At 32.5% G+C, this 115,343-nt stretch carries 96 protein-coding genes and 1 tRNA gene (2 of these 97 only partly in view); 58 read left to right on the top strand and 39 right to left on the bottom strand.

The genetic code is table 11. The annotated features are described in order from the left end of the window. Nucleotides 1-589, bottom strand: partial view of a type IX secretion system plug protein gene (locus tag D6200_RS09335; protein ID WP_073182540.1) — the beginning only. 647 nt of this gene lie to the left of the window's left edge; 589 of the gene's 1,236 nt are visible here — the first part of the coding sequence; it begins with the start codon at nt 587-589; its stop codon lies off the left edge, out of view. Between the two features lie 216 nt (nt 590-805). Here D6200_RS09335 and D6200_RS09330 point away from each other — a divergent pair, with 216 nt between their 5' ends. From D6200_RS09330 to nqrF, 9 genes are all read left to right on the top strand, one after another. Then, on the top strand, nt 806-1,165 hold the full coding sequence (locus D6200_RS09330) for a hypothetical protein (RefSeq protein ID WP_152376941.1): 360 nt from the start codon (nt 806-808) through the stop codon (nt 1,163-1,165). 70 nt (nt 1,166-1,235) lie between these two features. Continuing rightward, nucleotides 1,236-2,456, top strand: coding sequence for a DUF6850 family outer membrane beta-barrel protein (locus tag D6200_RS09325; RefSeq protein WP_073182542.1), 1,221 nt, complete (start codon nt 1,236-1,238; stop codon nt 2,454-2,456). A gap of 31 nt (nt 2,457-2,487) precedes the next feature. Further along, entirely contained in the window at nt 2,488-3,618 is a 1,131-nt protein-coding gene (locus D6200_RS09320) for a cytochrome-c peroxidase (protein WP_073182543.1), read from the top strand. 158 nt (nt 3,619-3,776) lie between these two features. Next, nucleotides 3,777-5,129 (top strand): Na(+)-translocating NADH-quinone reductase subunit A, encoded by a 1,353-nt coding sequence (locus tag D6200_RS09315; protein ID WP_073182544.1) that lies wholly within the window; start codon nt 3,777-3,779, stop codon nt 5,127-5,129. Between the two features lie 3 nt (nt 5,130-5,132). Beyond that, on the top strand, nt 5,133-6,338 hold the full coding sequence (locus tag D6200_RS09310) for an NADH:ubiquinone reductase (Na(+)-transporting) subunit B (RefSeq protein WP_047788327.1): 1,206 nt from the start codon (nt 5,133-5,135) through the stop codon (nt 6,336-6,338). Nucleotides 6,339-6,340: 2 nt separating this feature from the next. Further along, entirely contained in the window at nt 6,341-7,081 is a 741-nt protein-coding gene (locus D6200_RS09305) for a Na(+)-translocating NADH-quinone reductase subunit C (protein ID WP_047788328.1), read from the top strand. A 2-nt stretch (nt 7,082-7,083) separates the two neighbouring features. Beyond that, nucleotides 7,084-7,728, top strand: coding sequence for an NADH:ubiquinone reductase (Na(+)-transporting) subunit D (locus tag D6200_RS09300; protein WP_047788329.1), 645 nt, complete (start codon nt 7,084-7,086; stop codon nt 7,726-7,728). A gap of 31 nt (nt 7,729-7,759) precedes the next feature. Next, nucleotides 7,760-8,518 (top strand): NADH:ubiquinone reductase (Na(+)-transporting) subunit E, encoded by a 759-nt coding sequence (gene nqrE / locus D6200_RS09295; protein WP_073182545.1) that lies wholly within the window; start codon nt 7,760-7,762, stop codon nt 8,516-8,518. Then, nucleotides 8,518-9,834 carry an NADH:ubiquinone reductase (Na(+)-transporting) subunit F gene (nqrF, locus tag D6200_RS09290; RefSeq protein ID WP_047788331.1) on the top strand — a complete coding sequence of 439 codons (1,317 nt, stop codon included), beginning with the start codon at nt 8,518-8,520 and terminating at the stop codon, nt 9,832-9,834. The genes nqrE and nqrF overlap by 1 nt, the downstream gene beginning before the upstream one ends. An 86-nt stretch (nt 9,835-9,920) precedes the next feature. Here the strand turns inward: nqrF and D6200_RS09285 are convergent, their stop codons facing one another. Further along, nucleotides 9,921-12,263: a TonB-dependent receptor gene (locus D6200_RS09285; RefSeq protein ID WP_206337260.1), complete on the bottom strand. Its 2,343-nt coding sequence runs from the start codon at nt 12,261-12,263 to the stop codon at nt 9,921-9,923. Between the two features lie 508 nt (nt 12,264-12,771). Between D6200_RS09285 and D6200_RS09280 the strand changes: the two genes are divergently transcribed. The 4 genes from D6200_RS09280 to D6200_RS09265 all read left to right on the top strand — a co-directional run bounded on the left by D6200_RS09280 (nt 12,772) and on the right by D6200_RS09265 (nt 17,399). After that, a complete protein-coding gene (locus tag D6200_RS09280) occupies nt 12,772-13,257 on the top strand; it encodes an acetyl-CoA carboxylase biotin carboxyl carrier protein subunit (RefSeq protein ID WP_073182546.1) in 486 nt (161 codons plus the stop codon). A gap of 1 nt (nt 13,258) precedes the next feature. Beyond that, nucleotides 13,259-14,695, top strand: coding sequence for an acetyl-CoA carboxylase biotin carboxylase subunit (gene accC, locus D6200_RS09275; RefSeq protein WP_073182547.1), 1,437 nt, complete (start codon nt 13,259-13,261; stop codon nt 14,693-14,695). Nucleotides 14,696-14,827: 132 nt separating this feature from the next. Further along, nucleotides 14,828-16,369: an acyl-CoA carboxylase subunit beta gene (locus tag D6200_RS09270; protein ID WP_073182548.1), complete on the top strand. Its 1,542-nt coding sequence runs from the start codon at nt 14,828-14,830 to the stop codon at nt 16,367-16,369. A gap of 460 nt (nt 16,370-16,829) precedes the next feature. Then, nucleotides 16,830-17,399 (top strand): hypothetical protein, encoded by a 570-nt coding sequence (locus D6200_RS09265; RefSeq protein WP_073182550.1) that lies wholly within the window; start codon nt 16,830-16,832, stop codon nt 17,397-17,399. Between the two features lie 165 nt (nt 17,400-17,564). Here the strand turns inward: D6200_RS09265 and D6200_RS09260 are convergent, their stop codons facing one another. Continuing rightward, entirely contained in the window at nt 17,565-18,536 is a 972-nt protein-coding gene (locus D6200_RS09260; RefSeq protein ID WP_073182551.1) for a hypothetical protein, read from the bottom strand. 1,318 nt (nt 18,537-19,854) lie between these two features. Between D6200_RS09260 and D6200_RS15520 the strand changes: the two genes are divergently transcribed. The 3 genes from D6200_RS15520 to D6200_RS09245 all read left to right on the top strand — a co-directional run bounded on the left by D6200_RS15520 (nt 19,855) and on the right by D6200_RS09245 (nt 20,811). After that, on the top strand, nt 19,855-19,980 hold the full coding sequence (locus D6200_RS15520) for a hypothetical protein (protein ID WP_262509476.1): 126 nt from the start codon (nt 19,855-19,857) through the stop codon (nt 19,978-19,980). Between the two features lie 167 nt (nt 19,981-20,147). Beyond that, nucleotides 20,148-20,531, top strand: coding sequence for a DUF6864 domain-containing function (locus tag D6200_RS09250; RefSeq protein ID WP_073182553.1), 384 nt, complete (start codon nt 20,148-20,150; stop codon nt 20,529-20,531). Continuing rightward, nucleotides 20,524-20,811, top strand: coding sequence for a hypothetical protein (locus D6200_RS09245; protein ID WP_073182554.1), 288 nt, complete (start codon nt 20,524-20,526; stop codon nt 20,809-20,811). The genes D6200_RS09250 and D6200_RS09245 overlap by 8 nt, the downstream gene beginning before the upstream one ends. 180 nt (nt 20,812-20,991) lie before the next feature. On the opposite strand, the gene arfB is transcribed toward D6200_RS09245, so the two are convergent. The 5 genes from arfB to D6200_RS09220 form a co-directional block, all read right to left on the bottom strand. Then, nucleotides 20,992-21,393, bottom strand: coding sequence for an alternative ribosome rescue aminoacyl-tRNA hydrolase ArfB (arfB, locus tag D6200_RS09240; RefSeq protein WP_073182555.1), 402 nt, complete (start codon nt 21,391-21,393; stop codon nt 20,992-20,994). Between the two features lie 649 nt (nt 21,394-22,042). After that, complete coding sequence (locus D6200_RS09235) at nt 22,043-22,696, bottom strand: AAA family ATPase (RefSeq protein WP_073182556.1); 654 nt, start codon at nt 22,694-22,696, stop codon at nt 22,043-22,045. Further along, nucleotides 22,657-23,289, bottom strand: coding sequence for a nicotinamide riboside transporter PnuC (gene pnuC, locus D6200_RS09230; RefSeq protein ID WP_073182557.1), 633 nt, complete (start codon nt 23,287-23,289; stop codon nt 22,657-22,659). Before pnuC ends, D6200_RS09235 begins: the two co-directional genes overlap by 40 nt. Further along, entirely contained in the window at nt 23,273-23,533 is a 261-nt protein-coding gene (locus D6200_RS09225; RefSeq protein WP_073182558.1) for a hypothetical protein, read from the bottom strand. Before D6200_RS09225 ends, pnuC begins: the two co-directional genes overlap by 17 nt. A gap of 217 nt (nt 23,534-23,750) precedes the next feature. Continuing rightward, nucleotides 23,751-24,377 (bottom strand): 4'-phosphopantetheinyl transferase family protein, encoded by a 627-nt coding sequence (locus D6200_RS09220; RefSeq protein ID WP_047790338.1) that lies wholly within the window; start codon nt 24,375-24,377, stop codon nt 23,751-23,753. Nucleotides 24,378-24,439: 62 nt separating this feature from the next. On the opposite strand from D6200_RS09220, the gene ahcY reads away from it, so the two are divergent. Beyond that, nucleotides 24,440-25,756 carry an adenosylhomocysteinase gene (gene ahcY, locus D6200_RS09215; protein ID WP_073182559.1) on the top strand — a complete coding sequence of 439 codons (1,317 nt, stop codon included), beginning with the start codon at nt 24,440-24,442 and terminating at the stop codon, nt 25,754-25,756. Between the two features lie 105 nt (nt 25,757-25,861). Here ahcY and D6200_RS09210 read toward each other — a convergent pair whose 3' ends face one another. The 15 genes from D6200_RS09210 to D6200_RS09140 all read right to left on the bottom strand — a co-directional run bounded on the left by D6200_RS09210 (nt 25,862) and on the right by D6200_RS09140 (nt 43,655). Continuing rightward, nucleotides 25,862-26,368 (bottom strand): ferritin, encoded by a 507-nt coding sequence (locus D6200_RS09210; protein ID WP_073182560.1) that lies wholly within the window; start codon nt 26,366-26,368, stop codon nt 25,862-25,864. A gap of 82 nt (nt 26,369-26,450) precedes the next feature. Then, nucleotides 26,451-26,744, bottom strand: coding sequence for a hypothetical protein (locus D6200_RS09205; RefSeq protein ID WP_073182561.1), 294 nt, complete (start codon nt 26,742-26,744; stop codon nt 26,451-26,453). A gap of 102 nt (nt 26,745-26,846) precedes the next feature. Beyond that, nucleotides 26,847-27,854 carry a TlpA family protein disulfide reductase gene (locus D6200_RS09200; RefSeq protein ID WP_047790334.1) on the bottom strand — a complete coding sequence of 336 codons (1,008 nt, stop codon included), beginning with the start codon at nt 27,852-27,854 and terminating at the stop codon, nt 26,847-26,849. A 136-nt stretch (nt 27,855-27,990) separates the two neighbouring features. Then, nucleotides 27,991-29,526, bottom strand: coding sequence for a YifB family Mg chelatase-like AAA ATPase (locus D6200_RS09195; RefSeq protein ID WP_047790333.1), 1,536 nt, complete (start codon nt 29,524-29,526; stop codon nt 27,991-27,993). A 39-nt stretch (nt 29,527-29,565) separates the two neighbouring features. After that, nucleotides 29,566-29,928 (bottom strand): hypothetical protein, encoded by a 363-nt coding sequence (locus D6200_RS09190; protein ID WP_047790332.1) that lies wholly within the window; start codon nt 29,926-29,928, stop codon nt 29,566-29,568. 32 nt (nt 29,929-29,960) lie between these two features. Continuing rightward, the gene (locus D6200_RS09185) at nt 29,961-30,533 is read right to left on the bottom strand and encodes a DUF4126 domain-containing protein (RefSeq protein WP_073182562.1); all 573 of its coding nucleotides are present in this window, start codon (nt 30,531-30,533) and stop codon (nt 29,961-29,963) included. A gap of 78 nt (nt 30,534-30,611) precedes the next feature. Further along, a complete protein-coding gene (locus D6200_RS09180) occupies nt 30,612-32,576 on the bottom strand; it encodes a protein-disulfide reductase DsbD family protein (RefSeq protein WP_073182563.1) in 1,965 nt (654 codons plus the stop codon). A 25-nt stretch (nt 32,577-32,601) separates the two neighbouring features. Continuing rightward, nucleotides 32,602-33,915, bottom strand: a complete 1,314-nt coding sequence (gene tilS, locus D6200_RS09175) for a tRNA lysidine(34) synthetase TilS (protein WP_073182564.1) — start codon at nt 33,913-33,915, stop codon at nt 32,602-32,604. An 11-nt stretch (nt 33,916-33,926) separates the two neighbouring features. Then, a complete protein-coding gene (locus D6200_RS09170) occupies nt 33,927-34,751 on the bottom strand; it encodes an alpha/beta hydrolase (RefSeq protein WP_073182565.1) in 825 nt (274 codons plus the stop codon). Then, complete coding sequence (locus tag D6200_RS09165) at nt 34,751-35,263, bottom strand: hypothetical protein (protein WP_125064408.1); 513 nt, start codon at nt 35,261-35,263, stop codon at nt 34,751-34,753. Before D6200_RS09165 ends, D6200_RS09170 begins: the two co-directional genes overlap by 1 nt. Before the next feature lie 66 nt (nt 35,264-35,329). Further along, complete coding sequence (gene pabB, locus D6200_RS09160) at nt 35,330-36,646, bottom strand: aminodeoxychorismate synthase component I (protein ID WP_073182567.1); 1,317 nt, start codon at nt 36,644-36,646, stop codon at nt 35,330-35,332. A gap of 230 nt (nt 36,647-36,876) precedes the next feature. After that, complete coding sequence (locus D6200_RS09155; protein WP_073182568.1) at nt 36,877-39,315, bottom strand: sodium-translocating pyrophosphatase; 2,439 nt, start codon at nt 39,313-39,315, stop codon at nt 36,877-36,879. Nucleotides 39,316-39,435: 120 nt separating this feature from the next. After that, on the bottom strand, nt 39,436-39,963 hold the full coding sequence (locus D6200_RS09150; RefSeq protein ID WP_073182569.1) for an inorganic diphosphatase: 528 nt from the start codon (nt 39,961-39,963) through the stop codon (nt 39,436-39,438). Nucleotides 39,964-40,067: 104 nt separating this feature from the next. Beyond that, on the bottom strand, nt 40,068-42,596 hold the full coding sequence (locus tag D6200_RS09145; RefSeq protein WP_073182570.1) for a DUF5686 family protein: 2,529 nt from the start codon (nt 42,594-42,596) through the stop codon (nt 40,068-40,070). 78 nt (nt 42,597-42,674) lie between these two features. Then, nucleotides 42,675-43,655, bottom strand: a complete 981-nt coding sequence (locus tag D6200_RS09140; protein ID WP_047790318.1) for a pyruvate dehydrogenase complex E1 component subunit beta — start codon at nt 43,653-43,655, stop codon at nt 42,675-42,677. 215 nt (nt 43,656-43,870) lie between these two features. On the opposite strand from D6200_RS09140, the gene D6200_RS09135 reads away from it, so the two are divergent. The 28 genes from D6200_RS09135 to D6200_RS09005 all read left to right on the top strand — a co-directional run bounded on the left by D6200_RS09135 (nt 43,871) and on the right by D6200_RS09005 (nt 80,648). After that, entirely contained in the window at nt 43,871-44,611 is a 741-nt protein-coding gene (locus tag D6200_RS09135; protein ID WP_073182571.1) for an electron transfer flavoprotein subunit beta/FixA family protein, read from the top strand. 105 nt (nt 44,612-44,716) lie between these two features. Next, the gene (locus D6200_RS09130) at nt 44,717-45,670 is read left to right on the top strand and encodes an electron transfer flavoprotein subunit alpha/FixB family protein (protein ID WP_073182572.1); all 954 of its coding nucleotides are present in this window, start codon (nt 44,717-44,719) and stop codon (nt 45,668-45,670) included. Nucleotides 45,671-45,818: 148 nt separating this feature from the next. Then, nucleotides 45,819-46,427 (top strand): bifunctional nuclease family protein, encoded by a 609-nt coding sequence (locus D6200_RS09125; protein ID WP_047790315.1) that lies wholly within the window; start codon nt 45,819-45,821, stop codon nt 46,425-46,427. Nucleotides 46,428-46,442: 15 nt separating this feature from the next. Further along, nucleotides 46,443-48,188: a NupC/NupG family nucleoside CNT transporter gene (locus D6200_RS09120; protein ID WP_073182573.1), complete on the top strand. Its 1,746-nt coding sequence runs from the start codon at nt 46,443-46,445 to the stop codon at nt 48,186-48,188. Nucleotides 48,189-48,293: 105 nt separating this feature from the next. Next, complete coding sequence (locus tag D6200_RS09115) at nt 48,294-48,476, top strand: hypothetical protein (protein ID WP_047790313.1); 183 nt, start codon at nt 48,294-48,296, stop codon at nt 48,474-48,476. Nucleotides 48,477-48,590: 114 nt separating this feature from the next. Next, entirely contained in the window at nt 48,591-49,415 is an 825-nt protein-coding gene (locus D6200_RS09110; protein WP_073182574.1) for a thymidylate synthase, read from the top strand. A gap of 64 nt (nt 49,416-49,479) precedes the next feature. Further along, the gene (locus tag D6200_RS09105) at nt 49,480-49,665 is read left to right on the top strand and encodes a hypothetical protein (RefSeq protein WP_073182575.1); all 186 of its coding nucleotides are present in this window, start codon (nt 49,480-49,482) and stop codon (nt 49,663-49,665) included. A gap of 18 nt (nt 49,666-49,683) precedes the next feature. Beyond that, nucleotides 49,684-50,169, top strand: a complete 486-nt coding sequence (locus D6200_RS09100; RefSeq protein WP_073182576.1) for a dihydrofolate reductase — start codon at nt 49,684-49,686, stop codon at nt 50,167-50,169. Further along, nucleotides 50,169-50,630, top strand: a complete 462-nt coding sequence (locus tag D6200_RS09095) for a GNAT family N-acetyltransferase (protein ID WP_073182577.1) — start codon at nt 50,169-50,171, stop codon at nt 50,628-50,630. The genes D6200_RS09100 and D6200_RS09095 overlap by 1 nt, the downstream gene beginning before the upstream one ends. A gap of 7 nt (nt 50,631-50,637) precedes the next feature. Next, nucleotides 50,638-51,531, top strand: a complete 894-nt coding sequence (gene gldA / locus D6200_RS09090) for a gliding motility-associated ABC transporter ATP-binding subunit GldA (RefSeq protein WP_073182578.1) — start codon at nt 50,638-50,640, stop codon at nt 51,529-51,531. Nucleotides 51,532-51,813: 282 nt separating this feature from the next. After that, nucleotides 51,814-52,389 (top strand): DUF4255 domain-containing protein, encoded by a 576-nt coding sequence (locus D6200_RS09085; protein ID WP_047790308.1) that lies wholly within the window; start codon nt 51,814-51,816, stop codon nt 52,387-52,389. A gap of 6 nt (nt 52,390-52,395) precedes the next feature. Continuing rightward, entirely contained in the window at nt 52,396-53,466 is a 1,071-nt protein-coding gene (locus tag D6200_RS09080) for a hypothetical protein (RefSeq protein ID WP_125064407.1), read from the top strand. Between the two features lie 29 nt (nt 53,467-53,495). Further along, nucleotides 53,496-55,445, top strand: coding sequence for a phage tail sheath C-terminal domain-containing protein (locus D6200_RS09075; RefSeq protein ID WP_240627171.1), 1,950 nt, complete (start codon nt 53,496-53,498; stop codon nt 55,443-55,445). A 44-nt stretch (nt 55,446-55,489) separates the two neighbouring features. Further along, nucleotides 55,490-55,936, top strand: coding sequence for a phage tail protein (locus D6200_RS09070; protein ID WP_047790305.1), 447 nt, complete (start codon nt 55,490-55,492; stop codon nt 55,934-55,936). After that, complete coding sequence (locus tag D6200_RS09065; protein WP_047790304.1) at nt 55,936-56,373, top strand: phage tail protein; 438 nt, start codon at nt 55,936-55,938, stop codon at nt 56,371-56,373. Before D6200_RS09070 ends, D6200_RS09065 begins: the two co-directional genes overlap by 1 nt. Nucleotide 56,374: 1 nt before the next feature. Then, entirely contained in the window at nt 56,375-56,536 is a 162-nt protein-coding gene (locus tag D6200_RS15310) for a DUF5908 family protein (protein ID WP_164505160.1), read from the top strand. Beyond that, a complete protein-coding gene (locus D6200_RS09060; RefSeq protein WP_073182581.1) occupies nt 56,536-57,222 on the top strand; it encodes a CIS tube protein in 687 nt (228 codons plus the stop codon). The genes D6200_RS15310 and D6200_RS09060 overlap by 1 nt, the downstream gene beginning before the upstream one ends. Further along, complete coding sequence (gene vgrG / locus D6200_RS09055; protein WP_073182582.1) at nt 57,223-58,968, top strand: type VI secretion system tip protein VgrG; 1,746 nt, start codon at nt 57,223-57,225, stop codon at nt 58,966-58,968. A gap of 4 nt (nt 58,969-58,972) precedes the next feature. After that, nucleotides 58,973-59,263: a PAAR domain-containing protein gene (locus D6200_RS09050; protein WP_073182583.1), complete on the top strand. Its 291-nt coding sequence runs from the start codon at nt 58,973-58,975 to the stop codon at nt 59,261-59,263. Nucleotides 59,264-59,265: 2 nt separating this feature from the next. Continuing rightward, nucleotides 59,266-59,679: a GPW/gp25 family protein gene (locus D6200_RS09045; protein ID WP_073182584.1), complete on the top strand. Its 414-nt coding sequence runs from the start codon at nt 59,266-59,268 to the stop codon at nt 59,677-59,679. An 8-nt stretch (nt 59,680-59,687) separates the two neighbouring features. Continuing rightward, a complete protein-coding gene (locus D6200_RS09040; protein WP_073182585.1) occupies nt 59,688-62,864 on the top strand; it encodes a baseplate J/gp47 family protein in 3,177 nt (1,058 codons plus the stop codon). Continuing rightward, nucleotides 62,852-66,052: a YegP family protein gene (locus tag D6200_RS09035; RefSeq protein WP_073182586.1), complete on the top strand. Its 3,201-nt coding sequence runs from the start codon at nt 62,852-62,854 to the stop codon at nt 66,050-66,052. The genes D6200_RS09040 and D6200_RS09035 overlap by 13 nt, the downstream gene beginning before the upstream one ends. A gap of 45 nt (nt 66,053-66,097) precedes the next feature. Then, complete coding sequence (locus D6200_RS09030; RefSeq protein ID WP_073182587.1) at nt 66,098-71,209, top strand: PKD domain-containing protein; 5,112 nt, start codon at nt 66,098-66,100, stop codon at nt 71,207-71,209. Continuing rightward, a complete protein-coding gene (locus D6200_RS09025) occupies nt 71,209-73,071 on the top strand; it encodes a contractile injection system tape measure protein (protein WP_073182588.1) in 1,863 nt (620 codons plus the stop codon). The genes D6200_RS09030 and D6200_RS09025 overlap by 1 nt, the downstream gene beginning before the upstream one ends. 24 nt (nt 73,072-73,095) lie before the next feature. Further along, nucleotides 73,096-74,187 carry an eCIS core domain-containing protein gene (locus D6200_RS09020; RefSeq protein ID WP_073182589.1) on the top strand — a complete coding sequence of 364 codons (1,092 nt, stop codon included), beginning with the start codon at nt 73,096-73,098 and terminating at the stop codon, nt 74,185-74,187. A gap of 12 nt (nt 74,188-74,199) precedes the next feature. Next, nucleotides 74,200-78,462, top strand: coding sequence for a DNA/RNA non-specific endonuclease (locus D6200_RS09015; RefSeq protein WP_073182590.1), 4,263 nt, complete (start codon nt 74,200-74,202; stop codon nt 78,460-78,462). Between the two features lie 12 nt (nt 78,463-78,474). Further along, nucleotides 78,475-79,815: an ATP-binding protein gene (locus D6200_RS09010; RefSeq protein WP_083574792.1), complete on the top strand. Its 1,341-nt coding sequence runs from the start codon at nt 78,475-78,477 to the stop codon at nt 79,813-79,815. An 11-nt stretch (nt 79,816-79,826) separates the two neighbouring features. Continuing rightward, nucleotides 79,827-80,648: a hypothetical protein gene (locus D6200_RS09005; RefSeq protein WP_073182591.1), complete on the top strand. Its 822-nt coding sequence runs from the start codon at nt 79,827-79,829 to the stop codon at nt 80,646-80,648. A 4-nt stretch (nt 80,649-80,652) separates the two neighbouring features. Here D6200_RS09005 and D6200_RS09000 read toward each other — a convergent pair whose 3' ends face one another. After that, nucleotides 80,653-81,009: a hypothetical protein gene (locus D6200_RS09000; RefSeq protein WP_047790294.1), complete on the bottom strand. Its 357-nt coding sequence runs from the start codon at nt 81,007-81,009 to the stop codon at nt 80,653-80,655. Nucleotides 81,010-81,017: 8 nt separating this feature from the next. Then, a complete protein-coding gene (gene dnaE / locus D6200_RS08995) occupies nt 81,018-85,394 on the bottom strand; it encodes a DNA polymerase III subunit alpha (RefSeq protein WP_073182592.1) in 4,377 nt (1,458 codons plus the stop codon). A gap of 239 nt (nt 85,395-85,633) precedes the next feature. On the opposite strand from dnaE, the gene D6200_RS08990 reads away from it, so the two are divergent. From D6200_RS08990 to rimM, 3 genes are all read left to right on the top strand, one after another. After that, nucleotides 85,634-85,825: a cold-shock protein gene (locus D6200_RS08990; RefSeq protein ID WP_028891302.1), complete on the top strand. Its 192-nt coding sequence runs from the start codon at nt 85,634-85,636 to the stop codon at nt 85,823-85,825. A gap of 171 nt (nt 85,826-85,996) precedes the next feature. Further along, on the top strand, nt 85,997-86,500 hold the full coding sequence (locus tag D6200_RS08985) for a 30S ribosomal protein S16 (RefSeq protein ID WP_047790292.1): 504 nt from the start codon (nt 85,997-85,999) through the stop codon (nt 86,498-86,500). A 16-nt stretch (nt 86,501-86,516) separates the two neighbouring features. Then, on the top strand, nt 86,517-87,044 hold the full coding sequence (gene rimM / locus D6200_RS08980) for a ribosome maturation factor RimM (protein ID WP_047790348.1): 528 nt from the start codon (nt 86,517-86,519) through the stop codon (nt 87,042-87,044). Here the strand turns inward: rimM and D6200_RS08975 are convergent. Continuing rightward, entirely contained in the window at nt 87,041-87,544 is a 504-nt protein-coding gene (locus D6200_RS08975; RefSeq protein WP_073182593.1) for a GNAT family N-acetyltransferase, read from the bottom strand. The two genes, rimM and D6200_RS08975, sit on opposite strands and share 4 nt — an antisense overlap. A gap of 52 nt (nt 87,545-87,596) precedes the next feature. Here D6200_RS08975 and D6200_RS08970 point away from each other — a divergent pair, with 52 nt between their 5' ends. Then, a complete protein-coding gene (locus tag D6200_RS08970) occupies nt 87,597-88,187 on the top strand; it encodes a PhnA domain-containing protein (RefSeq protein ID WP_047790290.1) in 591 nt (196 codons plus the stop codon). Nucleotides 88,188-88,254: 67 nt separating this feature from the next. Here D6200_RS08970 and D6200_RS08965 read toward each other — a convergent pair whose 3' ends face one another. Together D6200_RS08965 and D6200_RS08960 are read right to left on the bottom strand one after the other, a co-directional pair. After that, a complete protein-coding gene (locus tag D6200_RS08965; protein ID WP_047790288.1) occupies nt 88,255-89,310 on the bottom strand; it encodes a nucleoid-associated protein in 1,056 nt (351 codons plus the stop codon). Nucleotides 89,311-89,344: 34 nt separating this feature from the next. Then, nucleotides 89,345-89,944, bottom strand: coding sequence for a ribonuclease HII (locus D6200_RS08960; protein WP_073182594.1), 600 nt, complete (start codon nt 89,942-89,944; stop codon nt 89,345-89,347). Nucleotides 89,945-90,014: 70 nt separating this feature from the next. Between D6200_RS08960 and D6200_RS08955 the strand changes: the two genes are divergently transcribed. Further along, entirely contained in the window at nt 90,015-91,964 is a 1,950-nt protein-coding gene (locus D6200_RS08955) for a putative porin (protein WP_073182595.1), read from the top strand. 1 nt (nt 91,965) lies between these two features. Beyond that, nucleotides 91,966-92,217, top strand: coding sequence for a hypothetical protein (locus tag D6200_RS08950; protein ID WP_073182596.1), 252 nt, complete (start codon nt 91,966-91,968; stop codon nt 92,215-92,217). Here the strand turns inward: D6200_RS08950 and D6200_RS08945 are convergent. The 4 genes from D6200_RS08945 to D6200_RS08930 all read right to left on the bottom strand — a co-directional run bounded on the left by D6200_RS08945 (nt 92,179) and on the right by D6200_RS08930 (nt 96,083). Next, on the bottom strand, nt 92,179-92,637 hold the full coding sequence (locus tag D6200_RS08945) for a GNAT family N-acetyltransferase (protein ID WP_047790284.1): 459 nt from the start codon (nt 92,635-92,637) through the stop codon (nt 92,179-92,181). The two genes, D6200_RS08950 and D6200_RS08945, sit on opposite strands and share 39 nt — an antisense overlap. Nucleotides 92,638-92,677: 40 nt before the next feature. After that, on the bottom strand, nt 92,678-94,162 hold the full coding sequence (gene nhaC, locus D6200_RS08940; protein WP_047790283.1) for a Na+/H+ antiporter NhaC: 1,485 nt from the start codon (nt 94,160-94,162) through the stop codon (nt 92,678-92,680). A gap of 81 nt (nt 94,163-94,243) precedes the next feature. After that, the gene (locus D6200_RS08935; protein ID WP_073182597.1) at nt 94,244-94,873 is read right to left on the bottom strand and encodes a MarC family protein; all 630 of its coding nucleotides are present in this window, start codon (nt 94,871-94,873) and stop codon (nt 94,244-94,246) included. 10 nt (nt 94,874-94,883) lie between these two features. Beyond that, nucleotides 94,884-96,083: an aminotransferase class I/II-fold pyridoxal phosphate-dependent enzyme gene (locus tag D6200_RS08930; RefSeq protein ID WP_073182598.1), complete on the bottom strand. Its 1,200-nt coding sequence runs from the start codon at nt 96,081-96,083 to the stop codon at nt 94,884-94,886. 164 nt (nt 96,084-96,247) lie between these two features. Here D6200_RS08930 and D6200_RS08925 point away from each other — a divergent pair, with 164 nt between their 5' ends. Further along, nucleotides 96,248-96,706: an Lrp/AsnC family transcriptional regulator gene (locus D6200_RS08925; RefSeq protein WP_073182599.1), complete on the top strand. Its 459-nt coding sequence runs from the start codon at nt 96,248-96,250 to the stop codon at nt 96,704-96,706. A 51-nt stretch (nt 96,707-96,757) separates the two neighbouring features. Here D6200_RS08925 and D6200_RS08920 read toward each other — a convergent pair whose 3' ends face one another. The 6 genes from D6200_RS08920 to D6200_RS08895 form a co-directional block, all read right to left on the bottom strand. Next, nucleotides 96,758-98,734, bottom strand: coding sequence for a DUF3857 domain-containing protein (locus D6200_RS08920; protein WP_073182600.1), 1,977 nt, complete (start codon nt 98,732-98,734; stop codon nt 96,758-96,760). A 5-nt stretch (nt 98,735-98,739) separates the two neighbouring features. Then, a complete protein-coding gene (locus D6200_RS08915; RefSeq protein ID WP_073182601.1) occupies nt 98,740-100,656 on the bottom strand; it encodes a DUF3857 domain-containing protein in 1,917 nt (638 codons plus the stop codon). A 72-nt stretch (nt 100,657-100,728) separates the two neighbouring features. Next, entirely contained in the window at nt 100,729-101,829 is a 1,101-nt protein-coding gene (locus tag D6200_RS08910; RefSeq protein WP_073182602.1) for a DUF4407 domain-containing protein, read from the bottom strand. A gap of 98 nt (nt 101,830-101,927) precedes the next feature. After that, a complete protein-coding gene (locus D6200_RS08905; protein WP_083574793.1) occupies nt 101,928-103,421 on the bottom strand; it encodes a M56 family metallopeptidase in 1,494 nt (497 codons plus the stop codon). Beyond that, nucleotides 103,421-103,789, bottom strand: a complete 369-nt coding sequence (locus D6200_RS08900) for a BlaI/MecI/CopY family transcriptional regulator (protein WP_047790279.1) — start codon at nt 103,787-103,789, stop codon at nt 103,421-103,423. The genes D6200_RS08905 and D6200_RS08900 overlap by 1 nt, the downstream gene beginning before the upstream one ends. A 136-nt stretch (nt 103,790-103,925) precedes the next feature. Next, the gene (locus D6200_RS08895; RefSeq protein WP_047790278.1) at nt 103,926-105,314 is read right to left on the bottom strand and encodes a dipeptidase; all 1,389 of its coding nucleotides are present in this window, start codon (nt 105,312-105,314) and stop codon (nt 103,926-103,928) included. Between the two features lie 101 nt (nt 105,315-105,415). Here D6200_RS08895 and D6200_RS08890 point away from each other — a divergent pair. Further along, nucleotides 105,416-105,497, top strand: a tRNA-Leu gene (locus tag D6200_RS08890). A gap of 210 nt (nt 105,498-105,707) precedes the next feature. On the opposite strand, the gene D6200_RS08885 is transcribed toward D6200_RS08890, so the two are convergent. Continuing rightward, nucleotides 105,708-106,307: an RNA polymerase sigma factor gene (locus D6200_RS08885; RefSeq protein WP_073182604.1), complete on the bottom strand. Its 600-nt coding sequence runs from the start codon at nt 106,305-106,307 to the stop codon at nt 105,708-105,710. Between the two features lie 94 nt (nt 106,308-106,401). Between D6200_RS08885 and D6200_RS08880 the strand changes: the two genes are divergently transcribed. From D6200_RS08880 to D6200_RS08860, 5 genes are all read left to right on the top strand, one after another. Continuing rightward, the gene (locus tag D6200_RS08880) at nt 106,402-107,559 is read left to right on the top strand and encodes a FecR family protein (protein ID WP_073182605.1); all 1,158 of its coding nucleotides are present in this window, start codon (nt 106,402-106,404) and stop codon (nt 107,557-107,559) included. Nucleotides 107,560-107,754: 195 nt separating this feature from the next. Next, nucleotides 107,755-111,165 carry a SusC/RagA family TonB-linked outer membrane protein gene (locus D6200_RS08875; protein WP_240627170.1) on the top strand — a complete coding sequence of 1,137 codons (3,411 nt, stop codon included), beginning with the start codon at nt 107,755-107,757 and terminating at the stop codon, nt 111,163-111,165. A gap of 12 nt (nt 111,166-111,177) precedes the next feature. Next, nucleotides 111,178-112,530 carry a RagB/SusD family nutrient uptake outer membrane protein gene (locus D6200_RS08870; protein ID WP_073182610.1) on the top strand — a complete coding sequence of 451 codons (1,353 nt, stop codon included), beginning with the start codon at nt 111,178-111,180 and terminating at the stop codon, nt 112,528-112,530. Nucleotides 112,531-112,670: 140 nt separating this feature from the next. Further along, the gene (locus tag D6200_RS15575; protein ID WP_083574794.1) at nt 112,671-112,835 is read left to right on the top strand and encodes a PLDc N-terminal domain-containing protein; all 165 of its coding nucleotides are present in this window, start codon (nt 112,671-112,673) and stop codon (nt 112,833-112,835) included. 27 nt (nt 112,836-112,862) lie between these two features. Then, nucleotides 112,863-115,343, top strand: the 5' portion of a protein-coding gene (locus D6200_RS08860) for a M16 family metallopeptidase (protein WP_073182612.1). The gene runs 333 nt beyond the window's last position; only the first 2,481 of its 2,814 coding nucleotides appear in the window; the start codon lies at nt 112,863-112,865; its stop codon lies beyond the right edge, outside the window.

Genomic DNA, 115,343 nt, shown 5'->3' with positions numbered 1-115,343 from the left:
AATTATGGTTTTGAAACAATGTAACATTAATTTCTTGAGAAGGATTATTGATTTGTAAACCTGAGTGATTAACTGAAAATTGAACGGTTTGTTGTTGGTTGGTTGTTGTTGTATTTCTGCTTCTAAAAGCAGCAACACCAACGGTGGTAATATCTTCGTAAAAGACACAGCGTCTTGTAAAAACAACTTTATAATCCTCATCTAAAACAGAAATTAAATAATTACCACTTTTTGTGATAATTGTGTTCTCATTAGGGATTTCTATAGAATAATGAGTATAAGGTTGGAGTGTGTTAAAGGAATTGGTAAAGTTGAAGATTTCGTTTTGTTCAAAACCCTGAATGTATTGATTACTTGTTATTGAACTGGGTCTCCAATCATGAGTCATATGTTCAATTTTGTATAAATACTGTTTGCTATCAGCATCTAAATCATCAAAAGATAATTTTAAAACATCACCCAAGCGAACAATAGGGGCATAAAAGTTTGGGTTATTTTTAGGTCGTAGTTGTACTGTTTTTACATTTTGAGCTTGAATATTCAAAAATAACAATGCAAAGAATAATAAAAAATAATTTGATAATCGCATTTATAAAGCCTTAATACGTTAAAAAACGTGAAGATTCAGTTTGTAAAACTACGAATATATAAAACATTAATTTACTTACTTTTTATTTAGATTGAATAAATATTATTTGTAGTTTTACACCCTAATTTAACCAAAAAAAATAACCATACTTATAACTTAATTTAGGAAATTATGAAAAACTTTAAAGTTTTACCATTTTTATTGCTATTGCTTGCTGTGCTTTCTTGTCAAGACAATATAGAAGACGATGTGTTGCTGAAACAAAAAGAAGAAGTAGTTAAAGTGGAAGGTAAATCATCAGAGGATTGTGGTTGTGATATTTCAATTAATCCTCTGATTTCACAAGAAGTACTGCCAGCAGAAATTCAATGTTGGAATCGATACATAGGTTATCCTTTTAATCTATATACTCTCCCTGGAGATGCGGATTTCTTTACTATGAATGGTTATACTATAGATATAATTCAAGATTATGTGAATGTTACTGAGCTTCCTTGTGGATTAGCTAAGTTGGTTCAGAAGTGTTCCCCTACTGGTTCTGCGTGGATTGTTACTAAGTCGGTATGTGCCAATTAAAACTTATTACTTATTTTTAAAAAGGCTGATTGTCTTGTTAAAGACAATCAGCCTTTTTATTTTGTAGATAGTGTTCATAAGTTATGGGGTAGCAGGGTATAAAAACATCAATCAAAAAAGTATTCGATGGAATGAAGCTATCGATTATGATTTAATTTATCCATACATTACAGCAGATTCGGTAGGAGGAAGCTTAAGTAACGAGCGTTATCACTTTTTAGGAGGGTATGCAAAAACGACTAAAAAAATAGATTTTGGAGCGCAGTTACAATACAAAGCAAACTTAGCTAGTAGAAGTAGAGATCCAAGAGTAAAAGACGTAAGTTCAAATTTTCAAATAAAATCAGGAGTATATTTTAAAGATCTTTTTGGGGTTAACTTAGGGCTTCATGCAGGTTTTCAGAAATATACACAATCCAATGATATTCGTTTTTTTAATCAAATTTCAGTACCCGAGATTTATCATTTAAATGGCTTAGGATATTTTAATGATATTGTAAGAGGAACTTATAAAAGTGTTTTTTATGATGGTAGTGGATTTAATTTAGGAATGCAGTTACAGCCAATAAAAAATAATGATTTATGGCTGTATGTAAACACAAAACAATTGAAAATAAGTAAATTTTTAAGTGAAGCAGTATCTACAGAGTTGTCTAGCTTAAAAAATAACGATATAAACGCTTCTTTGGTAAAATTGTTTACGAAAAAAGGGCAAACTTTTGGGGTTAAACTAATGTATCAGGTTCAAGAAAAAAAAGGATTAGAGTCTATTCTTTCTTCAAGAACTGGATCAACACTCAAAATTATAGGTCAAAACGAAAATTACAAACTAAATAACACTACTTATCAATTAAGTACACTTTACTATAAAGACGCTGAAAAGTATTTTATGTACTTCTCTCCATATATTAACTATCAAAAATACAAAGAAGACTATTTTTTAATTAGAAGTTACCAGTATGTTGATAATCTTAATGTCGGATTTGTCTCTAGATATACAACAAGTGTTAATGAGAAAATATTGTTTTCTGCAGTAGTAAACTTTAATTATAAAGCTGTTTTAAAAGGGAAATCTTTGTTAAGAAACGATAATCAAGTTTCCATATCAAACATGCTTCATCAAAATAATGAATTGCTAAACTCTAATTATATTAATTCAGGAGTAAAACTTAAGCTAGATTATAGTGTAGCGGAAAAAATTAATGTTTTCGTTGGAATTAATACAGAAACAGCTCTAGTTAACACTGCAATAAATAATTTATATACAATATCAACAGGAGTAAGTTTTTAAATGCTCCTTTTATTTTCTTTCGCAACAAAAAATGACACGATTTTTACAATACCTTATTCTTATCCTTGTGTTGTATTCATGCAAGCAACATAATTCACAAGAAGAAAAATTAAACCAAGGTTATTCCATAGTTGACTTATATAAAAAACCAATTTCAAAATGGCCAAAACCAATCATTGACGAGGGGGTTGAGTGGCAAGAAATGAAACCCATAGAAATAAATTACAATTATTTCGAAGACATAAAAAAGCCAGAAGTTACGCTAGGTAAACTACTTTTTTTTGATCCCAAATTATCGTCCTCAAATCAAATATCATGTAGTTCTTGTCATCATCCAGAAATGGGATGGGCAACTCATACCGAAAAATCTACGGGTCATAATCATTTACAAAGCTCTAGAAATGCACCTACAATTTTAAATGTAGCATCAAAAAAAATCTTTTTTTGGGATGGTAGAGTAGCTTCTTTAGAAAATCAAGCACTGGGGCCTATAACAGCTCATAATGAAATGAATATGAATATTGATGAACTACCTGGTAAGCTTCAAAAAGTAAAAAGATATGAAGAGCTTTTTAAAAAGGTTTATAAAAAAGAAAATATAACAATAGAGCAGGTTTTAAGTGCAATTGCAGCTTTTGAGAGAACTATAAAAAGTCAACCTAGTAAGGTAGATAGATTTATGAAAGGAAGTTACAAAGCATTAACAGATTCTGAAATTAAAGGGTTACATCTTTTTAGAACAAAAGCAAGATGTATGAATTGTCATCATGGGCAATTTTTTACAGATCAAAAATTTCATAATATAGGATTAACATATTACAAGAGAGAACAAGAAGATCTAGGACGTTATAATGTTACGAAGAATAGTGAAGATGTTGGAAAATTTTTAACCCCTTCTTTAAGAGATCTACTTAATACAAGACCATGGATGCACAATGGTTTTTTTGATAACTTAACAGGAGTGGTAAACATGTATAACAGTGGTATGCAGATGTTAAACCCATCTTTTGAAGAAAAAAAGAAAGACTCATTGTTTCCAGTGGTAGACCCGTTAATGAAACCTTTAAACTTAACCGATGAAGAAATTAATGACTTAGTAGCTTTTCTAAAAGCTTTAAATGGAACAAAGTACAAAATGGAGATTCCAGAAGTACCACGATGACTGTTTGTTCTACAATAAGAAGCTTAAAAAAGTAAGAGCTAATTTAGAATAAGTATAAATAATGTTGTTTTTTAAAGATAAGAAAGGTTTTGTTCTGCAAAGGGATGCAAAATTTTTAAATTTGCGTGTTTTTAAGAAAATCAAATTAATCAGTTCCTATGTCAAAAGACATCCGTATTAAGAAGGGCTTGGATATCAAGCTAGTTGGCGAGGCAGAACAGATAACTACTGAACTTCAATTAGGTAGTTTGTTTGCAGTAAAGCCAGATGATTTTCACGGCGTTATTCCTAAAATTTTAGCAAAAGAAGGTACAGAAGTAAAAGCAGGAGAAGCACTTTTTTATTCAAAAAGTGACGAGCGTGTTTTATTTTCTAGTCCTGTTAGCGGTAAAGTTACAGAAATCGTTCGTGGAGCACGAAGAAAAGTTTTAGCAATTAAAATCACTGCTGATGCACAGCAGGAATACAAAGATTTTGGTAAAAAAGATGTAGACACAATGTCTGGAGAAGAGGTGAAAAACCACTTGTTTGCTTCAGGCTGTTGGCCGTTTATAAAACAACGTCCGTATGACGTAGTTGCAAATCCTAATCAAGCACCAAAAGCAATTTTTGTATCTGCCTATGCAAGTGCGCCTTTAGCAGCTGATTATGATTATGCGTTAAAAGGCAAAGAAGCAGAATTACAAGCAGCTTTAACAGCGTTAACAAAGTTAACAGCAGGTAAAGTACATGTTTCTGTAGGTAAAAACTCAACACTATCACCATTTAAAGATGTGAAAGGAGTTGAACTACATAAAGTTTCAGGTCCACACCCGGTAGGAAATGTAAGTACACAAATAGCACAAATTGATCCTATTAATAAAGGAGAAGTTGTGTGGGTAGTTACGCCTCAAGACCTAGTAGTAATAGGTGAGCTATTATTAACAGGGAAGTTAAATATTACTCGTACTGTTGCCTTAGCAGGTTCTAAATTTAACAAACCACAGTATGTAACTGCAAAAGCAGGGGCACAAATAGCTGATGTTGTTAAAGGAAATTTAGAGGCTGATAATGCTCGTGTAATTAGTGGAAATGTTTTAAGTGGTTTAGAAGTTAAAGAAGATGGTTTCTTAGGATACTACGATAACTTAATTACAGCTATCCCAGAAGGAGATGATTATGAGTTTTTTGGATGGAATAAACCAGTTTTTAACAAAATATCTACTTCTAGAGCATTAACTTTTTCTTGGTTAAACCCAAAGAAAAAATATGACTTAAATACAAATACTAACGGAGAACACAGAGCATTTGTAGTAACAGGCTCTTATGAAGAAATTTTTCCGTTAGACATCTATCCGATGCAATTATTAAAAGCTTGTATGTATAAAGATCTGGACGAAATGGAAGGATTAGGGGCTTACGAAATTGCACCAGAAGATTTTGCATTAACAGAATTTATTTGTGTATCGAAACAACCTCACCAAAAAATAATTCGAGAAGGATTAGATTTAATGAGAGAAGAATTAGGATAAGATATGGGCTTAAAACAAAAATTAGATAATTTTAGAGAAGAACATAAAGAAAAAAAGTGGTTTCCCTTATTTAGTGGATTTCATACTTTTCTTTATATGCCAAAAGAGGTAACGCACGGCGGAACTCATATTAAGGCAGCAGATGACTTAAAACGTACCATGAATACGGTAATTATGGCATTAATACCATGTTTGCTTTTTGGTATGTTCAATGCAGGGTATCAGCATAATCTTCAAATAGAAGCCGTTTCAAATGCAACAGGTTTCTTTTCTGGAGAGTTTTGGAATATGAGTAACTTTCTAATAGGTTTGGTTAAAATATTACCATTAGTAATTGTTTCATATGCGGTTGGTTTAGCAATAGAGTTTGTTTTTTGTATAATCAAAGGGCATGAGATAGAAGAGGGGTACTTGGTAACAGGAATGTTAGTTCCATTAATTGTACCAGTAGATTTACCATTATGGATGCTAGCAGTAGCAGTAGCATTTGGAGTTATAATTGGTAAAGAAGTATTTGGAGGTACAGGAATGAACATCTTAAACCCTGCCTTAACTATTCGTGCATTCTTATTCTTCGCATACCCAACATGGATGTCTGGAGATAAAGTATGGGTTCAAGGAGCAGTAGAAGCTGCCGGAACAGCTGATGCCATTTCAGGAGAAACAATTTTAGGAAGTTTGGCACAATCACAACCATTAAACTATTCAGTTTCTGATATGTTCTTTGGGTTTATTCCAGGTTCTGTAGGAGAAACTTCAACATTATTAATTTTATTAGGAGCTTTATTCTTAATCTTTACAAAGATTGGAAGCTGGAGAATTATGTTATCTGCAGTTATTGGAGCTTTAGTAATGGGATTCATCTTCAATCAAGTAGTTGATATGGGATGGATTGGTGAAACAAGCAAGTTTTACGGATTAATGAGTTTAGATTTTTGGAAGCATTTATTAATTGGAGGTTTTGCGTTTGGTGCTGTATACATGGCAACTGATCCAGTAACAGCATCACAAACTAACAAAGGAAAATGGATTTATGGATTCTTAATTGGTTTTATTTCAATTATGATTCGTGTATTCAACCCTGCATATCCAGAAGGAGTAATGTTAGCAATCTTATTAATGAATGTATTTGCTCCAACTATTGATCATTACGTAGTTCAAGGTAATGTAAAAAGAAGATTAAAACGTTTAAAAGCTAAAACTGCCTAATTATGAGTAAGAAGACAGATAGTAATGTATATACGGTAGCATTCGCAATAGGAATGGTACTAGTAGTGGGTGCGTTGTTAGCTTTTACAGCGTCATCACTTCGCCCAACAATCGATGCTAACAAACGTATCGAGAAGCAGCAAAATATTTTGTATGCAATGGGTGTAAATGAAAACGATGAAACAAGTGTAGAGTTTGTTTCAAAAGATAAAGTAGCAGACGAGTTTGCTAAATACATAAAAAAACAATTAGTAATTGAAGGAGATAATGCTTCTGAAGATTCTAAAGCGTATTTAATTGATGTAAAAAAGCAACAAACAGCAGCTAAAGAAGGAAAAACAAGAAAATTACCATTATTTGTAGGTGAAAAGGAAGGAAAAACTTTCTATATCGCTCCAATTAGAGGTAAAGGTCTTTGGGATGCTATTTGGGGATATGTTGCAATGGATAAAAACATGGTAGTTCAAGGAGTTTTCTTCGATCATAAAGGAGAAACACCAGGTTTAGGGGCTAACATTAAGCAACGTTACTTTATGGACGATTTTATTGGAGAAGATTTAATGAGCAATGGTTCTTTTAAAGGAATTGCAGTTTCTAAATCGAACAATGATCCAAAGAATGAAGATAAAAATGATAACGAGGTAGATGCAATTGCAGGAGCAACTATTACTGGAGACGGAGTAGCTGCAATGATTAAATCTGAATTAGGTTTATACGTACCTTACTTTAAAACATTAAAATAAATATGGGACTTTTATCAAAAAAAGACGCAGCGTTAATTACTGATCCATTAGCAGATAATAACCCAATTACAATTCAGGTATTAGGAATTTGTTCTGCATTAGCAATTACAGCAGAGTTAAAAGCTTCTATTGTAATGTCTATATCGGTATTATTTGTATTAGGAGTAGGGAATGTAGTAATCTCGTTAATGAGAAATATTATTCCATCAAAAATTAGAATTATTGTACAGTTAATCGTAGTAGCAACCTTAGTAATTATCGTAGACCAAGTGTTAAAAGCATTTGCATACGATTTAAGTAAAACCTTATCGGTTTTTATTGGGTTAATTATTACCAACTGTATTATTATGGGACGTTTTGAGGCTTTTGCTTTAGGAAACGGACCTTGGAGATCGTTTTTAGATGGAATAGGAAATGCCTTAGGATATGCAGTAATCTTAATTATTGTAGGTTTCTTTAGAGAGTTATTAGGTTCAGGTACTTTATTAGGATTTAAAGTATTAGGTGATCCTATCGAGAAAACAGGATTGTATGCTTTAGGATACGAAAACAACGGATTTATGTTATTATCACCAATGGCATTAATTGTTGTGGGTATTATTATTTGGGTACAACGTACAAGAAATAAAGCATTAGTAGAAGACTAACTTAAGTTAGTGTTCATTAAAAATATAGAAAATGGAACATATAGAATTATTTTTCAAATCGATATTTATAGATAACATGGTATTTGCTACATTCTTAGGAATGTGCTCATACCTTGCAGTATCTAAAAAAGTATCAACAGCCGTAGGTTTAGGTGCCGCTGTAATCTTTGTATTAGCAGTAACAGTACCAGTAAACTGGTTGTTAGATCAATACCTATTACAACCTGGAGCTTTAAAGTGGTTGGGAGAGGAATATGTAGATTATGACTTAAGTTTCTTGTCATTTATCATGTTTATTGCAACAATTGCAACCATGGTACAATTAGTAGAAATTATAGTTGAAAAATTTGCGCCAGCATTATATAACTCTTTAGGTATTTTCTTACCATTAATTGCAGTAAACTGTGCAATTTTAGGAGGATCTTTATTTATGCAATCTCGTGAAATTCCAACATTAGGTTTATCATTTACGTATGGTATTGGTTCAGGAATCGGGTGGTTTTTAGCAATTTTAGCTATTGCTGCTATTCGTGAAAAAATCAGATACTCTTCTGTGCCACCAGCATTAAGAGGATTAGGAATTACATTCATTATTACAGGTTTAATGGCTATCGGGTTTATGAGCTTCGGTGGAATGTTAACTGGAGGTGATGATGCAGGTAAAAAAGAAGAAACTGCTGAAGTTAAGGTTGAAAAGAAAGAAGTTGAAGAAAAGGTAGTAGAGGAAACTGAAAAGACTGAAGAGAAGGCAGGAGAATTAGCTAATAACACTAAAGAAATTACAGAATAATGGTATTTTTAGAAGTAAGCACAGGAGGAACAGTTGCTATTACAGTATTAGCGTTTTTAGCGGTAATCTTAGTTTTGGTAGCTTTATTATTATTTGTTAAGCAAAAATTGGCACCATCTGGACCTGTAAAAATTACAATCAATGGTGAAAAAACAATAGAAGTAGCATCAGGAGGAACTTTATTATCTACCTTAGGTAATGAAAAAATATTTTTACCATCAGCTTGTGGTGGTGGTGGTTCTTGTGTACAATGTGAGTGTCATGTAAATTCAGGTGGAGGAGAAGCTTTACCTACAGAAACACCACACTTTACACGTAAAGAATTACAACATGGTATCCGTTTAGCATGTCAGGTAAAAGTAAAGCAAGATATGGATATATCTATTCCAGAAGAAATTTTTGGAATTAAGAAATGGGAAGCAACTGTTGTAAGAAACTATAACGTGGCAACCTTTATTAAGGAGTTTGTAGTTGAGATTCCTGAAGAAATGGATTATAAAGCAGGTGGGTATATTCAAATTGAAATACCACCATGTGAAGTAAAATATGCTGATATGGATATTTCTGCACATCCACAAGATCATCCAGGGGAACCAGATAAATTTGAGGCTGATTGGGATAAATTTAACCTAAGACCATTAGTAATGAAGAATGAAGAAACTGTAGAGAGAGCATACTCTATGGCTTCTTATCCAGCAGAAGGAAGAGAAATAATGTTAAATGTTCGTGTAGCAACACCTCCTTTCGATCGTGCTAAAGGCGGATGGATGGATGTAAATCCAGGGGTGGCATCTTCGTATATTTTTAATCAAAAGCCAGGAGATAAAGTAACTATTTCTGGACCTTATGGTGAATTCTTCATCAATGACTCTGATGCAGAGATGTTATATGTAGGTGGTGGAGCTGGTATGGCACCAATGCGTTCACATATTTATCATTTATTTAGAACTTTAAAGACTGGTAGAAAAGTAACATACTGGTATGGAGGTCGTTCTAAAGCAGAATTATTCTACATTCACTACTTTAGAGCGTTAGAAAAAGACTTTCCAAACTTTAAATTCTACTTGGCATTATCTGAGCCATTAGAAGAAGATAACTGGAAAGTTAAAAAAGATATTAACGATGAAAGCGGAGACGGTTTTGTTGGGTTTATTCACCAAGTTGTAATAGACCAATATTTATCTAAGCATGAAAGTCCTGAGGATTTAGAATTATATTTCTGTGGGCCACCATTAATGAACAAAGCAGTACAAAAAATGGGTGAAGATTTTGGTCTTGATGACGAAAACATTCGTTTTGATGACTTTGGAGGATAGAAACATAGTGTTTAGTTTAATACATTATATAAAAAAACCGAGACAATTAATTGTCTCGGTTTTTTGTTTTTCTAGCATTTTCCCAATTAAAACTTTAACGTTGCACCTACTAAAAAGTTTCTAGTAGCTTGCGGAAAGTATCCTTGGACCTCAAAAGAAGTTCCAGGAGTATCCCAAGTATTTAAATAGGTATATCCTCTATCAACATATTCTTTATCAAAAAGGTTGTTTACCAATCCTGTAAAAACAATAGATTTAAAAACTTTGTTCATTTTTAATTCATAACTAACATTAAAATCACTAACGTAATAGCTATCTAGTTTAGAGGCTTCTGTGTTTGTGTTACTTAGATATTGTTCACCAACAAATTTAGATAATAAAGAAAGCTGTAACCCTTTTGTAGGCTTATAAATCAAAGCATTTCCAGCAATAATATCAGGGGAAAAAGCAATGTTTGTAGTTCCAATATTGCGTTGAACACCATCACGATCTAACATAAAATTGTTGATTTTATTACTACTTACGGTAAGATTTTGATTAATGCTAAACTTGTCTGTAACGTTAATATTAGCATCAATTTCTACTCCTAAACGATAGCTGTCTTTCACATTTTCACGTAAATATTCTCCAACATCATTCAGTCCACCAGTTTGAATTAATTGATTGTCGTACGACATGTAATAGATGTTGGTGCTCAATTGAACCGTTTTATTATGCAAACGCCACCCTAATTCAAAATCATCTAAGGTTTCATGTTGTACATTCGAGCCATTTTGAAAATCATCACGGTTCGGTTCTCTGTTCGCACGAGCATACGATGCATAAATGCTATTTTCTTTATTAATACTGTAAGTAAAACCTAACTTAGGATTAAAGAAGCTAAATGAAGTGTCAATATTTAAAGGATTTAAATCAGAAGTAAAGCCTCCGGTTGTATAATCAATAAACCTACCTTGTACATCAACAAAAGCTTTTAAATTATCAAAAACATTAAAAGTAGCTTTAGAAAAAACGCTAATATCATTTTTCTTAGCATCACTAAAATAGTAACGATCTCTAATGCTAGCACCATCTGCAAATTGTGTAGCCCAAATAACTTCACCAAAATGATCTCCTTTATAATTACTATAAGAAGCACCAGAAATTAACTCGAATTTTTCAGTTTTATAAGTAACGTTAGCATTAGCTACATAAAAATCATTATCTAACCAACGACGAACAATAACATCGCTTCCGTCAACAATTACATTACCATAATCAACAGCATCTTTGTCCTCTTTAAACTGTTCAAAATATCCTTCTCCTTTGGTATAATTTAATCCAATATTGGTAGACCAGTTATCAGAGAGTTTCTCATTCCAATGTAATTGGTAATGATCTTGCCAATAATTATCGGTTTCATTATCGTAGGTATACGGGTTCTGGCGACGATTTTCTTGTAACTCCTCAGCACTTAAGCCATACCAAGCTTGATAGGTTTGTTGCTTTCCTCCAAAAGCTAAGGCTTTAATCAACGTATTGTCATCAGTATAACTACCTTGTAAGAAATACGATTTTAAATCGGTAAAAGCTCTATCAACATATCCATCAGAGTAAATGTTAGACAAACGTCCTGCAAACTCAAATCCATTATTTAATTTTCCAGTGGTAAACTTTACGGTGTGTTTTCTAGTTCCATAAGAACCAAAAGCATTTGAAATTTCTCCACTAGCTTCATCCGAAACAGCATCGGTTAAAATATTTAAACTAGCTCCAAATGCTCCAGAACCGTTCGTAGACGTTCCCACACCACGTTGTAATTGTAAACTTTGTGTAGACGAAGCAAAATCTCCCATATTTACCCAAAAAGTTCCATGACTTTCAGAGTCGTTGTATGGAATTCCGTTAATCGTAACATTCACACGAGAAGCATCCGAACCACGTACACGAATATAAGTATAACCAACACCAGCCCCAGCATCTGACGAGGATGTTACAGAAGGTAAGTAGTTTAGTAACACAGGAATATCCTGTCCTAAATTACGTTTTTCAATTTCATGTTTGCCAAGGTTAGAGTGTGTTACGGGTGCATCTGCTTTTACACGAACAGCAGATACCAACACTTCATCTAACACAGTTTCATTAGAAATTAATTGAAACGTAATCTGTTGGTTATTGGTAATTTTAACTTCTTGTGAAAGGCTTTTAAACCCCACATAAGAAACATCAATAACATGTGTTCCTTTTGGTAAGTTTAATTTGAATTTACCTTCAAAGTCGGTAGAAGTTCCTTTGTTTTGAGCTTTAATTGCTACGGTAGCACCCACTAAAGGTTCTTGGTTTGCATCAACTATTTTACCAGATAGAATAAACGTTTGTGCGCTTGTTGTTAATGTTGTGAATACAACGAGTAAAAAAGCTACTATCTTCACTTTTTTACGAAAAGACATCGGTCTCATTTTATAAAAACAAAATCGAATAAAAAGAGGTAATTATTCTTTAGTTAAACATTGAATAATTAAATTTTGTCATTACGAGGAGTTAGTTTACGACGACGTAATCTTTTCTTCAATAAACAGATTGCCACAGTAATTTTCCAAATTACTTCGCAATGACGATAAAATCCCTAAACAGCATTACCTGTTCCAGGTTCGTTGGGTATGATCTCAGCCTGAATTTAATTATGAATTATAAATGATTAATTACAAATTATTTTAATAATCAAAATTCGTAATTCCACAATTCGTAATTCAAATAAGGCACCCCTTTATGAGAACAGTGCAAAGGTAAATATGAAATATGAATTAAGCGGGATAAATAGCGGGTTTTTCTGAGGTTGTTAGTAAATGGATAGGAAGTAATCAAGGAAGTAAAAAAACATTCTAGCCAATTTATAGATTTAACTCAATGCATTCCGTTGTAATTTTAATATTTTAGTGGTGAAAATATCAGATATTTATGAGTAAATCTTTTAAAACGAGCGTTAATAAAACGCATGATTTTGACTTTACTGAAGCGCAAATAGAGGCGTTAGACATAGTAGAAAAATCACAAAATAACTACCACGTACTTGATGGTAACCAATCGTATCAAGCTACCATACTCCAAACAAATTTCAACAAAAGAACATACACCATTCAAATCAACGGAAACACCTATGAGGTGAATATTTCTAACGAATTAGATATGTTGATTGATGAATTAGGTTTAGAGGTAGCTGCAGAGAAAAAAGAAAACGATATCAAGGCACCAATGCCTGGGTTAATTGTTTCTGTTGATGTTGAAATTGGTCAAGAAGTAAAAGAAGGTGATGGAATTTTAGTATTAGAAGCCATGAAAATGGAGAATACCTTACAAGCACCAAGAGACGGAGTCGTAAAATCGGTAGCTATTCAGGCAGGTGATAAAGTAGAAAAGAATACGGTTTTAATAGAAATGGAATAATATGAAAAAGATATTAGTAGCAAATAGGGGAGAAATTGCGTTGCGTGTAATGCGTACAGCAAAAAAAATGGGAATTAAAACGGTAGCAGTTTTTTCTGAAGCAGATAGAAACTCACCACACGTAACTTTTGCAGACGAAGCAGTATGTATTGGTCCTGCACCATCGAATCAATCGTATTTATTAGGAGATAAAATTATTGAAGTAGCGAAGGAGTTAGATGTAGATGGAATTCACCCAGGATACGGATTTTTAAGTGAAAATGCAGCCTTTGGAGAAGCGGTAGCAAAATCAGGAATTGTATTTATAGGTCCAAAAACTCATGCTATTGAAGTTATGGGAAGTAAATTAGCTGCAAAAGATGCAGTGAAAGCTTATGATATTCCAATGGTTCCAGGTATTGACGAAGCGGTAACCGATGTAGAATATGCCTCGAAAGTAGCGAATGAAATTGGGTATCCTATCTTAATCAAAGCTTCAGCAGGAGGTGGCGGAAAAGGAATGCGTGTTGTTGAAAAAGAAGCGGATATTAAAGAACAAATGCAGCGTGCAATTTCAGAAGCAGAATCAGCTTTTGGAGATGGTTCTGTATTTATAGAAAAATATGTAGGGTCACCACGTCATATTGAAATCCAAGTATTGGCAGATGCTTATGGAAACGTAGTACACTTATTTGAACGCGAATGTTCGGTGCAACGTCGCCACCAAAAAGTAGTAGAAGAAGCACCATCGAGTGTGTTGACTCCAGAAATTAGAGAAGCCATGGGAGCAGCAGCCGTAAGAGTTGCGAAAGCCTGTGATTATTTAGGAGCAGGAACGGTTGAGTTTTTACTAGACGAAAACAAGAATTTCTACTTTTTAGAAATGAACACACGCTTGCAAGTAGAGCATCCAGTTACCGAAATGATTACGGGTATTGACTTGGTAGAGCAGCAAATAAAAATAGCAAGAGGAGAGGAGCTATCATTCACCCAAGAAGACTTACAAATTAAAGGGCACGCATTAGAATTACGTGTATATGCCGAAGATCCGTTAGACAATTTTGCACCGAGTATTGGAGTGTTGGAAACCTACCAACATCCAAAAGGAGAAAATATTCGTGTAGATGATGGTTTTGAAGAAGGAATGGAAATTCCTATTTATTACGATCCGATGATTTCTAAATTGATTACCTACGGAAATACGCGCGAAGAAGCTATTGAGTTAATGAAACAAGCGATTAGTAATTATAAGGTAAAAGGAATAGAAACTACGTTGCCGTTTGGAAAGTTCGTATGCGAACACGAGGCTTTCACATCAGGGAATTTTGATACTCATTTTGTAAAGAAATATTACACACCTGAGTTGTTAGAAGCAGGATATGAAAAGGAAGCGAAGATTGCTGCACAAGTTGCTTTACAGCAGTATTTAAAAGAGCAACGTATTTTAAAAACTTGTTAAAAACAATTTGCGTTAGGGATTGCAGCGGCATCCTTTTGTTGTCAGTTCGAGTTTGCGAAGCAAGTATCGAGAACCAACAAAAGATATAGCGGAAAGCCCGACCCTTGGGGAACGCCCAAAAAAAGAATATAGATGAAATCTAAAATAGAAGAATTACAACATAAACTTACCGAAGCAAAGTTAGGAGGCGGACAACAACGCATCGACCGTCATCATCAAAAAGGAAAATTAACCGCTCGTGAGCGTATCGATTATTTCTTAGATGAAGGTTCTTTTGAAGAAGTAGGTATTTTAGTAACTCATAGAACCACCGATTTCGGAATGGAAAATCAGAAGTTTTATGGTGACGGAGTGGTAACAGGATACGGAACTGTAAACGGACGCTTGGTATATGTGTTTGCACAAGACTTTACGGTGTTTGGAGGCTCGTTATCGGAAACCCATGCCGAAAAAATTTGTAAGATTATGGATTTAGCCGTAAAAGTAGGAGCACCATTAATCGGATTGAACGATTCTGGTGGAGCGCGTATTCAAGAAGGAGTACGTTCGTTAGGTGGTTATGCCGATATTTTTTACAGAAATGTACAAGCATCAGGAGTAATTCCACAAATCTCTGCAATTATGGGACCTTGTGCAGGGGGAGCAGTATATTCACCAGCGATGACCGATTTTACCGTTATGGTAGAAAACTCAAGTTATATGTTTGTTACGGGACCTAACGTAGTAAAAACAGTAACCAATGAAGAAGTAACTTCAGAAGAATTAGGAGGAGCGAGTACGCACGCAACCAAATCGGGAGTTACGCATTTAACGGCTGCAAATGATGTACAATGTTTGGAAGATATCAAAACATTGTTGAGTTATATGCCACAGAACAATCAAGAAACTACAGCGAAATTACCGTTTGAATTAGGCGATGAAACTAGAGAAAAATTAGCCAACATCGTTCCGGATAATGCAAACAAACCGTACGATATGCGTGCCGTAATTGATGGTATTGCTGATGCTGATTCGTTTTTTGAAATCCATAAAGATTATGCCGATAATATCGTGGTCGGATTTGCGCGTTTAGGGGGAAGAAGTGTAGGAATTGTTGCCAACCAACCCATGAGTTTAGCAGGATGTTTGGATGTAAACAGTTCTAAAAAAGCAGCACGATTTACCCGTTTTTGCGATTGTTTTAATATTCCGTTATTGGTATTGGTAGATGTACCGGGATTCTTACCAGGAACCGATCAAGAATGGAATGCTATTATTACCAACGGAGCAAAATTATTGTATGCATTGAGTGAAGCTACCGTGCCAAGAGTTAGTATAATTACTCGTAAAGCCTATGGTGGAGCTTATGATGTAATGAACTCAAAACATATTGGAGCCGATATGAACTTTGCATGGCCTAGTGCAGAAATTGCGGTAATGGGAGCAAAAGGAGCGAGTGAAATTATCTTTAAAAAGGAAATTGCTGAAGCAGATGATCACGAAGCAAAATTAGCGGAGAAAGAAGCGGAGTATGCTGATAAATTTGCGAATCCGTACCGTGCAGCAGAACGTGGATTTGTAGATGAGGTTATTTTACCACAAGACACGCGTAGAAAACTGATTAAAGCCTTTGCCATGTTAGAAGGTAAAAAGGTAGAACGACCTAATAGAAAACACGGGAATATTCCGTTGTAACAAAATACATATCAATATTTTTAAAGACGCTTCTTTTTAGGAGCGTTTTTTTTGTTTTATAAGGTCTTAGTTGTGCTTTATTTACCACATTAATGATGAAAAAGCTAACTTTTATGGCTCAAAATATTGGTTTTGAGTGTTTTCGTAGCTTTTAACAGATTTATTTTTTTAGATTTATAAGAAATTATGAAAGCAGTTAATTTGTTTGTTACCCTAAATATAAATAAGTAATAGTTCTATATAAATAAATGAATATAAATTAATAGGATAAATATGAAATATAAAACCTTAGTAGCTTTAGTACTTATCTTAATAAATATTTTTATAATTTATTTTCGTTGGGATATCATCTTAGAAATGACACGAGGTAGACCTTTTCATGAGCTTGAATTAGAGCAACTAATCTTACCCATTATTCTATTTATAATTACATTTTTTTTATTAATTAAAAACAAGAAAAATGAAACTGACAATTAATTTATTATTAATATTTGTTTTTTCTATAACTTCATATTCTCAAGTTAAAGATAAACCTAAGGAAATAACACTTGTTTCTGAAGAAGTTTTTGGCTTTGTAACAAAACTTCGTGACCAAATCAATATATTTTTTGAAAGTGAAAAAAAAGATAGGCTTAAAAGAAACCTAAAATATTTTCGGAATGACCTAAAAGAATATTTACGATTGAGGGGTGAGCTTTTGAGTTTTATAACTGAAGAAAAATTCAATAAGGACTCAAAAGAAATAAAGGAAAAGTCAAAAAAAGTGAAATCAGCATTAGATGATTTGACTGAAATGTTAGTTGATTTAACTAATATGGTAAGTGATGAATTATCTGTTAACTCTGAAGTTGTTTTGAATAATATTAGCCTACCGCTTAGGTCAAATGCGAGAACATGGAAAGATGTAGACTTGCTTCTTGATGGTTATGATATTGATACTGGAGAATTAACACAAAGAGGTGATAAAATTAGAATAGAACTTGAAAAAACTTTAAAATTAATTTTGGAGATACGGAATGAATTAGATTAAAATTAAATTATGAATAAAAACAAAAAAGCAATTCACAACCACATAAAAAAAACGTCATTACGAGTGATAACGCAGTAACCTTTATGTTTCTAGTTCAAAATAAACAGATTACTTCAGTCGTACCTCCTTCGTAATGACGTTATTATTTTTTATAAAAAATTAATCCTACACATCTGTACTCACCCAATAACTTCCCGTTGAGGTGGTAGACGGATTGTACGCCAAAATATTCACCTTGGTACCATTGGTAACATCCGCTAGTAACCAATCCATTGGCTGATTGTTAATAGCGCCACTTTCCAATTCAACCATATTGCCGTTTAAGGTCACCTCGTCGGTACTAATGTCGAACTGTAGTGTGGTTTCTCCTCTGTTTTCAAAACCAATAAAACTCTCCTTGTCATACGATATCTGGGTAATCACCTTGGTTTCATTAGGCGCTACCTGTCCCACAAAATCAGTAATGGAGCTGCTTCCTGTAGTTGGACGATAGCTATACTGTGCCCTTTTTGCAGGTTCATTGGCAAATACTAACTGAGCCGTATTTATAATTTGAACAAGCGTTGTATAACAATCGTTCAATGCCGAAATACGATCTTGGGTAATTACCAAACGCTGTTTTTTATACACCTCTTGCTGCGTGTTCGCGCTTTTTAATTCGTCTTTTATTGTAGCCAACTCTTCCACAATAGATGCAGGCATTCCGCCTTTCGTTACATCGGTTAAATCATCTAAATAATTTGTAACCACCTTTTCTAACGTTTCTAAAAACACCAACATTTTAGGCTGATTCTTGCTCGCATCTCTATAACCAGTAGTAAACTCTTTTAATACCGCAGGATTATCAGGAAAAGCCCACATAGCATGACTTTTTATACGATTATACACACGACTAGCATTTTGCATTTCTATCAACACCTTTTGTGTTTCCACCCCTTGTTTCGCCAAGGTACTTACATCGGTAACTACGGTATCTGCCGCATCAATCTGATGTAAAAAAGCCGCTGCATATTCGCTCGTAAATCGGGTATTGAAAGCGGTAAAACGCTCCAAATCTTGCGTAAATAAGTTGTAAATAGTACGTGCGCTTTCAGCTAAAAAAGCATCTGAACCTTTGAATTTTCTTCTTGTTTCCATATTAATATTTAATTTAAGTTACACGAGTATTTTTAGGGATGCGTAATACACGCTACCCTAAGGTAATTCTTAGAAACAACAAGATTATAACAGCAGGAGAGCCCCTTGCCACTAGTTAAAAACCCATAAAATATTAGATGGTTTTAGCAATACAATCATAGCATTTTGTTAGTTTCTTTTTCTTAACCACTTCTAAATTATAGTGTTGGGGTATAAAAAACAAATGCGATGGTCAATTTTTGCTTTTTTTTAACAGGCAGACTATCAGAAGTATATCTTTTATACTAGAGTTGCGAATACTTTTTTTGTGTACTGTCAGTTCGAAACAGCATACTTTGATTAAAGAGACTACTAAAAAAGCACCCCGTCATAAGCAGGCAAGCCAAAAATAACACCGCAAGAACCGTTAAAATTAAAATCTGTTTGAGCGATAGCGAGTTATTTTAATTTAGGTTTGTGGATGATTATTTTTGAGTGCAGGATGGTTAAGGCTAGATTTTTTGTTTAGCTCATTAATTTTTATTGGTTTTCAAAGGAATTCATGAACCTCCAAAGTCGGTTTCTTTTTCATCAATGGAAAAAGAATAATAGCTTAGAAAAAGATTTTTCTATGTAAAATCTAAGTCGTTACTACGTAGATCGAGAGCGTTGGATTGAATCCATACAGATTTGAGAGTGGGAGGATAGCCGCAGTATCAGCGACCCGTGCCGTGGTATTAACGGAGCACGCCGTAGTATCAGCGACCCATGCCGTGGTGTCAACGGAGCATGCCGTAGTATCAGCGACCCGTGCCGTGATGTTAACGGAGCATGCCGTAGTATCAGCGACCCGTGCCGTGATGTTAACGGAGCATGCCGTAGTATCAGCGACCCGTGCCGTGGTGTCAACGGAGCATGCCGTAGTATCAGCGACCCATGCCGTGGTGTTAACGGAGCATGCCGTAGTATCAGCGACTCGTGCCGTGGTGTCAACGGAGCATGCCGTGATATCAGCGACCCATGCCGTGGTGTTAACGGAGCGTGCCGTGATATCAGCGACCCGTGCCGTGGTGTTAACGGAGCATGCCATGATATCAGCGACCCGTGCCGTGATGTTAACGGAGCGTGCCGTAGTATCAGCGACCCGTGCCGCGGTGTTAACGGAGCATGCCGTGATATCAGCGACCCAAACAGCGATATAAAGAACCGTTGCTACTCTAAAAAACAACTTTTATAACCTAAATAGTTGAGCTTATGGGATTCCGTAAGAATGTGTGGTGGAGTTTTTTTAAGTTTACAGGAGATTGTAAAATCAATTAACATTAAAAAGTAAAAAATTATGGCACTTAAACCAGGACCAAAAAGGATAGCAAAATCAACTGGAAAACCAGATCAAAGACAAAGAGATAATAAAGACACGCCAGGAAACACGCCATCATTAAAACCACCAAAACGTAAAAAATAAATATTTGTAATTTCATTAAAGTCTAACATATTAGACTTTAACTAATATGAGGATATAAAATAGCTAAACCTTATGATATTCTATGTTTTTATCGGGATAAAAGAACTAAAGTTTGATATATAACGAGTTAGGCAAAATTAAAATGACAGGAAAAATAAAATTTGGAAATGGAAATTAAAACTTCAATAAAATCAGGCGATTACGATTTAGTTTCAAATGGAACTGTAATTACAGAGGAATCAAAGGATTTGGAAATAGAGCTTAAAGCTCAAGATGATAATTCATTGACACTAATTCTTAAATTTAATACAGACGATTCTGAAAAAAACGAGTTAAAACGGTCTGCAAAAGTTCTTAATGATACAACTTTAGAAATTTTATTTACTAATTATAATAATGTCTTGGGTTCATATAATAAAAAGTTATGGAAACTTGGAACATTAGCGAATCGAAAATTATACTTTACCTATGTTATATATGGGCTTACTGACAGTAATTTAAAGAGAATTGAATATTCATTTTATTTAGGAGAGGAGGTTAATAATGGCTAGTATAAATGTTAATACAACTGTTGAAGCTCCTGAAGAAATTACTATCAATCTAGTAAGAGAAGATTATTTAGAAACAAGTAATACATATAGACTATTTTTTGAAATATGTCTAGCAATTTCTTGTGCTATAATTGGAAATATGATTTCCTTTGAAAAAGTTGAAGAAATTCCGCCTCTAAATTGGTTTTTTTTAACTGTTATGATTTTTGGCTGTGTAGCATTTTTTTTGATGACATCAAAGAATTATAAGAAAGCAAAATCTAAAGTTGGACAAAAATAAAAATGCCTAACAAAGTATAAACCTTATTGCTGGCTAATTGCTTACTTTCGAAAGTCTTCGCGGACTTTATAATCAGTAATAATTTACTTACTTTTAGCTTGAAAACACGCAACAAACTTTATACAGAGCCGTTGGAAAACATTAAATCTGCTTTATTTTAAAGTAAAGTATTTTATAAAATCAAAACCGAAACTTTTTTCGGTTTTCTTTTTTTTCAGCCTGTTGTTTTTTAGCATCCAAACGTTTGGCAATCGCTGCTTTTTTAGGTTTGGTAGCTTTGCGTACTTTGGGTACTACCAAGGCTTGTGCTAAAAGGTTAAAAAAACGTTCGGTAACCAATTCTTTGTTGCGGTGTTGTGAGCGGCTTTCTTGTGAGCTTAGTATAAGCGTATTTTCTTTAGAGAGTCTGTTGGCTAAGTTTTTAAGGAGTAGTGCTTTTTCTTTGTCCGAGAGTTCTAACGAGTCTTCAATCGTAAAACTTAATTCTACTTTAGAGGATACCTTGTTTACATGCTGTCCGCCCGCACCAGAGCTTCGTACGGCTTTAAAGTTGAGTTCTTTTAAAAGTTGTTCTTTGTTCATAGTGTTTGTGAATGTCTCAAATATAGGGAATCTATTGTTGTTTGTAAAGGGGGCTTAATAATCGAAGTGACTCTTATTGGTGAGAGTTGGGAACTTTAAAGGGTATTCGTAACTAGAATTAAGCAGATTTCTCGCTATCGCTCGAAATGACAAAACGTACGTCATTTCGAACTGTAGTGGAACGGAAGTGAGAAACCGCAAGGTTCAGCGGAGCTAAATCTTTTAGTTGAGAGTTAGGAGTTTTAAAGGATAGTAGTTACTCTTATTGATGAGATTCCTCCTCCTTCGTCGTTCGGAATGACGTTCAGGTTGTTTATTTCATGTTATAAATTAATAGTTGTCATTTCGAACTGTAGTGGAACGGAAGTGAGAAATCTTTTAGTTGGGTGTTGGGAATTTTAAAGGGTAGTAGTTACTCTTATTGATGAGATTCCTCCTCCTTCGTCGTTCGGAATGACGTTCAGATTGTTTATTTCATGTTATAAATTAATAGTTGTCATTTCGAACTGTAGTGGAACGGAAGTGAGAAACCGCAAGGTTCAGCGGAGCTAAATCTTTTAGTTGAGTGTTGGGAGTTTTAAAGGATAGTAGTTACTCTTATTGATGAGGTTCCTCCTCCTTCGTCGTTCGGAATGACGTTTAGCAATACTTACATATCGTAATTAGGCGTGTCGGGTGATTGGTGCATGAAGTGCATGTCTAAATCGGTAAGGGTGTCGGAAAAAGAGTATAAGTTTTCTTTTTTAGCGAGTAACGCATCAATAATTTCGACTGCTTTTTTTAAGCGGGTTTCTTTGTCTCCTTTTAACAATACATACGGACGGTTGTATTTTTTCAACGCATTTTCAAAGGCTTTAAACATTTCCAATCGTTGCTCGGGTCTGTCGCGTAAATCATCCGCTTCCCAAGGCGTATCGATGTAGGTTAAGAAATAAATATCGTAAGTATTTGCAATAGCAGCCTCGTCTAATTTCGGATCTACGAATCCGCCATAATATTCTTCAGAATATACTTTGGTTTCCAATAAATCGGTATCACAGATGAGTACTTTATCCGCTTTTTTAGCCAATTCATTTTCCAAGTCCATTTGTCCTTCAGCAATCGGAATTAAATCGTGTTGCTCACAAGTTTTACGTTCGTTGTTCCACTTATCTTGCAAGTATTCACGCGCAAATTCGGGAGCCCAAACGGTATTATAATGACGTGCTAATTGACCAGAAAGTGTTGTTTTTCCTGTGCTTTCAGGTCCAAATAATACCACCTTTACAAGGTTGATGGGTTGTTGTGTAAGTGCTTTTTCCATGCTAAATATCCTGCAATTGCTATAAAGGTAAATAATAAATATTGAAAACTGGTAAAGGTAAATCCTTTGTAAAAGTACAGTGGAACAGAGATAATATCGCCAATAATCCAATAAATCCAGTTTTCTATTTTTCGTTTTGCCATGAGCCACATTCCTACAAAGAAAATGGCAGTAGTAACGGTGTCTACATAAGCTGTCCAGCTTGTCCATTTATCAAAAATAGTATACACAGCATAGACAAAAACCAAGGTGGCTACAAATATGGCTACACTTTGTTTTTTTTCTTTAAGTGTGGTTCTAGAGATAGGAGTTACATGGGTGGCATCTACTTTTCGCGTCCAGATATACCAACCGTATACACTCATAATAAAGTAGTACCCGTTAATCATCATATCACCTAACAGTTCCCATTTTAACAAGAGGTACACAAAAATAGCGGTGCTAATCATCCCCGTAGGGAATACCCAAATTTTATTCTGTTTAGAATACCAAACGGATAAAAACCCAAAGATAACGGCAATAATTTCTAGCCAAACATCAATAGGATTGTAATCAGCATACTGCCCAAAAAGGAAATCAAAAAGTTGGCTCATAATCGCTACGATCGGTTTTTACGATTTTCATAAATAGCAATCCGTTGTCAATCAATTCAAAGGCATTTTTCAATTCTGAAGTAACCAAACGCATCACAGTATCATAATCTCCATACACTTGTGTGCTTAACGGATTTTCTAATACGGTTAATCCCGAGGCTCTTAGTTTTTTGATGAAATTGATAATTGGTTCTTCAAATTCGTTCTGAAGCGGACTTAAGGTCAATTCTACGGATATTTTCATGGTTGTTCCTAATTAGAAAGATGCAAAGTTACTAAAGTTAAGCTGTTGTTGTGCGGGAAAGGTTTTTGGAGATTTTTTAGTGGCAAAGTTTTTTAGTTGCAGAGTTTTCAGAGTTTTGGAGTGGCAGAGTTTTTTAGTTGCAAAGATGTAGAGCTTCAAAGTCTCATAGTGGTAAAGTTGCGAGTGCGAGGTTTTTGGGTTTTAGACTAGGTATTTTTTAACAAGCGCATACGCAGGTGAATCCTTCCATTTCTAAAAAGTGAATGTCGTACTCAGAGGTTTGTCCTTCGTACAAGATTTTTCCTGTGGTTTGATTGGTGTCAAAAGAGAAATCTTCAATATAAATGTTTTCTAAGAAGAGCAATTTTTTCTTTCCGTAGATTTTATACAAGCTTTCTTTGGCGCCCCAAACAATAGTTAATTTGCTTACCAAAGCATCGTGGTTGGCAATAGATTTGTATTCTTCTATAGGAGTGAATTTGTGTGCGATTTTCACAATTTTGTCGCGCTGCATTTCAATATCTATTCCCACAGGTTGTGTATCGGAAATAATAATTGCCGAAAAGGTAAATGAATGGGTGATTGAAATAAATTTGCCGTCTTTTAAGTGTGGTTTACCGTAGCCATCGTATAGTAAATCATCATCGGTATAACCAACTTCTTTTAGTAAATGGCGTACGCTCATAAAGCCTCTTTGGTGTAAATCGGACTTCATGCCGTCTACTCTTTGTTGATTTCCTTTTGTTAAAGAAACACCGTTAGAAAGTTGTTCAAAAGATTCTTCAATCTTCCAAATCAATGCTTTAGCATGGTTGTTTACCGTTAATGTTTTGTAAAGAGGCATATTTTAGAAAGTTATTTCGTAATTTTGCGACTCAAATTTAAGATACATAAATATACAAAAATATGAGCACAAAAACCGCGACATATGTTCCTTACAAAGTTAAAGATATTTCTTTAGCTGATTGGGGAAGAAAAGAGATTGAATTGGCAGAAGCTGAAATGCCAGGGTTAATGAGTTTACGCGAAGAGTACAAAGATGAGCAACCTTTAAAGGGAGCAAGAATTGCAGGATGTTTACACATGACGATTCAAACTGCGGTTTTAATTGAAACATTACAGGCTTTAGGAGCTGAGGTTACTTGGAGTTCTTGTAATATTTTCTCTACGCAAGATCAAGCTGCTGCTGCTATTGCTGCTGCTGGAACTCCTGTGTATGCTTGGAAAGGTATGAACGAGGAAGAGTTTGATTGGTGTATTGAACAAACATTATTCTTTGGTGAAGATAAGAAGCCATTAAACATGATTTTAGATGATGGTGGAGATTTAACCAATATGGTTTTAGATAAATATCCTGAGTTAGCTCCTGGAATTAAAGGGTTGTCTGAAGAAACTACGACTGGAGTACACCGTTTATACGAGCGTATGAAAAACGGAACGTTACCAATGCCTGCTATTAACGTAAATGACTCGGTTACTAAATCGAAGTTTGACAATAAGTACGGATGTAAAGAATCTGCAGTTGATGCAATTCGTCGTGCTACGGATGTAATGTTAGCTGGTAAAAGAGTAGTGGTTTGTGGTTATGGTGATGTTGGTAAAGGTACTGCGGCGTCTTTCCGTGGAGCTGGTTCTATTGTTACTGTTACTGAAATTGATCCTATTTGTGCGTTACAAGCTGCAATGGACGGTTTTGAAGTAAAGAAATTAGAAACTGTTGTTGGAAATGCTGATATCGTAATTACTACAACTGGTAACAAAGATATCGTTCGTTCTGAGCATTTTGAGGCAATGAAGGACAAAACAATCGTTTGTAACATCGGTCACTTTGATAACGAAATCCAAATGGCTTGGTTAAATGAAACATACGGTGATACTAAGGTTGAAATTAAACCTCAGGTTGATAAGTATACAGTTAAAGGAAACGATATTATCGTATTAGCAGAAGGACGTTTAGTAAACTTAGGTTGTGCTACTGGTCACCCAAGTTTTGTAATGTCTAACTCATTTACAAATCAAACTTTAGCGCAAATCGAGTTATGGAATAATTCTGATGCGTATAAAAACGAGGTGTACATGTTACCAAAACACTTAGATGAAAAAGTAGCAAAATTACACTTAGCTAAGATTGGTGTAGAGTTAACTGAGTTACGTGAAGACCAAGCGAAATATATTGGTGTAACTGTTGAAGGTCCATACAAGCCAGAACACTATAGATATTAGATTTAGATTATTATAGATTTGAGATTTTAGAATCAAGAATCAAGACACAAAAAATCCCGCAACATTGTTGCGGGATTTTTTTATGCTTTTTATAAACGTTTTGTTTTATTCAGTAGGAATGCGCTCATCAATCATTTTTAAAGGCATACCTTCCATTAAATCGATTAAGTCTAAAATGTCTCTTACTTTTTCTTCTTCTTCGGCTTGTTCTGTTACAAACCATTGTAAAAAGATTTCAGAAGTGAAATCGCCTACTTTTCTTGCAGTTTTAAATACGTGATGAATTGATTTGGTAACTTCTATTTCTGCATCTAAAGAAGCTTCAAAAATAGCTCGTAAGCTTTCAAATTCGTGAGAAACTTCAGTAGCTACAGGTGACATTGCACTACCGCCATTATCGTTAACGAATTTAAAAATTTTCATCATGTGCTCTCTTTCTTCTTCCGCTTGCTTATAAAAGTATGCTGCACTATTTCTAAGTTCTCTTTGGTCGCACCAAGAGGCCATCGCTAAATACTTAGAAGAGGCTTGTTGCTCCATTGTTATTTGGTGGTTTAGCAAATCAACTACTTCCACGTCTAAAATCATGTCTCTTCTTATTGCTGTTTCCATAATATTTTGTTTAGTTTTAATACTATAAAGATACAGATTATAAGGCTTTAAAAAGAATGGAGTGCCTAATTTAAAGCTAGTCTTAGTAAAGGGTTTTCTGCTTAAAAACAGCTAAAAGAAGTTCTCGTAATTCTATAAGTTGAGGTACATCTAAGAATAATAAGTGTTTGTTGTCTGCTGCAAAAAGGAGTACGAAGTTATCACCGTCGATAATCGTTTCTAATGATTCGTACGAAGCGCGTTCTAATACTTTTTTCCTGAAGGCTAATAGTTGGCAGAAAGTAAAATCTATTACTTTATAGCCTAAATCTAGCTGGTAGCAGTTTCTGCCACCACAAGATACTTTAAACGATACATCTTCTGTTAAAAAATTCATTCCGCAAATATAATTATTTTTAATCAATCTAAAGAAGAATAATGTAAGGAATAAAAAAGCCCGCAAATTTGCAGGCTTTTTATTATAAAATGTCTTTTAAGACTAGATATTTAATGATTCAAATAACTCAACTAATTTAGGATTAGAAGGTCTTGGAGCATTAGAGTCTATAATCTTTCCTTCTGGATCTAATAAAATAAATCTTGGAATTCCTGATACTCTATACGCATCCATGAAAGCTTTATCTTCTTTAGCATATAATTGTACTCCTGATAATTCTTTATCAACAATCATTTTTTTCCAAGTTTCATAGTCTTTTTGTCTGTCAACAGAAATACTTACGAACTCGATGTTTTTATTGTGATATTTTTCTTCAACTTTCTTTAAGAAAGGAATTTCATTTTTACATGGTTGACACCAAGTAGCCCATAAATCGATATACACATACTTACCTTTTAAATCATCTAAAGAAGTAGTACCACCAGCATTGTTTTCGTAATTAACAAACTTAGGAGATTCAGCACCCTTAGCTAATTTTTTAGTAATGTATTGCTTGTCGTTATACATTTTAGTTAAGTAATTTTCTAAACCAGCAATACTTTGTTTTTGACTTGCTACAAAAGTAGAATCTAATGAGGCTCCTTCAAATCTTTTGTTAAAATCATCAACAAAATTAGAAACTTTAGATCTGAAGTCTAACTCTGGTAAATTCATTAATTCTTTATCTTCAAATAATTTCTTTTGCTCTAATGAAGCTTTAGCTAAAAAAGCACTTTCTTCAAAACCAACCCCTGTATAAGTTATAGTTTCGTCAAATTTTTTAGCATCAATCGTCATATTAATATCGGCTCCGTTTTTTAAGTATAAAGCAGTATATTCTTTACCATCAAAAAATCTGTAGAAACCATCTTTTACATTCATAGTATCTTTAAAAGTTCCATCCTCACCAACTTTAATTACTTTGTTGAATTTAAATTGAGGGTTAGAAATAGTAACTGTTTCAGAGTTTTTGTTGGTAATTTTTCCAGAAAAAGTCACATAATCTTTTTGTTTCTCTTTACATGAAACTAAGGCAATAGAAAATGCCAATAAGTAAACTAATTTTTTCATTAGGGTGTATGTTTAATTTTGCTGTTTAGCTTTTTAAATAAACGCCTAAATTAGTGATTTTATATGAAAGCACAATTTTTTAACATTTCACTAACTGTCTTAAAGTTGTATACTTTATTGAATTTTAACTTTATAATTATCCTAACCAACCTTCACGATCTAGACTTCTATACTGAATTGCTTCGGTAATATGTTCGGATAGTATATTTTCGGAAGAAGCTAAATCGGCAATGGTACGAGATACTTTTAAAATTCTGTCATAAGCCCTAGCTGATAGGTTTAACTTTTCCATGGCCACTTTTAATAAGCTTTTACTTTCTTCTGATAATTTACAAAATTCACGAATTTGCTTTACATTCATTTGTGCGTTGTAATGAATGTTTTCAAGGTTTTTAAATCTAGTTGTTTGTATTTCACGAGCAAGGGTAACTCTTTTTCTAATATCTACACTACTTTCTCCTTTTCGTTCATCAGAGAGCTTATCAAAAGGTACTGGTGTTACTTCAATGTGGATATCGATTCTGTCTAACAAGGGACCAGAAATTTTGCTTAAATAACGTTGCATTTCGGCAGGAGAGGAGGTAACCGGTGAGTCGGGATTGTTGAAATATCCAGAAGGACTCGGATTCATACTAGCAACTAACATAAAACTACTAGGGTAGTTTACGGTAAAACGCGCACGTGATATAGTAACTTCTCTATCTTCTAAAGGTTGACGCATTACCTCTAAAACGGTACGCTTAAATTCGGGAAGTTCATCTAAAAATAAAACACCATTATGTGCCAAAGATATTTCTCCAGGTTGTGGGTATTGTCCTCCACCTACGAGCGCAACATCTGAAATTGTATGATGTGGTGAGCGAAAGGGACGTTGATACATTAAGCCAGTATTTTTTACTTTTCCTACCACTGAATGTATTTTAGTGGTTTCTAAGGCTTCGTGTAAGGTCATAGGAGGAAGAATGGATGGTAAACGTTTTGCTAACATTGTTTTACCTGCTCCTGGAGGTCCAATAAGAATGATATTATGTCCACCAGCAGCGGCAATTTCCATGCAACGTTTTATAGATTCTTGTCCTTTTACATCAGCAAAATCAAACTCAGGAAAGTCAATATGCTTGTAAAATTCAGCACGGGTGTCAACGGTTGTAGGTTCAATTAGTTTGTTACCATCAAAATGGTTTATAACTTCCATAATATTGTCTACCCCAAGAACATTTAAGTCATTAACTATAGCAGCCTCTTTGGCATTTTCTTTTGGAAGGATAAAGTGTTTAAATCCTTCTTCACGAGCCTTAATAGCAATAGGTAGAGCTCCTTTTATAGGTTGTAAACTTCCATCAAGAGAAAGTTCTCCCATAATAATATATTCATCAATCTGTTCTGATTTTATTTGATTGGAGGCAGCCAAAATACCAATAGCTAAAGTTAAATCGTAGGCAGCACCTTCTTTACGAATATCGGCTGGTGCCATGTTAATAATGATTTTCTTTCCAGGGAGTTTGTAACTGTTATTAGCTAAAGCGGCAGAGATTCGATACGAACTTTCACTTACAGCTTTATCGGGTAATCCAACTAAATGATATCCTATACCTTTATCAATATTAACTTCAACAGTAATTGTGGTTGCTTCAATACCAAAAACAGCACTTCCATAGACTTTTACTAGCATATTTTTCTCTTTTCGCTAAAGATAGAGAAAAAATAAAACTTATTGTAATTGCATCTGCTGTGGACTCCAATGAGTTGGATCATTCTTTTTTAAGAACCCTTTTAAAAGGTTGTTATTTTGATAATCTATATAGTCATCATAAATAAAAGAAGTAGGTTTTTTATTTAGTTTATCAAATGGAATAGAGAAAGAATTGTTATCAATGTCTTGTTGATTTACAATAAAAAAAGATAATCCATTTAAATCTAAATTTTTATTAACTGTTGATGAATCATAAAAAGTAGAATAGGTATTGGAGAAAGTATAAATGCTTCCAGGGGCTTTCTCTTTTTTCTTAATTTCTTGTGCTGAAGTAGAAAGTATGACGGTAATTAAAAAGATGGTAGTAATATTATTTTTCATAAAAGTTAGATTTATAAAAATAACACTAATAATTATACCTTTTTTGATTTAGAAAAAATGTATTTAAACATTTTACGTATACTAATAAAAATCAAAATAACTAGAATAATAGCCAGTATAGGAAAAAAAATAGAAAATGCAGACATAACTAACGAGGTGCCTGTTTCTACGGTTGAAATAATTGGATTGGCAACTCCTCCAGTTGTTGCTGTAGAAGTAAGTCGAGTAGAAGCAGCAGTGCCCTTTATAGCTGATGCTGTTCCGCCACCAGCAATAATTGCTAAAGCCCAAGTAATAACTGGTGATAAATCTGCCACAGTTGAAACCATTACTGCAGTACCTGCAATTGCGGCTAACGGAACAGCTATGGTATCGAGTAAGTTGTCAAACCAAGGAATATAATATGCAAATATTTCTAATATTGTAGCTACACCTAATGCTATAATAGCAGGGGTACTTGCTACCCACAGCCAGTTTTCATTTAATGGAATAACATTGTAATATCCTGCTAAGCTTAACGTAAATAGAGGTAAAAATACTCTAAACCCTACGGAAGCAGCTAAGCCAATTCCTAAAAATATGCTGATAATAGTTTCTGGTGTCATATATTTTTTATTGAAAGATATAAAAAAAGCCTCTTTTTTAAAAAAGAGGCTTTTAAATATATAATATTTATATTATAATTAGTTAGAGTTAAATCTATCTAAACCAGTTTTTAACCAATTATAGTATGTTCCGTGATCTGTATATTGTTGAGGTGAGTTTAATATTTCAAGTTCAGGACTCATTAGTACATAAAATGGTTGAGAAGCTGTTTTAAAGTTAGCAGACTGGAAAGTAGCCCATTTATCACCATAGGTTCTAATTCTTTTTACTTTCCCATTAGATTTAATAAAATCAAATTGCTCTTCTTCTGGTAACATTCTTTGATGATCATCAACATATAATGAAATTAATACATAATCATCATTTATTAATGAGTAGATATCTGGTTGACTCCATATGTTTTCTTCCATTTTACGACAGTTAACACATGCCCATCCTGTAAAATCTAATAAAACAGGCTTGTTAACAGATTTTGCGTAAGCTATACCTTCATCAAAATCTTTAAAACAGTTTAAGTTTAAAGGACATTGATTGTCTTTTTTGTATATACTATGGAATTTAGGTGGAGCAAACCCACTTAATAATTTATTTTGACTCCAAGAAGGGTTTTCCATTACACCAGGAGCTAAGTATACTGCTAAAGCTAAGGCTCCAATTCCTACTAAAACTCTAAATAAGGTCATTTTACCATACCTTTTTCCTATGAAACCAAATAAGTACAGTGCTAAAAGGAACGCAATTAAAGCCCATATTCCAATAAAAATTTCTCTTTTTAGTATTCCCCAGTGTCCTACTAAATCAGCATTTGATAAGAATTTAAATGCAAAAGCTAATTCAATAAATCCTAAAACAACTTTAACAGTATTTAACCATCCACCAGATTTTGGTAATGTGTTTAACCAGTTAGGGAACATCGCAAAAAGAGCAAAAGGTAAAGCTAATGCTAAACCAAAACCAACCATACCTACAGATAATTGCATTGCTCCTCCACTTAATGATCCTGCTAATAATGAACCTAAAATAGGTCCTGTACAAGAAAATGATACAATAGCTAAAGTTAATGCCATGAAGAAAACTCCAAGAACGCCTCCAACATTTGAAGCGCTATCTGCTTTATTACTCCAAGAACTAGGTAGTGTTAATTCATAAAAACCGAAGAATGAACCTGCAAAAAATATTAGTATTACAAAGAAAAATAGGTTTAACCATATGTTTGTTGAAATACTATTTAATATTTCAGGATCTAAAGTATCTAAGAAATGAAAAGGAAGACTTATTAAACCATAAATTAATACGATGAAAAAACCGTATAGGATAGCGCTACCAACACCTTTTCCTCTTTTTTCTGTACGTTTTGTGAAAAACGATACAGTTAAAGGAACCATTGGAAATACACATGGAGTTAGGAAAGCTAATAATCCACCAACAAAACCTAATAGGAAAATATTTAAAAGACTATTGTCTTCCTCTTCTTCACCAGTATTTGTGTCAGTTGAGCTTTTTAATAAAATTGTATTTTTTAAGTCTAAATTTAAAGTTTGAGATAGTTCTTTACTTTTGTCATCAACTTCAGCAACTGTTTGTGTTACTTTTTCACCTGTTAAAGAAAATGTAAAATCTTCATCAAAAGGTAAACAGTATTCTTTACAAACTTGGGCATCAAGATTTAATGTAACTTTTGTTAAAGTTGAGTCTGAAACAGTAATTCTTTGAATTAACTTACCTTCGTCAACAAAGAAGATTTCATCTTTTCCCCAGATTTCACTAAACTGAGTTTCTGTTTCACTTTCTTTTGCTTTACCATTTAAGGTATATCCAGATTGTCCTTCTGCTGGTGCAATTGTCATAGGTAGTGAAGCATCTTCAGGGTTGTATTGAGAATATAAATGCCAGTCTTCAGCAATTAACACGTCAAAAATTAAGTCGTACTCAGTATCAGAGATTTTCTCTACCTTAGGAGTAACAACTACGGGGTTATCGTCAGATTGAGAATAAACCGCTAAACCTATGAATAATAAAAATAGAGTAAAGAATTTTTTCATTCTATATGTAGTTTGATGGGGTTAATTAAATACTAATTTTTAATAGTTTGGTTGTTTTTTCTGTTGGTAAAAAGCGTCTATCTTGTCGTTTTCCTACTATCCAAATAACTTCGTTTTTACTAGAACAGAGCAACCAAATTTTATTTTTGTTTACAATTGATATTTTTTCGTCTTTAAAATATTTACTTACTTTTTTTCGACCTATCATTCCTTTAGGATAAAAAAAGTCGCCGGATTTCCACCGTCTGAGTTTTAGAGGGAAGTTAAGAAGTTCATAATCAACATAAATGTTTTCTTTATTAATGTTAGTTTTTTTTAGAACTTTTTTTAGTTGCAGCTTTATCGGTGCTGTAATTTCTTTGTTTTCCTCCCTAATAATGAAATATTCCTTGTCAAAGGAACTTTTTTCATTAGTGCGTAAAAGTAATAAAAAATCTCTGTCTTTCAACAAAGTATAAAATTTTGTTAAAATCTGCTTGCCAGATTGAGCATAAATCAAGTTGTAAACATCGTTCCATTCCGTGAATTTATAGGACTTTAGCAGCTGGTAGAGGTATGCTTTTGGGTTGGATAACTTTAACAGTTTTTCAATATTTATTTTTAATAAATCTCCCTCTTTTGAGACAATTTCATGGGTAATGTCCGCTATTTTATCATCAATAATTTGTTGAGACTCTTTTAAATGATCAATTGTTTTATTGAAGTTTTTTAAAACGCTGTCATTCAATTCTTTTAGTGTAGGTACAATCTGGTGGCGTATTTTATTTCGAAGATATTTGGTTTCTGAATTACTTTCATCTTCACGCCATTCAATATTATTTTTTTTGGCAAAGGTTATAATCTCTTCACGAGAAAAAATAAGTAAAGGTCTAATGATATTTTTATTAATTGAAGGAATTCCTGTTAAGCCTTCTAAACCAGTACCTCGAGAGAGATTAATTAAAAATGTCTCTAAATTATCATCAGCATGATGGGCTGTTAATATATAATCAAAATTATTTTCTTTACTTAGGGAGTCAAACCAACTGTAACGTAACTCTCTTGCTGCTAGTTGTGTTGATAATTTATTTTTAGTAGCATATTCATTAGTGTTAAAGCGTGTTGTAAATGTTTGAATGTTCAAACTTTTTCCTAACTCTTTAATAAAGAGTTCATCTAAATCACTTTCTTTTCCTCTTAGTTGAAAATTACAGTGTGCTAACGAAATATTAAACTGTAGTTGATGTAAGAGGTGTGTTAGTACAACACTATCAACTCCCCCAGAAATAGCAATTAGTAACTTTTTTTCTTTTAAAAAAGAAAATTGTTCGTCAATATGTTTTGCTAATTGTTGGAGCATGTGAATAATAATTATTGTAATTGAGTGTTTAACCAGCTTACAACATCTTGTAACATTTCTTCTTTACATAAGTCATTTTGTAACTCATGATATCCTCCTTCGTATAGTTTTATACTAGCTTTAGGCGTATTGTTAGCAAAAGCCTCCGTGCCTTTATAATCAATAATTTTATCACCTGTACCGTGTAATAATAACATTGGAGTTTTTAAAGAAGATGCATTATTAATAGCCCATTCACCAGCATCAATAAATGATAAAGAAAAATTAGGGCTCACCTTATCATGAACTAATGGGTCATTACTATACTTTTCAACTTCAACAGGATCACGAGATACATCATTAGCATCTAACTCATTTCCTAAAGTCACTGAGGGAGCTATTTTTTGCATTACTTTTCCTAACGAAAGCTTCCAAGCAGGTGGCTGAAAAGCTAAACGTAAAAAAGGACTAGTAGCTATGACTCCTTTTAGATGGTGTTTTTCTCTAAGCGTGTAATTAATTACAGTGTTGCCTCCCATAGAGTGCCCATATAAAAACGTAGGTTTATCACCAAAAACCTCTTTAGTTTTTTCAATAAGTTTAGTAACACTTTTTAATACATAATTATACCCTGGATTGTGTCCTCTTTTCCCTGTTGTTTTTCCATGACCGAAATGGTCAAAAGCAATTACACCAAAATTATTATCGGTTAGTTTTTTGGCAACGTGTTCATATCTGCCAGAATGTTCTCCCATTCCGTGAATAATTACCACTATAGCTTTTACAGTTTCCGGTTGCCAATACTGACCAAAAAACTCAGTTTTATGAAAATTGAATGTGAATGTATGGTGTGTCATTAGTCTCTTGTAATGTTTCCGTCTTCTAAAATATTAAAAATAATAGTAGAAGGAGCGTCAGAAATATATTCAACTAATTCAATACTATTTTTATTAAGAGTAGAGGTGGTTTTTAACATTCCTTCCGCAATTTCGTCATAAGCCAATACTTGACTATTAATTATATTAAATTGTTTATCGTAAGTTACCAGCATAGAGATTAACTCAGTATTATTTGGATAGAAATAATATACTACTGATTGAAAGCTTTCTGATATTTTTGGGAGATAGGAAACACCAATTTTAGCATTCTCTTCATCTAATTGCTCTTCAAAAATTGAAGGAAGTTTTAAAAGCTCTTGTTGTGGTTTTGTTAATAATTTACCCTCTACATGATTGCTAAAGTTTGTGCTATCAACCAAAGGAACATTTTTAGTAGGATAGTCGTTTAAAAACGAATACTTGTTTGCTTTACAAGACGTCATTGATGCAATAATAGCAACGAATAGTATAAGTTTAATTGTGTTTTTCATTTCTTTATTTTTTGTAATAGTTTTTTGATTAGAAATACTTTTTCTGAGTATTTGCTATAAATATAGTTAACTTTTGTTAGTGTGCGTTAAAACATATTTCATAGCCTTGGCTTTGAGTAAACATTCTTCATACTCCTTTTCTGGAGTAGATTTTGCTGTAATAGCCCCACCAACTGAGTATGAAACGTATTTGTTCTCGGAATTGTATAAAATACTTCGGATAACTACGTTAAAATCGAAGTCGCCATTTGGAGTAAAATAGCCTACGGTTCCAGAGTATAGGCCACGTTTGGTTTCTTCTAGGTCTTCAATGATTTTCATGGCAGAAATTTTTGGAGCTCCGGTCATACTTCCCATAGGAAAAGTATCTTTAATTACATCAACTGGATGTGTGGTATTTTCAATTTCTGAAACTACGGTAGAAATCATTTGATGTACTTGCTTAAACGAATATACTTTACATAGTTCTTCTACTTGGACACTTCCTTTTTTAGCTGTTCTTGATAAGTCGTTACGAACTAAATCTACAATCATAATATTTTCTGACCGTTCTTTTTCATCACGAGCTAAATCAAAAGCTATTTTTTCATCTTCAATCGGGTCAATCAAACGTTTTGCTGTCCCTTTAATAGGTTGCGAAATAATTTTAGAATTTTCTTTTCTAATATATCGTTCGGGAGTTGCAGATAGTAGGTAATGATTGTCGTTTCTGAAAAAAGTAGCAAATGGAGGTTCCGATATTTTGTTTAATTGTGTGTATACTTTATAGGGGTTTATAACTGTGTTTTCTGCATAGAATTCTTGACAGAAGTTAGCTTCATAAATATCTCCTCTATGTATATGTTCTAATACTTTTTCTACTTTTTGATAGTATTCATCTTTATGGATACGTAGTTTTATTTTTACTTCATCTGTTTCTTCTTGTTGATAATTATTAATAGAAGGGTTTGTTTCAATAATATCTTCAAAATCTTCTTCTAATTCATCATCAATCATTTGTAAGTAATGAAATTCAACAGTATTTCCTTTGATGAATAGTAGTTTTTGAGGTTGAAAAAAATATAAATCAGGAAGATGAAGTCCGTCAAAATTCTTAGAAGTCAGTTTTTCTACATCATTTTTAACATCGTAACTAATGTAACCAAAGATGTAGTCTTTGGTGAAAGATTGATATTCTTTTAGTTTATCAAAAGCATTATAGTAATCTGTTTTAATAGAAGTAAACTCTTCTACAGCTAAAGCACAATCGAAAGAGCTATATTGTTGCTCGTAATTGTTAGAATCTAGCCAAATAGCTGTTTCAAATTGTTTAGCCCAAACAAACAGCTTTTGCTTGAAGAGCTCAGGGGTGTCTATAGAAAAAATACGGACGGTTCTTGACATCGCCACAAAAATAAGAAACCCGATAGAAATACTGCTATCGGGTTTGAGTTTTATATAATTTTGAGGGTTATACCATTTACAACTTGAAATTACCGTAATAAAACACCTTTTTTCCCTTTCTTCTTCATTTAAAAAAGAAAACGTAGCTAAGGCTATGTCTGATTTTTGAAACTTGGATAAAGAAAAAAATCATCATTTTCTTTTACCGTAATTTCAAATCATAACTGGTATTATTCTTTTTTTGAGTTTTCGTACTCTTTAATTTTTTGTTCAACTTCTTCTAAAGTACCTTCAAAAGTTTTTTCTTCAGTTGTTTCTTCACCGTTTTTAACAATTGTAGTAGAAATAATTGCTTTAGCAGTACCATCATCATTCTTTTCAATGTTTACTTTAACGATATTTTCTAACTTGTTCTCAGTAGTAAATTCAGTATCAGTAGAAAGTTTTATTTCATGTTTTTCACCGTTTTTGTCAATCCAAACTTTAATATTTTCTGTCTCTTCATGTGTTTCAGAAGAAGTATGTCCGCCTAATATTGGGGCAATAACTAAACCAACTAAACACGTAAGTTTAATTAAAATATTCATTGATGGCCCAGAGGTATCTTTAAAAGGGTCACCAACAGTATCACCTGTAACGGCTGCTTTATGCGCATCAGAACCTTTGTAAATCATTTCTCCGTTAATTTCAACACCAGCTTCAAACGATTTTTTTGCATTATCCCAAGCGCCACCAGCATTATTTTGGAAAATAGCCCACATAACACCCGATACACAGACACCGGCCATATAACCACCTAAAGGTTCAGCACCAAAAACCAATCCGATAATAATTGGAGTGATGATAGTAATTAAGCCTGGTAAAATCATTTCTTTTAAAGCAGCTTTGGTTGAAATATCTACACATTTTGCATATTCAGGGGTGCCCGTTCCTTCCATAATTCCTGGGATTTCTCTAAACTGTCGACGTACTTCATGTACCATTTCCATAGCTGCTTTTCCTACCGATTGCATGGCTAATGCTGAGAATATAACAGGAATCATTCCTCCAACAAATAACATTGCTAATACATCAGCTTTAAAAATATTTATTCCGTCAATTCCTGTAAAAGTCACATAAGCAGCAAATAAAGCTAAGGCTGTTAAAGCTGCGGAAGCGATGGCGAATCCTTTACCAACTGCAGCAGTAGTATTTCCTACAGAGTCTAATATGTCGGTACGTTCACGGACGTGATCTTCTAATTCACTCATTTCAGCAACTCCACCCGCATTATCTGCAATAGGACCGAATGCATCAATAGCTAATTGCATTGCCGTTGTTGCCATCATTGCTGAAGCTGCTAAAGCAACTCCGTAAAATCCAGCGAAATAATATGAGCCATAAATAGCTGCTGCAAATAATAAAACAGATAAAAAAGTAGATTTCATACCTACCGCTAAACCAGCAATAATATTGGTTCCAGCACCTGTAGCACTATTTTGTACGATAGCTAACACTGGTTTTTTACCTAAACTGGTATAATAAGCTGTAACCATTGAGATTAATGCTCCTACAGCTAAACCAATACAGGCAGCCCAAAACACATTGATAGCTGCTACTTCTTTAAAGCCTTCTCCGAAGAACTTCATTTGCATTGTTTGAGGAAGCATCCATTTAATCAAGAAGAAACTAGCTATTAATGTTAAAATAATAGCGACCCAGTTTCCAGTATCTAGTGCTTTTTGTACTTGTGCTTCTTTTGCACTATTATCCTTAATTCCTACTAAAAAAGTTCCAATAATGGAAGCAATAATACCAACTCCTGCAATTACTAAAGGAAGTAAAATAGGTCCCATTCCGTTAAAGGCATCAGAAAAAGGTGAGGTTATAGACATATCTCTAATAACATAGTTTCCTAGTACCATGGCTGCTAGTACGGTTGCTACGTACGAACCAAACAAATCGGCCCCCATACCTGCAACATCACCTACGTTATCACCTACGTTATCTGCTATAGTAGCTGGATTACGAGGGTCGTCTTCTGGAATACCAGCTTCTACTTTTCCAACTAAATCTGCACCTACATCGGCGGCTTTGGTGTAAATACCTCCACCAACACGAGCAAACAAAGCGATAGATTCGGCTCCTAGAGAAAAACCAGCTAAAGCTTCTAGTACGACAGTCATTTCATTATAGAAATTTCCACCATCTGTAATAAATTGACCAACAAATATTAGAAAAAATAAACTTAGACCTAAAACAGCTAAACCTGCAACACCAAGACCCATTACGGTTCCTCCTCCAAAAGATACTTTTAAAGCTTGTGGTAAACTTGTTTTTGCAGCTTCTGCTGTTCTCGCGTTAGCATCGGTAGCTATTCGCATTCCTATATTACCTGCTAAGGCAGAAAAGATTGCTCCTATAATGAATGCAGGAACTATCATAATACTTGTCGTTTCTACTAATTGAGAGATTCCGAATAAAGCTAATGAGGCAATAATTACAAAGATTAGTAACAGTCGATATTCAGCGGCTAAGAAAGCAAGAGCTCCTTCTTTAATACTTTTTGAAATAGATTTCATTTTATCATTTCCTGCATCTTGTTTTTTAACCCAGACCATTTTTATGTACATAAAAACGAGTCCTAAAATTGCCAATAGTATTGGCACATATATCATGTTTTGTTTCATGTTATTGTTATTTGATTAGTTATAAGTGTTCGTAAATATAACAAAATCAATAACTAAACAAAAAACCTCTCAGTTACAACTGAGAGGTTTTTTGTTTTATTTAGAAGAGAATTCTACAAATTAAATAGTAAAACTTCCTTTTGCTTTATGCTCGCTATTTTCATAACGCTCTAAACATTTATCTAATATTTCGTAGGCTTCATCAGCATTACCCCAGTCTCCAATATCAACTTTTTTCTTTTCTAAGTCTTTGTATACTTGGAAGAAGTGAGTGATTTCTTTTTGACGGTGTGGATTTAGATCAGTAATATCGTTGTATCTGTTCCAAATTGGGTCAGAAACAGGGACACAAACTATTTTTTCATCTGGCCCTTTTTCGTCTGCCATATGGAAAACACCAATTGGTTTTACTTCCATAACACACATAGGAAAAGTTGGTTCAGCACCCAATACTAATACGTCTAATGGGTCACCATCTAACGCTAAAGTTTGAGGGATAAATCCATAGTCTCCAGGATACATCATTGATGAGAATAACATTCTGTCAAAACGAATTTTTCCTAAATCAAAATCGTATTCATACTTGTTTCTACTACCTTTTGGTATTTCAATTAAAACATCAACTGTTTTTCTTTCTTTTGCGGTCATATATTCTAAACTTTTCTTCGTTTTCTAAAAATCGGTTTGCAAAAGTAGTGATTTATTAGTTTTTTTAAAGAAAAAACAAAGGTATTTTATGGTTAAATGTATGATTATAAGCCGGGTTTAATACCAATACGGATAGCAAATTTAGGTGTTGGAGCAACAATTGATCCTGCAGGAGGTGTATAATTACTTCTCCAAATAGCGTCAATTCTCAGAAAACGTAAGTTACCATATCCAATATTTTCTAATCCTACACTGTATTCGTAATATAGTTTGTTTGGAGCGTTATAGTTAACATTATGCGCTCCACTACTATTGACTAATCCATCATTTATAGCTCTATTTTGTTGAGAAATGTTCCCGTAAGCAGCTCTAAAAGAAACTAAGCTTCTTAGTTTTAGTTTTTTTAATAGGGGTATTCTATTTAGAATATAACCATTAAAATGGTGTTCAAAATGTCCTGCCAAATATTCATCAGCTACAAAATCGTAGTAATTTAGTAATGCGAAAGTGTCTTTAACTAAAGAAAATGTTTGGTTGGCAGGGATAGGGCTTAATAAGGCAACTGGAACTGTTCCAAATGTTTTTCCAGCTTCAAAACTAGCGTCTAAAGTTCCGAATTTACTTAATAAAATAGGTTGGCTGTATTTAAACTGAATTTTATCGTAACTGTGAGTTCCGTTAAAAGGCCCTTTGTAACCTCTTCGGTAGTTCAGTACAAAAGTAGGGAATACATTTCGTCCAAAACGCCTTTCTACCCCCAGTCCATATACAAACCTTCCGGGAGTGAAAGAAACATAAATATCAGAAGCCACATCAGTAACTTGTGATTGAATATTTCCGTTTTCATCTCTGTAATTCATAGAGAAATCTTTCTCAGAAGCTGATTTAATTTTTGAGTGAGAAAAATTAAAACCTACATGTAAGTTTTGCTGAATTTGATAATCAAAGTTTGCAGCTATTTTTTCAACATCAGATAAAAAGAAATTGTCTCCTCTTGAAAATAATGCAGTTGTTCCAAAGCTTCTTCCTAAAAGTTGTGTTGTGTTTAAAAGAGTACTACCGAGTTGCTCAATATCGTTTTGGTATGCAACTCCAACGGCAATTCTAGGTTTGTAAGATAAAAGATAACGTGCTTCTGCACCATATTTTACTCGTTCGTCTTTAAAGCCGTAAGCAATATGCCCACCTAAACGAAAACGATCGTCTTTGGTTACAAAGGTTCTGAATCCAACTTTAGTTCTAAAGCCTTCTACTTGGTTACTGGCAAAAGCAGTCCACAAAGGTCCAATTTGAACACCTAGTTTGGTGTTTATATAACCACTGGCTACCGTGTTTATTAATCCTGTTAAATTTTTTATTTGTTTTTTTTCTTTAACACTTTCAATTAGTTTGTGTGTTTTTTTACTTTCATCGGTTTGAATATTCTTCCAGTAAGAATCTTCTTTTTCATATTGATCAGGTCTAATTTTCTCAATAGTTTGTTCATAGAAGTTTTTAGGAAGAGCTTTGTTTAAGACATAATTCTTAAAAGTAATATCTTTTTTAATTGTTAATCCTTTATTGCTTTCGTTTTTATCGATGAATGTAAAATCACCTTCATAAGCATTTTTGGTAGGGATGTAAATACTGTCGTTTCGTACCTCAAACTCTTTTTCAAAGCTAAGTCCTCTTACAAAGTTTAAATTAATACTTTTATGAACTTTCATTTTTAATTTTTTGATAGAAAAATTTTTGTCAGCTACCCAAAAATTACCTTGAAAGGCCAAATCTCCATCGCGCCTTGGAAAGAAATAAATATTGTAAAGCTTTTTATTGTTGTTTACGACACTATCGTAAAGAACATAGTCATATGTAGAAAAACCATCAGTAGATAAAGGACTGATAAAAGGCTTTTGAAGTAATGTAATGTTGTTTTTAAAAACATCAATATTTTGAAAGGTGTTGGCCATTCGGTCAAAAATAAAACCCTGAGCGCTAAGTCCTTCTGATTTCTCAGCCTCTATGTCTTCTCTGATATTATTATTTTTGTTGTCTCCATAGACATTGGCAACTTGTTCATTTAAATAAATAGGGATATAATAGTTTATTCCGTCGCTATCATACTTTATTTCTTGAAGTGCTTGTTTGTATTCTTTCTTAAATATCTTTTTTAAGAAAAGAGTGTCTAAATTATTAAGACCTATTTCTATGGATGTGTTTTTTTTATATTGATAATGATCAACTAAGTCAAGTCCATTTTTTCTTTTACGTTTCCAAATTTCTTTTAAAATTCTATAAGCAGGATTTTCTTTTTTCTTTAACCTTTTTTTAGGTTTGGTAACGATAACAACTTCTTCAAGTTCATTACTTTCTTCTTTTAAAACAATATTCAAAAACTTTGTTTTTTGACTCACTTTAATAGTGTGAGTTTGAAAACCTACAAAGGAAATTTCTAGTGTGCCCCTATATTTGTTGGTTTTTAGGAAAAACTTTCCATTATCGTCTGTTGTGGTTCCATAAGTGGTGTTTTTTAGAATTACATTAACGAAAGGCATAGGAGTGTCAAATTCGTCAACCACTTTACCTTGTATAGTTAATTGTGCACTTAAAATACTGGTAGTTAGTAGCAGTAATAAGGTAAGAAGATGTTTCATTATTTTTTTTACTACAAAATCCTTTTGACCTGAGTCAAAAGGATTTTAATTTATTTTTTCAATTTCTTTTTTCTTCAATTACTTGCGGTACATCACTTCTTTTACTGCTGAAATAACATCATTCGCATTAGGTAACCATTCTTCCAATAATACTGGAGAATAAGGTGCAGGAGCGTCGGCAGTTGTAATTCTTTTAATAGGAGCATCTAAATAATCAAATGCTTCGTCTTGTACCCTAAAAGTAATTTCTGATGAAACACTACCAAATGGCCAAGCTTCTTCTAAAATAACTAATCTATTTGTCTTCTTAACAGATTCTAAAATAGCTTTATGATCCATCGGACGAACTGTGCGTAAATCAATAATTTCAATAGAAATACCTTCTTTAGCCAATTCGTCAGCAGCTTTGTATGCTTCTTTAATAATTTTACCAAAAGAAACTACCGTAACATCGGTACCTTCTCTTTTAATATCAGCAACTCCAATAGGGATGATATATTCTCCTTCAGGAATTTCCATTTTATCACCATACATTTGTTCAGACTCCATAAAAATAACTGGATCATCATCTCGAATAGCAGCTTTTAATAAACCTTTAGCATCGTATGGATTAGAAGGAACAATTACTTTTAATCCTGGGCAGTTTGCATACCAACTTTCAAAAGCTTGTGAGTGGGTTGCTGCTAATTGACCTGCAGAAGCTGTTGGTCCACGAAAAACAATAGGGCAGTTGAATTGTCCACCACTCATTTGACGGATTTTTGCAGCATTGTTAATAATTTGGTCAATTCCTACTAAAGAGAAATTAAAAGTCATATACTCAACAATAGGGCGGTTACCATTCATTGCTGATCCTACAGCAATACCACCAAAGCCTAGTTCGGCAATAGGAGCATCAATAACACGTTTGTCACCAAACTCGTCTAGCATTCCTTTACTGGCTTTATATGCTCCGTTATACTCAGCAACTTCTTCACCGATTAAATAAATGCTTTCATCTCTACGCATTTCTTCGCTCATTGCTTCGCAAACGGCTTCTCTAAATTGTACTGTTTTCATACGTTTTATAAGTAGTTGTTTATCAAGAGTGCAAAAATAATAAAAATAGGGGTAATATTGTAGTTTTAAAAACAACAAATGATTATGTAATAATAATACCTTAATTTTGAGACTGATTAATGTTAAGGAAAAAATTTATTATGCGTGCATAATAAATTAAAAAAAATCCTTAACTTCGTGGCATAAAATTAAGTTTCTTTAAAACAACGATATATATGAAAATATTAGTTTGTATCAGTCATGTACCTGATACTACTTCAAAAATCAACTTTACTGATAACGATACAAAGTTTGATACTAACGGGGTTCAATATGTTATTAATCCATACGACGAGTTTAGCTTAACTCGTGCCATGTGGTTTAAAGAAAAGCAAGGAGCGAGTGTAACTGTAGTGAATGTTGGAGGAGCTTCTACAGAGCCTACTTTACGTAAAGCGTTAGCAATTGGAGCAGATGATGCAATTCGTGTAAACGCTGAACCAACTGACGGTTTTATGGTAGCTAAAGAATTAGCTGAAGTTGTTAAAAATGGAGGATATGATTTAGTATTAGCAGGAAAAGAATCAGCAGACTATAACGGACAAATGGTTCCTGGAATGTTAGCTTCTTTGTTAGATTTTAACTTTGTTAATGGATGTGTTGGTGTAGAGGTAGACGGAACAAATGTTACTTTGAATAGAGAGATTGATGGAGGTGAAGAAAAAGTATCCTCTACTTTACCAATGGTGATAGCAGGTCAAAAAGGAATTGTAGAAGAAAAAGATTTACGCATTCCTAATATGAGAGGTATTATGATGGCACGTAAAAAACCATTAAACGTGGTAGAACCAACTGGAGCAACAGCAGCAACAGCAACTCAAAACTTTGAAAAACCAGCACCAAAAGGAGCTGTTAAGTTAGTTGATAATGTTGATGATTTAATTGATTTATTACATAACGAAGCAAAAGTAATTTAATCAGTTGAACTGTTTTAATAGAGTTTAAAAGAAAGAATAAAAATACTTGTTAGTGCTTAGTTAATGATTAAAAACTGACCACTAACGACTAAAAAATAAATAAATATGTCTGTATTAGTTTTTGCCGATTCATCGGAAGGAAAATTCAAAAAAACAGCTTTTGAAGTTGTTTCATACGGAAAAAAAGTAGCAGAACAATTAGGAAGCGACTTAGTAGTGTTAACTATTAATGGAGGTGATGCTTCTGAATTATATACTTACGGAGCAGAGAAAGTAGTAGAGGTAAAGAATGACTTATCTTCATTCAATGCTAAAGCATATGCTTCAATTATTAAACAAGTAGCAGAAGCAAAAGGAGCTAACACGGTAATTATCGATTCTAGTGTTGATGGATTAACTGTAGGACCGTTAGTAGCTGTAGCTTTAGAAGCTGGATATGCTTCAAATGCGGTAGCATTACCAAGTAGCACTAGTCCTTTTGTTGTTAAGAGAAAAGCATTCTCAAATAAAGGCTTCAACAATACTGAAATTTCAACTGATAACAAAGTAGTGGGTGTTGCTAAAAACTCATATGGAGCACATGAAAATCCGGTAAGTGGTTCTACTGAGAGTTTTGATGCTACATTACCTGAATTAGGAGTGAAATCTGAAAATATTAATAGAGCAACTGGTAAAGTTACTATTGCTGATGCTGATATTGTTGTTTCTGCAGGTAGAGGTTTAAAAGGACCTGAAAACTGGGGAATGGTTGAAGAGTTAGCTGATGTTTTAGGTGCTGCAACTGCATGTTCTAAGCCTGTATCTGATTTAGGATGGCGTCCTCATAGCGAACACGTTGGTCAAACTGGTAAGCCTGTAGCTTCAAACTTATACATAGCTATAGGTATTTCAGGTGCAATTCAGCATTTAGCAGGAATTAACGCATCTAAGGTAAAAGTCGTTGTTAACACAGATCCAGAAGCACCTTTCTTTAAAGCTGCCGATTATGGTATTGTTGGTGATGCTTTTGAAGTTGTACCTCAGTTAGTAGAAAAATTAAAAGCTTTTAAACAAGCATAAAATAGTGGTAATTTTTTCTTTTTCTAGAAATTAGAGTTCAACTCATAATTTTTAGTAAATTGTGCCCACTTTAGAAGGCTGTCTAAAATTTTAAGCAAAAGGCCTAAATTTAGACAGTTTTTTTGTATTTTATGATGATTGATTGTACATGAGTTTAATTAAACTAACTATAAAAGGGATTTCGTATAGCCAAACACAAAGTGGGGCATATGCTTTAGTGCTAAGTGAAATGGAGGGAACCAGAACACTTCCTATAATCATAGGAGCGTTTGAGGCACAATCAATAGCAATAGCCTTAGAAAAAGAAATCCGTCCACCAAGACCACTTACTCACGATTTATTTAAAACGTTTTCTGATCGATTCTCTATCACCGTTAAACAAGTAATTATACACAAGTTAGTTGATGGAGTATTTTATTCAAGCTTAATTTGTGAAAGAGAAGGAATAGAAGAGGTTATTGATACAAGAACATCAGATGCTATAGCATTGGCAGTTCGATTTGAAGCTCCAATTTTTACATATGAAAACATTTTAGATAAAGCAGGTATTTATCTAAAAATGGATGAAGAATTAACAATTGAAGAAGATTTAGAATCTGATGAAGATGAAATCGAGTTTTCAATAGAAGAAGAAGGAAAGGATAATTACTCACACTTGTCACTTAAAGAATTACACGAACAACTTAACGATGCTGTAGCCAATGAAAATTATGAGTTGGCAGCTAGAATTCGTGATGAAATCAGCAAACGTTCTTAATTTAAAATATTAAAAATGAAGAAACTATTTACTTTCATAATGCTTTGCGTTACGATGATAACTTTTAGCCAAAGCATTGAAAAAAAGTGGAATTTCTCATCAATTACAACAACAGAAGGAGATTCAATTGTTTCTATAGATCCTACAGATATTTTTACTTTATCAGAAGGAAACTTTACATACTCTTTAGTAGAAAAAGATAGTTTACAAGCTTCAGGAAACTATATTCATCAAAACAACTTATTAATTTTTAACTACAAGCAACCCAACGATACAGTTCGTTATTACAACGTGGTTGAATTAACAGATGAAGTTTTAACTCTCTCAGAAAAAAACATACTATATAATTTCACAACAGAACCAATAGTTGTTTTAGGGAAAGACGTTGAAGAAGTAGTCAGTAAAACAAAAAAGATAATTCCAAGTCAAGGTTTTTCGATGCAAAGTTTGTGGAGAGGAGCTCTAGGGATGATAACATTACTAATTATTGCTTTTTTATTTAGTGCAAACCGAAGAGGTATTGATTGGAAAACAGTAGGATTAGGGTTGGCTTTTCAGTTATTAATAGCAATTGGGGTTTTAAAAGTTCCTTTTGTTCAAAAAACATTTGAGCTAGTTGGAGGCTTGTTTGTAAGTGTGTTAGACTTTACAAGAGCAGGAAGTGAGTTTTTATTTAGCGGTTTAGTTGCTGATATGGATTCTTTTGGATTCATCTTTGCTTTTCAAGTACTACCTACCATTATATTTTTCTCGGCATTAACATCAGTATTGTTTTATTTAGGACTAATACAAAAAGTAGTAAAAGGCTTAGCTTGGTTATTATCTAAGTTTTTAAAAATATCAGGAGCTGAAAGTTTATCAGTAGCAGGAAATATTTTCTTAGGTCAAACAGAAGCACCTTTATTAATTAAGGCATACTTAGAAAAAATGAACCGTTCTGAAATCTTGTTAGTAATGATAGGAGGAATGGCAACCGTAGCAGGAGCAGTATTAGCAGCTTATATAGGGTTTTTAGGAGGAGATGATGAAGCGTTACGCTTATTATATGCAAAACACCTATTAGCAGCATCTGTAATGGCAGCACCAGGAGCTATTATCATTTCCAAGATATTATACCCACAAACTGAAGAAGTAAATACAGATGTACAAGTTTCATCAGAAAAAATTGGTTCAAATATTTTAGATGCTATAGCTAATGGAACAACTGAAGGCTTACAATTGGCAATGAATGTTGCAGCTATGTTATTAGTTTTTATTGCTTTTATAGCCATGATAAATGGTATTTTAGGAAGTATAGGAGGTTTTGATGGAATTGAATATTTTGATTGGAAATTTACTTCCTTGAATAAATTAATTGAAGGAACTACACCTTATGAAGCATTGTCATTAGAATTTATTTTAGGTTATGCTTTCGCTCCTTTAATGTGGTTAATTGGTGTTGCTAAAGAAGATATGGCATTAATGGGACAGCTATTAGGTATTAAATTAGCTGCAAGTGAGTTTGTAGGATATATCCAGTTAGCTGATTTAAAAAATGCAGCAAGCGCTACACATTTAACCTATAACAAGTCAGTAATTATGGCTACGTATATGTTGTGCGGTTTTGCCAATTTTGCTTCTATAGGAATTCAAATAGGAGGAATAGGTTCTTTAGCACCAGGTCAACGTAAAAATTTATCTGAGTTTGGAATGAAAGCCCTAGTTGGAGGTACAATTGCTTCGCTAATGTCTGCAACCATAGCAGGGATGATTATAGGATAAAAATAAAAGGTTATAGGTAATTGGTTGTTTTTTAATACAATAGTTTTGTTTATTCTTTTTTTTTGATATATTTATACCAATATTAACCCCCAAATTAAATCTATCATGAATAAACTTAAAAGTTTAAAAGGAATTAAAGTGTTATCAAAAAATGAGCAAAACCAAGTTAGCGGAGGTCGTTATACCTATTGTAAAGGTACACGCATGTGTTGTACAAGATTTGCAAATGGTCAAGAGTTTTGTGACTACGGTTACTGTCAAAGTAACGGAACTTGCGTTTGGGCATAGTTATAGTTGATAACTTATTAATATAATTTTAAAAGCATCTACATTTTTTGTAGATGCTTTTTTATTTTTACGTTGTTAAACAGTTCAAGAATTTTAACGATTAAAAGCAGAAGGATGAAGCAGTATCACGATTTAGTAAAACACGTTTTAGAAAACGGAAACGAGAAAGGAGATAGAACAGGAACAGGAACTAAAAGTGTTTTTGGATATCAAATGCGATTTGATTTAAGTGAAGGGTTTCCTATGGTAACAACTAAGAAGTTACACCTAAAATCGATTATTTATGAATTACTATGGTTTATAAAAGGTGATACAAATATTAAGTATTTGCAAGAAAATGGTGTACGTATATGGAATGAATGGGCTGACGAAAATGGTGATTTAGGTCCAGTGTACGGACATCAGTGGCGTAATTGGAATAGTGATGAAGTAGATCAATTAAAAGAAGTCATTGAAACCTTAAAAAGTAATCCAAACAGCCGTAGGATGTTAGTGTCTGCATGGAACCCTTCTGTGTTACCAGATACATCAAAGTCATTTGCAGAAAATGTAGTGAATGGTAAAGCAGCACTTCCACCATGTCATGCTTTTTTTCAATTTTATGTAGCAGATGGGAAACTTTCATGCCAATTGTACCAACGTAGTGCAGATATATTTTTAGGAGTTCCCTTTAATATAGCATCGTATGCTTTATTTACAATGATGGTTGCTCAAGTTTGTGGTTATGAAGCAGGAGAATTTATTCATACATTTGGCGATGCTCATATATATAATAATCATATGGAGCAATTAGAGTTGCAATTATCACGCGAATTGAGACCTCTTCCGAAAATGAAAATAAATCCAGCCATAAAAAATATTGAAGAATTTACTTTTGAAGATTTTGAGTTACTTGGTTATGACCCGCATCCACATATAAAAGGAGTTGTAGCAGTATAATTTAACTTTATTTTATATATATTGTTTAGTAGCTTTGTAAGAAACCACCAAAAAAGTTATAAAAATGAATATAGACGTTGATGTTTTAAAAGAAGATCTCTACGACAAAATAGCTGAAATTAACGATGAAAATGTATTAAAAGCAATTCATACATTGGTTGATAACATGAGAAATGAAACTTTTGAAGAAGCTACAACAGAGAAACGAGATCTTACAGGATATATTAAAGAATGGGTGAAAAACATGTAAGCAACACATATTAAATTTATGATTACACTCATCGCTGCAATTGCAAAAAATAATGCGTTAGGAAAAGATAATGATTTAATTTGGCACCTACCTGCCGATTTAAAACGTTTTAAAAAAGTTACGACAGGACATCCTATTTTAATGGGGCGCAATACTTTTGAAAGTATTGGAAAACCTTTACCTAACCGTACATCCATAATCATCACTAGAAATAACAACTACTTTATTGATGGCTGTTTAATTGCCAACAGTATTGAGCAAGCCATAGAGTTAACGGGTGGAAAGGATGCATTTATTATAGGAGGAGCACAAATTTATAAGGATGCTCTAGAACAAAACTTAGTTGATAGGTTAGATATAACTGTTTTACATCACGAATTCGAAGCAGATGCTTTTTTCCCTGAAATAGATATGGGAATATGGAAAGAAGTAGCAAGGGAAGACTTTAAAGCTGACGATAAAAATAAATACGATTATAGCTTCGTTTCTTATGAAAGAAGGTAATGGAATTTAAAGAAGTAAATAAATTATCTCCACTTTTTAAAGAACAGGTTAGGTTACTTTGGAATCGTGAATACCCCTATGTAATTGCACAGAAAAGTAATAAAGACTTCAATGAATATTTAGGATCGTTAAAGAATAAAAACCACCTTTTAGTCCTTGAAAAGAATCGAGTACTGGGTTGGTGTTGTGATTTTATTCGTGAAGGAGAATGTTGGTTTGCGATGATTTTAGATACAGAAATTCAAGGAAAAGGAATAGGAAAAAGATTAATTGAAAAGTTAAAAAAGAGGCATAATAAATTAAATGGTTGGGTAGTCATAGAGGAAAGTTATGTAAAAGAAAATGAGCAACCATATAAATCACCAATAGGCTTTTATAAGAAACTAGGATTCACCGTTTTTGAAAAAGAAAAGCTCGATTCATCAATATTAAATGCTGTGAAAATTCAGCTGAAATCATAAGAACTAAATGTCGATAGAACTTACCTCAATAATAAAAAGATACGGAACACAAAAGGCGGTTAATAATATTTCTTTTTCAGCAAAAAAAGGAGAAATAGTAGGGTTTTTAGGCCCCAATGGAGCGGGCAAATCTACAACAATGAAAATCTTAACAGGATTTATTCAGCCTTCAGAAGGAACTGTATTGGTTAGTGGAATTGATGTAATTTCGAATCCTATAGATGCGCAAAAAAAAATAGGTTATTTGCCTGAACATAATCCGTTATATTTAGATATGTATGTGCGTGAATATTTACAGTTTCAAGCATCTTTACACAACGTAGAAAAGTCTAAAATTAATGAAACTATTGAAAAAGTAGGGTTAACGATTGAAGCACATAAGAAAATAAATCAATTATCTAAAGGATACCGTCAGCGTGTAGGTTTAGCTGCTGCTATTTTACACAACCCAGAAGTGTTAATTTTAGATGAACCTACTACAGGATTAGACCCAAATCAATTGGTTGACATCCGTGAATTAATAAAAGAGCTAGGAAAAGATAAAACAGTATTGTTATCTACACACATTATGCAAGAAGTAGAGGCTATGTGTGACAGAGTTATAATTATTAATAAAGGAGAAATAGTAATTAATAAACTTATTTCAGAACTTAAAACAGATAATGAACAAGTAATTAAAGTAACGTTTGATTATAAATTGGAAGAGCAGTTTATAAAACGTTTACCCAATATAATATCGTACAAAAACACTCTAGAAAATAATTGGATACTCGTTTTTAATTCAGTTGACGATATGCGTCCTGTAATTTTTGATTTTGCACAAGAAAACGGATTAAAAATTCTAGGGCTAAATACCGAAAACAAAAACTTAGAAAGTTTATTTAGAGAGTTAACTCAATAGAAAAATAACAACCTAAAAAGAAAGACTCCTTGCATACATTATGTAAGGAGTTTTTTGTTTTACTTACTAGGTATCTCCAAAATTTAAGCCTTACTATTTAAAAAAGTAAGGGTGATTTCCCCCTTTTTACTACCTGTAATTCTATTAGAAAATATTTAGGAGAAACTACTTTTTTAAAAGAGTTTTTCATTGCGGTTACTCTTGGTAAGAGCGATTAATTTTACAATGTCTGATTGCTAACCCTTCAATCTACAAGCAAAACTAACCAAACTTACTATTAAAATGATTTTTGAAATATTACAAATCATTACCGAAGAATTAAATGATTATTTCGATGAAAAAGCTGTAGACCTATCAAATATAGCTATGGCGGACGGAGATGGAAATTCCCCAGCAAACACTCCAGATATTTCATTAACATTAATCAATACACAAGAAGAATTTGCGCTAAAAAATACTTCTAACAATCGTGTAGAAGGAACTACAGTTAGTTACAGAAACCCAAAAGTATATTTAAACCTTTATGTTTTATTCAGTGTAGATAAATCCAGTTATGCTGAATCTTTAAAGAGTTTAACAAAAATATTAGCCTTTTTTCAGGGGAAAAAAGTATTCACACATCAAAACACCAACTTTGAAGGTATAGATGGATTAGGAGACCTAAAGACGTTTAAATTTATTACTCAACTATATACACCTTCTTTTGAAGAGTTAAATTATATATGGGGAACTCTAGGAGGTAAGCAGTACCCATCTGTACTTTACAAAATAACATTACTAGAAATAGAAAGGGATGTTGTGACTAATGAAGGAACAGTAGTCTCAGGTATTGAACAACAATCAATAATTAAAAATTAAATGATTATGTACAAAACACTGTTCAATATCAATATATACCACTCTTACTTCCTAAACGAAGGAGAACGAACTTTTTTCGAATTAAATGGAGGAAATAATGGAGTAACACCTCTTACAGAAGAAGAAAAAAAACGTTTAGAAGAACAATATGATATCAGCAAGTTTCTATCAATTCAACCTACTGAAGAAACTAGAAAGAGTTTAAAAAATCATAGACTATTACTTAGAAACCATAAAAAGGGAGTTCGAGTACTATCAGAAACAATAAAAGTAACTACAGAAGAAGGAAATCAAGAAGTAGATAGATATAGTCCAATAATTACTTTATCTGATTCACTAACGTTAACTTTTTACTTAAAAGTACACCATCCTTATTTTGAAAATTTTTCAGACATAATTGAAAAGAAGGAGGAGCAACTATATTACTTATCAAACAAAAGTTCCTCAGCAATCAATTTATTTGAAGCAATTTCAGAAGTAAAAAAATGGAGCTCTTTTTTGATTTCAGATAGTGAAACAAGAAAGCTTTTACATCAACTAGAAAGTGAAAAAGAACTTGAAACAGTTACACCAAACTTAGTAACTATTGCAAATGTAGAAGCATCAGAGTTAGATACTATTGAGTCTAAAATAACGAACGCTATTCCTTTAAATGTAGAAGAGCAAAAGGTGATAGATGCTATCAATTCTTTTGTGCAAAGAATTAAAAATAGTGGAGTAATAGGTATTGCTCAAATCCAGATATCAGGAGACAACAATACCAATTTAACAGAGGAAGTATTAGCCAAGAATGAAGAAACAGAAGTCTTTGACGTATCAAAACAATGTCTACTAAAAGAGTTTCCTGAGTTTACTATTTGCATTGAAAATAGGAATACATTTTGGCGTTACACAAAAAGAAGTGAAAACCTTGTAATGACTACATCAGAAGAAAAACCATTGACACTTAATGGGCGTGTAGAGATAGAGAAACAAGACGTTATACCAGAACCACAAGAAGATTATTATTTCCCTAATCCTACTCCTGAAAGTATTAAGAAAGAATCACAAGATTATTATTCGGAAGTATTTATATAAACAAAAATTAAAATTTAAAACAAGTAATTATGTCAGCGTACAAAACACCAGGAGTCTACGTAGAGGAAATTGTAAAGTTTCCGCCTTCGGTAGCTCAAGTAGAAACAGCAATTCCAGCTTTTATAGGTTATACTGAAAAGGCAACCAGAAAAGTAAAAGGAGATTTAAAAGGAACACCTACACGAATCAGCTCTATGTTAGAGTATGAAATGTACTTTGGTGTGGCAAAAGCAGAAACAGGCATTGAAGTAACTGTAGAAGATGGAAAAGTGTCTGTAGAAGCTCCAAATAGTGCAGAAAAGTCACCTTTTTTAATGTACTATAGTTTACAATTATACTTTGCCAATGGAGGTGGTCCTTGCTATATTACTTCTGTAGGTAGGTATGGTGAATCAAACTTATTAGATGGTAGCGATTCGCAAGTAACAGCCATTACTTCCGATTCAGATTTTAATGATGGATTAGCTGAAGTAAGAAAAGTAGATGAAGTAACTTTAATAGTGTTTCCTGATGCAACTGCATTAACAGATGACACCACTTTTTACAGCCTATATAACTCAGCGTTAACGCAATGTAATGAATTACAAGACCGTTTTACAATTATAGATACTAGAACTTATGATACTATAGACGCTTCTTTTCCAAACGTAGGCATTTTAAGAGATAGAATAAGTTCAGACAAAAATTATCTTAAATATGGAGCCGCTTATTATCCATTTATAAAAACTATTCTAGATTATAGTTATGATGAATCTTCTACAAATGTTACAATAAGTACAGCGTTACCCAGAAATATTCAAGCAGAAGCTCAGTTGATTGCAACAGGAATAGATACGACCGATTTATCTACTTTTTTAACAGAGATTGTAGCAATATCTACTACTGTTGATAATCTGTCTGGGCCCGATGAAAATACAGATGCAGTTGCCGAAGTTCCTAATATAGTAGCAAGAATTAATAGCATTAAAAACTACTTAAGCAACTTAGAAGTTGAGTTGAACAAAGCATTAAATTTGGCAAGAACAGATGGTGCTGCAGTTGCTGAAGCAAATGCTTTAGACACTTGGATAACTAATGAGATCGAAACATTACAGCTAGAATTAAATAAAGTGAAGGATCGTCTGAATGACGATGATTCTAAAATTACAGTTTTCAATGAAATCTCAGAAACTACAACAAACAATCCTTCTTTACAGAGAGCTCTTGGAATTCATAATGACTCTACAGACTCTATCGTAGATAAAATTAACACATTAATAGCTTCAGGAGAGCTTGATGATTTAATAACAAACTTACCTACATCTAGTGGAAGTGCCACAGTAAAGGCGTTAGATGTTATAAAAACTGAAGATGATGCTCTTTATAATCAAATAAAAGCTGAAATATCCAACCTACCATTAATATTACCTCCAAGTAGTGCCATAGCAGGTGTTTATGCAAGAGTTGATTCTGATAGAGGTGTATGGAAAGCACCAGCTAATGTAAGTTTAAATTATGTAATTGAGCCAACCGTTAACATTTCTCACGAAGCACAAAGGGACTTGAATGTAGATACAGTAGCAGGTAAATCAATAAATGCAATTCGATCTTTTGTAGGTAAAGGAAATCTAGTATGGGGAGCAAGAACTCTTGCAGGAAACGACAACGAATGGAGATATGTATCTGTAAGACGTTTCTTCAACATGGCAGAAGAGTCAATAAAAAAAGCAACAGAACAATTTGTTTTTGAACCTAATGATAAAAACACTTGGGTACGTGTAAAAGCAATGATTGATAATTTCTTAACACAACAATGGAGAGCAGGAGCACTTGCAGGTCCTACGCCAGAAAAAGCATTTTATGTAAGTGTTGGTTTAGGAGAAACCATGACAGCTCAAGATGTTTTAGAAGGAAATATGATCATAGAAATAGGTATGGCAGTAGTACGTCCAGCTGAATTTATCATCCTTAAATTCTCTCACAAAATGCAAGAAGCATAAGTAAACTAACTAACCAAAAAAATATAAATAAAAAATAAAGAATCATGGCAGAATCATATCCAATGCCAAAGTTTTCCTTCGAGGTAACCTTTGGTGATACGAAATTTAATTGTACAGAAGTATCAGGGTTAAGTTTTGATAATAAAGTAATAGAATACCGTGGAGGAGCAGATAAAGAGTACCACAAATCAAAACAACCAGGCTTGTTCGAGTATAGTAACATTACTATGAAGAGAGGAACCTTTGTAGATGAAAGTAAACAGTTTTACAAGCAATGGGCTAAAACAGTTTATTTCCAAGAAGGAGGTGAGCAGTTTAGAGGAGACTTAACCATCAAGTTATTAGATGAGACAGGGCAACCAGCAGTAGTATGGGAAGCTCAGAATGCTTATATCACTAAAGTACAGCCTACAGATTTAAAAGCTGATGGTAATGAAATTGCCATTGAAACTGCTGAATGGGCAATTGAGAAGCTAAAAATGTCATCGTAATGAGCTATCATCCACCAGTAGGATTTAGTTTTAAAGTAGAGTTTGAAGATATCTCAACTTCAAGCGGCGACAACTCATTTCAATCAGTTTCAGGTCTCACGGTAGACCTTGAAACTGAAGAAATAGCCGAAGGAGGAGAAAATAGATTCAAACACAAAATACCTGTACGTTCCAAATACCCAAATTTAGTACTGAAAAGAGGGATGCTTGTAGACTCGGAAGTAATCAAGTGGTGTAAAAAAGCTTTAGGAAACTTTGAAATACAACCCGTAAACATCAATGTAATGTTATTAGGAGAAGACGAACAAGCCATACAAACTTGGAATGTAAAACATGCATATCCTGTAAAATGGAATGTAGGTGACTTTAACGCTGAAGAAAGTAAACTGGTTATTGAAACACTTGAGTTAACCTATAATTATTTTAAAATAGTATAAGATGCCTATTACCATCAAAGAACTACATATCAAGATTAATGTGGATGAGAAATCAGAATCACAAGGAAAAACTAGTGGATCAAAAAACGGAAATACTGCAGCTATAGTTTCAGCATGTGTGGAAGAAGTAATGGATATTCTTGAAAGGCAAAAACAACGATAATGAGTCAAGGAGAGTTAAAAAAATTAGTAATAAAGGCCTATTCTGACGATAAGTTTAAGGATGAAGTAGCCAATGGAGAGTTTACAACACTTATAAACCCAGAAAAGTATATGATTGCTTATAAGCCAGAATATACTGAAGAGCAAGGGCAAGGTACAAGTGGTTCTCAGCCTAAGTTTACAAGAATACCTCCTCAAGAATTAGATTTAGACTTGTTATTTGATAGTAGTGGAGCCATTGATGGAAAAAGTGATCTAAAATATGGAATCATAGATAAAATAGAAGCATTCAAAAAAATTGTATTCGAATATAAAGGAGAGGAGCACAAACCTAACTATTTAATGATTAAATGGGGAGCTCTCCTTTTTAAAGGCTCTTTAGTCGATCTTTCTATAGAATATAAATTGTTTGCACCAGATGGAACACCATTACGTGCCAGTGCAAAGCTTAAGGTAAAAGGTACTGTTGATGATGATTTAAGAGTAGCAAGGGAAAATAATCAATCACCAGATTTAACACATTATCGTAAAGTAAAATCAGGAGACACTTTGCCACTTATGTGTCATCGTATTTATGGAGACTCCAAGTATTATATAGAAGTAGCTCGTGTTAATAAAATAATGCAGTTCAGAAAATTACAACCTGGTCAAGAAATTTTTTTTCCACCCTTACAAAAATTCGCATAAATGAATAATACAGGAACTATACAAACTTCAAAAAGTGCAGATTTAGTCACTTTTAAAATCTTGATTGAAGGAGAAGAACTTTCCAAACAATATGAGGTGAAAAATATTACTGTTTCAAAAGAAGTAAATAAAATACCAACGGCTCAAATTATTTTAATTGATGGAGAAGCCTCACAGAGAGATTTTAAATTAAGTAATGAAGAGTTGTTAATTCCTGGAAAAGAAATTGAAATTACTGCAGGTTACCATTCTGATGAAGAAACCATTTTCAAGGGAATTGTTATCAAACATAATCTAAGAATTAGAGCCAGTTCAGCACAGTTAATTGTTGAATGTAAAGATGAAGCGGTAAAAATGACCGTAGGTAGAAAAAGCAAATACTTCTATGAAAGTACCGATAGCGACATTTTTGAAGAAATTATAGGAAAATATGGTTTATCTAAAGATGTAGAGGCTACCAATTATAACCATGCAGAATTAGTACAATACAATGCGTCAGATTGGGATTTTGTAGTTTCAAGAGCCCAAGCAAATGGGAAACTGTGTTTTGTTGATGATGGAACCATTACCATAGCCAAACCCAATGTAAGTCAGTCAGAAATTGAAACCGTAACCTTCGGTAGTTCCTTATTAGATTTTGATGCAGAAATAGACGCACGTCATCAAGTTAAAAAAGTAGCAGCTTATAGTTGGAATCATGCTGACCAAGAAGTAATAGAAATTGAAGGAAAAGATCCAAATGTAAGTTTAAACGGAAACTTATCGGTTTCAGACTTAAACAAAACAATAGGTTTAGAAAGTATGGAGTTACGACACGGTGGTGTGGTAGCCGATACCGAATTACAAGATTGGGCTGATGCTAAATGGTTATTTCAACAATTGGCAAAAGTAAGAGGGCGTGTAAAGTTCCAAGGAATCCCATCGGTAAAACCAAATACCATTTTAAAACTAGAAGGAGTAGGAGACCGATTTAACGGAAATGTATATGTAACGGGAGTTCAACATGTTATTTCAGAAGGAAATTGGGTAGCCAATGCACAATTTGGCTTATCAACAGAGTGGTTTTCTGAAACCTTTGAAATTTCAGCAAAACCAGCTTCAGGATTATTACCAGCTATTCAAGGTTTACAAGTAGGAATTGTTTCTCAATTAGAAGAAGACCCTGATGGAGAAGATAGAATTTTAGTGCAAATACCTATTGTAAATAACGAAGAAGAAGGTATTTGGTGTAGAATTGCTTCGCCAGATGCAGGAGAAAATAGAGGTATTTATTTCCGACCAGAAATAGGTGATGAGGTTATTGTAGGGTTCATCAATGATGACCCTAACGATGCCATTGTTTTAGGAATGTTGCACAGTAGCGCAAAACCATCTCCAATCACAGCAACCGATGATAATCACGAAAAAGGAATCATTACAAGAAGTGAAATGAAGGTGTTGTTTGATGACGACAAAAAAATAATCACCATTGAAACACCCGCAGGAAAAATGATTACGCTGGATGAAGATGAAGGAGCCATAACGATTGAAGATGATAACTCTAATATAATTACGATAAACAGCGATGGAATATCAATGGAAAGTGCCGGAGATATTTCATTGAAAGCGTCAGGAGACGTAACTATTGAAGGAACTAATGTGAGTATAGCAGCCAATGCAGAATTTAAAGCAGAAGGGAGTGCTGGAGCAGAAGTTTCAACAAGTGCTATAGCTGTTTTAAAAGGTTCATTAGTTCAAATAAATTAAAAAAATGGGAAACCCAGCAGCAAGAATAACAGACATGCACGTGTGTCCAATGGTTACAGGAGTTGTACCTCACGTTGGAGGACCAATTTTACCCGCAGGAGAGCCTACCGTATTAATTGGAGGTTTACCCGCAGCTAGAGTAGGTGATATGGCAACATGTACTGGACCACCTGATAGTATAGTAATGGGTTCAGGAACCGTATTAATAGGTGGAATGCCAGCTGCAAGAATGGGAGATAGTACAGCACATGGAGGTACTATCGTACTAGGAGAACCAACAGTTTTAATAGGATAATAATGGAAAATAAAAAAGCATTTTTAGGAATAGGTTGGGATTTTCCACCAGAGTTTTCAAAAGATCTAAGCGAAGTTGTCATGATTTCTGAAGAAGAAGACATTAAAAGTAGCTTGGAAATATTGTTAACTACTCGATTAGGAGAACGTGTTATGCTTCCTAATTACGGTTGCAACTTACAAGAGCTTCTTTTTGAAAAGTTAGATAGAACGCTAATAACCTATGCTAAAGATTTAATAGAAACAGCAATTTTATATCACGAACCAAGAATTGATGTGATTCATATTGATGTTTCAGAAACAGATCCTTTAGAAGGAATGTTGATTATAAAAATTGAATATAGAATTAGAGCTACGAATAGTAGAACCAATGTGGTTTTCCCTTTTTATAAAGGAGAAGGAACCGATATAAACTAAGATACATCATGAGTAAAATCATATCTAACATATTACAACGAAGTGGAACAGGTCAAGAGCTACGATACATTGAAGCATTGAATCCTGAAAATTTCGAACTTCACGATTTTACTATAGAAGATTGGATATTGTTTGCCTATAATTTTGCCAAAAAGCTAAATTATTTTCCTACAGAAAATCACGAAGTAGCTTCAGGAGATTGGCAACATTTTTTCAAAAAACTAACCACATCAACTATCCCTTTTAGAGGAACAAGAGAGTACAATAAATTAAAAGAGAATATTCAGACAACTCTTGAGAGGTATACCCAAGAAGGAAAATTAAGTCCGCATTTAACTTTATTCGTATGTTTTTTAAAGTTATTAGAACATTCAAAAGAACGATTTAACAATTTAACCAAACGTCACTTAGATTTTTATTACAAAGAAATACTTCAAGTTCAAAAAAGAGAACCAATTCCAGATCAAGCACATGTAATTTTTGAACTAGCTAAAAAAATAACGGATGAACGAATAGAAGAAGGCACTTTATTGGATGCGAAAAAAGACAGTCTTGGGAATCCGTTAGTATACGAAACAGAAGAAGAGTTAATTGTTAATAAAGCATCAGTAGGAGTTATAAAAACAATTTATAACAACAACACAGCAGAATTAAAAAAGATAAAAGTAAGTGAGGTAGCAAATACGAAAGATGGGATTGAAGAGGAATTACCAGAAGACGAACCATATTGGTACCCTTTTGGGTATCCAGCAAGTGAAAAGAATGCTACTGAGTTGCCAGATGCTGAACTTGGGTTTTCTATTGCTTCACCAATGTTGTGGTTACAAGAAGGAGATAGAACAGTAACGGTTACTATTAAGTTTAAAAACAATTTTGAAGAATCATCTTTTGAGGTAAGTGAATTAATCCCAACCATTCAGCTTTTTGGAAGTGGAAATGAAAAATGGATAACACCAACATTAATCGCAATTAACCATGTGAACGAAGGTAATTTGGAAATTACCAATGAAGTAAGTTTTACATTTACATTAGGACTTGATTCAGAAGCGTTGGTAGCATATAATGAAGAGTTTTTACTTGAAAAATACGATACATTATATCCATTAGTTCGTTTTGTTTTTGATGTTTCTAACACGAAAGGATATGATTTTTATAGGTTGTTGGCAGGTAATATACTTGAAAAAGTAACTATAAAAACAGATGTTAAAGGAGTAAAATCAGCAATTGTTGAAAATGATAATGGAGTGGTAAGAACTAAAAAACCATTTCACCCTTTTACTACACGCCCTATTGAAGGATCTAATTTTAGTGTAAGTTATAAAGAAGCCTTCTCAAAAAAATGGAAAGATTTTAAAGTAAATCTACGTTGGAAAAATACTCCAGAAGATTTTAAAGAATGGTATCAAGCATATGTAACATCATCAAACTATTCATCAATCAATAAATATATTGATGTACTCAATAAAAATATAGATGAAAGAGCCTTATTGGTGAATAATGAAACGCATTTTAAAGTAGAAAAACGATTATTACACGTTGCGGGAGAAGCCAATGAAACTGTAGGAGAAATAAAAAATCTCTTTATAAAAGAGATAGATGAAGAAACTGATGAGGTAAGCTATACGGCAGAGTTTGAAGTAGAAAATAATGCAAATGCTTATGAAATAGGAAAAGCAGAAGCCTTACAACTTAGTTTAGAGCAATCCTTTTTACACGAATTATACTCTAAACTTTATGCATTAGCAGTAAGTGCAAATGATAAAGATATTATTTTTCCTAATGAACCTTACACTCCTTTGGTTGAATCAATTTCTGTAAATTATTCAGCAGAAGAAACGATGCTTCTGGAAAAAATGGATTTAGAAGGAAATCGTATTCAACTGTTTCATGAACATCCTTTTGGGCAACATGAAGAAAATTACGCAGAAAAAAAGTATTTACAAGAAGAAAAAGGAATTGTAGATCTTTTTGATAAAGATGTTATTCAAACCACACTAGTGCCAAAATACTGTGTAGGAGGTCACTTATTTTTAGGAATAGAAAATGTAGAGCCTCAGCAAAATCTTTCACTGTTAATCCAAGTATTAGTAGGAAGTGAAAACCCACTAGTAGAAAGTTTTGGAGAAAACGAAAAGATAAATTGGTCGATATTATGTAATAATAAATGGAAAACGTTAGAGAATAATATCATTTCTAATAATACAGACAACTTCTTAAAATCAGGAATTGTTACGTTTTCAATACCTAAAGAAGCTACTTCAAATAATACATTATTACCATCAGGCTATACTTGGATTAGAGCCCAGATGAATAAGTCATATGATGCAGTATGTAAAGCAATTGGAATTCACGCTCAAGCAGTATTGGCTACCTTCAAAAATAATGATAATGAGGTAAGCCATTTAAAAAACGGGTTGCCTTGTGAGACCATCAAAAAAATGGTGACACGCATTCCGCAAATAAAATCAGTTTCACAGCCTTACAATGCATTTGGAGGAAGCACAGAAGAATCTGATGCTAATTTTTATAGAAGAATAAGCGAGCGTTTACGTCACAAAAACAGAGCTATAACTTTATGGGATTATGAACACTTAATTCTTCAGGAGTTCCCTGAAATTTATAAAGTGAAGTGTTTAAATCATACTTCAGAAACAAGTTTTACAGCAGCAGGGCATGTTACTTTAATTGTGGTGCCAGATACCGTAAATAAAAATGTATTTGATATTTATCAACCAAGAGTTAGCAAAGCTACTTTAAATAGTGTTACGAATTATATCAATTCATTAAACACCTTGCATGTAAATGCTGAAGTTATCAATCCTAATTATGAAGAAATAACGATTGGTTTAGAAGTTAGTTTTTATGAAGGATATGATGAAAACTATTACACAGAGCAGCTAAAAACTGACATCACAAAATTCCTATCACCTTGGGCGTTTGACGAGACCAAAGAAGTAACCTTCGGGATTATGCTGCACAAAAGCATATTGATTGACTACTTAGAAAAACTGACTTATGTAGATTATTTACAGAATGTAACCATGAATGGTGATGCCAAGGTGTACAAAATAGAACCAAGTAATCCAAAATCAATATTAGTATCTGCTAAAACACATAATGTAAGTACTGTATTAACTACCTGTAAAGGAACTAAAAAAATCATAGAACAAACATGTCAGCTATAAATGAACATATCAATATACCAAAGAATATATCTACCAAAGATGACTTAGATTTTTCTTTTTTAAGAAAAGAGGGAATCTCTTATTTGGAAAAATTAGGAGGTAAGTTATGGACTGACTTCAATTCACATGATCCAGGAGTTACTATTTTGGAAATGTTGTGTTATGCCATTACGGATTTAGGAATGCGTATTGATACACCATTGGAAAACTTATTAGCATCCAAAGATTCGAATTTATCGCTACAAGCACAATTTTACAAAGCTTCAGAAATTTTCCCAACCAAACCAGTCAATGAATTAGACTATAGAAAATTGTTTATTGATTTAGAAGGAGTAAAAAATTGTTGGCTACGAATTTATGACAAACAAGTGTTTGTTGATTGCAAGAATAACAAATTAAGCTATAAAAAGTTTGAAGACATTCTACCAGAATTTCAAAAAGATTTTAAGCTAAAAGGATTGTATTCTCTATTAGTTGATTTAGAAGAAGGTTATACAAAAGAGCAGGTTTTTCCGAATATCAAAACAGCTTATCATGAGAATAGAAATTTATGTGAAGATTTAATAGAAATAAAAGAAGTAGACACGCAACCGATTGCTATTTGTGCTAATGTTGATGTAATTCCTGAAGCAGATGAAGAGTGGGTATATGCTAATATTTTATTCCAAATAGAAAACTACCTATCTCCATCTTTAAAGTTCTATTCAATTCAGCAAATGCTAGATAAAGGGTATGCAACTGATGAGGTTTTTGATGGACCTATTTTAAAGAATGGATTTATAGATGTAAAAGAACTGAAAAAAGCAGAATTGAGAAAAGAAGTGCGCCTTTCAGATGTGATGAAAATTATCATGAACATTGAAGGGGTAAAATTAATTAAAGACATCTCTGTAGGTTTTTGTGATGAAAATATAGTCCAAGAAAATAAATGGGTAGTTTGTATTGACCCTGATAAAAAACCTGTGTTATGTGAAAAGAGTACGTTTAATTTTAGCAAAGGATTCCTTCCTCTCAACTTAAACTATGATAGAGTAGATGAGTATTTAAAACAATTAAAAGAAGATGAAATAGAATCGCAACAAATAGCAGATGAAGACAAGGTTTTATCGTTGCCAAAAGGAAGTTCAATAGGAGCTAACGAGTACACTACTATTCAAAATGATTTCCCGGATACTTATGGAATCGGTCAAGAAGGATTAGCCGTACATGTTACGAATGAAAGGAAAGCAAAAGCAAAACAATTAAAAGCCTATCTAACATTTTTCGATCAAATCTTAGCAACCTATTTCAAACACTTATCAGAAGTAAAAACATTATTGTCTATTAGCGGACAAGAAACGCGAACATTTTTTACACAAGCGATAAAAGACATTAAAGATTTTGATGAGCTTATAAGTGAATATCCACAATCAAATGATGATGAATTAACAAAGCTTTTATTCAATCAGTTTGATAACAATGTGGAACGCAGAAATTCTATTTTAGATCATTTGTTAGCGCGTTTTGCAGAACGATTTGGAGAATACACATTTATTATGAAAGCGTTGTATGGAACAGCAACTGATGAAATTGTACTATTAAACAAAGAAGCCTTTTTAAAAGATTATAAAGTGATTAGTAGTGAAAAAGGGCTTGCTTTTAACTATTACAAACAAAACCAAGATAAATTATGGTATACAAATAACGTATCTGGATTTCAAAAACGAATAGCACGTTTAATGGGGGTTTCCAATGAGAGAAGAAGATATTTAACGGAAACCAGTGTAGATATTTATGAAGTATCAGAGGGTAGTAACACATATAGATGGAGATTAAAAGATACTAATGGAAACATATTACTATCAGCAACTGAAAACTATGCTAAAAAAGTTTTAGCTATTGAAGAATTATATTTTGCAGTATTACAAATTGTGCAAACCAAGGAAAAAGATATAAAGGAAGCTTTTGAAGAGGGTATTACAAATAATATGCAAATTGGATTCATAAGAATTCATAAATCTACACCATCAAAACCTTCTATTCCAGTAAAGTATTCTTTTGATGTTATCAATCCAGAAAAGCCAAAGAGTAGTTCTGATTACATCATTGCAAAGCAATACAAATACTATACTAACATCAATGATTTAAAAGAAGCATTGTTAGAGATAATTTCTTTTCTAAAAAAAGATTTCACAGAAGAAGGAATGTTTTTAGTAGAGCATATGCTATTGCGCCCAGATGTTACAGAGTCTTATGTTGAAATATACGAAGAAATAGAAGGAAGCAATACCTATCGATGGAAATTACGAGATAATGATGGAAACATCTTGTTATCAGCCCAAGAAAACTATGCAAGTGAAAAAATTGCAGTAGAAGGTTTCTATTTAATTACACAGCAAGTTTTACAAATAAAAGAAATTGATTTAGAGAGAGCATTTAAAAAAGATATTGTAGATAAAAAGAGAGTTGGGTACATAAGAATCCATAATGCTACATTATCAAAACAACCAAATTCTGTAAAATATTGGTTTAATATAGTTAACCGTGAAAAGCATGAAGATAACAGTGAATCGAGTCTTGCAAAGTCAAGTGAATATGAAAATAGGAACGCATTAAAGAATGCTTTAAAGAAACTTCTCTGCCTACTAAAAAAAGATTTTTTAGAAAAAGGGATTTATAATGAAGAACAGATGATTTTACGACCAAAAAACACGAGTAACAAAATAGAAAACTTCCTACCTATTTGTGCAAAAGATTGTGAAGATTGTGGAACGATTGATCCTTATTCTTATAGAGTCAGTATTGTTTTACCAGGATATACATATCGTTTTTCAAACCCAGATTTTAGACGCTATATGGAAGATGTTATCAGGCAAGAACTTCCATCTCACATTTTACCGAGAATTTGTTGGGTAGGAGAGAGAAAAGGAACTGTTGCAGATGAAGAAAACGATTTGTTACAGTTCGAAAACGCATACAAAACATACTTGTATACAAAAACAAACTTAGAACAAAAACAACCTGTAGAAAATAACGAGCTGTTAGATTTAATACAAGCTATACAGCAATTAAATACTATCTATCCATCAGGGAGATTAACCGATTGTAATGCAGAAGACGAAGCATTAGAAGGAAGAATTATACTAAACCAATCTAGTATAGGAAACATACAATCAGAAAAAGAAAATAATAACGAAGAAAACTCATAAAAATAGTACGTGTTTATTTATTAACACAGCCAAAACATAATACGTATGGAAACGACTAATCTGAAACTAAGAGAAATTACAACTGAATATAGTAAGTTTAATGCTAATCAAGTGTTAACAGAAACACAACTCAATACATTTATCGACTATTTTGAAGATCAAAACCGTTTGTCGAGACTAGGTTTAAGTGGTGTTGGAATAGCCTGTGGGTTTGAGGTAACTCCAAAATTTACTATAGATAAAACAGCGGTGTCGAGTATTGAAATTACTCAAGGAGCAGCGGTAACTACTGATGGAGATTTAATTCAGTTTTTTGATTTAATAAAAGAAAACATAAAATCAAAAAAGTTTTCATTCTACAAAAAATTTGAGGATACCGATGGCAAATACGAGCGTTTTAGAAATACTCAAAAAAAGCAATATAATTTATGGGAATTACATAGTGAAGAAAATGAGTCGCATACCCCTTTAATTGAGTTTCCAGAGATACAAAAAATGGCTGTTTTATTGTATCTCGAACAATATCCAAACGAAGACGTATTATGTAATAAACTAACATGTGATAATCAAGGTATCGAGCAGATTAATAAGCTACGAGTATTACTTATAAGTATTGAAGACTTAGAAGCTATTGCATCAAAAGACACTATTTTTTTAAAACACAATTGGTATAAAATTAATGATGAGTTACCTGTTGTAAAAGCAAAAAGAGTGGTGTTAAATGAGAAAAACACCAAAACATTTTCAGAATTAAAAGCTCAGTTTGATAGTGTAATTAAAGACAAAAGTATAAGTGTAGATTTAATTGATGGTTTTGATACGATATTCTCAAAATTTCAAAAATCATCAATAACTACTAAAATAAAAGCATTATTTAATTATAGTCCGTTTGCTATTCCATTAGATTTTCAATACAGGTACGATGTTATCAAAGATTTGGTAGATACGTATAATGAAATTAAAGAACTTTTACTTCATATTAATGTAAACTGTTGTCCAAATATAGGAGCTTTTCCAAAGCATGTAATGTTAGGAAAGTTGGAAAAAGAAACAGCATATCCAGAATTACGTCACCGATTTTATAAATCAACTATTGTAGGTCATGAAAATGAAAACCTTCAAAAAATACAGTTGTTAATTAATAGAGCAATTGCTATTTCGAGTAATTATATAGGAAAAACAAAATCAGAAGATGTGGTAATAACCCCATCAAAAGCATATACTCCTTTAAGCGACAAAGCAATTCCTTTTTATTACAACGTTTCTTCACAGTTTTTAAAGAATTGGGATTTTAACAAAACAAAAAATTATAGAGACAACCAAAATTTAAGCTATCAAAAAGAGAATCTTAAAAAATCAGAAGCAATTCAAAACCCATTATCATACAACATTGATAACAATGATTTTTATAGAATTGAAGGGCATCAAGGAAAAATGTATCGCGAAGCACTAGCGAAAATTTTGGACGATAAAAAAAAATACGGATTAAATTTTGATGTGAAAACACTTTCCATCAATACTACGAAACAAAACATCAACATTAATAATTATGAATGTGAGTTTGAAGATTTAAAAATGTTGTTAAACGCATGGAGAGCAGAACAAAATTGCATTTTATCAGAAGTAAGTAAAACATTTTCAGCGTTTAAATTAACCAATCCAAAGGTTAACATAGTAGTGGATAGGTTAATTCCATCAAAAGATAAAAGAATAAGTGCAACTGAAGAAGTAGCAGCGGACACTGCTTTTATGGACAAAGAAGTAATAAATAAAATGAAGTTTCTTTCTAAGGAAGAAACTAAAAAACGAGAAACAATATATAAATACAATAAAACTGTTTTAAATAAATACCAAGACTATCTGATTAATAAAGAAAATATTGTAAAAGAAAACTTGACGAAAGATGAAGACTCAATAGGCTATTTAATAGATCGTGTAATAGGTAAAAATAAAGAAGGATCCGCAAGTGATATTATTGTTGAATTGAATAAAGAAACCGAGGCTATAAAAGAAAAAGAAGTTTGGAAAGAAGAACCAACGCTTAGTGATTTTATATTAACAGACCTTACAGAAACCTTAGTTCATACGTATATTTTAGACACAAAAATACCATTAAATATAAGAGATATAGATAGTCTTGTGCTAACAAGTTATAAACTGACAATAGCAGAGCTTTGTAAGAAAGTAAAAAACCTACAAGCAAAGTACAACAGTACCTCATTGGAAGTTTCAACCAAACAAATTTTAGGTTTATTAATTAACCAATTATCTATTGTTTGTTGTTCAGGAAAAAAGTTAGAAACACTACTTTTAGAAATAGAAAAAAGAAAGAAAAAGATTCTAGAAAGAATACAACTTTCAGAATTTGTAAAACAACATCCAGGTCTTGAACATAAAGCAGGAGTTATTCCAGGAGGAACTTTTGTAATGGTATACGTTACCGAAAATGCAGTAGATAAAAACACGTTTGATGATGTAGTGCTAAACATCGTATTTAAAAATCAACCAATAACTTCAGATAAAGAATCAGACATTACAAATAAGTTTATAAACTCGAAAGATCTAGCTATCAGTAAAGATGAGATTAGTTATAAAAATGGAGGAATAATAAAGCTATGGGATAAAAGTTCAACTATAGAGTTTTCATTTGTAGATGCGAATTATTTCAAAACAGCACATGCAAGATATATTAGTAACAATATAGTGCTTGTAGGTGAAACATTAGCAGAAACAGTTAGTAATTTTTCAGCTTTTTTAAATGGGATTTGGATTCAAACAGGAATGTCTAAAACTCTAAAAGCTGAAGAAACAGTTATAAACGAAGATGGTTCTGTAGGAATTCGTATTACTATTAAAGACCATTTAGTACCTAAAAACAAATACTTTTTACAGTTATATAATCCTGTTGTTTTAGAAACCAACAAGCGATTGTATTTCGACGAAAACGAAGTAATTCGTGAAAACGAAACGTTAAAAAACACGGTTGTAGCAGACTTTTCGCTACCGTATATGTGTTGTTCAGATTGTGCTCCAGTGAATTTCATAATTCCTAAAGAGCCACCATTTTTAAGCTTGCCAGTAAGTACTATTTGTTTGAAAAAAGATATAGAAATTGACTCTTTATTATTTACTGTAAGACCATTAGATGGAGAAGTAAAAGCAAATGTGTTTGAAGGTGTGGAGTCAGGAGTTTATTTAGATGAAGAAGATAAAAGATGGAAAATTGATGTAACTAAAATAGATAAAAGTTTATTAGGTAAACCAATTAAATTTATGGTTAATGATGAGCCTACAGATTGTGAACTTATTGTATATCCAGCATTAGAGTTATTAGTTGAAGTAGAACAACCTATTGAATATAATGAGAATAAATCGAAAGCAAGAGTAACCTATGTGTTACATTGGAAAGACACTGATTTTGTAAATGCTAATTTCTTTAATAACATCAAGTACTCTTGGGACTTTATGGGAGATGGTACTAGAGTGGAACGTACACCTATAAATAATAAAGTTTTTCAAAATTATGGATTGCCAATTGATGATATAAACAATGAGATACACCCAGGATTGAAAATTTCATTAGGACCATGTTCGAAAGAAATACCTATAAATCCAATAAAATTTGATACACTAACACCATCTGAATTAGCTATTCAACCATCATATTGTATCGATTTTACTAAAGAAAAAACAGCAAGAATTCCATTTACGAATGTTAATGGAACAATAACCATTGCAGATGGAGCCATAAATGGAGTAACGATTGAAAACAATGAACTAGTTGTTGATGTAGCAGTTTTTGAAAATTATGGTCAAATAATTGAGTTTTTAGAAGATGGGCAAACAACCAATGCAAGAATCACGATTCATGAAGTTAAGCAAATAAGTATTTCAGAAAGAAGTGAATCGAGATTTATATGGAAAGATGGACAATTATTTTATGAAGCAGCTTTCGAAGCTATCCTTCCAGAAGGAGTAAAACCAGAAGGGTTAAAATTCAATTGGAGTGTAAATGGTATTGAGTCGGGAGCTGAACTTTTTAATCCTAAATTATTAGTTAAAGAAGGAATAGAAAATACATATACAGTAACACTTACAATTACTGATGGTAATGACTGTTTCTCAACTGCAAAGTTTACAAAGACTATTGCATTTCCAGAGTTTACAATAAACATACCAACCACTTTTTGTTTAAGTGATAAAGAGCCTTATCCTGTTGCAGTAAGACCAAAAATTGAAGGAGTACAACTCACAGGTGGAAATGTAAAGTTTAATGAAGAAACAAAATTATGGGAGTTTGTACCAGCTAATTCTGGACTAACTAATTCAGGAACTGTAAGTATTGGTATTGTAGGAACATTTGTAACACAAACAATTAACCTTACAGCAACACCACAAGCAAGTTTTACACATAGTTTTGATTCAAAAACTAGAATAGTATCATTAACAAATACTTCAGAAAAGGGAGACGAGTATGTTTGGGTAATTAATGGAGTTGAAAGAGAACCTCAAATAAAAAGAACAACAATAACAGAAGACCTGAGCAATTTTGATGGAGGTTTAGTAAAAGTCTCTTTAACGGTAGCAAGTAAGTGCGGAGAGCATACAACAACAGATGTTATAGAAATAGAAAAAATACAAGATAAAACCTGTGAGGAAATAACAAAAGGAGCAATTGACAATTACTATAAATCGAATAAATTTAGTATGAATGATGGAATTGTTGGAAGTAAGGTTAACATGACTGTAGTAGTTCCTACAAATGATATATATAAAAAAATAATAGACGATAAAAGCAATTCTTATTTAACAGGAAAAAACAACAATCAATTAACTGAACTGTTTTTAGATTTATTAAATAATACGTGGATGCTTTCTTTACAGAACGCTGATAATAGAGCGTTACTTGTAAAATATTATAAAGCACAGGTAAGATTATTCTTTAATATTCTTCATTGTCAAAAGCAAACAGTTTTAGAGTCAGATGAAATCAAACAAGACCTCCTAGATTTGTTAATTGAAATTAACACAGGGTTTACGGAAGGACAAATAAAAAAAGAAGAAGCTTTATTAGAGTTTTTAAGAAAATGTTCAGTAGAAATTCAAGCCGAATACATATCTAAGTTTATAAAAGAAAACTTAATACAAACCGCATAATGGCTGCCCTAGAACATACCATACAAAAAGCATTTGTTGAGGTAAATACGAAAAGTAAAAAAGTAGCAGAAGAGTGTAAAAATACTATCGAAAACTTTTTACAGAAAGAAGTATTTCCAGAAATAGAAAAATATTTTAACTCTCAAGAAATCGAGTATGAAGCAAACATTCAACAAATAGAAAATTTAAATATTGAGGTTAATATATCTAATAGCAATACATCTATAAACGATAGCAGCACAAAGAGAGAAATAAAAGAACAACTTATAACAAAGCTAAAAGCAATTTTTAAAGCACCAGAATTGCACAAAGTAACTATAAAAAAGGTTACTACAACAGAATCTAAATTAGATACTTTTTTTCACTTTTTGCAACACGGTACAACAGCTTGGTGGAATCAAAAAGAAGAGAAAAGTTTTACAAAAAAGATGTTGTTTGAAATAACAGAAAGTCAATTTTTTGAAGAGCGCTTTTTAAAATCATTAAGAGATCAAGTTCAACAGAATAGATTAATTCAACAGTTTAAGACTGACGAGTTACAAATATTATTTCTAAGTATTTTTAATAAACCCAAAGGGTATGAACCATTTCTAGCAACCATTAAAAAAATTGATTTTACAAACCGTAAGATAGAAAATAAAATATGGGAATTTTTTATCAAAGCAATAATAAATAATGATTTTTCAAGAATAGTAGATGAAGTTCGAGAAGAAATAATAACATTAAAAATAACAACATTTCTAAAGGATTATACAGAAGAGTTAATGTTTTTTTTAGGAGAATTGATTTTGGAAAGCACAATATTTAAAAATCAAATTAATGTTAAAAAACTAAAAGAGCTTGGGATTAAAATTGATAAAAATAAACTTAAAAATGTTGATAAAAAACATCAAAAGCTAAAAGAAGGAAATATAGAAGTTTCTGAAGGGTTTGATAAAAATCATAAAAAAGATAAAGAAGTAAGTACCATTCAATCAAATAAAATAGACTTTGAAGTTACCAACCATGGTCAAGATATAATTAAGGAAGGAAATCTAGAGAAGAATAAAATTGTAGATGAAAAATTAACATTTAAAAATAAAGAAATAAACAGTCTTAAATTACCTATTTCAGTTGAAGAAAAAGGGAATAAAAACAAAAAAGAAACCTTAAAGAAGCAAACATCATCAAAAGAAAAAAGTAAAGAAGTAAAAGAGGAATTAAGAATAAAAATGCAAGTGAAGAGTAAGAATCCTTATGAAAATAAAGAAGTAAACTTAAAAACGGATAAAATTACTGAAGACCAAAAGAGAGCTGAATATAAAAGGAGACATCAAGAAGCATTAAAAAATACTTTTCTAAGAAAAAAAGAAGTTATAAGCGAGCCTAAATCACATCTTATAAAAAATGCAGGACTAATCCTATTACATCCCTTTTTAAAACAGTTTTTCAATTCATGTGGTTTTTTAGATAAAGAGAATAAAATTATCAAACCCAATGAAGCAGTTCACTTACTACATTATGTAGCAACTAAAAAAGAACAACAGTTTGAAAACAATTTAATTTTTGAAAAGTTTTTGTGCAACCTACCCATACAAAGTTCTATTGAAAGAAATATAGTATTGAGTGATGAACTTAAAGAGAGATCAGAAGAATTGTTAAGAGCAGTACTTCAAAATTGGTCGGTTTTAAAAAGCTCTTCAAATGACCTATTGCGTAATGAGTATTTACAAAGAGAAGGAAAACTAGATTTAACTAAAGACAACCCCAATCTAACAGTTGAAAGAAAAACACAAGATATTTTAATAGATACCAAATTACCATGGAATTTAAGCTTATGTAAACTTCCTTGGATGAAGGAATTAATCTTTACGAATTGGTAAAATATAATTAAAACTTTAAAAGTCATGTTTAAAAGAGATAAAAAACCAGAAGCTAATAACGTTCAAGCAAAAGATAAAAAAAAGGATTTGTTTATTCAGCCGAAGCTAGCATTTGGAAGAAAAGGAGATCAATATGAAGTTGAAGCAGATAATATGGCTGATAAAGTTGTAGGAAATAATAATGAAGCTAATTCAATACAAAAAAAAGAAAATGAAGAAGAAATTCAACGAAAACGATTGGCTTCTGAAGTAACACCTTTAGTACAAAAAATGGAAACTGCTGAAGATGAGCAACCTGTTCAAAAGATGGAGGAGGAGGAAGCGGTGCAAAGCAAGGAAGAGGAAGAAACAGTACAATCGAAGTGCGATGATTGCGAAAAAGAAGAGAAAGTACAAAAGCAAGAAGAAGAGGAAGCTGTGCAGTCAAAAACGGAAAAATCTACTTCAACAAAAAATAAACCTTCTTTTGAAAGTAAGTTAAAAAGAGGAAATGGAGGTCAAAAAATGGATGCACAAACACAAAGTGAAATGGAGTCAGGTTTTGGAGCCGATTTTAGCCGTGTAAACATCCATAATCACTCAGAGGCTGCTCAAATGAGTCAAGAAATAGGAGCACAAGCGTTTACGCATGGAAACGATATCTATTTTAATAAAGGAAAATACAATCCAAACTCCAAAGAAGGAAAATATTTGCTAGCACACGAGTTAACACATACCATTCAGCAAAAAGGAATGGTACAGAAGAAAATTCAAAAACTTTCTGATCCTGAATGTTCACCAACCCATTCACTACCTCATAGAGGAAATTGTAGAAGTGGCTTTATTCATACGTGTTATTCAGAAACGTTTAAGCCATCCATTAGTTCAGCTCTTAAAGGGGAGGTTTCAGTAAGTTATAATAGATCAGGGAGTATAGGACCAGAAGATTTTAGTGTGCAAGTATATAAATGTGGTATGATATGGGATACTTGCATAGGAAGTAAAAGATTAGGACCTAACATACCAGGTACATTAAATTTTTCTATAGCTAGTGTTACACCTGGAGATAGTTATTATATAAAAATCTATTCAAGATCTCATTTAAAGCTTGATGCAAACTACCGTATTTGGCAGTAAAGACAATAAGTAATGTTTAGAGCAAAACAAAATATAGCAAAACCTTCTAATCCTTCTTTAAAAAGTAAGGAAGCATCACCTTTTATTAAGCCAGAAATGAAGGTAATCAAACCTGAAAAAAAACAAGAGGAAGTTGCGCTAAAAGAACCTAAAAAAATAAAAAAAGAAGAGTCAGTAACTCAAAAAGCATCAGTTTTAGAAGCTTCTGAAAAAGAAAAAGGTGAAAAAAAAGAAGGAGGAGATAAAGTTGAGACTCTTAAAAAAGTAGCAGAAAAGCAATCTTTTAATGGGGTGAAAAATAGTGCAAAAGATGCAAGTGTTTCTGTGACAGAACCGAAAAGTAATAACACTACTCAAGTAAAAATAGAAGCTAAAGAAGGAAAAAAAGAAAAGGAAGAAACCTCAGAAAAAGATAAAAAAGAAGAAGGAGCAGTTAAAGAAAAAAAAATACCTAAAGCACCAACAAAGCCAGAAGATGATCCCGCTTTTCAACAACAAATAAAAAAAACAGAAAAGGTAAAAGAAGAAAAATCACAACATCCAGATCCAGAAGCTAAGGTAGGTGAACAGCAGCAAGCAGGTCACCCATCAGCAGCTGTACAATCAGCTAAAAACGATCAGCAAGCACATGCAGATTCATTATCAGTAACCTCTGAAGAAGAAAAAAAGAGAGAGCCATTTACACCAGAATCGTTTAAAAAACTTTTAGAAAAGAATTTAGATGATTTAGAAAAACAACTTCCTAAAAATTCAGAAGAAGCACAAGAGTTTAGAGATGAGAAGCCTATTCAAGGCATAAAGGAAAATATATCAGGTCAAGTTACAGCTGAAAGCGATAAGTTAGCAGGACCAATGAAATCTGAGGCAGATAAACCAGCTCCTGCTTCAGGACAACTAACAGTAGAAGCTGTTCCATTACCTCCTACAAATCCAGGGAATACTCCAAAACCATTAAATGCTAAAGCAGCAATTCCAAAACCTAAGACATCTCAAGAGATCTCAATGGAAAAAGAAAGTCAGTCATTAGACGATTATATGGCTGAAAATAAGGTAACGGATGAACAATTAGCAAAATCTAATGAACCTAAATTTACAGGAGCTTTAGAAGAAAAGAACAATGCCCAAACCGAAGCAAAGTTAGCGCCAGTAAAGTATAGAAAAAAAGAACAAGTTCAGTTAGGAGTAGCTCAAAAAACAGCGGCTGTAAATAGTAAAGAGGGGTTAGATCAAATGCAAGCAGCTAAAGTATTGTCAGAGAATAATGTTTTAGCTAATCAAACGGAGAATAAGACAAATGATAAAACAGAGCAAGAAAAAATATACGCTGAATTTGAAGCAATTTATGAAGAGACAAAAAAGACAGTTACAGAAAGTTTAGAGAAGCTCTCAGAAGATGTAGATAAAAAGTTTAGTGAAGAAGCAGAGAGCGCTCAAAAAACCTTTGAAGAAAATGTTGAAGATGGCTTAGGCGAAATTTATGGATGGACAGTAATAGATGATTGGATTTTTGGTGAAGATACGGAAGCTATAGATAAATTATTTAGAGTTGAAAAAGCAAAGTTTATCAGTAAAATGAACTCGGTTCTTGATGATATTTCAATTATCATAGCTGATGGATTGAATGGAGCTTTAGATGCTATTGCAGAAGGAAAGAAAAAATCAAAAGAGAAATTTGACAGTTTAGACGAGTCGCAAAAGAAATTAGCGGAAGATGCTTATAGTGATTTTAATGACCAGTATGCAGATTTAGAAGATACTGTTTATGAAAAACAGGAAGAATTAGCGGCTGATTTAGCACAGTCATACAAAGAAAATGTTGATAGTTTACAAGAAAAGTTTAATGAAATAAAAGAAAGCGTAAGTGCCGGTTGGATTGGTGCTGCGTTAAATGCATTAGCTGGTGTTATAAAAACTATTTTAAAAATAAAGGATATGCTGCTTAATCTACTAGCAGCAGCTGTAAGTGCAATAGGAGCTATAATTTCTGACCCAATAGGGTTTTTAAGCAATCTAATACAAGGGGTTAAACAAGGTTTTGTTGATTTTGGAAACAATATCAAAAAACACATGATTAAGGGAGTAATAGAATGGCTTACAGGTTCACTAGGTAATGTGGGTATTACTTTACCAGATAATTTATTTAGTCTTTCAGGAATATTCAGCTTAGTAACTCAAATGCTAGGATTAACATGGGATTATTTTAGGAGTAAAGCGGTAAAGTTATTAGGAGAGCCCGTAGTTGCTGGTATGGAAAAAGCTGTTGAAATTTTTCAGATAGTTAGAAAAGATGGTGTAATGGGGCTCTGGGAGTATATAAAAGAACAGTTCAGTAATCTCAAAGAAATGGTTATGGATGCCATTCGAGATATGATAATCACTAAAGTTATTGAAGCGGGTATAAAATGGGTTATGGGCTTGTTAAGTCCAGCAGGAGCTTTTGTAAAAGCTGCGATGATGATTATAGATATTGTAAAGTTTTTTGTTGAAAGGGCGGCACAAATTTTTGAATTAGTTACAGCATTTATAAATAGTATTAAAGCGCTAGCAGAAGGAAATGTTAAAGCTGTAGCAAAAGGTATCGAAACTGCTTTAGCCAAAGCAATACCAGTATTAATAGGTTTTTTAGCTGCTTTGGTTGGAGTAACAGGACTTACAGGTAAAATTCAAAAAATAATTAAAAAAGTTAGAAAGAAAATTGACAAAGCCATTAATAAAGTTATTAAAAAAGCTAAAAAAATCTTTAATAAGATTTTAGGGAAAAAGAAACCCAAAAAAGGGCATGCAAAAAAGATAAAAGATGATAATAAAAAGCAAAAACCAGCAAAATTAACAGCAAAAGATAAAGCGAAACATAAAAAGATTGTAGGTAAGATAGAAAAGAAATTAGGAGAAAAAGCAAAAAAAGGAGAACCGTTTGATAAGTTTTATACAAGAAAAAAGAAAGAAGCTAAAACCCTAGAAAATAAATACCAACCACAATTAAAAAAAGGGATAAATTTAGATATAAAGTTTAATGCATTAGCTAAAGATAAAGAAGATAACGATGTAGATATTAAAATTAAAATAGCACCTAATGATACTACTGGTAAGGTACAAGCAAAAGGAGATGAAAAGGATAATTTACCGTTGCTAGATCAATACTTAAATAAAAAGGTGGTAGATAAAGAAGGTATTCCATTAGAGTCTTTTACCAAAGCATTAAAAACAGATATTAATAAAATAGACAAGAAACAAGTTTATATTCTTGATAAGAGAAATTCTAGCTATAAGTTTAGAACAGGAAAAGGATTTGGTTCATATCCTAATATATACATTGAAAGTGATGGAGCTGAAGAAGGAGTCTTAAAAAAAGGAAAATCCAAGTCTTACAAACCAGCACATGGAAACTTTATTCCAGATGAAATGGAATTAATGGAAAAGAATGGAGTATATACAGCCGAATATAAGACAAAAAGAGCTGGAGACGCAAAGGAAGCAAAAGCAGGAGAAGATAGTCCAACATTTGAGATAAATATCACTTTTGATGAGGCTATAAAAGGTATTTCAGACAAAGTACAAACTAGAAAAGTAAAAGGATTCAATTTGTCAAGTAAGCCAGATGGAATTGGAAGAGGAAAATGGGATGGAGGATCAGCAGGAAAAGATGGTACTCCAGGATTTGATAATGCTCATATTATTGGAGATCAATTTGGAGGTTCAGGAGTTAATTCGGCAATGAATATTTATCCATCATCACCAATGTATAATCAAAAAGAAATGGCGCATGTTGAGAATAAGTTGGCCTCTTTCTTCAAATCTAGAGGAACAAACTTTAATATGGAAGTTACTGCAAAAATAAAGGATGATGTAAATGTTAATAATCAACTAAAAGGAGTTTTAGATACTGAATTCGGTAAAGACAATAAAGGGAAGAAAAAGGTAGATGAGAAAATTAAAGCAAAGGCGAAAAGCACTTTGACAAAGGCTTTACAACAAGCTATGACTATGGATATTGATAACTTACCAGGTCAGTTTTTAAATACTACATACAAATCAAAGGGAATTGCTTCTAAAGACGATACAGAGGTAGAAGGAGATAATCTACAAACAATTGGTGTAGAAATGGAAAAAGACAAGCGATACGATAAAGACAAATACAAAAAACTAGGAAGTGATTTCTCTAAAAATGGAGAAGGTACAGAGCTATCTATTGGGGCCGATCAAGGCTATGATGCATCTATAGAAAATTATAAAGCAAAATTTGCTAATGACGGAACGAAAAAAAAGAAATTATAAAATAAGGTAATTATGTACATAGAGGTAGATCAAATAAATAAAATAGGAGTATTTAAAGTACTGCAAGATTTTATTACCAATAGAATTGATAGTGAATTTAATGGGTATAAGCAACCAAATTTTGAATTAAACTACAATGGAGTACCTTCTCCTGTGATTGCTTTTATGAATGATAAAAATTTAGTAACTGAAGATGTTATTCTATTACTATTGGCTTTTGTACCTCACATGTTTCCAAATTTTTTAAACAATATCATTAGTGAGTTTTTGCCACAAGGAGGTGAGTTTCCAGAGTTTGGAGGAGTAAAAGGGAAAAATCATAGAGGAATTATACCTACAGGTGAAACAGCCCTTTATATTTTAGGAGGTAATGATTTTGCTTCAAGAGAAAGAGGTTTACAATTTATTTTAAGTGAAAGTAAATTGTTTAGAGATAAGGTGTTGAGAATTGAAAAGCAACTTGAAGAAGAGCCTTTAATGAGTGGTAAGCTAATTTTGGCAGAGGAATATGTACACTTGTTTTTAACAGGGAAAGAATTAAAACCACAAATGAGTCAAGATTTTCCTGCAAGTTTAATTACTACAGATTTAGAGTGGGAAGATTTAGTATTACAAGAAAAAACATTGAACAATGTTAAAGAAATAGAAAACTGGTTAGCATATAAAGAGATACTGTTAAATGATTGGGGAATGAAAACAAAAATAAAACCCGGATATAGAGTTTTGTTTTGTGGAATTCCAGGAACAGGAAAAACACTAACAGCTAGTTTACTTGGAAAATACACAGGTAAAGATGTTTACAGAGTAGACTTGTCAATGGTTGTTTCAAAATTCATAGGAGAAACAGAAAAAAACTTGTCCAAGTTATTTGATAAATCCATTAACCAAGATTGGATTTTATTTTTTGATGAAGCCGATTCAATTTTTGGTAAAAGAACAAATGTAAGAGATGCTCATGATAAATATGCTAACCAAGAAGTTTCTTATTTATTACAGCGAATAGAGTCGCATCCAGGACTAATTATTTTGGCTTCAAACTTTAAAAACAATATTGATACAGCTTTTACCAGACGTTTTAATAATATTATAGAATTTGAAGCTCCTGGTTATACAGAAAGATTAATGTTATGGGAAAATAACTTGCCAGATAACGTTGAATTAGAAGATACTGTAAGCGTAGAAGAGTTAGCTAAGAAATTTAGTTTAACAGGTTCTAATATAGTGAACATTATTCAATATGCATGTTTACAAACTATTGCTAATAAGAAAGAAACAATACAAAAACAATATTTAATAGAAGGTATTAAGAGAGAATATACAAAAGAAGGAAAAACAATTAATATCAAACTTTAAAAAGAGAAATAATGAAAACAATCAATAATATAAATGGTATTCCTCTACATTATGCCAGATTAACGAATCACCCTTATGGAACAAGAGGAGAACAACGTAATTTTTCAATTGATGAAAGTTTCTTAAGTATTTTAGAAAATGCACTTCAAGAAGTTTTTGAGCATTGTCCTCTAGGGATACCTGAAGTAATTACAACTGCAGGAATTTTTGTTGATAAGCCAGGGCAGCATAGTCACGGAAAAGCATTTGATTTAGATGCTGTTTTTTGGAGTAATGAAACCTTAGTTACAACTAATTTTATTCATCAAAAAGAGTTATATCTTGGAATAGAGTCCTTTTTAAGAAAGCACTTCGGTATTGTATTAAACTATTATTACCCAAACCATAAAGATCATTGGCATGTTGATACGAGTGTACCTGTTGATTATAATCAAACATCAAAATCAGAAACACTGTATTTACAATTAGTTTTAAAGTATATATATAAAGAAGAAATTTTGGTAGACGGTATTTGGGGACGCCAAACTTCAGGAGTAGTCAAAGAAGTTTTTGAAAGATTAGGAATCAATACACCTATAACTACAAAAGCAAACTATATAAAGTTTTTAGATATAACAGGAAAAATTGCATTTAAGTTATATGAAGAAAATACTTCTCCTAAACACTTGTTAAGTAACTTAACAGAAGTAATTGAAAATTTACCACAACAAAACAAAACAGCAGTTCGAGAAGCACTCAATAGTTTTTTAAATCACGAAGAAACAGCAACATGGTTGGGCGATTTTGAAGAAAATCATAATTTGGATGCTATTATAGAAGAAATTACAGACTAAAGCTTTATTTGGTAAACTGATTTTTAAACCAAACCTTTTTCCAAACTCTTTTTAAAATCAAAAAAGTAAGACATTCGGTGTATACATTAATATCTGTTGACTCGATATTTTGTGTGTCTTTTTCAGAAACATCTATACGGTATAAAAGATTTGTATAAGAATTAAAATCATGTAAAATTAATTCCTTTACTGATTTTTGAAGTTGCTCTTTTAACTCAGAAGGGGTGCTATTTGCAGAAAAATCTAAATCAAATCCAGTTAGACTAAAATCTTTGTTAAGTTGAACTATAAGTTGTTTATATAACTTTTGGTTAGCTACATTTGTTAATAGGTCGATACTGTTTTGATAACTAGGTAGCATTTTGGTTATTAATTCAACTTATAATTTATAAACTGTTCGTCTAATGCTTTTAAAAACTCACTAGACACTTTAATTTTAGTTGTTCTACTAGGTAAGTTTAACTCTATTTTTTCTTCGGCATCCCAAATGGTAAAATACAAACTTTGTGAGCCTTTGTTAGTAGCAAACAAGTGTTGTAGTTCTTTTATAGTATTATCTTTTACTTCTTGTAGAGGAATTTTTATGGTGAGTTTTTTACACATTTTATCCATAATATCGTGTAATAGTAAAAACTCATTAAATCCAACTCTAGGTTCACCTTTCACACCTTCTTTATTAGTCCAACCAGGTTTGATCGTAGTTTTGATAAATAGGAACGAATTTGGAACCAAAAAGTGTTTAAACTTTAAGTAATCTTCACCAAAAATTCGAAATTCAAAACTATCGTTATAATCTTCCATTGTAAAAGCAGCCCATCCTTTACCTGCTTTTGATACACGATGCTGTACATCAGTAACGATTCCAGCAAAAGAAAGTCCTAAACCTTCATATTGAGCGATGTTTTTAAAATGTGCTAGAGAAGCGTTGCAAAACTTTAGTTCATTTTTAAAATCATCAAGTGGATGTGCAGAAATATACATTCCTACTACTTCTTTTTCACGAGCTAACAATTCCATAGTTCCCCAAGTTTCACATTCAGGAATTAAAGGTTCAGGTAAATCAACATCCGAAGCTTCTCCAAATAAAGATACCTGAGATGAATTCTGATTTTCTTGAAACTTATTTCCAAAGCGAATAGCCTTTTCTAAAAAAGTTTGTCCTTTTTCATCTTTCACATAATATTGAGCTCTGTGAGTATCTGTAAAAGAATCAAAACCACCAGCTAATACTAAACCTTCAAAAGCTTTTTTGTTAGCAACACGTAAATCAACACGTTTGGCTACATCAAAAATAGAAGTGTAATGCCCATTTTCTTTGCGTTCATCAATAATTGCTTTTACAGCTGAACCACCTACACCTTTAATTGCCGCCATACCAAAACGAACAGCGCCATCTTTATTTACAGAGAATTTAGCATACGATTCATTTACATCTGGACCCAATACCTCTAACCCCATACGTTTACATTCTTCCATAAAAAACGAAACCGTTTTAATGTCGTTCATGTTGTTGGAAAGTACTGCTGCCATGTATTCAGCAGGGTAGTGGGCTTTTAAATAAGCGGTTTGATAAGCAATCCAAGCATAACAAGTAGAGTGCGATTTGTTAAAGGCATAGGATGCGAAAGCCTCCCAGTCCTTCCAAATTTTCTCTAAGGCTTTTTCATCATGACCATTAGCCTTTGCTTGATTCACAAACTTAGGTTTCATTTTCGCTAGTACCGCAGCTTGCTTTTTACCCATTGCTTTACGAAGTACATCGGCTTCACCTTTGGTAAAATCAGCTAACTTTTGCGAAAGTAACATTACTTGCTCCTGATATACTGTAATTCCGTAGGTCTCTGCTAAATATTCTTCCATTGCAGGAAGGTCGTACTGAATTTCCTCGTCCCCATGTTTTCTTCTAATAAAAGAAGGAATATATTCTAAAGGACCTGGACGATACAAGGCGTTCATTGCAATTAAGTCAGCAAAAACCGTAGGTTTTAACTCACGCATGTACTTTTGCATCCCAGGAGATTCGTATTGGAATATACCTACGGTTTCTCCACGTTGGAAAAGTGCATAAGTTTCCTCATCATCAATAGGGAAATTTTCAGGGTCGAGTTCTACACCATGACGTGCTTTTACAATTTTTACTGTATCCTTGATTAGGGTTAATGTTTTTAACCCCAAAAAATCCATTTTTAATAATCCTGCACTTTCTACTACCGAGTTGTCAAACTGAGTAACATACATGTCGGAATCTTTTGCAACAGATACCGGTACGAATTTGGTAATATCATCAGGAGTGATAATTACCCCACAAGCGTGAATTCCAGTATTACGAACTGAACCTTCTAAAATTCTAGCTTTGTTAATGGTTTCTGCTTCCAGACCATTACCATTGGCAATAGCTTTTAGCTCATTTACCATTTCTATTTCTTCAGAACGAAGCTTTTCTTTTAATCCTTTCTCATCTAAAGAAAAGATTTTTTTCAATTTCATTCCTGGAATTAACTTGGCAATTCTATCGGCTTCAAATAGAGGTAAGTCAAGTACACGAGCAGTATCACGGACGGATGATTTAGCTGCCATGGTACCATAGGTAATAATTTGTGCTACTTGGTTAGCACCATATTTTTCAATTACATAATCCATTACGCGGCTACGACCTTCATCATCAAAGTCGATATCAATATCGGGCATCGATACACGTTCAGGGTTTAAGAAACGCTCAAAAAGTAAGTCGTACTGGATAGGATCTATATTAGTAATCCACAAGCAATAAGCAACTACCGAACCAGCTGCAGAACCACGTCCTGGACCTACTGATACATCCATGTTTCGTGCTTCTCGAATAAAATCTTCTACAATCAAGAAATATCCAGGGTACCCTGTTTTAGCAATTACATCAAGCTCAAAATCTAAACGTTCTCGGATTTTATCGGTAATTTCTCCATAACGTTTTTTGGCTCCTTCATAGGTTAAATGACGTAAAAAATTATTTTCACCTCTTTTTCCTCCATCTTCAAGATCTTTTTCATCTCTAAACTCTTCTGGAATATCAAAAGCAGGTAATAATACATCACGAGCTAAACCAAAAGGTTCTATTTTATCTACAATTTCTTGAATGTTAATAATAGCCTCAGGTAAATCAGCAAAGAGTTTTTTCATCTCTTCAGTAGATTTAAAGTAGTATTCGTCGTTAGGTAAACCATAACGATAGCCTCTTCCTCGACCTTTAGGAGTAGCTTGTTTTTCACCATCTTTTACACACAATAAAATATCGTGAGCATTGGCGTCTTCTTTATCTAAGTAAAAAGTATTGTTCGTAGCAACAATTTTAATATCATGCTTTTTAGAGAATGAAAGTAGAGTTTCGTTCACAACTCTTTCATCTTCTTGTCCGTGACGCATCAATTCGATATATAAATCTTCTCCGAATTGTTCTTTCCACCAAAGTAAAGCTTCTTCTGCTTGAGCTTCACCTACATTTAATATTTTACTAGGAACTTCACCATATAAATTTCCTGTTAATACAATTACATCTTCTTTGTATTGCTCAATAACTTTTTTGTCGATTCTTGGAACATAGTAAAAACCATCCACGAAAGCAATGGAAGACATTTTTGCTAAATTGTGGTATCCCTTTTTATTTTTAGCAAGTAAAACGACTTGATATCCATTGTCTTTTTGACTTTTATTGGTATGGTCTTCACAAACATTAAATTCACAACCTACGATAGGTTTTAAAACACTTTGTGTAGGTTCCTCTCCTTTTTCTAAGGCTTCTTTATTAGCCGCTTCAGCTGCTTTGTTGTGCCCTAATACAGCCTGTACAAAATGGAAAGCAGCCATCATGTTACCAGTATCAGTCATGGCAACTGCAGACATATTATCTTTAGCAGCGGCATTTACTATGTTACCAATTTGAATGGTAGACTGTAAAACAGAATACTGTGTATGGTTGTGTAAGTGAGCAAATTTAACACCTTCAAGTTCTACTAATCCTTCTGCGGTAGAAATTGTATTAGCTGCTTCTTCAGTTTCAGATGACTTTCTTTTACGGATTTTTTCACTTTCCTTTTTAAGGTTTAAGTGCTTAAGTCCGATTACCTGTATTGGGTTCGGATTTGCTTCTGTATAACGTTGAAAATAATCAGAAGGAACGTCTAACTGTTCTTCTGTGTACTGACGTAAACGAATTAATTCTAAGAAACATCTTGTAGTTGCTTCTACATCGGCAGTAGCGTTATGTGCTTCTCCAAAACCTGTTCCGAATAAATGATTGTGTAATTCGGTAAGAGTTGGAAGTTTAAACTTTCCTCCACGACCACCAGGAATTTGACATAATTGTGCCGTATGCTCGGTACAAGTATCCAAAACAGGTAATTCTGTTAAATTGTTTTCAACACCTAAACGATGAAACTCACACCCCATAATGTTGACATCAAAACCAACATTTTGACCAACAATAAACTTCGTTTTTTGTAATGCCTTGTTGAATAGTTCTAACCCTTCACTCAATTGAATTCCTTGTTCGATAGCTAAATCAGTAGAAATTCCATGAATACGTTCTGCATCGTACGGAATATTGAACCCGTCAGGTTGTATTAAGAAGTCATTGTGTTCAATTAAATTTCCTAATTCATCATGTAATTGCCACGCAATTTGTATGGCTCTAGGCCAGTTGTCGGTATCGGTTATTGGAGCATTCCAGCTTTTTGGTAATCCAGTAGTTTCGGTATCGAAAATTAAATACATGGGCAAAATTACTTATTGAAGTGTTTTGGATAAAACAAAGTGTAAAAATACGAAGAATTTACATTGTTATTAAGAGAAGTTATTAACGAGTGTTTTTACTTAATGTAAAGGCTTGAATAGCTGATTGTAATCAGTAAATAGATGTTAAGTGTAGGTTAATTTTAAAATAAAAATGAAAAAAAGTGATTGATAATCAATTAATAAGATTACATTTGTACTTTAATATAATATTTTTTACAATGAAAGAAGGAACAGTAAAGTTCTTCAATGAATCTAAAGGTTTTGGATTTATTACAGAGTCAGGATCAAACACAGAACATTTTGTACACGTATCAGGTTTAATCGATGAGATTAGAGAAGGTGATACTGTTGAGTTTGAACTTAAAGAAGGAAAAAAAGGATTAAACGCAGTTAGCGTTAGAGTATTATAATATACCTCACAATTTATTTTTCTTAAGAGCCTGTTTAACAGGCTCTTTTTTATTTTGATAAAAAATATTTTTAGGTGTTATTTGAAAAATATTTTATAATTTTGCGCCCACTTATTACGAGATAATAAGATTTATTAATAACCAAGGTCGCGAACCTTAAAAATTAAAATTATGCCTGTAAAAATTAGATTACAAAGACACGGTAAAAAAGGAAAACCATTTTATTGGGTAGTAGCTGCTGATTCAAGAGCTAAAAGAGACGGTCGTTTCTTAGAAAAAATCGGAACTTACAATCCAAATACTAATCCTGCAACTATCGACTTAGATGTTGACGGAGCTGTAAAGTGGTTACAAAATGGTGCTCAACCAACTGATACTGCTAGAGCTATTTTATCTTATAAAGGAGCTTTATTAAAGAATCACTTAGCTGGTGGAGTAAAGAAAGGTGCTTTAACTGAAGAGCAAGCAGAAGCTAAATTTACTGCTTGGTTAGAAGAAAAAGCGGCTAAAGTTGCTGGTAAAACAGAAGGTTTAGCAAAAGCTGAAGCTGACGCTAAAGCAAAAGCTTTAGAAGCTGAAAAAGCTGTAAATGAAGCACGTATAGCTGCTGCAACTCCTGCTGTAGAGGATAGCGAGGATGCTGCTGCTGAATCAGGTGCTGATAGCGAAGAATAAAAACTGTACTACGATGATGCAAAAAGAAGATTGCTTTTATCTTGGCAAAATCGTTAAAAAACATAGTTTTAAGGGTGAGGTAGTTATTAAGTTAGATACTGATGAACCCGATCTTTACGAAAATTTGGAATCAGTTTTTGTCGATTTAGGCAATAATCTGATTCCTTTTTTTATTGAAAAGTCTTCCCTGAGTAAAGGAACTATGTTTAGAGTGAAATTTGAGGATGTTGATACTGAAGCAGATGCCGAGGCTATTTTACGTTCTGAAGTTTACCTGCCATTAGATATGCTTCCTAAACTTTCTGGAGATAAGTTTTATTATCATGAAGTGATAGGTTTTAAGGTAATTGATACTGTTTTTGGAGAAGTAGGAAATATAGTGAGTATTAATGATTCTTCAGCGCAACCTTTATTTGAAATTGATAGAGATGGAAAAGAGATTTTCATTCCTATGATTGATGACTTTATTAAGAAAGTAGATAGAGATGCTAAAACTATTGAAGTTAAAACACCAGAAGGGTTAATTGATTTGTATTTGAGTTAAAAAACATACTCAAATACACAATCTTCCCCGTCTTCAAAAACTTGTTGCATCCCAATAAACTCAAAACCTAGGTTTTTTAATAGTTTTTGAGATTTTTCATTTTTTGGCATCGTCAAAGCTAATACTTTGTCTTGTTTGAATTTAGTACGGACGTATTCAATAATTAGTTTTGTAGCCTCTGTTGCATATCCTTTACCTCTTCCTTCTGGTAGAAATGCGTACCCAATATCAATAAAATCTAACTTGTCTCTTTGCAATGCTGTAGAGGCTCCAATGGGTTTGTTGGTTTCTTTTGAAATAACCGTGAAAAAACCAAGTCCATTTAATTTAGAGTTTTTAAACAAAGTATCCTTTAGGTAGATACGGGTTTCTTCAATAGATTTTAAATTTTTATCTCCTATAAATTGAATCCAATCAGGATCATTAAATAGTTGAAAATAAAAAGGTGCATCGCTCACTAGAGCTTCCTTAATAATTAGTCGTTCGCTTTCTAATAACATAGCCTAAATATATAATTAAAAATGTACTTTTGCGAAGCAAAAAAAGAATAAAATGAGTTTATTACAAGAATTACAAGATAGAAGCGGAAATCAATGTGAATTATGCGGATCAAAAAGCGATTTGTCAATTTATGAAGTACCACCAATTTCAACAGGAGGAGTTGATGGGAGTTTGTTGGCTTGTAGTACTTGTATTGAGCAAATTGAAAACTCAGAAGCTACAGACGCTAATCACTGGCGTTGTTTAAATGATAGTATGTGGAGTGAGTTTAGAGCAGTGAAAGTTGTGGCTTGGAGAATGTTACACCGTGTTAAAAAAGACGGATGGTCACAAGACTTATTGGATATGATGTATTTAGAGGATGAGGAATTACGTTTTGCAGAAGCTACAGGTGAACATTTAGATGAAAGTGAAAAAATAATTCACAGAGATGTGAATGGAGCTATTTTACAAGCAGGAGATAATGTTGTGTTGATTAAAGATTTAAAAGTAAAAGGTTCTAGCATGGTAGCAAAGCAAGGAACTGCTGTACGTAGAATTTCGTTAGATCCTGAAAATGCTAAATATATTGAAGGTAAAGTGGGAGCACAAACTATTGTGATTATTACCGATTATGTAAAAAAAATGGCTGAAAAGGAGTAGTTTTCAGTTTAAAGAAGTAGAGTAACAAAGTCTCAAAGTTCATCTTACTTTGAAACTTTGTTACTAATTATTTCTCAGTATTATAATATACTTTATAATACTTCATTTTCTTGTCTTCATCGTATCCTTGTTCTAAATATTCAGCAGAAGCATCAGGAGCATCAACATCAATTTTAATTTGAATATTGGTGTCTAATTTAATTTCAGTTTTAAACTTACTTTTTTCTTTCTTTAAAACAACATCAGATACTTCAAAATTATTACGAATTAGTACATCGTTTAATTTTTCAAAGTGCTGCTTGTAATCCTCAAAAAGGTCTTTATGCTTGTCTTCTTCAAAAATTTCATCTTTGAAGCCATGATAATCTACACTTTCATGTTCTTTAAAATAATCAACAGTATTGGCTAAGAAATTACTTTGTTCTTGTTTTCCAAATTCAGGTTTTATAACCTCTTCAGAAAACTCCTTGCACATTTCTAAGTAATTCTGAGTGTGTAAGTTGCGATCATCAGCATATTTTACACTTAAGAAGTTTTTAATCCAGTATTGCGCATCGTATTGGTTGTTATCTACCGATAAAACTACAGTTCCTTCTGCATCAGTAGAGTTTAAAATTAAACATCCCTTATCCAATCTTTTTGTTGAAATTCCTTTTTGAACTACTACATCAAAACTATCGTCATCTAAATAGGTTTGAAAGAAGTCTACCTTACTTTCAATTTTAAAAACACCAACGGCTTCAGTTAAAACATCTTTGTATTCAATACCTTCAAAATAAGCTACAATTACATCCCCCGTTTTAATATTGGCAGAGTTTGATTGTTCGTATAGGTGATTAACAATATTTTTAGAATGTTCAATAAAAACTTCGTTGCTATCATCTTCAAAAATATCAGAAGTATATTTATTGATTTCGTTTAGACGAACATCAGCATGATGACTAAAGCGGTAACTCTGAGTAACTGAACCGAAAGGCTTCAGTAAAAAAGGGAGTAACAATTCGTAACTTTCTTCATCAAAACGCACTAGACTTTCAGAAAAGGCATTCTGCCCGCTATTATATTTGTTAGCTACTTTGTGAATAATACATTTGTTAATTTCGGTACGAGTTCTTTTAATCATCTTCTAAAAAAATTGGAAGACAAAAATAGAAAAATTAAAGTTTCAATTTTAATTGTTCTGGCAACAATTTAAATGATTTTCGGTGATAGGGAGTTGCTCCAAATTGACGAATAGCTTCGCGATGTTCTTTTGTAGGGTATCCTTTATTTTTCTGCCAGTTATACTGCGGGAATTCTTGATGAATTTTCTCCATATACTCATCACGATAGGTTTTGGCAAGTACAGAAGCAGCTGCGATACTCATAAATTTAGCGTCGCCTTTTACAATGGTTTTATGTGGAGTTTCTTGATAGGGTTTGAACTTGTTTCCGTCAACAATAATAAACTCAGGATGTACATTTAATTGTTCTATTGAACGATGCATTCCAGTAATAGATGCTTGTAAAACGTTTAGCTCATCAACCTCTTCTTGATGTATAAAAGAAACTCCAAAAGCTAGTGCATGTTTTTCAATATAAGGTCGAAGTTTTTGTCGTTTTTTTTCAGAAAGTTGCTTGGAGTCGTTTAGCAATTCATGCTGAAAATCATCAGATAAAATTACAGCTGCTGCAACTACAGGTCCTGATAAACAGCCTCTACCAGCCTCATCTGTTCCTGCTTCTAATTTATGCCCGCTATAGTTTAATTGCAACATGCTACAAATTAACAGTTTTCAAAGAAATTAATCGCGATTTTTGTCGTTAAATTATTTTACTTTTGTTGTTATGAAGAAAAATTTCTTAGTATTTTTTTGTTTGATAAGTGTTCAGATAATTTTTGCCCAAATAAGAACAGTTGACGGAGGTTTTGGAAAAATTCCAGGAAGAGATACAGATTCATTGCCCGATAATGAGATTAATGTAAAACTTAGTGGAAAAACTAAGTACACTGATTATAAAATTATATCACATAAAAATGATACTACCATTGTAGATACTACATTAACAATTCAAAAAGAGTATAAGTTCAATTTCTTAAGAAAGGATAATTTTGAATTATTGGCTTTTCATAATCAAGGACAAACTTTTAACAATTTAGGGTACGATTTTACTAATATTTCTAAGTTTCCTAATATAGGTTTTAGAGCAAAAATGTTCAATTATTTTGAAATTGAAGATGTGAATTATTATCATGTGCCCACCCCTACAACAGAAATAATGTATCGTACAGGGTTAGAGCAAGGTCAGGTATTGGATGCGCTTTTTACAACAAATTTTTCTAAACGATTTAACGTTTCGATAGCTTATAAAGGACTTCGTTCTTTAGGGGCTTACAGGCGTTCTTTAGCAAGTACGGGTAATTTTAGGGTTAGTTTTAGTTACGAGACTCCTAAAGGACAATACGGGATTAGAGGGCATGCTGTAAATCAAGATTTTTTTAATCAAGAAAGTGGAGGACTAACCGAAACTTCTTTAGATGCATTTTTAGCAGATGATCCTAATTTTAGCGGAAACAGAGGTAGAATGGATGTGAATTTGGGTAATGCTGAAAGTACTTTAGATGCTAAGAGATTATACTTTGAACATACTTTTAAATTACTTTCTTCAAAAGATAGTGTGAGTCAAAAAGACTTTTCTAATTTAAAACTTGGGCATTCATTTACTAGAGATTCTAAGTTTTATCGATTTACTCAAGGTACAGCATCAGATATGTTTGGTGATGCAAATATTTCGAGTAACATTAATAATAAAACTATTTATTTACTATATAATAATCAGTTTTTTTTAGATTTTAATTCAAAATATGTACTAGGAAAATTTCGTGTAAAAACAGAATTATCAAATTATACATATGGATATGAAAACTTACAGAATAATACAGTTGGAATTACAAAGAATAAGCTGAAGGGAGATGCAATTTCGTTTGGAGCTGATTGGAATGGAAGAATTGGAAATTTCCATGTAAATGCTTCTGGAAGTCTTACACCAGGAAGTGGTCGATTGTCAGGGAATTATCTTTCAGGAGAAGCTTTCTATAAAAAAGATAGTGTACTTACTGTGAAAGGGAGGTTAGGAATAAGTAACAAATTACCTAATTTTAATTTTTTATTACATCAAAGTAGTTACGATGATTTTAATTGGGAAAATAATTTTTCTCAAATAGGGACACGTACATTGGGAGGGGTTATTGAGTCTAAATGGGGAAATGCTTCGTTGGATATCACTAATATTAGTAATTACACGTATTTTGATGAAAATGGTCAACCGAAACAGTTTTCAGGAGATGTAAACTATTTAAAGGCAAAGGCATCTAAAGAATTTACCTTTGGAAAGTTTGCTTTAGATAACACTTTAATGTATCAAAAAGTAGCAAGTGGAAATAGTGTTTTTAGGGTTCCAGAATTTGTTACTCGTAATACACTTTACTATACAGATGAATGGTTCAAAGGAAAACCTTTGTTGGTACAAATAGGAGCTACATTTAAGTACTTTTCAAAATATAAAGCGAATTCATATAATCCGTTGTTAGCTGAATTCACCTTGCAAAATGATACAGAAATAGGATATCCTACAGTAGATTTGTTTTTCAATGCTAGGGTTCGTAGAACTAGAATTTATTTTAAAGCAGATAACATAAGTTCTTTTGTGTTAAAAAAGAATTATTTTTCGGCTCCGAATTACCCGTATAGAGATTTCGTAATTCGTTTTGGAGTAGTGTGGAACTGGTTTATATAAAATGAAAGAAAAGCTGCGAAAAAATTGGAAGTTGTTTTTAATAGCAAGTTTAACCTTAGGTTTAGCACCTTTTAGACCACCACATATTTTTGGAAAGTTACAATGGATAGCAGGAGGGAATGCCTTTTCAGGAGAGCACGCTATGCAGTCTATGGATTGGTTTGATGTTTTTTTGCATGGAACTCCTTGGGTACTTTTAATAGTATCAACTTTATTACATGTTTTCAGGAAAATAGAGCTCCATTTCAGATAAAAAACGTCCTTTAATACTGCTCTCTCGTTTCCCAATTATTTCAAAACCATGTTTTAAATAAAAAGCATCCGAGTTTGGGTCTGATAAAACATTTAATACAGCACAAGAACCGCCTATACAAGATTTTTTTACATGTTCTAGTAGTTTAGAACCAATTCCTTGGTTTATAAATTTAGGGGAGACAAATAAAAAATCTAAAAAACTTGTTCTAATATTAGCTCGATATAAAACATAAAAGCCAGCTGTAGTATCGTTAACTTGAAATTTGTAAATATTACAGTTGGTAAACATTTTAGGGGAGACTGTTAAGTCGTTTTTCCACTCTTCCATTTGTTCTTTGGAATATCCCCAATATGCTTTTGAACTTATGGCAATTTCAGTTAATAAGTTAGCGTCTTGTATTTGAGCTTTTACAATCATAAAAAAAGAACCTCACGAAAGGTGAGGTTTATAAACGTTATTATTTAGAAGCTAGTTGTTTTATTTTAATTCTGAATGCAGCAAATAGTAATGTTGTAAAAGGGCTTAGCCAATTAAACATGGCATAAAAAGCATAATCTATAACAGGAACACCTAAAACACCAGAATGATAAGCTCCGCAAGTATTCCAAGGAATTAAAACAGAGGTAACAGTACCAGAATCTTCTAAAGTTCTACTTAAGTTTTCAGGAGCCAACCCTTTATCTTTATAAGCTTGTGCGTACATTTTTCCAGGTACAACAATTGCTAAATATTGATCAGAAGCGGTGAAATTTAAACCTATACATGTACCAACAGTACTGGCAAATAATCCGAATACTGAATCAAATAAGCTTAACATAAAACTACTAATTTTAGCTAAGGCTCCAATAGCATCCATGACCCCACCAAAAACCATTGCTAATAAAATTAACCATACGGTTCCAAGCATTTTTTTCATACCACCGGCAGTAAATAAATCTTTTAACACTTCATTATCAGTAGTTACAGAGGTTTCTACGGTTATAGCTTGCATTATTCCTCTGTAGGCAGATTCAAAATCTAGCTTTTCAACTCCAGAAATTTGAGAAACAACATGAGGTTGAAAAATCAAAGCAAAAGCACCACCCAATATGGTTCCAGCTAAAAGAGCGATTAAAGGAGGTGTCTTCTTAATAATTAGAACTAAAACTAATACAGGTACAAGAAATAACCATGGGGTTATATTGAAAGCTTTGTTAATGTCGCTAAGCATTTGTTGAGTATTCGCGTCACCAGTTGTAGTTTGGGTAAATCCTAAAATAACAAAAAAGATAATAGTTACTATAAATGTAGGTACAGTAGTATAAGTCATATATCTTATATGTGTAAACAAATCTGTTCCAGCCATGGCTGGAGCCAAGTTTGTAGTGTCTGACATTGGAGACATCTTGTCGCCAAAATAAGCACCAGATAAAACTGCACCAGCAGTCATACCTAAAGAAATACCTAAAGCTTCACCAATACCAATTAAAGCTATACCTACTGTTGCAGAAGTTGTCCAAGAACTTCCAGTGGCAACAGATATAACTGCACATATTATTAAACAAGCTACTAAAAAGATAGTCGGGTTTAAAATTTGAAGCCCGTAATAAATCATTGAAGGTATAATACCGCTTACAAGCCATGTTCCTGCAAGCGCACCTACCATTAACAAAATTAAAATAGCACCTGCTGTTGATTTTATGTTTTCAGCAACTTCTTCAATCATTCTTTCGTAGGAAACTTTATTTTTAAAACCTACAATAGCCGCAACAGCTCCACCTAATAATAAAATAAATTGATTACTTCCACTTAAAGCATCGTCTCCAAATACATATACATTATATGCAAGCATACCTATTAAAGCGAAAACAGGAATCAAAGCTTCCCAAATACTCAACTCTTTATTTTGAATTATTTTTTGATTTTCTATTTCAATTTTAGATAGGTTTTTGTCGTCTTGCATGTATGGTATTTTTTTCGGCTTGTAATGTTACGATTTTGTGAAGAATTACACAAATGTAATTAGTTGATAATCTAGTTACTGTTATAGCATTTCAAGTATAATGGGTTTGAGTCCGCTAAAGAAGAACTCAACTGCGATAACCATAACTATAAGCCCCATTAATCTCATCATTACATTTATACCGGTTTGACCAAGTATTTTAATGATTTTGGAGGAGCTGTATAAGATTAAATAGGTTACTATAATTACCAAAAAAGCAGCAATGATTAATACTAATTTCATTTCAATAGAGTTAGCGTCTTCCATCATTACAATAGCATTGGTTAAGGCACCTGGACCACAAATCATTGGTATGGCTAATGGAGTAACAGAAATGTCATTAACATACGTTTTAACTTCAGAGCTACTTAGTTTTACTTTCCCTAATCTTGCTTGAAGCATGTCCATTCCCATTAAAAAGAAAATCACTCCACCAACGACTCTAAAACTATTTACAGAAATTCCAAAGAAACTAAATAACAACTGACCTGAAAAGGCAAAGATTAAGATGGTTATAAAACTAACGATAGAAGCTTTTTTGGCTGTTTGATTTCTACTTTTCTTGTCCAAGTCAGCAGTCATCGTCATAAAAATAGGCATAGTGCCTAAAGGGTTAATAAGTGTGAAAAATGAGGTGAAAGACAAAATGCCAAAAGAAATTATTTCATTCATAGCTTATAGTTTATAACACGTTTACTTCTTTCATGCAAGTTTTCATCATTTGATAGGTGCGTTCTATATCATTATCTAATCCAATAGAAAAACGAATTAATCCATCGGTAAGTCCCATTTCTTTTTGTTCTTCTAAAGGAATTTCTGATGACGTTGAAGTCCCTGGAGCTGAAAATAAAGTTTTGTAAAAACCTAAACTTACAGCTAAGTACCCTAGATTTTCATCCTGCATTAATTCCATTAAAGCATTGGCTTTGTCTAGAGATCCAGCATCAATAGTTAGCATTCCTCCAAAACCATATTCTTCATTCATCATTGATTTAAACACCTTATGAGAAGGGTGTGATGGTAATCCTGGGTATACAGTTTTTAATCCGTCAGCTTCAAACTTTTCAGCTAAATAACTCGCATTTTTACTGTGTTGCTTTACTCGTATATGTAAAGTTCTCATGTTTTTCAGGATTGAAGAAGCGCGTAAAGAGTCCATAGAAGCTCCTAATAACATACTTGCCCCATCAATTACACTTTTTTGAGAATTGATAAAATCTGCAGTTCCACAAATAACTCCTCCCATAGTGTCAGAAGAACCATTGATGAATTTTGTTAAACTGTGAATAACAATATTGGCACCCAATTGAGCTGGAGAAATTGATAGAGGAGAAAATGTATTGTCAACTACCAACTGTAAATCATGCTTTTTAGCTAATACTGAAAGAGCTTTAATATCTGCGACCTCTAATAACGGATTGCTTACAGTTTCGCAGTAAATCATTTTAGTATTTTTGTTAATGGCAGCTTCTACTCTGTCTAACTTTGTAATGTTTACAAATGAAGTTTCAATTCCTATTCTTGGAGTAAAGTTTTTAAGAAAGGCATAAGTTCCTCCGTAAATAGTTCTACTTGAAACGATATGATCTCCAGCCCCACATATTTGTAAAATAGTAGGAGTAATGGCTCCCATACCAGTAGCTGAAACATTAGCAGTTTCAGTACCTTCCATAGCAGCTAAAGCTTCAGATAGGTATAAGTTTGAAGGAGATGAGTGGCGAGAGTATAAATAACAACCATCTGTATTCCCTTCAAAAGTATCAAACATAGTCTTTGCTGATAAAAAAGTATAGGTAGAAGAATCTGAAATAGAAGGGTTAACTCCTCCAAATTCTCCAAAGTACTGTAGATCTTGTATGTTGTTTGCAGGTTTAAATTTCATATCGATTAAAGTTAATTATTAGTAGACTACTAAGTTCTGTTTTAGTTGTTTAAAAATCAATACAAAGCGGTTTTTGTAGAAAATCACACTAATTTTATGTTTGTATTTAGTTTTTTATTAGTTTGTGTTTAGGTAAGTTGTAATAAAAATAGATTTTTTTTCATATGAAGTTAGATAAGATAGATAAGAAGTTATTAGGGTTGCTTCAAACAGATAGTAAACAAACAACAAAACAATTGTCATTACAATTGGGGTTGTCTGTTACGGCAGTTTACGAGCGAATAAAGAAATTAGAAAAAGAAAAGGTTATCACACAATACGTGGCGGTGGTTGATAAAGATAAAATAGAAAAGTCGTTTTTAGTTTTTTGCCATGTTCAGTTAGAGAAGCATAATAAAGATCATATAGCGATTTTTGAAAAAGAAGTTAATAGATTAGAGGAGGTAACCGAATGTTTCCATGTAAGTGGAGATTACGATTATATTTTAAAGGTCTATGTAAAGGACATGGATGCCTACCGAGATTTTATAGTAAATAAGCTCACAGCATTAAAATATGTTGGTAATACCCGAAGTGTTTTTACAATTAGTGAAGTTAAAAATTCTATAGCGATTGCGCTATAAATAAAAAAGCGAGTAATTAAATTACTCGCTTTTTACTTATATAAAGAAGTCTTAAGATTTTGTCATTTTTTTTGCTAATACAATTCTTTCAGTTTGTTTTTCAACTAATTGATTGTAAAAGCTTTTTACAATTGCATAATATTGAGGAGCTATTATATTAGAGTTAAACTGCACTGTCGAAGAGAGCTTTATTTTATTATTTTGTATCAGAACTTTGTATATGAAAACACCTAAGTTATCAGGTAATCCAATAGCGATGTCTTCAGGATAAGACTCTATTGTATACCCTTCAGGTATAGTAATAGAAATAGAAAATTGATCTTGCCATGGCATACTAAAATCTATGGGAAAGTTTCTTTCTTTAGATTTAAAAGGATTTTCTTTGGTAGCAAGGAAAAATAAAGGAGAAAAATATAGTTTTTCATTTATTTGCTCTACAAAATCTTCACTGGTAAATTTTATTGTTTGTGTTAAAGATTTATTGACATCTTTAGCATTAAAAACTTTAAAGTTTTCTATTTCAATGTTGTGGGTTTCTTCTGTGTTTGTAATGACATCTTCTTCTTTTTTTATATTATTTTTTTGACGATAAAACATTGCAGAATGACCAGATAGGGTTTTTCTTAACATTCCATTTATTTCTCCCAAGTTGTCAATTTTAACATGTAGAATATTATTTTCTTTCGAGTGAGAAGAAGGGTGTAGGTTAACCTTTTCTGAATATCCTTTCTCAAAAACTTCTCTTCCATACCAATTCAGACTTCTATAAGGGAGTATGTTTACTGAAGAGAATTTTTCAGTAGCGTCAAGTAATACATAATTTTCATTGGTAAGGTTTACTTTTGAAATGACATAATTAAAGCCGTCTAGTGTTGGGAATAGAGGAATACCATTGTTTTTTGTACTTATTAAAACAGGATTTGCTTTTAGACCTGAATATCTTAATATAGAAGTAAGTATTAGATTTATATCAGCAGAATTTCCAACTCCTTCTTTATATGCCTTCTTTACGCCTTTGTCGGTATATTTTCCGTAATATCCATTCCATTTTACCTTGGATTTAACGTACTCTAATATAATTGCTATCTTCTCTAAGTCATTTTTAGCAGGGCTTAATAAATCTTTTATGTCTTTTTCATAATAGTTTGTTCTGTTTAATTCAGTTCCAAAACTAGATGACTTGTATATGGTTTTACATACATCTTCCCACGTTGTAGCGTAATTTTTATATGTTGAGTTAGGAAAGCGAGTTCCCGAAAGTTCAAATTCTATACCACCTCTATAGTTGTTGATATTACCAGAGTATGGTTCATTATTTTTAATAGGAGGGATATTTTTTTGGTTAAAAATATAGGTGAACACTTTATAGTCTACATTATTATTATATCCAAAATTAACTTTGCCTCTTTTTGAAGATTCTTTCAAAGGAATACTGAAAAAACCTTTAGAAGTTTTGTTAAATGTAAAGTATTCAGGGATTTCAACTTTGTAGTTTAGGCTTTTAACGGGAATTCCATATTGAAAATTAAGAGTTTTAATATTCCAGAAAGGAGAGATAAGAGTATATTTTATATCAATTACACTCCCTTCTTTAACATTTGGAAATGTGATTTTTTTTTGACTCCTATACTTGTTTAGTTGTTCGTCAAAAATATCTTTTCTAGACGTTTTTTGTTTAACTATTTCATTATTTTCTAAGTTGAAAGTATATGCTTTAAGTGAGTTTATGCTTTCTTCATCACCATGTTCAGGTTTATAGTATTTTATTTTTTTTGTAGCATAATTAAACCCTTCTTTTGAGTAAATTTTTATTCTTTCATGGTAATCAGTAACTACTTGAAACCCTTTGTTTGTATCATATTGAAAATAAGTCCTTCTTTTTTTTAAAAGGTATGCAGCATCATTGGTAGAATCTAATGGGTGAAACTTTTCTTGAAGTTCTTCTTTAGAAACTTTTCCGAATTTAATTTCTTGGGCATTTGAGTGAATCGTTATAATTAACGTGAAAATAGATAGTATTTTTTTCATAGCTTTTATTGTTTAATTAATTCTATTCTTAAGTTATCGTGTTTGACAACTGTTTTTCTAAATTTACTGTAGGCTTTATAATCTTCTTTTGGGTATATTCCTTTTAAAAGAGAAAACTCTCTTTTATATTTGAAAGTAGTATCATCTATCTTTTCAAAACTAAGGCTATAAATTCCAAATTTATTAGCTATTTTTTTTTCTTCAGGTAGACTTGTAAGTGTGTAACCTTGGGGGAGCGAAAAGGTAAACTCATCTTTATCTGTAAAACCTCTTTCAATCTCTAAAGGACGTTGTCTGTTTCTATATCTTTTAGGTATTCCTGTAATTCGGTTAAAAATATTAAGTTTAAATAAATAACTACTATCTCTCAGAGTTGCAAACTTTTCAATTTTAATATCAATGTTCTCAGTGAATTCAACTTTTTCCTTATTATTTATATGTTGAATATTTTTAACCTCTAAATTGTTATTGTAATCCCAAACATTGGATTTGTAATATTTATTAAGTTCTTTTTGAGTATAATTTTCAATATGATACTTGTCGTTGTATTGAGTTCCATATGATTTTCTCTCAAAATGTGCGGAAATATTTCCGTTAGACAGCAACTTAACATTAGCTTTAGTTAGTTGTAAGTTGTCTTTGTTAACATAAGCGGGGGTTCTTTTAATTACTCCACCTTCAGGAGTAATTACCAATACATTTCTATCATCTGTAAAATCTCCTAAAAAACCAAAAGGGATAGTTTGGCTAGTACATTCTAACCAAATATCATTTCCATTATTTGGAATATTTAGAATAACATGGTTACCTTGCATAGAAGAAAAATCTTTAGAAACATTTTTCTTAGCATTACCAGCCCAAACAATTGAGTAGTGTGATTTCACACCAACAGCATCTAAAAGGGCTTTAGTGTAATTGGTTAATCCTTTACAATCTCCATAACCTACCTCATCTACTTTGTTTGCAGCAATAGGCTCCCAACCACCGATGTCTACTTGTACGCTAATATATCTTGTTTTGTTTTGCACATATTCGTAAATGACTTTAGCCTTATCAGCAGAATTATTAATGCCTTTAACCAATTGTTTAACCTTTGAGATAGTAGAAGGAGATAATTGATTTCTGCCATTAATAAGTTCGTTATACATCCATTTTCCAAACTCTTTCCAGTTTTTAGCATTACCCTTAATTCCTTTTAGACTAAATGAATCAAGTGAGATAGACATATTAGGAACAAGCTCTTCAAAATTTAAGGTATAGTATTCTGGTCTAATAGCTAATTGATTCGTTAAAGAATAGTTTAAATTATTATCAGTAGAAGAGTTTTTAATAGAAAAAGCGTCGAAGTTTTTTTCTCTTTTTCTAAATGGAATATTTTGAGGATTATTTAATATATAAATACTTTTTTCAATCGCTAAATTGTAATTTTCAATTGGAAACCACTTAGGAATAAACCCTGTTGACGAGTTTTTATATTCAGATTCAAAAACAACAGTGTAAGGATATGAAGTTGGTGTGTGTTCTAAAAACTTAACTCTAGAGTCAGAATATAAAGTCCCACCGTCAATAGCACTCACATCTTGAAAATCACTTTTAGAATATTTTTTAATTTTATTTCCTAACGCATCATAAATAATAGCTGATAACTTAGTTATCTTGGTATCATTGTTATAGTGTTTGTACGCGCTAATGTGTTTTTTGCCTAGCTTATTAAGAACAGTAACTATTCTTTGTTGCTTAACAACAAGGTGGTCCATAGATTCTACATCTATTATTGTTTTGTTTAGTCTAATTATAGCATTTGCACTTTCTTTTAGCTCCTTTGGAATAGAAATAGAGGAAAGATTTTGCTTCTCTTGAGAAAAGATATTGCTACATAGCATAAACACTATTAAAAAAATAGTGAGTGTGTTGATTTTCATGCAATTAATTTATTTTGTTTTCGTAGGGAACGAAAATATAAAAATAAATATAATTGTAAAAATTACATTTGTTTATAAAATATTTTGTTGATTTTTATAAAAAGAATCAGCCTGTAGCTTCATAAGGTTACGAGCCATCTTTTGTTTATAATTGTAGAGTTCTTCTTCTGTTTTTAAATCAGAGTATATTTTGTTGTTGAGGTCTATATCAGTGTGTAAAATAGCTTCTCGTTGATGAACTTGTTGTTGAATCCAAGTTTTAACTTGAGATTCATGGTTTTCCAATTTATAATCGTATTCACTTTTTGAGCTAATAAGTTTGGCAAAAATAGGAGCAGTTTCTATTGCTAAAAATAGTAGGAAGATAAAGAAAGAAGGTAGCCAAGGTAGTTTGTTTAAAGCATTAACACGAGCCATTAATCCATCAAAATTAGAAATAATAGGTTGTGTTTGTGTTTCTTTTAATTTTTGACTTTCGATCAAATTAGCAATAGCAGTTTCTTTCTGTTTTATTTTTTCGGTATTTTCAGCTTTTAATTGATTAAGTTCTGCAAGGGCAGTATCGTGTTTATCTCTTTTTTCTTTGTAAACAGGTCCTCTGCCAATTAATTTGGTGCCTTTTCTTCCTTCGGCTTCAGCTATATAGGTTTCATATAATTTATTTACCTCGCTTTCTTTCGTTGTGACCTCATCTTTTAAAGAAGTGATTTCAGAATTAATTTTTGTTATTTCAGGAGTGAATTGTTGTGCAATTTGAGTTTTGTTATCCAAAGTCATCTGATTTTTTTCAGTCAGTAATACTTGATTGATTTCCTTTTCGAAAATTTTTAATTCTAATGGTTTAGAAATCACCACAGCAATTATCATAGCAAGTAACAATCTAGGAAGTATTTGTATAAGTTCTTTTCGTTTAGACTCTCTTTTTTTAATAGTAGAAACAATAAATCTATCTAAATTAAAAATGAGTAACCCCCAAACAATACCAAAGAAAATAGCGGTGTAAATATTATCAAAAACTGTAAATAAAGCATAAGCAGAAGCAATGGTAGCCATTAAAGCAGTGAAGAAAACGGTAGCACCAATACCAGCATATTTGTTTTGTTCACCATTAGCACAATTTTCAAGCAAATCTAAATCAGCTCCAGAACAAAGAAGGAAAAATCGTTTTAACATAAAATAAGCTTATAGCTTAATAACGACAGATTTAAGATTTTGTTACAAAAAAGGCCTCATTTAAGAGGCTTTTAACAAGTATGTGTTTTGAATATCAGTTATTTGTTGCTGGTTACATATACTAACCCTGTACCATCTTTATTTTTTTTAACATCAACTTTTCTTATGTCTTTAGGTGCAATTTTGTGTAATTTTTCTTTAGAAATAAGTTTACCATCTAAGTAATATTTTATATCAGAGGTGTTAATGTTATTTGTGTTTTTAGTAACTTTTTTGCTATAAAACTTGATGATTTTTTTGTTGTTTTTAGTTTGTATTAAGGTTCTTAGTCCTTTTTTATTTTTAATTAACTTAATAACTTCATTATAACTCAGCTTTTTGTCATCGAAATAGAAATCAGCATTTTTGTTTTGATATATGTATTCGATAGCATTTATTGAAGGAGGTGGAATGTTTGAGGTTTCTTCTTCTCTAATAACTTCATAGCTATGGGGTGGAGGTGGAGGTATGTTTAAAGCTTCACCTTTTATAACAATTCTACTTGTAGGGCTTGGAGGTGGAGGGAGTTGTCCCTTTTCATTCTCTGTTAATTCTGAGATTTTTTTAGTTATTTTATTTCCTTTTTCATCATGATAAGTTATTTCCGCGTCTTCATGATTAATACTTTTTTTATACACTGTTACTGATGAAGGAATTGAATCTTTTGAAGTTTCAGTAGAGAGTACATGTTTTTTTGTTGTTTCTGCTTCAACTCTTTCAGCAAAGAGAAAAGCGAATCCTGCTATTACTGGTATTACTGCCAGTTTTTTTAGCAAAATTTTGGTACGAGAACTTTGTTTTGTCATCATTAATAATCTTTTTTTAGTTAATAAATAATTCAAATTACTGGCCAAGTAATATTCGTTGTTCCAAGTAGCTCTATTTAATAGTAAATACTGATACTTAGTAGTATTTTTATGTGTAATAATCACTTTGTTGTCTGCTAAAAACTCATGATTTAGTTTTATTGCTTTTTTAAGAAATATAAATGTTGGATTGATCCAAAAAATAATTTGTAAAAGTTCAATCAATAAGATATCAAACGTATGCTTTTGCAAAGCATGTGTTAATTCGTGGGTATAGAGTTCAGTTTCAATCTTGTTTGAATTGTATTCCTCTTTGTTGATAAAAATGTAGTTCCAAAAGGTGTGTGGACTAATTAAATCGTCAACTAAAACAAGGGTAGCTTTGTCTTTTTTTATTTTTTTATACTGTTTTATCTTTAAAAAGATATTAAATAGGTTTTTTGTAAAGCGGATTAATAAAATGATTGCTACAATTGTATATCCAAGAAATAAATATTGGGTATAGCTAATTTCCTTAACAGGATTTACATCCAAATTTGAATCTGTAATCAAGGAAGGGACAGCCTTTAAAGTATTCGGAATAGTTTCTATATAGATCTTATAAAAAGGAGCTATAAACGAAAATAATACACTACCTAATAAATAAAACCGATTGAATTGGTGCATTTTTTCTCGTTCTAATATCAAATGATAAAAGAGAAGCAGCAATGCTAAACAAATTCCTGATTTGATAAAATACGTTATCATTATTGTTGCTTTTTAATTTGCTGATCGATAATTTTTTTTAAATCTTCTAATTCTGAAACTGATAAATCTGTTTTTTCAGTAAAAAATGAAGCAAATTGACTAGCAGAGTTATTAAAGAAGTTTTTAATCAATCCGTTTACATGCTTTGAAAAGTAGTCTGACTTTTTTACCAAAGGAAAATATTCTCTTGATTTTCCATCCAGTGTATAATCTACAAATCCTTTATCTTTCATTCTTTTTAATAGTGTAGCAACTGTAGTTGTGGCAGGTTTTGGTTCAGGAAATTCTGCTAAAATATCTTTCATAAAAGCTTTTTTTAGTTTCCATAAATATTGCATCACTTGTTCTTCAGTTTTCGATAATTGCATTTCGATAAAATTTGAATTGTATTCTACAAATGTAGAAATAAATTTTAATTCTACAAGTGTAGAGTTTAAAATATTGCAAAAAAAAATAGCCTTGAGGGATTTTCAAGACTATCTTATTGATGTTATTAAAGATGAATTATTTTGATAATTCCGTAAAATATTGATAAAAATACGGAATGGTTTCAATTCCTTTTAAGTAATTCCACACTCCAAAATGCTCGTTTGGTGAGTGAATGGCATCAGAATTTAATCCGAATCCCATTAAAATAGTCTTACTCTTTAATTCTTGTTCAAATAAAGCAACGATAGGAATACTTCCTCCACTGCGTTGTGGAATAGGAGTAACTCCGAAGGTTTCTTGATACGCTTTGCTTGCTGCCTGGTAACCAATATTATCAATTGGAGTTACATATCCTTGTCCTCCATGATGAGGTTTTACTTCTACTTTTACTGATTTAGGAGCGATACTTTCAAAGTGTTTTTTGAACAATTCAGTAATTTCTTCCCATTCTTGTCCTGGTACTAAACGCATTGAAATTTTTGCGTACGCTTTTGAAGCAATTACAGTTTTTGCTCCTTCACCTGTATATCCTCCCCAAATTCCGTTTACGTCTAAAGTAGGGCGAATAGAGTTACGCTCGTTAGTAGTGTAACCAGCTTCTCCATGAACATCATCAATATCTAAAGCAGCCTTGTATTCTTCTAATGAGAAAGGTGCTTTCGCCATTTCATCACGCTCTTCACGAGACAATTCTTCTACTTTATCATAAAATCCTGGGATGGTAATATGATTATTTTCATCGTGTAATGAAGCAATCATTTGTGTTAAAATGTTGATAGGGTTTGCTACAGCACCTCCATATAAACCAGAATGTAAGTCTCTATTAGGTCCAGTGACTTCTACTTCTACATAACTTAATCCACGTAAACCAGTAGTAATTGAAGGAATGTCGTTGGCAATCATTCCTGTATCAGAAATTAAAATCACGTCGTTGGCAAGTTTCTCTTTGTTTCTAGGAACAAACCACGCTAAACTTTCTGAACCTACTTCTTCTTCACCTTCAATCATAAATTTCACGTTACAAGGTAGGTTGCCAGTATGAGTCATGTATTCTAATGCCTTTACATGCATATACATTTGCCCTTTATCGTCACAAGCACCGCGTGCAAAAATGGCTCCTTCAGGGTGAATGTCTGTTTTTTTAATCACAGGCTCAAAAGGAGGTGAGGTCCATAAATCGATAGGGTCTGCTGGTTGTACGTCGTAATGACCATAAACCAAGACTGTTGGTAAATTAGGATCTATTATTTTTTCTCCATAAACAATAGGATACCCAGGAGTTTCGCAAATTTCTACTTTATCACATCCTGCTTTTTCTAAACTTTCTTTAATAGTATCAGCGGTGTTTAATACATCTTGATTGTAGGCAGGATCAGCACTTACTGAAGGAATTTTTAATAAATCGATAAGCTCATTAATAAAGCGATCTTTATGTTGAGTAATATAATCTTTTACGTTTTGCATGTGTTATATATTAATTAGCATCAAAAATAAGAAAAATAGTATACTTCTTCTTTGTAGTTTGCAAGTATTGTTTATATTTGCATCCACAATTTCAAAAGTACGCGGGCGTGGTGGAATTGGTAGACACGCTAGACTTAGGATCTAGTGCCGTGAGGTGTGAGAGTTCGAGTCTCTCCGCCCGTACTAAAAGTCGAAGAGAAGTCTTCGACTTTTTTATTGGTCTCAATTTATACCACTTGATTAGATTACTTTTAGTTATGTTAAAGGTGTTACCTTTTTTATGACAAAAGTCTATAGAAAAAGGTTATCATCCATATGTTAACTTGTTGTTTAGTTTAAGGAGGAGATAATTCTAGGGCATTTTTAAATAAAAGCTTTTGTGTTATTGAATAGTTATATAAAAGTGGTTACATAATTTTTTCCAAAAAGTAAAAACAAAATACCATTGGTTTTTTCGCCTACTTTTTTGCGGATAATTGAAAAGGCTTTTGTTATTTGTGCTTCAACAGTTTTAATAGATATATTTAAGTATTCTGCAATTTCAATGTTGGTTAAACCATCTTGTTTACTTAATAAAAAAACCTGTTTGCATTTTGGAGGTAAATTTTCTATTTCTCTTTTAACCAGTTTTATTAACTTTTCAATACCAGTTTTATCATCTTCTTCTAAAATAATATCCAAAGCATCAATATGTTTTTTCTCAATTGCCATAGTAGATTTCAACTTGCGATACTGATCAATAAATTCATTGTAAACTAATTTATAGAGAAAACTTTGTATAGCAAACTCGCTTTTAAGTTTGTGTCTTTGTTGCCAAACACGAATAAACACATTTTGCACAATATCTTCGGCAAGATTGTGGTCATGTGATAAGCTAAAGGCATAAACACATAATTTTTGGTTGTATTGTTCAACTAAAAAAGTGTAGGCTTCTGTTTTCCCTATTTTAAGGGCTTTAATTAGTGATGCATTATCTGTTGAAAAATATGGCATTTTATAAAATTTCTTCTGCAAAATAAAAAAAATATTAAGAAAAAGTTAGGGTAAGGTAAAATAGGTTCGTAATACTATAAAATAGTAGAGTTGAATGATTTCTCCAGAAACCGAAAAAATAATAGTAAAATACCTTATCAACCAAGCAAACTCAAGCGAGTTGGATACTCTTTCACTATGGCTTAATAATCCTGATAATATAAAATTGTTTAACGATTATGTAAGAACTAATTATGCTATTAACTATAATATGAAAAAATATAATTCTGCCCAAACTAAGGCAAATTTGTTACGGGTTATTAAAATAGGAAAATCTGCAAATCGTTTGGCTAAGATAAAAATGAACCTTTTAAAATATGCTGCATTAATACTCATATTTTTATCTATAGGATATGGTTATATACAGGGTTATTTTACAAGTTATGACAAACTTATTCTTCCTGAAGAAAGCATAACGCTTCAGCTAAACGATGGTAATATTAAAGTTATAAATGATGATGAGGCAGTTGAAGTTATTGAGGTTAATGGACGTGTTATAGGTGTTCAATCAGGAAAACAACTAGCATATAATAGCAATGATGAAAACGATACATTGATTTATAATACCCTAGCAGTCCCTTATGGGAAAAGATTTGAAGTGCAATTATCAGACGGAACAATAGTAAGTTTAAACTCAGGATCATCGTTGAAATATCCCGTTAATTTTATAAAAGGAAAAAATAGACATGTATTTTTAAGTGGTGAAGCTTTTTTTAAAGTGGCAAAAGATACTAAGCATCCGTTTATTGTTAGTGCTAATGAAATTGATGTGCGTGTGTTGGGTACTAAATTTAATATATCGTCTTACCCCGAAGATAATAATATAAACACAGTATTGGTTGAAGGTTCAGTAAGTACATATAAAACAGGAGAAACCTATAAACCTGAAAGTGCAACTTTACTAAAGCCAGGTAATAAAGCCGCTTGGAATAAAATAAATAAAACTATACAAGTTACAGAGACAGATGTAGAAACGCATTTAGCTTGGATTAGTGGCAGGCTTATCCTTTATGAAGTTGAGTTTAGTGCCATATTAAAAAAATTAGAGCGACAGTATAATGTAGAATTCATAAATAACAATACCGCCTTGAAAAACAGGTTTTTTACAGCAAAATTTGATGTTGAAGATATTGAACAGGTTATGGAAAGTTTAAGTTACTCTGGGAAATTCACATATAAATTTGATGAAAATAAAATAATAATTAATCCATAAAAACTGAAAATAATATGATAAAAAGCTAACTAAAAATTAAACCTCAGTATAAAAAATAAAACCGGAAAATGCTGCAACATTCTCCGATTAAAAAAGTGATTCAAATGTCTAACACAATTAAATCAAACCAAAAGTATGAAAAAAATCATCATTGGGATAAGTGAAATACGATATCTCCCCAAACTAAGTTTAAAAATGAAGCTCACATATATTTTGTTTTTTTTAACATTGTTTCAGGTTCATGCCAATACATATTCTCAAAATGTAAAAGTTACTTTAGATTGTAAAAAAATGAAGCTTGAAGATGTTTTAACTGAAATTGAACAGAAAACAGGGTTTAAATTTCTTTATGAAAATAATGTGTTCAAAAAACATAAAACGGTAAGCATTTCATCAAACAAAGAAATGCTTTCTAAAGTATTAAAAAAGCTTTTTAAAAAAGAAAGTATTGATTTTAAAGTAACTGATAAACAAATTATCTTGTTTCCCAAGAACAAAAGCTCTTTGTTTATAGAAAAGCTTAAAAATTCTGTTAGTAGGTTATTTCAAGAATACATAACAGGGAAAATAACCAATGCTTATGGTGAGCCATTAATAGGGGCAACTGTTATATTAAAAGGGACAGATATAGGAGCTAGTACAGATTTTGATGGTAACTTCAGAATCGCTTTAGCAGAAGATGCAAAAACATTAACCGTTTCGTTTATAGGTCATGAAACTAAAGATGTCGAAATTGGTAACAGAAAGGTTATTAATATTCAATTACAAGAAGCACTTGAAAGTCTTGAGGAAACAGTCATTGTTGGATATGGTAAAGTTAAACGCCAAAACCTAACAGGTTCAGTAGGTACTGTTGATGTTAAAAGTATAACCAATCAAGCAGCTACAGTTAATTTAGACAATGCACTACAAGGTCAGGTTGCAGGTGTTCACGTAACAAGTTCTTCTGGGCAACCTGGAGCGGCAACTCGAATTAGAATTAGAGGTAATACGTCGTTACTTGGGTCTAATCAACCATTGTATGTTATTGATGGTATTCCAGTGGTACCGAGTAGTAATATACCTAAAGGGGGATCAGAAGGAAATAGGTTAGGTAGTGAGCTCGATAATGAGGGTATCAGTACACCTATTGGTAATATTAACGCATCAGATATAGAGTCTATTAGTATTTTAAAAGATGCTTCTGCTGCGGCTATTTATGGCTCACGAGCAGCCAATGGTGTAATTATTATAAATACAAAACAGGGTGTTTATTTTGGTAAAACTAAGTTTGAGGCTGATGTTTCTGTAACTACACAAAGTGCAAGGACTTTAGAGGTCTTAAATGCTGCTCAATTTAAACGAGCTTGGACAACAGCTGTTGAAAATGGTACAAGAAATGATGCTTTTACTAGTGCAGTTTTAGATGGCTCTTATTTTGGCAATGCAGATACTAATTGGGAAGAAGAAGTAAGTCCGGGTGCACCAGTTTCTACCAGTTACAACCTAAGGGTACTTGGTGGGTCAGAAAAAACAAGATATTCTACATCTTTAGGAATTAACACACAAGATGGTGTTTATAGAAATACAGGTTTTGACAGGTACTCTTTTACATTAAATTTAGATACAAAAATTACAGATAAATGGAAGTTTGGAACCAAAGTAAACCTGTCTTCTACAGAACAAGATGCTGCAGATGGAGGGCTTACTCAACTTACTTATGATTTTAGACCAGACCTTCCTGTATTTGATAAAGAAGGAAACTACTCTTTCTCAACTCAATATAGTATGGAGAATCCAGTAGCACGCTCTAAAGTAACTAATAATAATAAAACATTCTTATTATTAGGTTCTTTATACACTCAATTAGAGCTGACTGAAGGGTTAGATTTTAAGACTTTTTTTTCGGTAAACTACAATTCAGGCAACCAACAAAGCTTCTATCCGCTTTTTACATTTATAGGTGGTTGGGATAGAAATCAAGGTAACGGTAATGGCTATGCCCAAGAAAGTAGGAGTAGAAGTGTAAATACTATGTTGCAAGGAACATTAACTTATGACAGATTATTTGGAAAACATAATATTAATGCAGTTTTAGGAGTGTCTTTTGAAAAAAATAAACGTTCAAACATAAAAGGTTGGGGAGAAGGATTCTTCAATGAAGTTTTAACCAATATTTCAAACGCTACTGTTTTTACAGATGCCTCTTCTTATGAATCTGGTTCTGGATTATCTTCTTATTTTGGAAGAGTAAATTATGATTTTGATAATAAATATTTACTAACCTTATCTGGGCGTATAGATGGGTCATCAAAGTTTGCACCAGATAATCAATATGCTTTCTTCCCTGCAGCAGCCGTTGCTTGGAGAATCTCAAATGAAGACTTTTTAAGTAATGCCTCATTTATTGATGAATTAAAGTTAAGAGCAAGTTTTGGAACAACAGGACAGCAAGATTTTGGAGATTATGCATGGCGAACACTTTTTGAAGCTGAAAATTATGGGTCAGATCCCTCGGTAATAATTACTCAATTAGGTAATGCTAACTTAAAATGGGAAACAACAGAACAATTAGATTTTGGTTTAGACTTTTCTTTTTTTAAAGGGAGGCTAAATGGAGGAATAGGATATTATTCCAAAGAAACAAAAGACGCCCTTTTTACAGCTATTACACCTGGAAGTACCGGGTACAGAACTATTATTGGTAATTTAGGAGATACCAAAAACACAGGGGTAGAATTAGAATTAAAAGGAGATGTGTTCAAAACTGATGATTTTACTTGGAATTTGTCTTTAAACGTGAGTAAAAACGAAAATAAACTAACCAGAATTTCTGATGATTTTAAAGATGAAAATGGTTTTTTAACAGGTTTTCCTGGTGGTGGAAGGCTAAAAGAGGGAAGTCCAATTGGTTTAATTTATGGTTATGTATCTGAAGGACTTTTTCAAGATCAACAGGTTATTGATGATTTGAATGCGGCATCACCAACAGGGACTTATCAAAATAGTCAAACATCACCTGGAGATATAAGATTTAAGGATTTAACAGGACCTGATGGAACTCCTGATGGTAGAATTACTACTTTAGATCAGGAAGTTATTGGAGATACTCAACCCAATTTCTTCGGAGGTTTCAATAATACATTTTATTACAAAGGATTTTCTTTATCTACATTATTTACGTTTTCTGTAGGGAACGATATAGAAGCATTTAGCTTAGCGAGAGGGACAAATTTTGCAAGTACTTTTATAGGAGAGAATAAAGATACCAGTATTTTAAATGCATGGACACCAGATAACACAGATACAAACATTCCGAGGCTGGTATATTTTGACCCAAACAATAATGACAGAACATCATCGCACTACGTTTATGACGCTTCATATTTAAGATTAAAAACATTAAACTTTAGTTATACGTTTCCTAAAGAAACCTTAAATCAACTTAAGTTTTTCGATCATATTTCTGTTTTTATCACAGCTCAAAACTTATTTACAGTAACAAGTTATCCAGGTGCAGATCCTGAGGCTTCTAATTTGTATAATAATGATATTAGTGCAGGAAGAGATATTAATCGTTTTCCTATTGCAAAAGTATTTACTACAGGTGTAAGAATAGGGTTTTAAAGAATTATAATTATGAGAAAAATAACAGCTTATATAGTTACATTATTTATAATGTATTCTTGTGAATTAGTAGATGTATTAGAAAATGATCCGCCAAATAATTTAGTTGCAGAGAATGTAGTGAAAAGTGAAGCAGATGCCAGAGCATTATTAAATGGAGCCTACACTACAATCACATCAAGAGTTAACGATAAATATTATATGTTTTCAGAACTCATACCAAGTGCTATGATAGGTACAATGAATCAATCTGGTTTTGGGGCAGCTCATGGGGAATTTGCAAACAATAATGTACAGTTTGATAATATTTATATTAGAGACTTTTGGATGATGTTTTATAAGGTTATGGATGTAGCCAATAATACTATTTTGCAAACCACAGAGCTTTCAGGTGGCTTGATTTCAGAAACATCTAGAGAAGAGATTATTGGAGAGGCTCTTTTTTTAAGAGCGATGACAACCTTTGATGCTTTAAGGTATTTCGGTCAATTTTTTGATGATAATAGTAATTTAGGAATTATATTACGTACAGAACCATCTAACTTTGTTACTAGAGATAAGTCCAGAAGTACAGTAGCTGAATGCTATACTCAAATTTTAGCAGATTTAGATGCTGCAATTGCCGATGCACCAAACTATTCGGTAAGTTATTACGCATCAAAAACTGCAGCTAAAGCCTTAAAAGCAAAAGTATTGTTGTATCAAGGAAAATATTTAGAAGCTGCTACTTTAGCAGATGAGGTTATTAATGATGGTACTACTGGTTTAGAGCCAGATTTTGAAAGTGTTTTTAGTAAAGGTTTAAATTCATCTGAAATGATTTTTATGACTTATAGAGATGAAAACTCAGACACAGAGGATAATAATCGAAAACGCTTTTACCCAGGTAGAACGTCAAACAACACATGGTTTGCTACTTTAATGGATACAGATCCAAGACAACCATTTACCTACGATGGCACCACTGTTTTAAAAACTAATAATGCAGATGTTTTTAGACCAACTTACTTTTTACGTTTAGCCGAAATGTACTTAATAAAAGCTGAAGGGTTAGCATTTAGTGGAGCTACGCTACAAGATGCAAGTGCGCCATTAAATATAATAAGAAATCGTGCGGGTATTGGTGATACATCAGCTACAACTTTAGATGAGTTGAAAGATGATATTTTTAATGAAATAACCAGAGAGCTTGCCTTTGAAAATGGTGCTGAATGGTTTGCTGCTATTCGTTTTGATAAAGCAATGACCTTAAAAGCTTCCATCACAAGTTCTAACCAATACATCTTACCAATTCCTGAAGAAGAAATTAATGGTAACGGGGCGCTTACTCTGGCAGATCAGAACCCTGGCTATGAAGGTATTTAAAAAATGAATTATTAGAGTTAGTTATTTTTAGTAGTGCCTTAAGATTTCCCCCTAAGGCTTTGGGCGCTACTTTAAATTTTGTATGATGTACAAAATATTTATAGAGCTATTATTAGCTCTCCAGATTTGAATTCTAAAAGATTTTTTATGAGTCAAGGGATAGAAATCTAAGCTTCAAACTTGCTTGGCTTATAATAATACTCATGATTTCTTTAATAGGTTATGTGTTTTACTTTCAACTAAAAAATAATATTACCAGAACTAAAATACAAGATAAGGATAGCTATTCTTTTTCAAAGAAATAAAGCTAAACATAAATATAAATATAAAAAATGAAAAAAATAACGATAATATTAACGGCAATCATACTGTTTTTCAGTTTTAACAGCGTTGCACAAATTAAAAATTTAAACAAAGAGATTCCTATAGATCCGACAATTAAAATAGGAAAGTTAGACAATGGTTTAACCTATTATATAAAGCATAATGCTAAACCAAAAAACAAGGCAGAATTGCGTTTGGTGCTAAAGGCGGGTTCTATTTTAGAAGACGAGGATCAGCTTGGGCTTGCTCACTTCGTAGAACATATGGCATTTAACGGTACCAAGAGTTTTGAAAAGAACAAACTGATTGATTATTTACAAAGTTTGGGTGTTGAGTTTGGGGCAGATTTGAATGCTCACACTGGTTTTGATGAAACCGTTTATAAACTATCAGTGCCGACAGATGAGGAAATCTTTAATACCAGTTTAAAGGTGTTACGCGATTGGGCAGACGGTATTACTTTTGAAGATGAAGAGATTGATAACGAAAGAGGCATCATTGCAGAAGAACTTAGAGCTAGAAATGGAGCAAGGGCACGTATGTATTACAAGTCTATTCCACTTATTACTAATAATTCTAGATATGCAGAACGATTGCCTATTGGTAAGTTGGACGTTATTATGAATTCCGAGTACGATGCCATGAAACGTTTTTATAGAGATTGGTACCGTCCAGATTTAATGGCACTGGTATTGGTTGGTGATTTTGATGTGCTTGAAACTGAAGAAAAAGTAAAAGAACTGTTTAGTAGTATGGAGCCTGTAAAAAAACCTAAAAAAAGAGTATACTATAAAATACCAGAAAATAAAGCACCCGTAGTTGCTGTAGTTAGAGATAAAGAGGCTACAGGTGTAGAAGCTTCTATATATATTAAAAAAGAAGAAACTGAAGTACAAACCTTAAAGGATTATCGACAAGAGGTTTTAAAACGTTTGTACACGGGGATGTTGCGTCAGAGGTTAAATGAAATCAGCTTACAGCCTAATGCGCCTTTTCTAGGAACTTCTGCTGGTATAGGGAGTTTTTTAGGTAACATGGATAGTTATTTTTTAAGAGCCAAGCTTAAGGAAGAAAGAATTGAAGAAGGTATTGATGCGTTGTTTACAGAAAGCGAACGTGCAAAAAAACATGGCTTTACAGCGTCTGAATTAGAACGATACAAAGCCTTTTTATTAAATAACGCAGACTTGCGTCAAAAAGAAACAGGAAAAATACCTACAAAGTATTACATTGAGCAATACATTGACAATTTTACCGATAATAAGCCTATTCCAAGTGATACTTTTGTGTATCAATTTTATAAGGAAGTATTTCCAACCATTACTGTTAATGAGGTTAATAAAGTTAGTAATCAATGGGTAAGGAAAGATAATATGGCAGTTGTTTTAAATGCTGTTGAAAAAGAAGGTTTAAAACTGCCAACTGAAAAAGAGATTAAGAAAACTCTTAAAAATGTAAGGAAAAAGAAAATAGAAGCTTATAAAGATAAACTGCTCGATACTCAATTAATGTCCAATACACCTAAACCTGGAAGAGTTGTAAGCGAAGTGTATAATGATAAAGTAGGTGTTACTACTTGGAAATTTGCAAATGGTATTACTGTTATAGCGAAACCGACAAAGTTTCAAAACGATTTAATTTCCATGAATGGATTTAGACCTGGAGGAAGTTCGGTAGCTCCGAATTCTCTTTATGTTTCTGCTAGAAACGCAGGTGTTATTATTGGTTCTAGTGGGGTTAATGGTATTTCTGAGATCGATTTGAAAAAGCTAAACATGGGGAGAACATTAAAGGTAACACCGCGTATTAATTTTTATGATGATTTGTTCTCTGGTAGTAGCTCTTCTAAAGATTTAGAAAGAATGCTACAGATGGTCCATTTGCATTTTACTAAGCCGAATAAAGATGAGGCTGTTTTTAATGCAAATAAGGAACATTTAAAAAACTTATTCAAAAACCAAGATAAAAGTCCGGGAAATGTTTTTGAAAAAAAGATTAGCGAGTTTATGACCAATAGTCACCCTAGAGCCATTCCGTTAACCGAAAAGCAAATTGAAAACGAATTAAACCTTGATGATACTTATAATTTTTATAAAGAACGTTTTGCTTCTGCCAACGGATTTACTTTTGTTTTTGTAGGTAGTTTTGAATTAGAAAAACTAAGAACTTATGTAACCCAATACTTAGGAAGTCTTCCATCAAACCTAAATAAAAAAACTACTTGGAAGGATATTGGATTAAGATATTCAGAAGGGGTAATTAAAGAGACAATTGTAAAAGGTGTTGACGATAAAAGTCAGGTAGATATGCGCTTTACGGGTCCCCTCAATTTTTCTTTAGAAAAAAAGAAGGAAATAAGCTTATTAGGTAAACTCTTAAAAATTAAACTGACCGAAGAACTGCGTGAAAAAATGGCTGGCGTTTATGGTGTAAGGGTTTCAGGATTTGCTTCAGATAAGCCCTACGATTGGTATAGAATGAATGTAAGG

Source organism: Tenacibaculum mesophilum (assembly GCF_003867075.1).
Taxonomy (GTDB): domain Bacteria; phylum Bacteroidota; class Bacteroidia; order Flavobacteriales; family Flavobacteriaceae; genus Polaribacter; species Polaribacter mesophilus.
The sequence above is the reverse complement of the archived record's forward strand: the minus strand, read 5'-3'. Positions and strand labels throughout refer to the sequence as shown.

Bases quoted from the DNA above. Each gene is read 5' to 3' on its own strand.
- D6200_RS09010 (WP_083574792.1), top strand. From the start codon at position 78,475: ATGTACATAGAGGTAGATCAAATAAATAAAATAGGAGTATTTAAAGTA.
- D6200_RS09200 (WP_047790334.1), bottom strand. From the start codon at position 27,854: ATGAAAAAATTAGTTTACTTATTGGCATTTTCTATTGCCTTAGTTTCA.
- D6200_RS09075 (WP_240627171.1), top strand. From the start codon at position 53,496: ATGTCAGCGTACAAAACACCAGGAGTCTACGTAGAGGAAATTGTAAAG.
- D6200_RS09115 (WP_047790313.1), top strand. From the start codon at position 48,294: ATGAATAAACTTAAAAGTTTAAAAGGAATTAAAGTGTTATCAAAAAAT.
- D6200_RS08945 (WP_047790284.1), bottom strand. From the start codon at position 92,637: ATGATTGTAAAAGCTCAAATACAAGACGCTAACTTATTAACTGAAATT.
- D6200_RS09125 (WP_047790315.1), top strand. From the start codon at position 45,819: ATGAGTTTAATTAAACTAACTATAAAAGGGATTTCGTATAGCCAAACA.
- tilS (WP_073182564.1), bottom strand. From the start codon at position 33,915: ATGCTCCAACAATTAGCAAAACATATTGACGAACAATTTTCTTTTTTA.
- D6200_RS09120 (WP_073182573.1), top strand. From the start codon at position 46,443: ATGAAGAAACTATTTACTTTCATAATGCTTTGCGTTACGATGATAACT.
- D6200_RS08910 (WP_073182602.1), bottom strand. From the start codon at position 101,829: ATGTTAAAACGATTTTTCCTTCTTTGTTCTGGAGCTGATTTAGATTTG.
- D6200_RS09320 (WP_073182543.1), top strand. From the start codon at position 2,488: ATGACACGATTTTTACAATACCTTATTCTTATCCTTGTGTTGTATTCA.
- accC (WP_073182547.1), top strand. From the start codon at position 13,259: ATGAAAAAGATATTAGTAGCAAATAGGGGAGAAATTGCGTTGCGTGTA.
- D6200_RS09035 (WP_073182586.1), top strand. From the start codon at position 62,852: ATGTCAGCTATAAATGAACATATCAATATACCAAAGAATATATCTACC.
- D6200_RS09310 (WP_047788327.1), top strand. From the start codon at position 5,133: ATGGGCTTAAAACAAAAATTAGATAATTTTAGAGAAGAACATAAAGAA.
- D6200_RS09015 (WP_073182590.1), top strand. From the start codon at position 74,200: ATGTTTAGAGCAAAACAAAATATAGCAAAACCTTCTAATCCTTCTTTA.
- D6200_RS08900 (WP_047790279.1), bottom strand. From the start codon at position 103,789: ATGCAATTATCGAAAACTGAAGAACAAGTGATGCAATATTTATGGAAA.
- D6200_RS09050 (WP_073182583.1), top strand. From the start codon at position 58,973: ATGGGAAACCCAGCAGCAAGAATAACAGACATGCACGTGTGTCCAATG.
- gldA (WP_073182578.1), top strand. From the start codon at position 50,638: ATGTCGATAGAACTTACCTCAATAATAAAAAGATACGGAACACAAAAG.
- dnaE (WP_073182592.1), bottom strand. From the start codon at position 85,394: ATGTATTTAATTTTCGATACCGAAACTACTGGATTACCAAAAAGCTGG.
- D6200_RS09030 (WP_073182587.1), top strand. From the start codon at position 66,098: ATGGAAACGACTAATCTGAAACTAAGAGAAATTACAACTGAATATAGT.
- D6200_RS08990 (WP_028891302.1), top strand. From the start codon at position 85,634: ATGAAAGAAGGAACAGTAAAGTTCTTCAATGAATCTAAAGGTTTTGGA.
- D6200_RS09155 (WP_073182568.1), bottom strand. From the start codon at position 39,315: ATGAAACAAAACATGATATATGTGCCAATACTATTGGCAATTTTAGGA.
- D6200_RS09135 (WP_073182571.1), top strand. From the start codon at position 43,871: ATGAAAATATTAGTTTGTATCAGTCATGTACCTGATACTACTTCAAAA.
- D6200_RS08965 (WP_047790288.1), bottom strand. From the start codon at position 89,310: ATGATTAAAAGAACTCGTACCGAAATTAACAAATGTATTATTCACAAA.
- D6200_RS09025 (WP_073182588.1), top strand. From the start codon at position 71,209: ATGGCTGCCCTAGAACATACCATACAAAAAGCATTTGTTGAGGTAAAT.
- D6200_RS09140 (WP_047790318.1), bottom strand. From the start codon at position 43,655: ATGAAAACAGTACAATTTAGAGAAGCCGTTTGCGAAGCAATGAGCGAA.
- D6200_RS09190 (WP_047790332.1), bottom strand. From the start codon at position 29,928: ATGAAAAATAATATTACTACCATCTTTTTAATTACCGTCATACTTTCT.
- D6200_RS09205 (WP_073182561.1), bottom strand. From the start codon at position 26,744: ATGAATTTTTTAACAGAAGATGTATCGTTTAAAGTATCTTGTGGTGGC.
- D6200_RS09095 (WP_073182577.1), top strand. From the start codon at position 50,169: ATGGAATTTAAAGAAGTAAATAAATTATCTCCACTTTTTAAAGAACAG.
- D6200_RS09005 (WP_073182591.1), top strand. From the start codon at position 79,827: ATGAAAACAATCAATAATATAAATGGTATTCCTCTACATTATGCCAGA.
- D6200_RS09305 (WP_047788328.1), top strand. From the start codon at position 6,341: ATGAGTAAGAAGACAGATAGTAATGTATATACGGTAGCATTCGCAATA.
- D6200_RS09165 (WP_125064408.1), bottom strand. From the start codon at position 35,263: ATGAAAAACACAATTAAACTTATACTATTCGTTGCTATTATTGCATCA.
- nqrF (WP_047788331.1), top strand. From the start codon at position 8,518: ATGGTATTTTTAGAAGTAAGCACAGGAGGAACAGTTGCTATTACAGTA.
- D6200_RS09020 (WP_073182589.1), top strand. From the start codon at position 73,096: ATGTTTAAAAGAGATAAAAAACCAGAAGCTAATAACGTTCAAGCAAAA.
- D6200_RS09145 (WP_073182570.1), bottom strand. From the start codon at position 42,596: ATGAAACATCTTCTTACCTTATTACTGCTACTAACTACCAGTATTTTA.
- D6200_RS08975 (WP_073182593.1), bottom strand. From the start codon at position 87,544: ATGTTATTAGAAAGCGAACGACTAATTATTAAGGAAGCTCTAGTGAGC.
- D6200_RS09070 (WP_047790305.1), top strand. From the start codon at position 55,490: ATGGCAGAATCATATCCAATGCCAAAGTTTTCCTTCGAGGTAACCTTT.
- D6200_RS09315 (WP_073182544.1), top strand. From the start codon at position 3,777: ATGTCAAAAGACATCCGTATTAAGAAGGGCTTGGATATCAAGCTAGTT.
- ahcY (WP_073182559.1), top strand. From the start codon at position 24,440: ATGAGCACAAAAACCGCGACATATGTTCCTTACAAAGTTAAAGATATT.
- arfB (WP_073182555.1), bottom strand. From the start codon at position 21,393: ATGAACAAAGAACAACTTTTAAAAGAACTCAACTTTAAAGCCGTACGA.
- D6200_RS08880 (WP_073182605.1), top strand. From the start codon at position 106,402: ATGATTTCTCCAGAAACCGAAAAAATAATAGTAAAATACCTTATCAAC.
- D6200_RS09245 (WP_073182554.1), top strand. From the start codon at position 20,524: ATGGCTAGTATAAATGTTAATACAACTGTTGAAGCTCCTGAAGAAATT.
- D6200_RS09000 (WP_047790294.1), bottom strand. From the start codon at position 81,009: ATGCTACCTAGTTATCAAAACAGTATCGACCTATTAACAAATGTAGCT.
- D6200_RS08905 (WP_083574793.1), bottom strand. From the start codon at position 103,421: ATGATAACGTATTTTATCAAATCAGGAATTTGTTTAGCATTGCTGCTT.
- vgrG (WP_073182582.1), top strand. From the start codon at position 57,223: ATGAATAATACAGGAACTATACAAACTTCAAAAAGTGCAGATTTAGTC.
- D6200_RS09045 (WP_073182584.1), top strand. From the start codon at position 59,266: ATGGAAAATAAAAAAGCATTTTTAGGAATAGGTTGGGATTTTCCACCA.
- D6200_RS08875 (WP_240627170.1), top strand. From the start codon at position 107,755: ATGAAGCTCACATATATTTTGTTTTTTTTAACATTGTTTCAGGTTCAT.
- D6200_RS09225 (WP_073182558.1), bottom strand. From the start codon at position 23,533: ATGAAAATATCCGTAGAATTGACCTTAAGTCCGCTTCAGAACGAATTT.
- D6200_RS09060 (WP_073182581.1), top strand. From the start codon at position 56,536: ATGAGTCAAGGAGAGTTAAAAAAATTAGTAATAAAGGCCTATTCTGAC.
- D6200_RS09285 (WP_206337260.1), bottom strand. From the start codon at position 12,263: ATGTCTTTTCGTAAAAAAGTGAAGATAGTAGCTTTTTTACTCGTTGTA.
- D6200_RS08870 (WP_073182610.1), top strand. From the start codon at position 111,178: ATGAGAAAAATAACAGCTTATATAGTTACATTATTTATAATGTATTCT.
- nqrE (WP_073182545.1), top strand. From the start codon at position 7,760: ATGGAACATATAGAATTATTTTTCAAATCGATATTTATAGATAACATG.
- D6200_RS09040 (WP_073182585.1), top strand. From the start codon at position 59,688: ATGAGTAAAATCATATCTAACATATTACAACGAAGTGGAACAGGTCAA.
- D6200_RS09110 (WP_073182574.1), top strand. From the start codon at position 48,591: ATGAAGCAGTATCACGATTTAGTAAAACACGTTTTAGAAAACGGAAAC.
- D6200_RS09105 (WP_073182575.1), top strand. From the start codon at position 49,480: ATGAATATAGACGTTGATGTTTTAAAAGAAGATCTCTACGACAAAATA.
- D6200_RS09195 (WP_047790333.1), bottom strand. From the start codon at position 29,526: ATGCTAGTAAAAGTCTATGGAAGTGCTGTTTTTGGTATTGAAGCAACC.
- D6200_RS08935 (WP_073182597.1), bottom strand. From the start codon at position 94,873: ATGAATGAAATAATTTCTTTTGGCATTTTGTCTTTCACCTCATTTTTC.
- D6200_RS09100 (WP_073182576.1), top strand. From the start codon at position 49,684: ATGATTACACTCATCGCTGCAATTGCAAAAAATAATGCGTTAGGAAAA.
- D6200_RS09210 (WP_073182560.1), bottom strand. From the start codon at position 26,368: ATGGAAACAGCAATAAGAAGAGACATGATTTTAGACGTGGAAGTAGTT.
- D6200_RS15310 (WP_164505160.1), top strand. From the start codon at position 56,375: ATGCCTATTACCATCAAAGAACTACATATCAAGATTAATGTGGATGAG.
- D6200_RS09220 (WP_047790338.1), bottom strand. From the start codon at position 24,377: ATGCCTCTTTACAAAACATTAACGGTAAACAACCATGCTAAAGCATTG.
- D6200_RS09265 (WP_073182550.1), top strand. From the start codon at position 16,830: ATGAAACTGACAATTAATTTATTATTAATATTTGTTTTTTCTATAACT.
- D6200_RS09065 (WP_047790304.1), top strand. From the start codon at position 55,936: ATGAGCTATCATCCACCAGTAGGATTTAGTTTTAAAGTAGAGTTTGAA.
- D6200_RS09180 (WP_073182563.1), bottom strand. From the start codon at position 32,576: ATGAAAAAATTCTTTACTCTATTTTTATTATTCATAGGTTTAGCGGTT.
- D6200_RS09080 (WP_125064407.1), top strand. From the start codon at position 52,396: ATGTACAAAACACTGTTCAATATCAATATATACCACTCTTACTTCCTA.
- D6200_RS08970 (WP_047790290.1), top strand. From the start codon at position 87,597: ATGAGTTTATTACAAGAATTACAAGATAGAAGCGGAAATCAATGTGAA.
- D6200_RS08925 (WP_073182599.1), top strand. From the start codon at position 96,248: ATGAAGTTAGATAAGATAGATAAGAAGTTATTAGGGTTGCTTCAAACA.
- nhaC (WP_047790283.1), bottom strand. From the start codon at position 94,162: ATGCAAGACGACAAAAACCTATCTAAAATTGAAATAGAAAATCAAAAA.
- D6200_RS09185 (WP_073182562.1), bottom strand. From the start codon at position 30,533: ATGACACCAGAAACTATTATCAGCATATTTTTAGGAATTGGCTTAGCT.
- D6200_RS08885 (WP_073182604.1), bottom strand. From the start codon at position 106,307: ATGCCATATTTTTCAACAGATAATGCATCACTAATTAAAGCCCTTAAA.
- D6200_RS15520 (WP_262509476.1), top strand. From the start codon at position 19,855: ATGGCACTTAAACCAGGACCAAAAAGGATAGCAAAATCAACTGGAAAA.
- D6200_RS09260 (WP_073182551.1), bottom strand. From the start codon at position 18,536: ATGGAAACAAGAAGAAAATTCAAAGGTTCAGATGCTTTTTTAGCTGAA.
- D6200_RS09085 (WP_047790308.1), top strand. From the start codon at position 51,814: ATGATTTTTGAAATATTACAAATCATTACCGAAGAATTAAATGATTAT.
- D6200_RS08950 (WP_073182596.1), top strand. From the start codon at position 91,966: ATGAAAGAAAAGCTGCGAAAAAATTGGAAGTTGTTTTTAATAGCAAGT.
- rimM (WP_047790348.1), top strand. From the start codon at position 86,517: ATGCAAAAAGAAGATTGCTTTTATCTTGGCAAAATCGTTAAAAAACAT.
- D6200_RS08985 (WP_047790292.1), top strand. From the start codon at position 85,997: ATGCCTGTAAAAATTAGATTACAAAGACACGGTAAAAAAGGAAAACCA.
- D6200_RS09300 (WP_047788329.1), top strand. From the start codon at position 7,084: ATGGGACTTTTATCAAAAAAAGACGCAGCGTTAATTACTGATCCATTA.
- D6200_RS08955 (WP_073182595.1), top strand. From the start codon at position 90,015: ATGAAGAAAAATTTCTTAGTATTTTTTTGTTTGATAAGTGTTCAGATA.
- D6200_RS08920 (WP_073182600.1), bottom strand. From the start codon at position 98,734: ATGAAAAAAATACTATCTATTTTCACGTTAATTATAACGATTCACTCA.
- D6200_RS09130 (WP_073182572.1), top strand. From the start codon at position 44,717: ATGTCTGTATTAGTTTTTGCCGATTCATCGGAAGGAAAATTCAAAAAA.
- pnuC (WP_073182557.1), bottom strand. From the start codon at position 23,289: ATGAGCCAACTTTTTGATTTCCTTTTTGGGCAGTATGCTGATTACAAT.
- D6200_RS08960 (WP_073182594.1), bottom strand. From the start codon at position 89,944: ATGTTGCAATTAAACTATAGCGGGCATAAATTAGAAGCAGGAACAGAT.
- D6200_RS08930 (WP_073182598.1), bottom strand. From the start codon at position 96,083: ATGAAATTTAAACCTGCAAACAACATACAAGATCTACAGTACTTTGGA.
- D6200_RS09280 (WP_073182546.1), top strand. From the start codon at position 12,772: ATGAGTAAATCTTTTAAAACGAGCGTTAATAAAACGCATGATTTTGAC.
- D6200_RS09235 (WP_073182556.1), bottom strand. From the start codon at position 22,696: ATGGAAAAAGCACTTACACAACAACCCATCAACCTTGTAAAGGTGGTA.
- D6200_RS09150 (WP_073182569.1), bottom strand. From the start codon at position 39,963: ATGACCGCAAAAGAAAGAAAAACAGTTGATGTTTTAATTGAAATACCA.
- pabB (WP_073182567.1), bottom strand. From the start codon at position 36,646: ATGTCAAGAACCGTCCGTATTTTTTCTATAGACACCCCTGAGCTCTTC.
- D6200_RS09270 (WP_073182548.1), top strand. From the start codon at position 14,828: ATGAAATCTAAAATAGAAGAATTACAACATAAACTTACCGAAGCAAAG.
- D6200_RS08915 (WP_073182601.1), bottom strand. From the start codon at position 100,656: ATGAAAATCAACACACTCACTATTTTTTTAATAGTGTTTATGCTATGT.
- D6200_RS09170 (WP_073182565.1), bottom strand. From the start codon at position 34,751: ATGACACACCATACATTCACATTCAATTTTCATAAAACTGAGTTTTTT.
- D6200_RS09250 (WP_073182553.1), top strand. From the start codon at position 20,148: ATGGAAATTAAAACTTCAATAAAATCAGGCGATTACGATTTAGTTTCA.
- D6200_RS08895 (WP_047790278.1), bottom strand. From the start codon at position 105,314: ATGCAAAACGTAAAAGATTATATTACTCAACATAAAGATCGCTTTATT.